Annotated in this window: 98 protein-coding genes, 1 tRNA gene and 1 pseudogene (2 of these 100 cut by a window edge); 55 read left to right on the top strand and 45 right to left on the bottom strand. The window is 32.5% G+C overall.

From position 1 onward, the window contains the following. The 6 genes from lipB to QM746_RS07875 form a co-directional block, all read right to left on the bottom strand. Positions 1–229, bottom strand: partial view of a lipoyl(octanoyl) transferase LipB gene (lipB, locus tag QM746_RS07850; RefSeq protein WP_414983703.1) — the 5' end (the start) only. It extends 485 nt beyond the left edge of the window; the window shows 229 of its 714 coding nt (coding positions 1–229); its start codon is at positions 227–229; its stop codon lies off the left edge, out of view. Between the two features lie 93 nt (positions 230–322). Next, positions 323–1,420, bottom strand: coding sequence for a VIT1/CCC1 transporter family protein (locus tag QM746_RS07855; RefSeq protein ID WP_414983704.1), 1,098 nt, complete (start codon positions 1,418–1,420; stop codon positions 323–325). 54 nt (positions 1,421–1,474) lie between these two features. After that, on the bottom strand, positions 1,475–2,605 hold the full coding sequence (locus QM746_RS07860; RefSeq protein ID WP_414983705.1) for an efflux RND transporter periplasmic adaptor subunit: 1,131 nt from the start codon (positions 2,603–2,605) through the stop codon (positions 1,475–1,477). A gap of 39 nt (positions 2,606–2,644) precedes the next feature. Further along, positions 2,645–3,862 (bottom strand): TolC family protein, encoded by a 1,218-nt coding sequence (locus QM746_RS07865; RefSeq protein ID WP_414983706.1) that lies wholly within the window; start codon positions 3,860–3,862, stop codon positions 2,645–2,647. A 17-nt stretch (positions 3,863–3,879) separates the two neighbouring features. Then, positions 3,880–7,050, bottom strand: a complete 3,171-nt coding sequence (locus QM746_RS07870; protein ID WP_414983707.1) for an efflux RND transporter permease subunit — start codon at positions 7,048–7,050, stop codon at positions 3,880–3,882. A 75-nt stretch (positions 7,051–7,125) separates the two neighbouring features. Continuing rightward, a complete protein-coding gene (locus QM746_RS07875; protein ID WP_414983708.1) occupies positions 7,126–7,515 on the bottom strand; it encodes a hypothetical protein in 390 nt (129 codons plus the stop codon). Positions 7,516–7,674: 159 nt separating this feature from the next. On the opposite strand from QM746_RS07875, the gene QM746_RS07880 reads away from it, so the two are divergent. From QM746_RS07880 to QM746_RS07895, 4 genes are all read left to right on the top strand, one after another. Continuing rightward, positions 7,675–8,064 (top strand): c-type cytochrome, encoded by a 390-nt coding sequence (locus QM746_RS07880; protein WP_414983709.1) that lies wholly within the window; start codon positions 7,675–7,677, stop codon positions 8,062–8,064. 130 nt (positions 8,065–8,194) lie between these two features. After that, complete coding sequence (gene lysS, locus QM746_RS07885; RefSeq protein WP_414983710.1) at positions 8,195–9,892, top strand: lysine--tRNA ligase; 1,698 nt, start codon at positions 8,195–8,197, stop codon at positions 9,890–9,892. A gap of 227 nt (positions 9,893–10,119) precedes the next feature. After that, a complete protein-coding gene (gene gltB / locus QM746_RS07890; RefSeq protein ID WP_414983711.1) occupies positions 10,120–14,607 on the top strand; it encodes a glutamate synthase large subunit in 4,488 nt (1,495 codons plus the stop codon). 11 nt (positions 14,608–14,618) lie between these two features. After that, positions 14,619–16,046, top strand: coding sequence for a glutamate synthase subunit beta (locus QM746_RS07895; RefSeq protein WP_414983712.1), 1,428 nt, complete (start codon positions 14,619–14,621; stop codon positions 16,044–16,046). 172 nt (positions 16,047–16,218) lie between these two features. Here the strand turns inward: QM746_RS07895 and QM746_RS07900 are convergent, their stop codons facing one another. Next, positions 16,219–17,103, bottom strand: a complete 885-nt coding sequence (locus tag QM746_RS07900; protein WP_414983713.1) for a DUF4231 domain-containing protein — start codon at positions 17,101–17,103, stop codon at positions 16,219–16,221. Positions 17,104–17,105: 2 nt separating this feature from the next. Further along, complete coding sequence (locus QM746_RS07905; protein ID WP_414983714.1) at positions 17,106–17,612, bottom strand: TIR domain-containing protein; 507 nt, start codon at positions 17,610–17,612, stop codon at positions 17,106–17,108. 599 nt (positions 17,613–18,211) lie between these two features. Here QM746_RS07905 and QM746_RS07910 point away from each other — a divergent pair. After that, positions 18,212–18,955: a hypothetical protein gene (locus tag QM746_RS07910; protein ID WP_414983715.1), complete on the top strand. Its 744-nt coding sequence runs from the start codon at positions 18,212–18,214 to the stop codon at positions 18,953–18,955. Between the two features lie 190 nt (positions 18,956–19,145). Then, positions 19,146–21,080: a DNA topoisomerase (ATP-hydrolyzing) subunit B gene (gyrB, locus tag QM746_RS07915; protein WP_414983716.1), complete on the top strand. Its 1,935-nt coding sequence runs from the start codon at positions 19,146–19,148 to the stop codon at positions 21,078–21,080. A 61-nt stretch (positions 21,081–21,141) separates the two neighbouring features. On the opposite strand, the gene QM746_RS07920 is transcribed toward gyrB, so the two are convergent. Further along, on the bottom strand, positions 21,142–21,378 hold the full coding sequence (locus QM746_RS07920; protein WP_414985133.1) for a TM2 domain-containing protein: 237 nt from the start codon (positions 21,376–21,378) through the stop codon (positions 21,142–21,144). Positions 21,379–21,506: 128 nt separating this feature from the next. Between QM746_RS07920 and QM746_RS07925 the strand changes: the two genes are divergently transcribed. Continuing rightward, positions 21,507–22,355: a diacylglycerol/lipid kinase family protein gene (locus tag QM746_RS07925; RefSeq protein ID WP_414983717.1), complete on the top strand. Its 849-nt coding sequence runs from the start codon at positions 21,507–21,509 to the stop codon at positions 22,353–22,355. Here QM746_RS07925 and QM746_RS07930 read toward each other — a convergent pair. Both QM746_RS07930 and QM746_RS07935 read right to left on the bottom strand, forming a co-directional pair. Then, positions 22,352–23,665, bottom strand: coding sequence for a cryptochrome/photolyase family protein (locus tag QM746_RS07930; protein ID WP_414983718.1), 1,314 nt, complete (start codon positions 23,663–23,665; stop codon positions 22,352–22,354). The two genes, QM746_RS07925 and QM746_RS07930, sit on opposite strands and share 4 nt — an antisense overlap. 17 nt (positions 23,666–23,682) lie before the next feature. Continuing rightward, complete coding sequence (locus QM746_RS07935) at positions 23,683–24,318, bottom strand: MarR family winged helix-turn-helix transcriptional regulator (RefSeq protein ID WP_414983719.1); 636 nt, start codon at positions 24,316–24,318, stop codon at positions 23,683–23,685. A gap of 82 nt (positions 24,319–24,400) precedes the next feature. Between QM746_RS07935 and QM746_RS07940 the strand changes: the two genes are divergently transcribed. The 6 genes from QM746_RS07940 (at position 24,401) to QM746_RS07965 (ending at position 28,977) form a co-directional block, all read left to right on the top strand. Next, positions 24,401–25,873 carry a phytoene desaturase family protein gene (locus QM746_RS07940; RefSeq protein WP_414983720.1) on the top strand — a complete coding sequence of 491 codons (1,473 nt, stop codon included), beginning with the start codon at positions 24,401–24,403 and terminating at the stop codon, positions 25,871–25,873. A 64-nt stretch (positions 25,874–25,937) separates the two neighbouring features. After that, positions 25,938–26,783, top strand: a complete 846-nt coding sequence (locus tag QM746_RS07945) for a phytoene/squalene synthase family protein (RefSeq protein ID WP_414983721.1) — start codon at positions 25,938–25,940, stop codon at positions 26,781–26,783. A gap of 9 nt (positions 26,784–26,792) precedes the next feature. Further along, the gene (locus QM746_RS07950; RefSeq protein ID WP_414983722.1) at positions 26,793–27,251 is read left to right on the top strand and encodes a hypothetical protein; all 459 of its coding nucleotides are present in this window, start codon (positions 26,793–26,795) and stop codon (positions 27,249–27,251) included. A gap of 3 nt (positions 27,252–27,254) precedes the next feature. Further along, the gene (locus tag QM746_RS07955; RefSeq protein WP_414983723.1) at positions 27,255–27,722 is read left to right on the top strand and encodes a beta-carotene hydroxylase; all 468 of its coding nucleotides are present in this window, start codon (positions 27,255–27,257) and stop codon (positions 27,720–27,722) included. 24 nt (positions 27,723–27,746) lie between these two features. Continuing rightward, positions 27,747–28,463, top strand: a complete 717-nt coding sequence (locus QM746_RS07960) for a lycopene cyclase domain-containing protein (RefSeq protein ID WP_414983724.1) — start codon at positions 27,747–27,749, stop codon at positions 28,461–28,463. A gap of 1 nt (position 28,464) precedes the next feature. After that, a complete protein-coding gene (locus QM746_RS07965; RefSeq protein ID WP_414983725.1) occupies positions 28,465–28,977 on the top strand; it encodes an SRPBCC family protein in 513 nt (170 codons plus the stop codon). Between the two features lie 8 nt (positions 28,978–28,985). On the opposite strand, the gene ggt is transcribed toward QM746_RS07965, so the two are convergent. Further along, positions 28,986–30,674: a gamma-glutamyltransferase gene (gene ggt / locus QM746_RS07970; RefSeq protein ID WP_414983726.1), complete on the bottom strand. Its 1,689-nt coding sequence runs from the start codon at positions 30,672–30,674 to the stop codon at positions 28,986–28,988. Between the two features lie 136 nt (positions 30,675–30,810). Between ggt and QM746_RS07975 the strand changes: the two genes are divergently transcribed. Next, positions 30,811–31,773 (top strand): NAD-dependent epimerase/dehydratase family protein, encoded by a 963-nt coding sequence (locus tag QM746_RS07975; RefSeq protein WP_414983727.1) that lies wholly within the window; start codon positions 30,811–30,813, stop codon positions 31,771–31,773. A gap of 144 nt (positions 31,774–31,917) precedes the next feature. Further along, positions 31,918–32,673, top strand: a complete 756-nt coding sequence (locus QM746_RS07980) for a polysaccharide deacetylase (protein WP_414983728.1) — start codon at positions 31,918–31,920, stop codon at positions 32,671–32,673. Positions 32,674–32,677: 4 nt separating this feature from the next. Here the strand turns inward: QM746_RS07980 and QM746_RS07985 are convergent, their stop codons facing one another. Both QM746_RS07985 and QM746_RS07990 read right to left on the bottom strand, forming a co-directional pair. After that, positions 32,678–33,889: a metallophosphoesterase gene (locus QM746_RS07985; RefSeq protein ID WP_414983729.1), complete on the bottom strand. Its 1,212-nt coding sequence runs from the start codon at positions 33,887–33,889 to the stop codon at positions 32,678–32,680. A 12-nt stretch (positions 33,890–33,901) separates the two neighbouring features. Next, positions 33,902–34,975, bottom strand: a complete 1,074-nt coding sequence (locus QM746_RS07990) for a 3-oxoacyl-ACP synthase III family protein (protein WP_414983730.1) — start codon at positions 34,973–34,975, stop codon at positions 33,902–33,904. 106 nt (positions 34,976–35,081) lie between these two features. On the opposite strand from QM746_RS07990, the gene QM746_RS07995 reads away from it, so the two are divergent. The 6 genes from QM746_RS07995 (at position 35,082) to rny (ending at position 39,868) form a co-directional block, all read left to right on the top strand. Continuing rightward, entirely contained in the window at positions 35,082–35,648 is a 567-nt protein-coding gene (locus QM746_RS07995; protein WP_414983731.1) for a hypothetical protein, read from the top strand. Positions 35,649–35,694: 46 nt separating this feature from the next. Further along, on the top strand, positions 35,695–36,411 hold the full coding sequence (gene ubiE, locus QM746_RS08000; RefSeq protein ID WP_414983732.1) for a bifunctional demethylmenaquinone methyltransferase/2-methoxy-6-polyprenyl-1,4-benzoquinol methylase UbiE: 717 nt from the start codon (positions 35,695–35,697) through the stop codon (positions 36,409–36,411). Between the two features lie 6 nt (positions 36,412–36,417). Next, the gene (locus QM746_RS08005) at positions 36,418–37,176 is read left to right on the top strand and encodes a porin family protein (RefSeq protein WP_414983733.1); all 759 of its coding nucleotides are present in this window, start codon (positions 36,418–36,420) and stop codon (positions 37,174–37,176) included. 191 nt (positions 37,177–37,367) lie between these two features. After that, entirely contained in the window at positions 37,368–37,670 is a 303-nt protein-coding gene (locus QM746_RS08010; protein WP_374360466.1) for a hypothetical protein, read from the top strand. Continuing rightward, the gene (locus QM746_RS08015; protein ID WP_414985134.1) at positions 37,670–37,957 is read left to right on the top strand and encodes a cell division protein ZapA; all 288 of its coding nucleotides are present in this window, start codon (positions 37,670–37,672) and stop codon (positions 37,955–37,957) included. Before QM746_RS08010 ends, QM746_RS08015 begins: the two co-directional genes overlap by 1 nt. Positions 37,958–38,296: 339 nt before the next feature. Further along, positions 38,297–39,868 carry a ribonuclease Y gene (gene rny / locus QM746_RS08020; RefSeq protein ID WP_414983734.1) on the top strand — a complete coding sequence of 524 codons (1,572 nt, stop codon included), beginning with the start codon at positions 38,297–38,299 and terminating at the stop codon, positions 39,866–39,868. 353 nt (positions 39,869–40,221) lie between these two features. Here rny and QM746_RS08025 read toward each other — a convergent pair whose 3' ends face one another. Beyond that, the gene (locus tag QM746_RS08025; protein WP_374365095.1) at positions 40,222–40,686 is read right to left on the bottom strand and encodes an acyl-CoA thioesterase; all 465 of its coding nucleotides are present in this window, start codon (positions 40,684–40,686) and stop codon (positions 40,222–40,224) included. A gap of 70 nt (positions 40,687–40,756) precedes the next feature. On the opposite strand from QM746_RS08025, the gene QM746_RS08030 reads away from it, so the two are divergent. Then, on the top strand, positions 40,757–41,104 hold the full coding sequence (locus QM746_RS08030) for an arsenate reductase family protein (protein WP_414983735.1): 348 nt from the start codon (positions 40,757–40,759) through the stop codon (positions 41,102–41,104). Positions 41,105–41,115: 11 nt separating this feature from the next. After that, on the top strand, positions 41,116–41,454 hold the full coding sequence (locus tag QM746_RS08035; RefSeq protein WP_414983736.1) for a hypothetical protein: 339 nt from the start codon (positions 41,116–41,118) through the stop codon (positions 41,452–41,454). A gap of 57 nt (positions 41,455–41,511) precedes the next feature. Here QM746_RS08035 and gcvT read toward each other — a convergent pair whose 3' ends face one another. Both gcvT and idi read right to left on the bottom strand, forming a co-directional pair. After that, positions 41,512–42,591, bottom strand: a complete 1,080-nt coding sequence (gene gcvT / locus QM746_RS08040) for a glycine cleavage system aminomethyltransferase GcvT (RefSeq protein WP_414983737.1) — start codon at positions 42,589–42,591, stop codon at positions 41,512–41,514. 60 nt (positions 42,592–42,651) lie between these two features. Beyond that, entirely contained in the window at positions 42,652–43,161 is a 510-nt protein-coding gene (idi, locus tag QM746_RS08045) for an isopentenyl-diphosphate Delta-isomerase (protein ID WP_414983738.1), read from the bottom strand. A gap of 196 nt (positions 43,162–43,357) precedes the next feature. Here idi and QM746_RS08050 point away from each other — a divergent pair, with 196 nt between their 5' ends. Beyond that, entirely contained in the window at positions 43,358–44,317 is a 960-nt protein-coding gene (locus tag QM746_RS08050; RefSeq protein ID WP_414983739.1) for a D-2-hydroxyacid dehydrogenase, read from the top strand. A 59-nt stretch (positions 44,318–44,376) separates the two neighbouring features. Here the strand turns inward: QM746_RS08050 and mscL are convergent, their stop codons facing one another. Further along, positions 44,377–44,757: a large-conductance mechanosensitive channel protein MscL gene (gene mscL / locus QM746_RS08055; RefSeq protein WP_414983740.1), complete on the bottom strand. Its 381-nt coding sequence runs from the start codon at positions 44,755–44,757 to the stop codon at positions 44,377–44,379. A 140-nt stretch (positions 44,758–44,897) separates the two neighbouring features. Between mscL and QM746_RS08060 the strand changes: the two genes are divergently transcribed. Continuing rightward, entirely contained in the window at positions 44,898–46,394 is a 1,497-nt protein-coding gene (locus tag QM746_RS08060) for an NAD(P)H-hydrate dehydratase (RefSeq protein WP_414983741.1), read from the top strand. A gap of 37 nt (positions 46,395–46,431) precedes the next feature. On the opposite strand, the gene lgt is transcribed toward QM746_RS08060, so the two are convergent. The 3 genes from lgt to QM746_RS08075 all read right to left on the bottom strand — a co-directional run bounded on the left by lgt (position 46,432) and on the right by QM746_RS08075 (position 48,388). Next, positions 46,432–47,295, bottom strand: a complete 864-nt coding sequence (gene lgt / locus QM746_RS08065) for a prolipoprotein diacylglyceryl transferase (RefSeq protein WP_414983742.1) — start codon at positions 47,293–47,295, stop codon at positions 46,432–46,434. A 48-nt stretch (positions 47,296–47,343) separates the two neighbouring features. Next, positions 47,344–47,577 carry a membrane protein insertion efficiency factor YidD gene (gene yidD / locus QM746_RS08070; protein ID WP_414985135.1) on the bottom strand — a complete coding sequence of 78 codons (234 nt, stop codon included), beginning with the start codon at positions 47,575–47,577 and terminating at the stop codon, positions 47,344–47,346. Between the two features lie 91 nt (positions 47,578–47,668). After that, positions 47,669–48,388, bottom strand: coding sequence for a hypothetical protein (locus QM746_RS08075; protein WP_414983743.1), 720 nt, complete (start codon positions 48,386–48,388; stop codon positions 47,669–47,671). Between the two features lie 211 nt (positions 48,389–48,599). Between QM746_RS08075 and QM746_RS08080 the strand changes: the two genes are divergently transcribed. Further along, the gene (locus QM746_RS08080) at positions 48,600–49,880 is read left to right on the top strand and encodes a replication-associated recombination protein A (RefSeq protein WP_414983744.1); all 1,281 of its coding nucleotides are present in this window, start codon (positions 48,600–48,602) and stop codon (positions 49,878–49,880) included. Between the two features lie 236 nt (positions 49,881–50,116). Here the strand turns inward: QM746_RS08080 and QM746_RS08085 are convergent, their stop codons facing one another. Beyond that, a complete protein-coding gene (locus QM746_RS08085) occupies positions 50,117–50,902 on the bottom strand; it encodes a hypothetical protein (RefSeq protein ID WP_414983745.1) in 786 nt (261 codons plus the stop codon). A 79-nt stretch (positions 50,903–50,981) separates the two neighbouring features. Here QM746_RS08085 and QM746_RS08090 point away from each other — a divergent pair, with 79 nt between their 5' ends. From QM746_RS08090 to QM746_RS08100, 3 genes are all read left to right on the top strand, one after another. Continuing rightward, entirely contained in the window at positions 50,982–51,347 is a 366-nt protein-coding gene (locus QM746_RS08090) for a hypothetical protein (RefSeq protein ID WP_414983746.1), read from the top strand. A gap of 78 nt (positions 51,348–51,425) precedes the next feature. Continuing rightward, positions 51,426–51,695 (top strand): YHS domain-containing protein, encoded by a 270-nt coding sequence (locus QM746_RS08095; protein ID WP_414983747.1) that lies wholly within the window; start codon positions 51,426–51,428, stop codon positions 51,693–51,695. A gap of 7 nt (positions 51,696–51,702) precedes the next feature. After that, positions 51,703–52,392 carry an SCO family protein gene (locus QM746_RS08100; protein WP_414983748.1) on the top strand — a complete coding sequence of 230 codons (690 nt, stop codon included), beginning with the start codon at positions 51,703–51,705 and terminating at the stop codon, positions 52,390–52,392. Between the two features lie 95 nt (positions 52,393–52,487). Here QM746_RS08100 and QM746_RS08105 read toward each other — a convergent pair whose 3' ends face one another. The 4 genes from QM746_RS08105 to QM746_RS08120 all read right to left on the bottom strand — a co-directional run bounded on the left by QM746_RS08105 (position 52,488) and on the right by QM746_RS08120 (position 57,787). Next, positions 52,488–52,937 (bottom strand): Hsp20/alpha crystallin family protein, encoded by a 450-nt coding sequence (locus QM746_RS08105; RefSeq protein ID WP_414983749.1) that lies wholly within the window; start codon positions 52,935–52,937, stop codon positions 52,488–52,490. A gap of 183 nt (positions 52,938–53,120) precedes the next feature. Further along, entirely contained in the window at positions 53,121–55,301 is a 2,181-nt protein-coding gene (locus QM746_RS08110; protein ID WP_414983750.1) for a DUF2339 domain-containing protein, read from the bottom strand. A 23-nt stretch (positions 55,302–55,324) separates the two neighbouring features. Further along, positions 55,325–56,164, bottom strand: a complete 840-nt coding sequence (pheA, locus tag QM746_RS08115; RefSeq protein WP_414983751.1) for a prephenate dehydratase — start codon at positions 56,162–56,164, stop codon at positions 55,325–55,327. A 327-nt stretch (positions 56,165–56,491) separates the two neighbouring features. Then, on the bottom strand, positions 56,492–57,787 hold the full coding sequence (locus QM746_RS08120) for a hypothetical protein (protein ID WP_414983752.1): 1,296 nt from the start codon (positions 57,785–57,787) through the stop codon (positions 56,492–56,494). Positions 57,788–57,951: 164 nt separating this feature from the next. Between QM746_RS08120 and QM746_RS08125 the strand changes: the two genes are divergently transcribed. From QM746_RS08125 to QM746_RS08135, 3 genes are all read left to right on the top strand, one after another. Beyond that, positions 57,952–58,959: an isoaspartyl peptidase/L-asparaginase family protein gene (locus QM746_RS08125; protein WP_414983753.1), complete on the top strand. Its 1,008-nt coding sequence runs from the start codon at positions 57,952–57,954 to the stop codon at positions 58,957–58,959. Positions 58,960–59,394: 435 nt separating this feature from the next. Beyond that, complete coding sequence (locus QM746_RS08130; RefSeq protein ID WP_414983754.1) at positions 59,395–62,190, top strand: SusC/RagA family TonB-linked outer membrane protein; 2,796 nt, start codon at positions 59,395–59,397, stop codon at positions 62,188–62,190. A 10-nt stretch (positions 62,191–62,200) separates the two neighbouring features. Then, positions 62,201–63,550, top strand: coding sequence for a RagB/SusD family nutrient uptake outer membrane protein (locus tag QM746_RS08135; protein ID WP_414983755.1), 1,350 nt, complete (start codon positions 62,201–62,203; stop codon positions 63,548–63,550). A 127-nt stretch (positions 63,551–63,677) separates the two neighbouring features. On the opposite strand, the gene acs is transcribed toward QM746_RS08135, so the two are convergent. From acs to QM746_RS08180, 9 genes are all read right to left on the bottom strand, one after another. Continuing rightward, positions 63,678–65,585 carry an acetate--CoA ligase gene (acs, locus tag QM746_RS08140; protein ID WP_414983756.1) on the bottom strand — a complete coding sequence of 636 codons (1,908 nt, stop codon included), beginning with the start codon at positions 65,583–65,585 and terminating at the stop codon, positions 63,678–63,680. Positions 65,586–65,613: 28 nt separating this feature from the next. Next, positions 65,614–67,506 carry an AMP-binding protein gene (locus QM746_RS08145; RefSeq protein ID WP_414983757.1) on the bottom strand — a complete coding sequence of 631 codons (1,893 nt, stop codon included), beginning with the start codon at positions 67,504–67,506 and terminating at the stop codon, positions 65,614–65,616. 36 nt (positions 67,507–67,542) lie between these two features. Then, positions 67,543–67,908: a response regulator transcription factor gene (locus QM746_RS08150; protein ID WP_414983758.1), complete on the bottom strand. Its 366-nt coding sequence runs from the start codon at positions 67,906–67,908 to the stop codon at positions 67,543–67,545. Continuing rightward, positions 67,905–70,577: an ATP-binding protein gene (locus tag QM746_RS08155; RefSeq protein WP_414983759.1), complete on the bottom strand. Its 2,673-nt coding sequence runs from the start codon at positions 70,575–70,577 to the stop codon at positions 67,905–67,907. The genes QM746_RS08150 and QM746_RS08155 overlap by 4 nt, the downstream gene beginning before the upstream one ends. After that, the gene (locus QM746_RS08160; RefSeq protein WP_414983760.1) at positions 70,570–70,764 is read right to left on the bottom strand and encodes a hypothetical protein; all 195 of its coding nucleotides are present in this window, start codon (positions 70,762–70,764) and stop codon (positions 70,570–70,572) included. The genes QM746_RS08155 and QM746_RS08160 overlap by 8 nt, the downstream gene beginning before the upstream one ends. 93 nt (positions 70,765–70,857) lie before the next feature. Continuing rightward, positions 70,858–71,085, bottom strand: a complete 228-nt coding sequence (locus tag QM746_RS08165) for a DUF6814 family protein (protein ID WP_414983761.1) — start codon at positions 71,083–71,085, stop codon at positions 70,858–70,860. Between the two features lie 150 nt (positions 71,086–71,235). After that, complete coding sequence (locus QM746_RS08170; protein ID WP_414985136.1) at positions 71,236–72,768, bottom strand: MFS transporter; 1,533 nt, start codon at positions 72,766–72,768, stop codon at positions 71,236–71,238. 118 nt (positions 72,769–72,886) lie between these two features. After that, positions 72,887–74,155, bottom strand: coding sequence for a hypothetical protein (locus tag QM746_RS08175; RefSeq protein WP_414983762.1), 1,269 nt, complete (start codon positions 74,153–74,155; stop codon positions 72,887–72,889). Between the two features lie 95 nt (positions 74,156–74,250). Further along, a complete protein-coding gene (locus QM746_RS08180; RefSeq protein WP_374360615.1) occupies positions 74,251–74,670 on the bottom strand; it encodes a transposase-like zinc-binding domain-containing protein in 420 nt (139 codons plus the stop codon). Positions 74,671–74,897: 227 nt separating this feature from the next. On the opposite strand from QM746_RS08180, the gene QM746_RS08185 reads away from it, so the two are divergent. The 5 genes from QM746_RS08185 to QM746_RS08205 all read left to right on the top strand — a co-directional run bounded on the left by QM746_RS08185 (position 74,898) and on the right by QM746_RS08205 (position 82,234). Continuing rightward, the gene (locus QM746_RS08185) at positions 74,898–75,797 is read left to right on the top strand and encodes an aspartate carbamoyltransferase catalytic subunit (RefSeq protein ID WP_414983763.1); all 900 of its coding nucleotides are present in this window, start codon (positions 74,898–74,900) and stop codon (positions 75,795–75,797) included. A 184-nt stretch (positions 75,798–75,981) separates the two neighbouring features. Beyond that, positions 75,982–77,064 (top strand): carbamoyl phosphate synthase small subunit, encoded by a 1,083-nt coding sequence (locus tag QM746_RS08190; protein ID WP_414983764.1) that lies wholly within the window; start codon positions 75,982–75,984, stop codon positions 77,062–77,064. A 70-nt stretch (positions 77,065–77,134) separates the two neighbouring features. After that, a complete protein-coding gene (gene carB, locus QM746_RS08195; RefSeq protein ID WP_414983765.1) occupies positions 77,135–80,314 on the top strand; it encodes a carbamoyl-phosphate synthase large subunit in 3,180 nt (1,059 codons plus the stop codon). A gap of 139 nt (positions 80,315–80,453) precedes the next feature. Beyond that, positions 80,454–81,071, top strand: a complete 618-nt coding sequence (locus QM746_RS08200) for a DUF2911 domain-containing protein (protein WP_414983766.1) — start codon at positions 80,454–80,456, stop codon at positions 81,069–81,071. Positions 81,072–81,190: 119 nt separating this feature from the next. Beyond that, positions 81,191–82,234: a bifunctional transcriptional activator/DNA repair enzyme AdaA gene (locus QM746_RS08205; RefSeq protein WP_414983767.1), complete on the top strand. Its 1,044-nt coding sequence runs from the start codon at positions 81,191–81,193 to the stop codon at positions 82,232–82,234. A gap of 61 nt (positions 82,235–82,295) precedes the next feature. On the opposite strand, the gene QM746_RS08210 is transcribed toward QM746_RS08205, so the two are convergent. The 3 genes from QM746_RS08210 to serB all read right to left on the bottom strand — a co-directional run bounded on the left by QM746_RS08210 (position 82,296) and on the right by serB (position 84,150). Continuing rightward, positions 82,296–82,583, bottom strand: coding sequence for a hypothetical protein (locus QM746_RS08210; protein WP_414983768.1), 288 nt, complete (start codon positions 82,581–82,583; stop codon positions 82,296–82,298). A gap of 107 nt (positions 82,584–82,690) precedes the next feature. After that, positions 82,691–82,840: a hypothetical protein gene (locus QM746_RS08215; RefSeq protein ID WP_414983769.1), complete on the bottom strand. Its 150-nt coding sequence runs from the start codon at positions 82,838–82,840 to the stop codon at positions 82,691–82,693. 83 nt (positions 82,841–82,923) lie between these two features. After that, complete coding sequence (serB, locus tag QM746_RS08220; RefSeq protein WP_414983770.1) at positions 82,924–84,150, bottom strand: phosphoserine phosphatase SerB; 1,227 nt, start codon at positions 84,148–84,150, stop codon at positions 82,924–82,926. Between the two features lie 243 nt (positions 84,151–84,393). On the opposite strand from serB, the gene QM746_RS08225 reads away from it, so the two are divergent. From QM746_RS08225 to QM746_RS08255, 7 genes are all read left to right on the top strand, one after another. Then, positions 84,394–85,947, top strand: coding sequence for an aldehyde dehydrogenase family protein (locus tag QM746_RS08225; RefSeq protein WP_414983771.1), 1,554 nt, complete (start codon positions 84,394–84,396; stop codon positions 85,945–85,947). An 11-nt stretch (positions 85,948–85,958) separates the two neighbouring features. Next, positions 85,959–86,423, top strand: a complete 465-nt coding sequence (locus QM746_RS08230) for a hypothetical protein (protein WP_414983772.1) — start codon at positions 85,959–85,961, stop codon at positions 86,421–86,423. Positions 86,424–86,441: 18 nt separating this feature from the next. Further along, a complete protein-coding gene (lat, locus tag QM746_RS08235; protein ID WP_414983773.1) occupies positions 86,442–87,779 on the top strand; it encodes an L-lysine 6-transaminase in 1,338 nt (445 codons plus the stop codon). Between the two features lie 135 nt (positions 87,780–87,914). Next, positions 87,915–90,887: an amidohydrolase family protein gene (locus QM746_RS08240; protein WP_414983774.1), complete on the top strand. Its 2,973-nt coding sequence runs from the start codon at positions 87,915–87,917 to the stop codon at positions 90,885–90,887. Between the two features lie 11 nt (positions 90,888–90,898). Next, on the top strand, positions 90,899–92,173 hold the full coding sequence (locus QM746_RS08245) for an amidohydrolase family protein (RefSeq protein ID WP_414983775.1): 1,275 nt from the start codon (positions 90,899–90,901) through the stop codon (positions 92,171–92,173). A gap of 34 nt (positions 92,174–92,207) precedes the next feature. Then, the gene (locus QM746_RS08250) at positions 92,208–92,441 is read left to right on the top strand and encodes a DUF2007 domain-containing protein (protein ID WP_414983776.1); all 234 of its coding nucleotides are present in this window, start codon (positions 92,208–92,210) and stop codon (positions 92,439–92,441) included. 8 nt (positions 92,442–92,449) lie between these two features. Further along, positions 92,450–92,523 (top strand) — tRNA-Ala (locus tag QM746_RS08255). Between the two features lie 48 nt (positions 92,524–92,571). Here QM746_RS08255 and QM746_RS08260 read toward each other — a convergent pair. After that, positions 92,572–93,900, bottom strand: coding sequence for a sensor histidine kinase (locus tag QM746_RS08260; RefSeq protein WP_414983777.1), 1,329 nt, complete (start codon positions 93,898–93,900; stop codon positions 92,572–92,574). Between the two features lie 23 nt (positions 93,901–93,923). Beyond that, positions 93,924–95,258: a sigma-54-dependent transcriptional regulator gene (locus tag QM746_RS08265; RefSeq protein WP_414983778.1), complete on the bottom strand. Its 1,335-nt coding sequence runs from the start codon at positions 95,256–95,258 to the stop codon at positions 93,924–93,926. Between the two features lie 222 nt (positions 95,259–95,480). Here QM746_RS08265 and QM746_RS08270 point away from each other — a divergent pair, with 222 nt between their 5' ends. From QM746_RS08270 to QM746_RS08320, 11 genes and pseudogenes are all read left to right on the top strand, one after another. After that, positions 95,481–96,725: an efflux RND transporter periplasmic adaptor subunit gene (locus QM746_RS08270; RefSeq protein WP_414983779.1), complete on the top strand. Its 1,245-nt coding sequence runs from the start codon at positions 95,481–95,483 to the stop codon at positions 96,723–96,725. Positions 96,726–96,737: 12 nt separating this feature from the next. Then, complete coding sequence (locus QM746_RS08275) at positions 96,738–98,135, top strand: DUF4932 domain-containing protein (protein WP_414983780.1); 1,398 nt, start codon at positions 96,738–96,740, stop codon at positions 98,133–98,135. A gap of 5 nt (positions 98,136–98,140) precedes the next feature. Further along, a complete protein-coding gene (locus tag QM746_RS08280; protein ID WP_414983781.1) occupies positions 98,141–98,839 on the top strand; it encodes a GIN domain-containing protein in 699 nt (232 codons plus the stop codon). A gap of 34 nt (positions 98,840–98,873) precedes the next feature. Next, positions 98,874–99,596, top strand: coding sequence for an ABC transporter ATP-binding protein (locus QM746_RS08285; RefSeq protein WP_414983782.1), 723 nt, complete (start codon positions 98,874–98,876; stop codon positions 99,594–99,596). 104 nt (positions 99,597–99,700) lie between these two features. Beyond that, positions 99,701–102,112: an ABC transporter permease gene (locus tag QM746_RS08290; protein ID WP_414983783.1), complete on the top strand. Its 2,412-nt coding sequence runs from the start codon at positions 99,701–99,703 to the stop codon at positions 102,110–102,112. 94 nt (positions 102,113–102,206) lie between these two features. Continuing rightward, entirely contained in the window at positions 102,207–104,642 is a 2,436-nt protein-coding gene (locus QM746_RS08295) for an FtsX-like permease family protein (RefSeq protein ID WP_414983784.1), read from the top strand. A 101-nt stretch (positions 104,643–104,743) separates the two neighbouring features. Next, positions 104,744–106,036 carry a TolC family protein gene (locus QM746_RS08300; RefSeq protein WP_414983785.1) on the top strand — a complete coding sequence of 431 codons (1,293 nt, stop codon included), beginning with the start codon at positions 104,744–104,746 and terminating at the stop codon, positions 106,034–106,036. A 358-nt stretch (positions 106,037–106,394) separates the two neighbouring features. Beyond that, complete coding sequence (locus tag QM746_RS08305; RefSeq protein ID WP_414983786.1) at positions 106,395–108,509, top strand: DNA topoisomerase 3; 2,115 nt, start codon at positions 106,395–106,397, stop codon at positions 108,507–108,509. A 139-nt stretch (positions 108,510–108,648) separates the two neighbouring features. Next, complete coding sequence (locus QM746_RS08310; RefSeq protein WP_414983787.1) at positions 108,649–110,877, top strand: glycoside hydrolase family 3 C-terminal domain-containing protein; 2,229 nt, start codon at positions 108,649–108,651, stop codon at positions 110,875–110,877. Between the two features lie 121 nt (positions 110,878–110,998). After that, positions 110,999–111,211, top strand: a pseudogene (locus tag QM746_RS08315) (IS1182 family transposase); the annotation flags it as partial. Between the two features lie 36 nt (positions 111,212–111,247). Further along, positions 111,248–111,550, top strand: coding sequence for a hypothetical protein (locus tag QM746_RS08320; protein WP_414983788.1), 303 nt, complete (start codon positions 111,248–111,250; stop codon positions 111,548–111,550). A 150-nt stretch (positions 111,551–111,700) separates the two neighbouring features. Here QM746_RS08320 and trpA read toward each other — a convergent pair whose 3' ends face one another. From trpA to trpC, 5 genes are all read right to left on the bottom strand, one after another. After that, positions 111,701–112,432: a tryptophan synthase subunit alpha gene (trpA, locus tag QM746_RS08325; RefSeq protein WP_414983789.1), complete on the bottom strand. Its 732-nt coding sequence runs from the start codon at positions 112,430–112,432 to the stop codon at positions 111,701–111,703. Between the two features lie 11 nt (positions 112,433–112,443). Next, positions 112,444–113,232, bottom strand: a complete 789-nt coding sequence (locus tag QM746_RS08330) for a PhzF family phenazine biosynthesis protein (protein ID WP_414983790.1) — start codon at positions 113,230–113,232, stop codon at positions 112,444–112,446. Between the two features lie 22 nt (positions 113,233–113,254). Beyond that, on the bottom strand, positions 113,255–114,448 hold the full coding sequence (gene trpB / locus QM746_RS08335; RefSeq protein WP_414983791.1) for a tryptophan synthase subunit beta: 1,194 nt from the start codon (positions 114,446–114,448) through the stop codon (positions 113,255–113,257). Further along, the gene (locus QM746_RS08340; RefSeq protein WP_414983792.1) at positions 114,445–115,086 is read right to left on the bottom strand and encodes a phosphoribosylanthranilate isomerase; all 642 of its coding nucleotides are present in this window, start codon (positions 115,084–115,086) and stop codon (positions 114,445–114,447) included. The genes trpB and QM746_RS08340 overlap by 4 nt, the downstream gene beginning before the upstream one ends. Before the next feature lie 96 nt (positions 115,087–115,182). After that, positions 115,183–115,343, bottom strand: partial view of an indole-3-glycerol phosphate synthase TrpC gene (gene trpC / locus QM746_RS08345; protein WP_414983793.1) — the 3' end only. Its footprint extends 619 nt past the window's final position; the window shows 161 of its 780 coding nt (coding positions 620–780); its start codon lies beyond the right edge, outside the window; the stop codon is at positions 115,183–115,185.

Raw genomic sequence — 115,343 nt, forward strand, 5'->3', positions numbered from 1 at the left:
CAAGCATATTGTGTTCGTCTCCAGATTTTCCTAAAGTGTAAACGTGAGGATGCTCTACAAAGAGTAAATAATTGGGTGTAATTTCGTGTTCTGCTTCTTCTGGTAAATCTCTGTTTTTGGTTTTAATTTCTATGATTTTGTCCATCAATCCTTGTTGATATTCAAAAGCATCCATATAATTTTTTAGACCAAGTTCTTCGAATTTTACTTTTTTATTTTTTAAAGACATTTGCTTTGAATTTAAGACTGCAAAAATAACGATTTTTACAAGAATTATGTTATGAATAGAATTTCAATTTCAATTTTTAAAAATAGATAAAAATTATCCTGCTACCGAAACGCCAATCCATTTCCCAATTCCGAAGGTGATAGAAGCCGCCAAAAGTCCAAAAACTACCATTCTAAATCCTGAATATAAAACACTTTTCCCCGTAAAAAGTGTAATTACAGAACCAATGAAAAATAATCCTATAACGCTAGCTCCTGCACTGATGTAAACGGCTAAGTTGCCTTCCCAAAAAACAAATGGAAAAACTGGTAAAATGGCGCCAATAGCAAACATAAAGAATGATGCAAAAGCGGCTTCAGAAGCAGAACCTTTCAATTCTTCCGAATTAATTCCTAGTTCTTCTTTTACTAGAAATTGATGAGCTTCTTTTTTGTCTTTCATTATTTTTTCTGCCATTTCTGTGGCTTCTTCTTTCGGGATTCCTTTGGCTTGATAGATGAGGATTATTTCTCTCTTTTCGCCTTCAGGATTTTCATTAAGTTCTTCCATTTCTATTTCCATTTGGTTTTCGTATAGTTCTTGCGAAGATTTTACGGAAATCCATTCTCCAAGAGCCATAGAAAGCGAACCTGCCAATAGTCCGGCAATTCCTGTTAATAGAACGGTTTGAGATTCTACAGCAGCACCAGCAACACCCATTACCAAAGAAAAAGTAGAAAGTAATCCATCATTTGCGCCCAAAACGGCAGCTCTAAGTGCATTGCCACCAACCGAACGATGCCTTTTCTCAAATCTGGAAAAACCAGAAGAAGGCGCTTTGTCTTCTTTATTTAATATATTTTGAAGAATTTGAACATGAGCAGTATCAGAAATTGAAACTTCGGTTTTTGTTTTTTTTCTGGCGTTGCTTATTCCTTTTGCTAAGTTTTTTTCTGTTTCTAAAAGGTTTCCCAAAATGAAATCGTAGCCTAAGATTTTTCCTAGTTTATTCATTATTCTGGCTCTTATCGAAGGTTTTGGTAAGTCTTTTTCGGTAAGACCTTTGTTTTTTAGAAAAGAGATAGCGTGTCCTCTTTCTATGTCGCTCATTTCCGTAAAAATAGATTTTACGGTTTCATCTTCTTCATTTTCTGCCAAAATTTGGTAGAGGTAAGAAGCATCCACTTCGGTTTGTACACTTTTTAGATTCATGGTTTTAGGTCAAAAGTTTAAGTTTAAAATTCAAAAATATGATGTATTATCCTTTTATTCCTCCACATTTTTCAATCCCATCAAAAGATTATAAGCACCTTTGGTAACAAATTTTTTATTTTTTAAATTTTGGTCTAAGTTATAAACTTCTGTTCTACCATTTTCAGAATTTCCAATTTTAATTTCTACCATTTTGTAAGTTTTTGGTTTTACTTCTTCAAAAATGTATTGTTTTTCTTCCCAACTTACCACGGCGTCGTCTGGTATGGTATTTCCAGTTTCGCTATTGGTTTCTACTTCGGCATTCATATACGTTCCGGGAATTAAATTTTTATCATAATCGATAAAATGACAATGAATTAAAACACTTCTATCTGCTTGAAAATCTTTCCCAATAAGAATAATTTTTGCAGCGTATTTTTTTTCAGGATTTTGATTGGTGTACGCAAAAACTCTTTGTCCTACGGAAATTCTATTCAAATCTTTTTCAAAAACGCTTAAAGCCAAATGCACATCATCGGTATTCACCACATCAAAAAGTTTATCGGTAGGAGAGACGTATTGCCCAATTTTTACATTTACGCTAGAAATGTAACCGGAAACTGGCGAAGAAACGGTAATGCTTCTTCTGATGTTTCCTGCGTTCAAATTCTCGGGATTAATGCCCATTGCACGAAGTTTTTCTGCCATTCCTCGCATCAAAATATTTTGATTTTGAGCTTCGGTTTGTGCTTGTTGCATTACTTTGTCAGAAGCAGCTTTGCTTTTGTTGAGGTCGTTTTGTCTCGTATAATCTTTTCTTGCATAGCTGAGATTAGATTTTGCCAAAAGATAATCTTGTTGCAACTGTACAATTTGTGGGTCTTCTAAAATTGCCAACATTTCGCCTTTGTTTACGTGCATTCCGGGCATAAATTTGGTGTATTTTACATAACCGCCACTTGGAGCAGAAACGCTTGCCAGATTTTGTGGCGGAACATCTACCATGCCATTAAGTGTTATTTTTTCAGAAATTTCTTCATTTCCTAATGTGCCAATTTCAATTCCTGCACTTTTAATTTGTGCGTCGTTTAGTATAATTTGGTCTTTTGCGGCGTTGGTTTCAAATTGTTCTTCCTGCGTTTCTTGTTTTTTGCTACAAGAAAAAAGGAAAATAGATAAGGTTAATATGATTAATTTTTTCATTATTTTAATTTTAAGTGAACTTTAATTGTACAAAAAAGTTTATTCGTTTTTTAAAGCATTCAGTTCTATAATATTATCATTAAGTTCTTTTAACTTGTCAACATATTTGTTTTCGATGTCAAAAGCTTGGGTTACCAAAAGTGTCCATTCCAAATAATTAATTTCTCCGTTAAAGTATTGATTATTTGCCGTTTTGAAAATACTTTCGCTATTGTTGAGTCCTGTTTTTTGATAATAATCTATTTCTTCATATAATTTTTGAAATTGACCATAATACTGCGAAAACTGATTTTTCAAATTCACCAGACCGAGTTGATAATTGTTTTCGGCGATTTGTTGGTTAATTTTTTGTGCTTCAATTACAGATTTTTGTGCCGAATTAAAAACAGGAATTCCAACGCCAATCATCCCAGAATGAAATCTTGTAGAATGGTTGTAGAACTTGTCGTCTGCGCCGTTTCCATACATACTTGTGTTGTTGTAAGCAAGGTTGAAACTTGGGATAAGTTTGGTTTTTTCGGTAGCAAGTTTCGCATTTTGAATGTTTTTTTCTTGTTCTAATTGTTTTAAAACAAGCGGATTTCCTGCATAATCTGTTGATAAAGATTCAAAATTTAAAATTTCGTATTTTCCTTTTTCGTTTTGATAAAAAGTACCATCATTAATTAAATAATTGAGTTTTTGTAACGCAATTTCTTTGTCTTTTTCTAAAGCTTTCAGTTGCATATTTGCCTGACTTTTCAGGTTTTCGGCGGTTGCTTTTTCCAAAAGATTGCTTTCTCCTTTTTTCAAACGAAGTTCTGCTCTGTTGTAATATTGTGTGAAAATACTATCGGCTTTTTTTAGCAGTTTTTTCTTTTCGTCTAAATATTTTAAATCATTGTAAACTAACGATATTTCTTTCTTTAATTGCCATTTTTGCAAGTTGAGATTCAGTAAAGAGCTTTTCCATTCTTCTAACAAAAGTGTTTTTTGAGCGTTGTAAAACTTTGGTAATCTGATGGTTTGATTAATAGAGAAACGATTGTCTGTATAAGCAGAATTTATTTGTCCTACTTCGGCAGAAATATTCAATGGGTCTATTGTAATGGCAGAACCTTTTAGTTTTTCCTGATAATTAATTTTCAGTTCGCCACTTTTGATGTTCAGATTATTACTAAAAGCTTTATTGATGGCGTTTTCTAGGGAAATTGGCGTTTGAGAAAATCCAAATCCAAAGGCTAGAAAAGCTGCTATTTTTAAAAAATTATTTTTCATTTTAATTCAATTAAATTTTACAATTCATAACCGTCTTCTTCGTCATTTAGTTCTTGTAATTTTCTTTTTCTGTGAGGGAAATTTTTCTCAAACCAAATGTACATTACTGGCAAAAGGAATAATGTAAGAAAAGTAGCTAACAGTAATCCGCCAATTACAACGGTTGCCAAAGGTCTTTGTACTTCTGCACCTTCGCCGTTGCTTAGAGCCATTGGTAAAAATCCTAGTGAAGCTACAAAAGCGGTCATTAAAACGGGTCTCAATCTGGTTTTTCCACCAATTTTTACTACGTCTTTCAGGTCTGTATGTTTTTCTTTTTGTCTGTTGAATTCGGCAATTAAAACAATTCCGTTAAGAACTGCTACCCCGAAAAGTGCGATAAAACCAACACCAGCAGAAATGCTGAAATTCATTCCTCGAAGCCAAAGAGACAGCACGCCGCCAATTGCCGAAAGCGGAATGGCAGAGAAAATTAATAACCCGTATTTTACAGAATTGAATGAAAAATACAACATTAATAAAATCAACAATAAACTGATAGGAACTGCGATGGATAAACGAGATTTCGCTTGTTGAAGATTTTCAAAAGTTCCGCCATATTTGATGGAGTATCCAGAAGGAAGTTTCAGGTTTTTATCTACCATTTTTTGCAAATCTTCTACGGTAGATTGTATGTCTCTGTTTCTAACGTTGAAACCTACAATAATTCTTCTTTGTGCATCTTCTCGCTGAATTTGGTTGATGCTTTCTTTGAGTTCTACATTAGCAACAGAACTAAGCGGTATATCAATTCCTGATGGTGTAGAAATAAGCAAACGATTTACATCTTCAATATTTTTTCTTTGGTCTCCGCTGAGCCTTACCACCAAGTCGAATCTTTTTTCGCCTTCATAAACAGCACCGGTAGATTGCCCTGCAAAAGCAGTATTTACAACGTTATTTACATCATTTACATTCAATCCGAATTGAGACATGGCTTCTCTTTTGTAAGAAATTACAATTTGAGGCATTCCCGAAACGTGTTCTACATAGATGTTTTGGGCGCCATTAATTTTTTTAGAAATTTCGCCTAATTTATCAGCATAAATTTTTAAAGTATCAATATTTTCACCAAAAATTTTACAAACTACGTCTTGTCTTGCACCTGTCATCAATTCGTTAAAGCGCATGGCAACAGGATATTGGAATGAATAAGTAACGCCAATTAAATTTTTCTTGAGTTCGGCAGACATTTTTTCTGAAAGTTCGTCGTAGGATTGTGCCGATGTCCATTCGGAGCGTGGTTTCAAGATAATCATCATGTCACTTGCATCTATTGGCATTGGGTCTGTTGGGATTTCAGAACTTCCTGTTTTTCCTACAATTTTTTCAATTTCTGGAAATTTTTTCAAAAGAATTTTCTGAGATTTCATTACCGCTTCTGTTGAAGTTTTCAAATTACTTCCTGGCAAAACTCTGGTGTCAACCGCAAAATCTCCTTCGGGAAGACTTGGGATAAATTCTCCGCCTAATCTCGACATTACGATTAATGCGATGAAAAATAAGCCTACAACACTGAAAAATATAAGATTAGGAATTTTTAAAACTTTGTTGAGTGAATAATGATAAAGAGATTCTGCTTTCTCCATCATTCTGTCCGAAAAATTCTGTTTTTTCTCTAAATTTTTGGATAAAAACAAAGAACTCATCATCGGGACATAAGTTAACGAAAGGATAAATGCGCCAAGAAGAGCAAAAATGACGGTTTGCGCCATTGGTTTAAACATTTTTCCTTCAATACCTTCTAATGTGAGAATTGGTAAATAAACGATAAGAATGATAATTTGCCCAAAAACCGCCGAATTCATCATTTTACTGGCAGAAGTATAAACTTCGTCGTCCATAAAAGATTGAGAAACGTTGTTTCTTTTAATATTTTTGAGGTGATGCAATCGGTGTAAAACGGCTTCTACAATTATGACGGCTCCGTCCACAATTAACCCGAAATCTAAAGCTCCCAAACTCATCAGATTTCCAGAAACACCGAAAATATTCATCATAATAATAGCGAAAAGCATTGCTAAAGGAATGACTGATGCTACCAAAAAGCCAGCACGAAGGTTTCCTAAAAACAATACCAATACGAAGATTACAATTAAAGCGCCTTCAATTAAGTTTTTTTCTACCGTTCCAATGGCGTTGTTTACCATTTTTGTTCGGTCTAGAAAAGCATCAATTTTTACACCTTCGGGTAAAGTTTTTTGTATTTCTTCTATTCTGGTTTTTACTTTGGCAATTACTTCGTTAGAATTTGCGCCTTTCATCATCATTACCACGGCTCCAGAAACTTCTCTTTCGCCATTGTAAGTCATAGCGCCATATCTTATTGCTTTTCCGTATTGTACAGTGCCGATGTTTTTAACAAGAATTGGAGTTCCGTCTGGTAGATTTTTAACAACCGTGTTTTCAATATCCGGAATTTTGCCCATCAAACCTTCGGTTCTAATGAAGAGAACGCTAGGTCCTTTTTCGATGTAAGCACCTCCCGTATTTTGGTTGTTTTTAGAAAGCGCATCGAAAACTTCATTCATCGTTACGTCCATAGATTTAAGCGTTGCGGGATTAATGGCAACTTCGTATTGTTTTAAATCTCCTCCAAAACTCGCTACATCAGCTACTCCTTCGGTTCCTAATAATTGTCTGCGAACAATCCAATCTTGGATGGTTCTTAGTTGCATTGCGTTGTAACGGTGTTCGTAGCCTTTTTTTGGACGAATAACGTATTGATAAATTTCTCCTAAACCTGTAGAAATAGGTGCCATCTGTGGAGTTCCTAAACTTGTGGGAATGTCTTTGGAAACCTGTTGAAGTCTTTCTGCAACTTGTTGGCGAGCCAAATACAAATCTACATTGTCATTAAAAACAATAGTAATTACAGAAAGTCCAAATCTGGAGAAACTTCTCATCTGTTTGATTCCCTGTATGTTGTAATTGGCTTGTTCTAGTGGAAAAGTAATAAATCTTTCCACATCTGGAGCACCCAAACTTGGAGAAACTGTAATGATTTGTACCTGATTGTCTGTGATGTCTGGTACCGCATCTATCGGTAGTTTTCTTACTTCGAAAATTCCATAAACGATTAATCCAAGCGTAAATAATATAATGATAAGCTTGTTTTTTATAGAAAATTCTATGATTTTATTTAACATTTTGTCTGATTTATAAATAATTAAACGTTCTCAAAATCTATTGATTAAGAGATGTATTTAATGCGAAAAAAGTAATCAGACTAATTCTGGAGGTTGAAATATTGAAAATTCACTGTAAGAAGAAAAGTGAAAAGCGTAATAATAATTTCTTTTAATTTCTTTGAAATGTTTTACTAAAGGAATATTAATTTCAAAAACTTTTGCCACATCTTGTATGCTAAGATTATATACGTGTGAGCAATCGTGTGTTTTGAAAGGCAGTTTCATGTCTTTAGCGTAATCTGCATCTTTTTGGCTTCCGTTTAGATAATGCAGCGTGACGAAACTTAATAAATTGATGTTATGGTTTACAGCTTTATGTTCTTTATAATGTTCTACAAAAGCAGGCAATTTCAAGAATTCTCTAATCTCTGTAAAAGAAAAGATGTAAAGTGAAACAAGAAATATGGCAAATGCTTTTTTCAAAAGAATTGATAAATTATACTACAAAATTAGTAAAAATATTGATAGAAGCTTTCTATCAACGAAATTTAGAATCGTTTCAATTAGATATGATATTTGGCAGTTTTTAGAATGAAAAAAAGATTATCTTTATCTTTGTTTACAAATAATAAAAACTTTTTTATGAGAAAATTATTGATGTTTTCGGTATTTGGAATGATATTTTTGGTGTCTTGTTCTAAAAATGAAGAGCCAAAAACAAATAGCGATGTAATGCTGAAAGAACCAACAAAACAAGAAGAAGTAACTGCTAAAACTCCAGAAGAAGAAGGTAAAATATTAATTGAAAATGCAAGTTGCCTTACTTGTCATAAAGAAAACGAAAAATTAATTGGACCTTCATATCAAGATGTTGCCGCAAAATATACAGATGCAGATATAGACCAATTGGCAGATAAAATCATCAACGGAGGAAGTGGAGTTTGGGGAGATGTAATGATGTCGCCACATCCAGGAATGGATAAAGAAAATGCTAAAAAAATGGTAAAATATATTTTATCACTTAAAAAATAAATACTTTTTTTAATTTTATAGAAAGCAATCTTTTTTGAGGTTGCTTTTTTTTGTATTTGAAATTGAATTTATTACAAATTAAGTTCGTAAAAATTCCTTATTTTTGCAAATTGAAAAAAATATTACAACAATGTCTTTAACAGAACAGGAAATCATTCGTAGAGAAAAACTACAGAAATTGACAGAAATGGGAATTGACGCATTCCCTGCAGAAGAATATAAAGTTACGGATACTACCAAAACCATAAAAGAAAACTTCGAAGAAGGGAAGAAGGTAAATCTTGCCGGAAGATTAATGTCTAGAAGAATTCAAGGGAAAGCTTCTTTTGCAGAATTGCAAGATTCTGAAGGTAAAATTCAAATATATTTCAATAGAGATGAAATCTGTACTGGCGAAGACAAAACGTTGTACAACGAAGTTTACAAACACCTTTTAGATATTGGTGATATTATTGGTATAGAAGGAGAATTGTTCAAAACTCAAGTGGGAGAAATGACAGTAATGGTGAAGAATTTTAAATTGTTAACCAAAGCTCTTCGTCCACTTCCTCTAGCTAAAACTGACGAAAATGGTGTGGTTCACGATGCTTTCAATGATCCTGAATTAAGATACAGACAACGTTATGTTGATTTAACGGTGAATCCTCACGTAAAAGAAATTTTTGTGAAAAGAACAAAATTGTTCAATGCTATGAGAACTTTCTTTAACGAAGCTGGATATTTTGAAGTAGAAACACCAATTCTTCAGGCAATTCCTGGTGGTGCAGCAGCAAGACCGTTCATTACACATCACAACGCTCTTGATATTCCTTTGTATATGAGAATTGCGAACGAATTGTATCTGAAAAGATTAATTGTTGGTGGTTTCGATGGTGTTTATGAATTTTCTAAAAATTTCCGTAACGAAGGAATGGACAGAACGCATAATCCAGAATTTACCGCAATGGAAATTTATGTTGCGTACAAAGATTACAATTGGATGATGGATTTTACTGAAAAATTGTTAGAATTCTGTGCAATACAAGTTAATGGAACCAGCAAGGCTACTTTTGGCGAACAAGAAATAGATTTCAAAGCGCCATATCCAAGAGTTTCTATGACGGAAGCCATTCTGAAATTTACAGGTTTTGATATTACAGGAAAATCTGAAAAAGAATTGTTCGATTTTGCAAAATCTATCGGAATTGAAGTAAACGAAACAATGGGCAAAGGAAAATTAATTGATGAAATTTTTGGCGAAAAATGCGAAGGAAATTTCATTCAGCCTACTTTCATTACAGATTATCCTGTGGAAATGTCTCCGCTTACCAAAAAACACAGAAGCAAAGAAGGACTTACAGAGCGTTTTGAATTGATGGTTTGTGGTAAAGAAATTGCCAATGCTTATTCAGAATTAAATGACCCAATTGACCAAAGAGAACGTTTTGAGTCTCAAATGGCACTTTCTGAACGTGGTGATGATGAAGCAATGTTTATAGACCAAGATTTCTTACGTGCTTTAGAATATGGTATGCCGCCAACTTCTGGTTTAGGAATTGGAATGGATAGATTAATTATGTTCCTTACTAATAATGCTTCAATTCAAGAAGTATTGTTTTTCCCACAAATGAGACCAGAGAAAAAAGTTCCAGCAATAGAATTGGGAGACGACGAAAAAGTGATTATAGAAATATTAAATTCGCAATCAGAAGCGATGAATTTGTCAATAGTTAAAGAAAAATCGCAATTATCTGGAAAAAAATGGGATAAGGCGACTAAAAATTTAACAAAAAATAATTTAATTAAAGTTGATAAAATTGATGAAAATTTGGTGATTACATTAATTTAATATTAAATCAATAAAAAAAATCTAAAAGCATTCCGAATTGGAGTGCTTTTTTTATTTAATCCTTGTATATTTGTAGATAAATTATTTTTATTAAGTTAAAAATTTTAAGGTGTATAGCGTTTATAATTTTAATTGTAAATGTTAATATGATTGAAAAAATTCACAAACTAAAATAATTGCTATGAAATATAATAAGTATTTTGTAGCATTGCTAAAAATTAATGGGGATGAAAAACGGTTTATATTTGCCACAGTTTGATTTTGATTCGTGTGGTGTTGGTTTTGTTGCCAACTTAAAAGGTGTGAAAAGCCATAAAATTGTTTCCGATGCAATTACCATGTTAGAAAATATGGAGCACCGAGGAGCAACGGGCTATGAGAAAAGTACTGGTGATGGTGCAGGAATTCAAATTCAGATTCCGCACGAATTTCTTTATGAGAAGGCTCTAGAGAATGGATTTTATTTGCCAGATTTAGGAGATTATGGATTAGGTATGTTGTACTTTCCTAAAGATGATGCGCTAAGAGACGAATGCAAAAGAATTATTTATAATTCTGCAGAAAAGCTGAATTATAATATTTTAGGCTTTCGTTCTGTGCCAGTAAATAATTTCGAAATTGGCGAAACTGCCAAGTCTGTAGAACCTGTAATGGAAATGATTTTTATTGAAAAACCATTTGATGTTCCTACAGATGATGATTTCGAAAGAAAATTGTTTATTTTTAGAAACTACATTTCTCACCAAATTGCCAATATTACCCAAAACGACCCAATTGGTTTTTATGTAGCTTCTATGTCTTGTAGAAAATTAATTTACAAAGGTCAGCTCAGAAGTGTGCAGATAAGAAATTATTTCAAAGACCTTACAGACCCTAAACTTACTTCCGCTTTTGGGATGGTGCATTCTAGATTTGCTACCAATACCAATCCTAATTGGACGTTGGCTCAGCCTTTCAGGTTTTTGGCTCACAATGGCGAAATTAATACCGTTCAAGGGAATTTAAACTGGCTTCGTTCGGGCGAAAAGAATTTAGAAAGTCCATATTTTACGCAACAAGAAATGGATATGCTATTGCCTTTAACTAAGCCAAATCAATCAGATTCTTCTTATTTAGATAATATGGTAGAATTGTTGGTTCACGCGGGTAGAAGTTTGCCTCATGTAATGATGATGTTGATTCCGGAAGCTTGGGACGGAGACAAACACATGGAAGCTTATAAAAAATATTTCTACGCTTTCCACGCTTGTGTAATGGAACCTTGGGATGGACCTGCTTCTATTTCTTTCACAGACGGAAAAGTAATTGGAGCAACTCTTGATAGAAACGGTCTTAGACCTTCCAGATATTGTGTAACAAGTGATGATACTATTGTTATGGCGTCAGAATCTGGTGCGCTTCCTGTAGATCCTGCCAAAGTGATTAAAAGAGGAAGATTGCAACCTGGTAAAATGTTTTTGGTAGATTTACAAAAGGGTAAAATTATTAATGATGACGAACTTAAAAAAGAAATTTGTACTTCTCAGCCTTATCAGGAATGGTTAGACGAAAATCAAATTAAGTTAGACGAATTACCAGAACCAAGAATGAGATTTACCAGAATTCAGGGGCAAGATGTTCTTAAATTCCAAAAAGCATTCGGTTATACCAGAGAAGATATAGAAAAAGTAATAAAAGTAATGGCAGAATCTGGCAAAGAACCAATTGGCTCTATGGGATTTGATTCGCCAATTGCGGTTTTGAGTGAAAAACCACAGCATTTAAGTTCTTATTTTAAGCAATTATTTGCGCAGGTTACCAATCCGCCTATAGATCCAATTCGTGAAAGATTGGTAATGTCTCTTACTACCATTATTGGCGGAAACGGAAATTTATTAAACGGAGACAAAAAATATGCTCACAGTGTAACGCTAGATAATCCAATTTTGGATAATCATCAATTAGAGAAATTAAGAAGTATTGATACAGGAGATTTCCAAGCGAAAACATTGCAAACGTATTTCAAAGCTGATGGTAAACCGGGAAGTTTGAAAAAAGGAATTGACAGACTTTGCCGTTATGCCATGGATGCTGTGCAAGATGGTTTTGATGTAATTATCCTTTCTGATAGGGCTATAGATTCTAATCACGCATCAATTCCGAGTTTGTTGGCTTGTTCTGCGGTGCATCATCATTTAATTAGAATGGGTGTTCGAAGAAAAGTAGGTTTGGTGGTAGAAGTGGGCGATGCTTGGGAAGTTCATCACTTTGCAACGTTACTTGGTTTTGGAGCTACTGCAATTAATCCTTATTTGGCGTTGGCAACCATCAGAGAAATGGTAAATGCTGGCGAAATTAAAGGTGAAGATTATCCTAAAGCGAAGAAAAATTATATTAAATCTGTTGGTGATGGTTTGTTGAAAATCTTCTCAAAAATGGGAATTTCAACGTTGATGTCTTATCAAGGAGCGCAGATTTTCGAAATTATAGGTTTGAATAAATTGGTGGTGAATACTTGTTTCACAGGTGCTATTTCCAGAATTGAAGGTCTTGGTTTTGATGATTTGGCGCAAGAAGCTTTGGTGAAACATTTTGATGCTTACGCTCCTAAATTTGAACAACCTGTCCTTAATGAAGGCGGAATTTACCAATGGAAAAGAAAAGGAGAGTACCACATGTACAATCCTCTAACGGTTGATTTATTGCAAAAAGCAACTAAAAATAACGATTACGAAACCTTTAAAAAATACTCCAGAGCAGCGAACAATTTAACCAATAATGCAGCAACTCTTAGAAGTTTATTAGAATTTAAAAACGATAGACCTGCTATTCCAATTGAAGAAGTAGAACCTATTGAAAATATTTTGAAACGTTTTGCGAGTGGTGCAATGTCTTTCGGTTCTATTTCTTACGAAGCGCATTCAACTTTAGCTATTGCGATGAACAGAATTGGTGCAAAAAGCAACACTGGAGAAGGTGGCGAAGACGAAATTCGTTATCAACTGAATGAGAAAGGAGAAAATCTTCGTTCGGCGATTAAACAAGTTGCTTCTGGTAGATTTGGCGTTACAGCAAGATATTTGTCTGAAGCATATGAAATTCAAATTAAAATGGCGCAAGGTGCAAAACCAGGAGAAGGAGGACAGTTGCCTGGCGACAAAGTAGATGCTTGGATTGGGAAAACCCGTCACTCAACACCGGGAGTTGGTTTAATTTCTCCGCCTCCACATCACGATATTTATTCCATCGAAGATTTAGCGCAATTGATTTTCGACCTTAAAAATGCCAATAGACACGCTAGAATTTCTGTAAAATTGGTGTCAAAAGCGGGAGTGGGAACCATTGCAGCAGGTGTTGCAAAAGCCAAAGCAGACCATATTTTGATTTCTGGTTATGATGGCGGAACTGGTGCATCACCGTTGAGTTCGGTGCGTCATGCTGGTTTGCCTTGGGAATTAGGATTGGTAGAAACACATCAAACTTTAATTAAACATAAATTAAGACAAAGAGTTACCGTACAAACAGACGGACAAATAAAAACTGGACGAGACATTGTAATGGCGACTTTAATGGGCGCTGAAGAATGGGGAGTTGCTACTTCTGCATTAATTGTTCAAGGGTGTATTTTGATGAGAAAATGTCACGAAAATACTTGTCCGGTTGGTGTAGCTACTCAAAATGGAGAATTAAGAAAAAAATTCACAGGTAGTGCAGATCATTTGGTAAATTATTTCACGTTCTTGGCTACAGAAACCAGAGAAATTATGGCTTCGCTAGGCTTTAGAACAATTGATGAAATGGTGGGGCAATACCAATGTTTAACCAAGAGAGAAGATTTAAAATTCTGGAAAGCTAAAACCGTAGATTTGGCTCCATTTTTACAAAAAATGGATACCGATTTACCACTTACCAAATCAGAACCTCAAGAAGATGAGTTGGTAGATTCGCTTTCTTGGAAATTGATAGAAGCGGCTCAAAATGCTATTGAAACCAATGGTAAATGCGAAGCAGAATTCAATATCATCAATACAGACAGAACTGTTGGAACCATTCTTTCTCACGAATTAACTAAAATTTATAAATCCGAAGGAATGCCAGAAGATGCTTTAAGGTTTAAATTCAAAGGAACAGCAGGGCAAAGTTTCGGAGCGTTCTGTAACAAAGGAATTACCATGAAATTAGAAGGCGATGGAAACGATTATTTCGGGAAAGGACTTTCTGGTGGTAAATTGGTGGTTCATCCTGATAAATCGTCCACGTTTAAAGCCAACGAAAACAGTATTATTGGTAACGTAGCATTGTATGGAGCAACCAGTGGAAAAGTCTTCATCAACGGAATGGCAGGAGAGCGTTTCTGCGTAAGAAACTCTGGAGCAACGGCAGTTGTAGAAGGTGTTGGAGCTCACGGTTGCGAATATATGACGGGCGGAACGGTAGTAGTTTTGGGCGGTGTTGGTAAAAATTTCGGAGCGGGAATGAGTGGCGGTATCGCTTACATTTGGGATGTGAACGAAACTTTGAAAGAAAATTTCAATCCTGATATGGCAGATTTGGAAGGCTTAACCGAGAAAGATAAAAACATTATTCTGAAATTGGTAGAAGAACACGTACAAGAAACCGATAGCGATTTAGGAAAATATCTATTGCAAGATTTTGAAGAAAATTTAAAATATTTCGTGAAGGTTTTCCCTAGAGATTACAAAAAAGTGTTGGAAAAACAAGGTGTTGAATTTTAAAAATTAAAGAAATGGGTAAAACAGACGGTTTTCTATTATATAAAAGAGAGTTACCAACTAAAGATGCAGTAGCAGAAAGGGTACAACACTACAAAGAATTTCAGCACTTGCCATCGTCAGAATTGTTAAATAAACAATCTGCAAGATGTATGAATTGCGGAATCCCTTTCTGCATGAGTGGTTGTCCGCTGGGGAATGTAATTCCAGAATTTAACGATGCGGTGTATAAAGAAGAGTGGAAAAAAGCTTATGATATATTAAGCACTACCAATCCTTTTCCGGAGTTTACGGGCAGGATTTGTCCTGCTCCTTGCGAAGGTTCTTGCGTTTTGGGAATTAACGAATTGCCAGTAACTATAGAAGAAGTAGAAAAAAATATCATCGAAATTGCTTATCAAAACGGATACGTAAAACCGAGACTTCCTTTGGTGAGTAAAGGCAAAAAAGTTGCCGTGGTAGGTTCTGGGCCTTCAGGTTTGGCGGCGGCAGAAAAGCTTAATCAATTGGGATATTCTGTTACGGTTTTCGAGAGAGAGTCAGAAGTAGGCGGTTTGTTGAGGTTCGGGATTCCAGATTTTAAATTAGATAAATCTGTGGTGAAAAGAAGAGCTGATTTAATGAAAGCAGAAGGTATTGAATTCAAAACCAATACTGTGGTAGGCAAAGATTATTCTGCGGAACAATTGAATAGAGAATTTCACGCTATTGTTTTGGCAATGGGTTCTACCGTTCCTAGAAACTTACCTATCCCAAATCGTGATGCTAAAGGCGTTTATTTTGCGATGGAATATCTTCGTCAAAACAACAAAAAAGTAAGCAATATCGCTTTTACGGAAGATAATATTGATGCTAAAGGCAAAAAAGTATTGGTAATTGGGGGTGGAGATACCGGTTCAGATTGCATTGGTACGGCAAATAGACAAGGCGCTACGGTGGTGCATCAAATTGAAATTATGCCAACTCCGCCTTCGCAAAGAGACGAAACCATGCCTTGGCCAATGTATCCTATGATTCTGAAAACTACCACTTCTCACGAAGAAGGTTGTACCAGACAATGGGCGATTAATGCCAAAGAATTTATAAAAGACGAAGCAGGAAACTTAAAAGGTCTTAAAGCCATAGAAATAGAATGGAGCAAAGACCCTGTAACCAAAAGATATACCACTTTTGTAGAAAAACAAGGTACAGAATTTACCATAGAATGCGATTTGGCATTTCTGGCAATGGGTTTCTTACACGTAGAGCAAAAAGGTATTGTGGAGGATTTGGAAGTAAATCTAGACCCTAGAGGAAACTTAATAGGCAAAGAAGGAGAATATACCACTAACCAAGAGAAAGTTTTCAGTTGTGGAGACGCCAGAAGAGGGCAATCTTTGGTGGTTTGGGCAATAAGCGAAGGTTTGCAGTGTGCCGAAAAAGTAGATGCATTTTTGAGTTAAATCCTAAATCAAATTATATTTTTTTAAGGGGAGGTTTTCTACGGAAAGCTTCCTCTTTTTATCTCTTTAAATTTTGTTGATTTATTGTTCAAAGTTGCAAAGTTTGTACACCTAGGAGTTTTCTTTTTTGGCTTTTTAAGCCCATCGAAAACTTAGCTATTACCAGCAGTTTTTATTTGTATAGTTCAATATTGTCTCTTCTAGCTAACCATAAAGTATGTTCTCTTGAGATTGCATTTTCTGTATCATCAACATATTTTTCTAGCTGTGTATTGTCCAATATGAATTTTGATTTTTCTTTAATAAGTTTTAGTTCAGTCGCAGTAATTCCATAGGCATCGGTTAATTCTTGAAATCTTTTAAGTTGTAACCAAGTCATAAAAACAGACGTCATTGTTATCAAAATTGACGTAAACGAAAAGTTTATAAATAAATTTTCTTCATAAATGAAGAAGAATATAGCTAATATTTGAAATCCAATTATTAAACTCAGTGCAATATTTTTATTTAAAGTATTTTGCTTCGTTTTAGTTAAATACCAATTGATCTGGTCTTGAATTCTATCTTCAACGTATTTCTTTTTCCTTTCTTCAAATGAAGAATTTCTAATTGAAATCATTTCATCTGAAATCATATTCTCGTCAGGATAATTTTGACCAATTAGAATATAGAAATCACGTCTTTGTCCGATTATTTTCTTAAGGTTTTCATTGAAAATTTGCTCAGCTTTTTCTTGCTTTAATGATATTTTAAAAGGTTTGGTATTAGTAATGAATTTCCAAGTTAATGTTTTCACACTTTCTGCAATTGCTCTTCCTTCATACCAACTTTTTTCGGGTCTAAAGAATAGTATATAAATATTAAAAAGTGTGGATAAAATCAGACATATAGTGCTAAAAGTTGTTATATTTTTAGGAACTGTTGTATATATAGATGATACAGATGATAAAATTAAAAGTAACAGAATAAACATATTTAATCGAATAAATATGTTTTGTGATTTTTTTGATTTATCATCTGCAATTTTAAATAGTAAAGGATAAAATTTTTCTTCCATAATTAAATTCCTAAATCATTATAAACGTTGTCATTCCAGTGGTAATCAGTGTTTAGTGTTTTGTCTCTTCGGTAATCATAAAATGATGGAAAATTATCTAAACTATACTTTATAGCATTTAGTTTGAAAGGTATATGTATTGCATTAGCATTTCTTAAAATTGGTGGACATAATAAATTGTCAATAGATTTCTTATTGTTTAAATTAACAACAATAATTGGTAGGTTTAATTCTTTTGCAAGTTCAATTTCCCATCTAACATATTTGTATAAATATTTTGTGCTTTCACCAACTAAAACTATAACTTGGTCAGTAGATTTCATTCTTTCTCTTAATCTACTTTTAATATACGCTTCATCTGAAGCAAGATATGTTAAGGGTTTTATATCGTGGGCATCTTTAAAATCAAAATTAATATTATCATTTTTTTTCCACCCTTTCATATAGGCATAAGCCCACATATCATTATCTCCATCAAATATTACATAAGTTGTGTCTTGGTAGCTCATTGTTGTTGTTTTAAATTTTTGCTAACTCAAAAATAAACGCAATTAAATTCTAAACTATATAAATAATTATAAGTATTTGATTTGCTTTAGATTTTGAGCGTTCATTAATTAGTTTCAAACAAATTTACAAAAGTTTTATGTTTCTAAAAATATATTTTATAATTTAATGTATTTCAATTAAGCGTTACTTTTGTTATGCTGTAAGCATCTCTACAAAAAAAGAGTTTAGATTCCTTCGGAATGACAAAGGTGTGAGTTTAGTAAAATGAATGTGAATTATTTAAAATCAATAATCATTATATTTCTACAACGCAAAAAATTATTTTAAGAAATTATTTTGTAGTGAGTAAAGTTAATTCCGTAAACGGACTAGATGAAGCGAACGCTTAAAAGTGAATTTATTCACTTGCTTTGCTCCCTTTAAATATAAATATAAAGCATTGAAAACCTTTGCGTTTAATAAAAGTATTGTAAATGAACAATTAGTAGTGCTGATGAATTTTTATTTTCTTGATTTTTTATGAAAAACTTTCCTAATTGGTGGTACTTTTTTTTTGGTATAATTATTGAATCTCTACGAGAAACTAAACCTATTCCCTATGAAAAAATACAACAATTTTCTAACTGTTATACTGTTGAGTGTAATAGCAATTTCTTGTGCCGTAAATTATACAACGCCTGGCGGTGATATTAAAATTTCAAATTTAGCCGATGAAGATATTTCTAAGATTCTTCAGAATAAACCTGCTATTGAGTTTCCTGCAAATATAGCTGTGGCGAGAATTCAGGCACCAAATTATACCAATTATGCATATCAGGCGAGGTATGCTAATCCTCAGTTGCAAAATGGTAATTTCAGTATGATTCTCACTAGAGATGCAGACGAAGAATCTTCTTTCTCCGAGATTGCCAAATTAGATGGAATTAAACAAATTGCACCATTTAATAAATTGCTTTTGCCTTACAATTATAATTCAATTAAAGATTTAAGATTGGCGGCAGCAAAGATGAAAGCGAATGTTTTGCTTGTTTACACTTTTGATAGTCAGTTTAGTATTGATAACAAAAATTACGGACCGCAAAATGTATTTTCTTTAGGGTATCTTAAAAACAAAAATGTAAAAGTGAGAACTACAGCTTCGGCAGCTTTATTTGATGTTCAAACAGAATATTTGTACGGATTGGCAGAGGCTACAGCAGAACAAAGCAAGACTTCTAACGCTTGGAAAAAACAAGACGAGGTAGATTATTTGAGAATAGAAACAGAAAAAGAATCTTTCAAAAAGCTTACTCCTCAGATTAAAGAAATGTGGAACGGAGTAATTGCAGAATATAAAAAGTAGTATTAAAAAGAAACTCTTTTGGATGATATTTATAGGGAAGTTTTCTGTGGAAAACTTCCTTTTTTTTGCTTTCGTATCTCGTTAATTTTTCAGATATTTGTAAGTCTTTGTAAAAAGGAAAAATTCGTAAAAAAATTATAAAAAATAAACTCGCTGAAAAGCAAAAAGCCATCAGCAGAAAGCATTTATTATGAGTCAAAAACAATATACAGCAAGTAGTATTCAGGCATTAGAAGGAATGGAGCACGTACGTATGCGTCCTTCAATGTACATTGGTGATGTGGGGCTAAGAGGTCTTCACCATTTGGTTTATGAGGTAGTAGATAACTCTATCGATGAAGCTTTGGCAGGATATTGTGATACTATTACAGTTGCTATTAAAGAAGGTAATGCTATTGAAGTTACAGATAACGGACGTGGTATTCCGGTAGATTTTCACGAAAAAGAACAAAAATCTGCCCTAGAGGTAGTAATGACCAAAATTGGAGCAGGTGGTAAATTCGATAAAGATTCTTACAAAGTTTCTGGTGGTCTTCACGGGGTTGGGGTTTCTTGTGTTAATGCACTTTCTAACGAGATGATTACTACCGTTTACAGAGATGGTAATGTTTATCAGCAAGTGTATGCAAGAGGTAAAGCTCAAACTGGTGTTGAAGAAATTGGTCACAGTGAGCATAGAGGTACAAAACAGTTCTTCCAGCCAGATGATACCATTTTTACAGAATTAGTTTATAATTATGATACGTTGGCAAACCGTCTAAGAGAACTTTCTTATCTTAACAAAGGGATTACCATTACCATTACAGACGAAAGAGAAAAATTAGAAGACGGAACTTTCAAAACCGAAACTTTCCATTCTGAAGGTGGTCTTAAAGAATTTGTAGAATATATCGATGGCAATCGAGAATCTATTATGGAGCACGTAATCTTTATGGAAGGAGAACGTGATGATATTCCGGTAGAAGTTGCAATGCGTTATAACACATCTTTCAACGAAAATCTTCACTCTTACGTTAATAACATCAATACTCACGAAGGTGGTACACACTTAGCAGGTTTTAGAAGAGCTCTTACAAGAACTCTTAAAAAATATGCAGACGAATTGGGTCTTCCAGCAAAAGAAAAAGTAGAAGTAACGGGTGATGACTTTAGAGAAGGTCTTACAGCAGTAATTTCTGTAAAAGTGATGGAACCTCAGTTTGAAGGACAAACCAAAACCAAATTAGGAAACTCCGAAGTTTCTGGTGCTGTAGATAAAATTGTTGGCGAAATGCTTTCTAATTTCTTAGAAGAAAATCCTAACGAAGCTAAACAAATTGTTCAGAAAGTTGTTTTGGCAGCAAAAGCAAGACAAGCGGCTAAAAAAGCAAGAGAAATGGTTCAGCGTAAATCTCCTTTGGGAGGTTCTGGATTGCCTGGTAAATTGGCAGATTGTTCTTCTAAAGACCCAGAAATTTCCGAAATATTCTTAGTGGAGGGAGATTCGGCAGGTGGTACTGCAAAACAAGGTAGAGATAGACATTTCCAAGCGATTCTTCCGTTAAGAGGTAAAATCTTGAATGTTGAAAAATCGATGCTTCATAAAGTGTATGATAACGACGAGATTAAAAACATCTATACTGCACTTGGTGTTTCTGTAGGAACCGAAGAAGATTCTAAAGCGCTTAATCTTTCTAAATTGAGATATCATAAAGTTGTAATTATGACGGATGCTGATATCGACGGTTCTCACATTTCTACACTTATTCTTACATTCTTCTTTAGATATATGAAAGAATTGATAGAGCATGGTTATGTTTATATTGCTCAACCGCCTTTATATTTGTTGAAAAAAGGTAAAAAAGAAATGTATGCCTACAACGAAAAAGAAAGAGAAACCATTACAGCAGAACTTTCAACTGAAGGAAAAGGAGTAGAGATTCAACGTTACAAAGGTCTTGGGGAAATGAATGCAGAACAACTTTGGGAAACAACTCTAAATCCTGAACATAGAATTCTGAAACAAGTAACCATAGAAAGTTTGGCAGATGCAGATAATGTATTCTCTATGCTGATGGGAGACGAAGTGCCTCCAAGAAGAGAGTTTATAGAGAAAAATGCAGTGTATGCAAAAATTGACGCTTAATTATTAAATAAATATCTATAAAAAAACCGAAGCATTTTAAAAATGCTTCGGTTTTTGTTTTTTAGAACCAACCTTTTTTTCCTACTTGGTAAGTATTGTAAAAATCTTCATCAGATTTTGTTAGGTAAATAATTCCTTCTATTAATCCAATAACAGCACCGATTCCACATGCAAATCCTAAGATAAGTTGAATAATGCCTTCTTTTGTGTAGCCTAAAATAAATTTATGTACACCTAAGCCTCCTAATAATATTGCTAAAACTCCAGCTAATACCTTTTTGTTTTCTTGTTTTTCCATTTTATCAATTTTTGTTTTGCCAAAAATAATAAAATTTTGAAAATATTTATATAAAATGGTAATTTTCATTGATTTTTTTATTAAAAGCGCTTATTTGTTTGTTTAAAAAAAACATTAATTTTGCACCCATGCAAAAAACAGCTTTTATCATCAATCCGTTTTCTTCTAAAGGAAACTATCAGCCACTTTTAGAGCAACTAGAAAAGAATATTGCTAAACCTTTGGTTTTTATTTCAGATTCTATCGAAGGAACTGATGATTTTATTAAAGAAAATTGGGACAATGTTGAGGTTTTTGTTGCAATTGGTGGTGATGGTACCATTTCTACAGTGGCAAAAAACATCATTAATAGTGATAAAATTTTGGGAATTATTCCTGCGGGCTCTGGTAATGGTTTTGCTAACGAAACTCACTTTAATATAGAGTTAGACCAACTTCTTCAGAAATTAGAAAGTAAAAATTTCAAAGAAATTGATACTTTTACGGTTAATGGTAAATTTTCTATCAACGTTGCTGGTGTTGGTTTTGACGGAGCTGTGGTAGAAGCTTTCGAGAAAACTTCCCGAGGATTTAAAAATTATATTAAAGCTTCTATTCAGACATTTTTTAAGTACAAACCTATTAAAATTTCTTTCGAAGAAAAATATAAAAAATACAATGGCAAATATCTAATGATGAATATTGCCAACACTCGTCAATTTGGAAACAATGCGTACATTGCGCCTCAAGCGAGTAAAAGTGATGGTTTGTTAGAAATTGCTTTGGTTAAAAAATTTCCTTTTACACACGCTGCAACTTTCGCTTACAGAATGTTTACCAAAAAATTGGTCGAAAATCAATATTTAAAATATATTTCCGTTCCAGAGATAGAGTTTTCTGTTAATTCTATCCTTTGGCATCTCGATGGAGAATTTAATGAAATAGAATCGCCAATTAAAGTGAAGGTTTTACCAAAAAGTTTAAGAATTTTAATTTAAAAAGATTCTTCATCTCCCAAGCCTTCTTTATACCTTTTTAAAGCTCTTTCTCTGGCAAATTTGTGTTCTATTATTGGCTTTGGATAAGCCGAAGTTCCAAATTCTTTTACCCATTTTTTAATATAAATAAATTTTGGGTCAAATTTTTTCTGCTGTTCTTCCGGATTAAAAACTCTGAAATACGGAGCAGCATCACAACCACTTCCTGCGCTCCATTGCCAGTTTCCATTGTTGGCAGAAAGGTCATAATCCATTAATTTTTCTGCAAAATAAGCTTCGCCAATTCTCCAATCGGTAAGCAAATGTTTGGTTAAAAAACTAGCGCAAACCATTCTTACTCTGTTGTGCATCAATCCTGTTTCATTCAATTCTCGCATTCCTGCGTCAACAATGGGATAACCAGTTTTTCCCTTGCACCATTTTTGGAAGAGTTCTTCATTATTTTCCCAACTTATTTTATCATATTTTTCTTTGAATGAATGATGAATGACTTTAGGGAAATGCCATAAAATTTGCATGAAAAATTCTCTCCAAATCAATTCTTTCAGGTAGGTTTTGTCTTTTAGTTCGTTGGCTATTTTTGCTAATTTTCTAATGCTGAATGTTCCAAATCTCAAATGAGTACTCATTTGTGAGGTTTCAAGAGTTGGGAAATTTCTCGTTTCCTGATATTTTTCTAAAATTTCGAGATTAATTTGTGGTGTTTCAAATAGATAATTGGTTTTCTTGAATCCGATATTTTCTAATGTAATGTTTTGTTTTTCAATATTTAATAAGTTTTCAAGTTTTTTCTCCGAAGCGAAAAATTCTAAATTAATGTCATTAAATTTTAAAAGCCATTGTTTAGAATAAGGCGTGTAAATGGTGTATGGTTTTCCGTCTGCTTTTGTAATTTCATCTTTTTGAAAGATAACTTGGTCTTTGTAAGTGTAGAAATTAATTCCTTTTTGGTTGAGGAAATCTATAATTTTTTGGTCTCTTTTTATGGTGTAAGGTTCATAATCTTCGTTGAAGAAAACACTTTCAATGTTATATTTTTCGGTTAATTTTTGGTAGATTTCTAATGGTTTTCCATAAAAAATTTGAATAGATTTATTAGATTTTTCCAGATATTCGTTGAGTTTTTCCAGTGCTTGAAATATAAAATCTACACGTTTGTCATCTTTATTTTCGAGTTGATTTAGGATTTCTGTGTCGAAAATAAAAATGGGTAAAACTTTGTTTTGGCAACTCAAAGCTTCAAATAAAGCTCGGTTATCAATTAATCTTAAATCTCTTCTAAACCAAAAAATATTGATTTTTGTTTCCATTGAAATTTTGTTTTTCTTTAAATTAATGAGTTTATTTCATCAATTTCTGCTGTTTTGTACTCTTGATAAATGTGAAAATGAAATTCGTTTAACTTTCTCAAAATTGCTAAAAGATTTTCTTTTTCTTCGTCTTCTAATTTTGCGGAAAGTACTCTAGATGTGGTGGTTACATCTTTTATAGATTCTAAAAACGTGTTTTTTCCTAATTCAGTAAGTTTTAATCGTGTTGTTCTCTTGTCGTTTTTATCTGGAAATTCTTCTACCAATTTATTTTTTACCAATCTTTTAATAATTTCCATGCCGGTTTGTTTTTCGTGAGCGTTTCGTTCTACCAATTGCATTTTGGTAAGCGTTTCTTCGTCCATTAATCTGTAGAGATAAGTAAATTCTTCATTGGCTAATTGAGGAAATTCTTTCAAACCTCTTCTTATCATTTGCTTGGTAAATCGCCCCAAAAGAATGACTTGTTTTGCTATTTCGTTTTCTAAATCAAATGCTTTTTGGTTTTCTTTTTTGAATAATTCTGTTGGATTTACCTTTTGATATGCCTTTTCGTTCATCCAAATTCTGAAATCTTCTATAGAGGAAGAATTCTTCTCTTGGTCGAATTGTTCGAGGTTTTCTATAACTTCTTTAAGTAATAGATAATTCATATTGAAATAATTTACACAAAAATAGTAAAATATTTTTTCAAATTAAAGAAAAAAGTATATTTTTGGACTAATTAATTCAACTATGAAAAACGTTATCATTATAGGTTCTGGATTTTCGGCTTTGGCTTCTGCTTGTTATATGGCAAAAGCTGGTTTTGCGGTTACTGTTTTAGAGAAAAATGAACAGATTGGCGGAAGAGCTTCTTTGCTAGAAATTGATGGTTTTAAATTCGATATGGGACCCAGTTGGTATTGGATGCCAGATATTTTTGAGCGATTTTTTGCAGATTTTGGTAAAAATGTTTCAGATTATTATGAATTGGTAAAGCTTTCTCCTGGTTACAGAGTTTATTTTGGAGAAAATGATTTTGTTGATATTTCTGATAAACCAGAAGAAATTATACAAACTTTCGAAGAAATAGAAAAGGGAAGTGGTGAGCATTTGAGGAAATTTATGAAGGATTCTAAAAAGAATTACGAAATAGCGATGCAAGATTTGGTTTATAATCCCGGAAAATCTTTGCTAGAACTCATCAGTTTGGAAACCGCAAAAAGACTAAATCTTTTTGTGCAAAATATTTCTCAAACGGTAAGAAAAAACATTAAAAATCCTAAGTTGAGAAGCATTTTGGAGTTTCCGGTTTTGTTCTTGGGAGCTAAACCTAATAATACGCCAGCTTTTTACAATTTTATGAATCATGCAGATTTTGGTTTGGGAACTTGGTATCCAAAAGGTGGTTTCAATGCTGTAGCAAAAGGAATAGAAAAATTAGCGAGAGAATTGGGTGTAGAATTTAGAGTAAATGAAGAGGTTGTAAAAATAGAAAATGACGGAGATACAGTTACGGATGTTATTACAAAAAACGGAATTTTTTCTGCAGATTTGGTAATTTCTGGAGCAGATTATGCGCACACAGAAAAATTAATTGATGCTAAAGCAAAAAATTATGCTGATGATTATTGGCAAAAGAAAGTTTTTGCGCCATCTTCTTTTCTTTATTATGTAGCTTTTGATAAAAAAGTGGAGAAATTATTACACCACAATTTATTTTTTGATACAGATTTCGAAAAACACGCCGAAGAGATTTATGATGAATCACAATTCCCTAAAAAACCTCTTTTTTATGCTAACTTTTCTTCTAAAACAGATAATACTTTAGCGCCAGAAGGTAAAGAAGTTGGTTTTTTTCTAATACCGGTTGCGGTAGATTTAGAAGATAATCAGGAAATTCATGATGAATATTTTGATTTGATAATGAATAGGATACAAAAAAATACGGGAATAGATTTGCGAGAACATTTAATTTTTAAAAAATCCTTCGGAGTGAAAGATTTTAAAGAAAGATATTATTCTTGCCGAGGAAATGCGTATGGATTGGCTAATACTTTGTTCCAAACCTCGATTCTAAGACCACAAATAAACAATGAAAAACTAAAAAATTTATTTTACACTGGGCAATTAACTATTCCCGGTCCCGGTGTTCCTCCTGCTCTTATTTCAGGAAAAGTTGTTACAGATTACATTTTGAAAAATAAACATAAAATTTTGAAATAAAATCCTGATATTTTATAAATCTTAAAAGTAAGAATAACCATAATTTAAACAACACCAAAAAAATATGACACAGAATTTACACAACCAAGTAAGTGATGATTGCAGTAAACTTGTTACAAAGGCTTACAGTTCATCTTTTTCCAGAGCAATATTGCTGTTTTCGCCAGAAATTAGGAAAGCTATTTATAATATTTATGGTTTTGTGAGATTTGCAGACGAAATTGTAGATACTTTTCATGATTATCCTAAAAAAGATTTGCTAAACGATTTTATGAATCAGTATTTTGATGCAAAGAAAAAGGGAATTTCTTTAAATCCTATTCTCAATTCTTTTGTGCAAACGGTAAAAAGATACGATATTAATCAAGATTTAATAGATGCTTTTATTTCTTCGATGTACAAAGATTTGGGCGAAATAAAATATGAAAATAAGGAAGAGTATGACGCTTACATTTATGGAAGTGCAGAAGTAGTAGGATTGATGTGTCTCACGGTTTTTGTAGATGGAAACAAAGAAGAATATCAAAAATTAGAACCTTATGCAAAAAGATTGGGAGCGGCTTTTCAGAAAATTAATTTTTTGAGAGATATTAGAGCAGATTTTTATGTTTTGAATAGAACTTATTTCCCAAAAGTTAATTTTTTACAATTTAGTGAAGAAGATAAAAAAGCAATAGAAGAAGATATTGCTGATGATTTCAGAGAAGCTTTAATTGGAATTAAAATGTTGCCTATTAAGAGCAGATTGGCGGTTTATATGGCTTACAAATACTACACTAATCTCTTTAAAAAAATTAAAAAATGCAGAGCAGAAGTTTTGATGACCAAAAGAATAAGAGTTTCCAATGCAAGAAAAGTTTATCTCTTTTTAGAAATGATTCTAAGTAAAAATATTAATTTAGTGAGATAATAATAAGCAATGAAAAAATATTCTATTGTATTTCTAATGTTATTTTCGGTTTTCGGTTTTTCTCAAAGTCTGAAAGAATTTAGAGCTTTGCTTCAAAAAGGTGAAAGTTCTGAAGTCTATTCTAAAACACTTTTAGAAAAATCTAAAAAAGAATTTGAACAAACGAACAAGCCAATTTATGAAGCTTTGTACGCTGTAGGTCATTTTTTTATGGCAAAACACGCTGGCAATCCTTTGTCTAAATATTCAAATTTTAATAAAGGTAAAAAACTACTCGAAAACGCGGTGAAAAGAGACCCTAAGAATCTGGAAATCAGATTTATGAGATATTTGTGTCAAGAAAAAACGCCAAAATTTTTAGGCTACAACAAAGATTTAGAAGCAGATAAGAAATTTGTTTTAACGGAATATAAAAATTGTACCGACGAAGATTTGGTAAGTTTTATTAAGAAATATTTCAAAATTTAAATTATGGAAGTATTGCAATATATAGCCATTACAGTTGCCGTTTTTGTATCTATGGAAGCAGTAACTTGGCTTACACATAAATATATTATGCACGGATTTGGTTGGTATTTTCACGAAGATCATCATCAGCTTGGTTATCCTCATGTTTTTGAAAAAAACGATTTTTTCTTTATCATTTTTGCCATTCCTAGTATATTATTCTTTTACTTCGGTTCTGTTGATGGTATCAATTGGCGATTTTTCATAGGATTAGGAATATTATTCTACGGAATGGCTTATTTTCTGGTTCATGATGTTCTTATTCATAGAAGATTTAAGTGGTTTGATAAAACCAATAATTGGTATTTCAGAGGCTTGAGAAAAGCCCACAAAATGCACCATAAACATTTAGATAAAGAAGATGGAGAATGTTTTGGGATGCTTTTTGTGCCTTTAAAGTATTTTAAAGAACAATTGAAACTAGAGAATTAAAAATTAAATTTTATTGATAATCCATTGCAAAATTATTATTACATAGCTTTAGATATTTGTAGTTTTTTAATTCCGTTTCTTTTCAGTTTTGAAAGGAGATGGATGAATTTCATTCGTTTTTGGAAACCTTTTTTCTCGGCAATTATTTTGGTAGGATTATTTTTTATCATTTGGGATATTTATTTTGCTTTTGAAAATGTTTGGGGTTTTAACAACGAATATTTAATTGGGATTAGATGGTTTAAATTACCTTTAGAAGAGTGGTTGTTTTTTCTTTTAATTCCTTATGCTAGTAATTTTATTCACTATTCTTTGGAGTATTTTTTTCCAAAATTAGAATTGAGCAAAAATATAACTCAAAGTATTACCATTGTTCTTTTTGTGGTGAGTTTGGGAGTTTTTACATGGAATTTAGATAAAATTTATACAGCAGCTAGTTTTGGGTTATTTGCTTTGTTGATGCTTTTTCAAATGCTTTTTCAATGGAAATATGCCAGAAGGTTTTACCTCAGTTTTATAGTTATTTATATTCCTTTCTTTTTTGTGAATTCGGCGCTTACGGGAAGCTATTCTGATAATCCAGTAGTGTTTTATAATGATGCCGAAAATTTAGGAATTAGGATAGGAACAATGCCTTTAGAAGACAGTTTTTATTGTTTTTCTATGTTGTACGGAAGCGTTTTGGTTTTCGAGTTTTTAAGAAAAAAATGGAATTATTCTCAAACTTTATCTTTCAATTAAAATGAAAATAAATTTTACCAAACAATCTGGAATTTATACACTCACTTCAGAGCAAATTCTCCCAATTTCTTTAGAAAATGCTTGGGATTTTTTTACCGTTCCTACCAATTTAGATAAAATTACGCCTAAAGAAATGGATTTTAAAATTACCAATAATCCGCCAGAAAAAACTTATTTAGGTCAAATTATCACATACAAAATTGGTATTCTTCCGTTTTTGAAAAGCAATTGGATTACAGAAATTACTCATTTTGAAAGTCCGCTTAAAAACGAAAATAGAAAAGGTTTTTTTGTAGATGAACAACGTTTTGGACCTTACGCAATGTGGCATCACGAACATCATTTCGAAGAGACTACAAATGGTAATGTAAAAATGACGGATATTGTCAATTTTAAACTTCCTTTTGGTATTTTAGGTGATTTATTGGCTGGTTTTTACGTTAAAAATAAAGTGCAATTTATTTTTGAAAGTCGTTTTAAAATTTTAGAAAATTTATTCAATCAATTCAAATAATAAAAAGATTATTCTACTGCTACAGAATCGTCTCCACGTCCATCTGCTACAGCAATTGCGTTTCCGTTTTCATCAAGAATAATCATTTCCGTTCTGCCAATAACATTTCTGTTTTCGAATTTATAATTTTTTTGTTCTAAAACTTTTATGGTATTTTGAGGGAAATTTTTCTCGGTGTAAATTACTTCTGGCAACCACTGATGATGGAATTTTGGTGCATTAATTACAAAATTCGGACTTAGTTTAAAATCAATAGCATTTACAATACTTTGAAACACTGAAGTTGGAATGGTAGTTCCGCCGGGAGTTCCTACTACAATGTAAGGTTTGCCGTTTTTAAGGACGATTGTTGGCGTCATAGAAGAAAGCATTCTTTTGTTAGGAACAATAGAATTGGCTTCTCCGCCTACAGCACCAAACATATTTGGAACGCCTGGTTTTATAGAAAAATCGTCCATTTCATTATTTAGAAAATATCCACCACCTTTTACAACTACTTTGCTTCCGTATAATCCGTTAAGCGTTGTTGTGATAGAAGCAGCATTCCCAAATTTATCAATGATAGAAATATGAGTAGTTTGCTCAGATTCTTTTGGCTGACTGATAATGTTGCCAACTTCTGCGCTTGGTGTTGCTTTTTCAAAACTAAAGTTTTTCCAACGATTTTTGAGATAATCATCAGAAATTAACATTTGTGTTTTGTCTTCTATAAAATCTGGATCTCCCATATATTCTGCTCGGTCTGCATAAGCTCTACGCTCTGCTTCTACCATAATTTGCAATGCTTCGGGAGAATTTTGTTCGTATTTTTCTAAATTTTCATAAGAAGCCATTTTTAACATTTGAGCTAAAAGAGGTCCACCACTTGAAGGGAGAGGCATAGAGATAATTTCGTTGCCTTTATAATCGAAAGAGAGAACTTTTCTTTCTCTGGTTTTGTAGTTTTTAAGGTCTTCGAGAGAAATAATTCCATTTCCTTTTTTCATTTCGTCAACAAGGAATTGAGCATTTTTACCTTCATAGAATCCTTTTTCTCCATTTTTTTGAATGGCTTTCAAGGTATTTGCCAACTCTTTTTGAATAAGCAAATCGCCTTGTTTCCATGGAATATCTTTGGTAAATGCCGTTTTGTGAGAATTATGTTTTAGAAAATCTTCTTTGGTAGAATTAAGAAGATTTGCTTCTCTTAATGTTACAGCAAATCCTTTTTCTGCTAAATCTATTGCTGGCTGAATAATCGCAGCCATAGGTAATTTTCCAAATTTTTTATGCGTATAAAACATCCCTGAAATAGAACCAGGAACACCAACGGCTAATCTTCCGTTTTGGGATAAATTTGTGTTAGCATTACCTTTTTCGTCAAGATACATGTCTCTAGAAGCTTTTAGGGGAGCTGTTTCTCTGTAATCTAGTGAAAATTTTTCGCCTTTATTGGTTGTTCCAACTAAAAAACCACCGCCTCCAATATTACCAGCTTGAGGATAAACTACGGCTAAAGCAAATTGAGTAGCAATAGCTGCATCAAAAGCGTTGCCTCCCATTTTTAAGATTTTTGCACCAGCTTCACTTGCGAGCGGATGAGCAGAAACCACCATTCCTTTGTCTTTGGAGTGGATTTCTTTTACGATATTAATATTGGTGAATTGTGCGAATGCTACATTAGAAATTACTAGAAATAGTAAAAAACCTCTTTTCATTAATCAAAATTTTGTGTAAAAATAAATATTTTTTTTAAAAATGATAAGTTTTGTTTCTATAATTTAAAAATATCATAATAAATAAATTTTAATAGTTTTTCAAAATTTTTAAATTTGTGAAAATCTAAAAGTGAAAATGGAAATTACAAAAGAAAAAATATTAGTAACGGGTGCTCTAGGACAAATTGGGACAGAACTCACTTCCAAATTAGTAGAAATCTATGGCAAAGAAAATGTTGTAGCCTCAGGAATTGAAAAATGGAGAGAAGGCAATACTGCTGCCGGTTGGTACGAAAGAATAGATGTTACTAATTTTAAATTATTAGAAGATTTTGTAAAAGAACAAAAAATTACTACGGTTTATCATTTGGCTTCTTTGCTTTCTGGTACTTCAGAAAAACAACCACTTTATGCTTGGAAACTCAATTTAGAGCCATTGTTACATCTTTGTGAATTGGCAAAAGACGGACATTTGAAAAAAATATTCTGGCCGAGTTCTATCGCTGTTTTCGGGAAAGGAATTCCTAAGCATAATGTAGAGCAAGATGTAGTCTTAAATCCTACTACCGTTTACGGAATTTCTAAAATGGCAGGTGAAAAATGGTGCGAATATTATTTTGATAAGTATGGAGTAGATGTTAGAAGTATTCGTTATCCTGGACTTATCTCTTGGAAAGCGCCAGCTGGCGGAGGTACCACAGATTATGCTGTAGAAATTTTTTATGAAGCTGTACAAAACGGAAAATATAAAAGTTTTATAGCTGAAAATACCGCAATGCCAATGTTGTATATGGACGATGCCATCTCTGCAACAATAAAACTAATGGAAGCAGATAAAGATGCTCTTACTGTGAGAAGTTCTTATAATTTGGGCGGAATGAGCTTTACGCCTGCAGAGTTAGCGGCAGAAATTAAGAAAGAAATGTCCGATTTCGAGATCTCTTATGAACCAGATTTTAGACAAGCAATTGCTGATTCTTGGCCCGCAAGTATCGAAGATGGGAGAGCCAAAGAAGATTGGGGCTTAAGTTACGATTTCGATATAACATCGATGACTAGGGAGATGTTGGCTAATTTGAAGCTGAAATTAAACAAGTAATTTGTATTTAAAAAATTTTCTTATCTTAGGAGCTCAATTTTAATAGATTTTTTATAATAAGTTTAAAATCTATTTATCATATTAATTCTATAATTTATAAACTTTGTCAATTTCGCAATTGGCAAAGTTTTTTATTTTTACAAAATGGTTTTATTAAGTTTTAATGTTTTAGCTCCAGAAATTCCTTTAGATAAAATAGATTTGGTTTCGGAAGAAGAGAAGCTGAAAATTATTTCTAATGGAACAGAAAGTATTATCAATATTTTAGAAAAACATTATGTTTTTTGTACTTTTTTTGTTGAAGTTTCTGTGGTAGAAAAATTGCCAGATTTACTTAAATTAATCACTAAAAAAGGTCATGAATTGGGAATTCTGAACAAACATTCTACAGAAGCAGAAATTGTGAAAGCAAAGCACTTTGCCGAAGAAGTTACAGGCAAATCTGTTATAGGAATTAGGCAGTTTCCCAAGTTTAAATTTAAGTCGGATGTGGTAAAAAAAATGAAATTTAGTTACCATTCTTCTATGTACTTTTCTAATATTTTTTGGCTGAATAAAGATTTTGAGAAAAAAACTGTTTACGAAGAAAACGAATTGGTAATTGTGCCAGACAGTTGGTCTCTATATTCTAAAATTCCGTATAATGACTTTACTTTTCAGATGATTCCTTTGTTTTTTTACAAAAATATGGTGAATAATTCTATGAAAGCCGATGACGAGTATATTGTAATTTACCTCAATTCTTGGCAATTTGTAGAACTTAATCATAGTAAATTTGGACTTCCTTTTTACCGAAAATACAATTTAGGAAAACAAATGGAGAAGAAATTGAGCCGTTTTTTACTGTTTTTAGAAGAAAGCGAATGGGCAATTAACCGAATGAAAGATTTCTTTTTCTAAGGATTTATGAAAGTTCAAAAACCGTAATTTCTGGTTTTACACCCACTCTTCCTGGGAACGCTAAAACACCAAAACCTCTGTTTACATACAAATATTTGCCAGCAGATTCATATAAATCTGCCCATTTTGGATATTTGAATTTTACAGGAGACCATTTAAAATTTTTCAAATCTATCCCGAATTGCATCCCGTGTGTATGACCAGAAAGTGTAAGTTGAACGTTGCTAGGATGATGTTTTACTACTTCATCAAAATGAGTAGGGTCGTGGCTCATTAAGATTTTTACTGCTTCGGTTGGGATTCCTTTTGCAGCTTTTTCTAAATCTCCATATTGAGGAAATGGCGGAATTCCCCAGTTTTCAACGCCCAAAATATAAATTTTTTCTCCGTTTTTTTCTATAGAAACGTGCTCGTTTCTAAGCATGGTAAAACCAGCTTGTTTTTCATAATTTTCTAAATTGGGGATATTCTGGGCTTTTTCTTCTTTAGATTTCCAAGAGCCATAGTCGCCGTAATCGTGGTTTCCTAAAACCGAAAATTTTCCGTCTTTGGCTTTTATGCTTTTAAATAAATTGATGAAAGGCAAAAATTCTTCAGCGTAATTATTGACCATATCTCCCGTAAAAAGCACCAAATCTGCATTTTGCTCATTAATTAAATCAATGGCTTGTTGTAATTTTTCGGGATGAAAAAAACTACCACTGTGAACATCAGAAATTTGTACAATTTTATAACCTTTGAAACTTTTTGGTAGATTTTTTAGTTTAAGTTTTACTTTTCTGGCAGTGTGTCTGTATTTTCCGAAGATAATTCCATCAATTATCAAAGCAGAAAAAATTCCGGCAGTTGCTAGAGCAGTAGTGCTGATGAATTTTCTTCTTTCGGGAAAATATTTTTGTTCTTGAGAGAAATATTTAAAACCGAATTCAAAAATTCTAGAAATATCTCCAATTAATAAAAATATCAATGCTATTAACTTTGGTAACATAAATATCATTACCAAAGAAAGCATTAATTGTACCTGATGTTGGTCTCTGGAAGCTCTATTGAAGGTTACCATTTGATAGAGCGTAAAACCATAAATAAATAAGGTAATAGCCCAATATCCGAACCTTAACCAATTGTTAGAAACAAGGTTTTTGAAAGCTTGATAAACGTAAAATTCTATCAGGAAAAGTATCCCAAAAATGATTAGAAATCTGTTTTGTACAGACATATTCTAAATTTTCTATGAAGGCATTTTATAAACGATGCAATTGATGTTCATCCCAGCACCTACAGAGCCAAAAACGATGTATCCACCTTTTTGGAAGCTGTGTCCTTTCATTTCTCCTTTTGCAATTATATCATACATTGTTGGTACAGTAGCAACAGAAGAGTTTCCAAATTTTTGAATAGTCATTGGAGATACACTTTCGTCGTACTCAGATTTTCCGTATAATTTAAAAATTCTGGAAACCATTGCGTGATCCATCTTTGCATTGGCTTGATGCAGTAATATTTTGTTTACATCTTCTATGCTTATTCCAGCATTGTCTATTGTTTCTTTGATGGCAGAAGGAACGTTTTTTAGAGCATATTCGTAAATTTTTCTTCCTTGCATTCTAATGTAAATTCTGTCTTGGTCTTCAGCATTAGGATTTAAGGTTTTAGAACATTCTAAGTAATTTAATTCGTCTGCATTATCGCAAATGGTATTAGTAGAGATAATTCCTACGTTTTCTTCTTCGGTTCTTTGTACAATTACAGCGCCAGCACCATCAGCAAAAATCATTTTGTTTCTGTCGTAAGGGTCCGTTACTCTGCTTAGCGTTTCTCCACCAATTACTAAAATGGTTTTTGCTTTTCCTAATTTTAGTAAATCATCAGCCAGAATCATACCTTCTACCCAACCTGGGCAACCGAAAATCATATCATAAGTAATACATTTTCTGTTTTTGATGCCTAATTTGTGTTTTACTCTTGCAGCCATATTCGGCATAAAATTCGGCATTCCATTTTTAGAAACTTCACCAAAATTACTTGCGAAGATTATATAATCTATTTCTTCTTGGTCTATGTTTGCATCATAAATTGCTTCTTTAGCAGCTTCGAAACCCAAATCTGAGTTCATTTTGTCATCACCGATATATCTTCTTTCTTCAATCTCTGTGATGTCAATAAATTTTCTGATGACTTCTTCGTTGGGTTTGTCTATTAGATCTCCAGCATCTGTATAGAAAGTAGAGTTGATAAAGTGTGAACCGTTTATTACTCTTTCCGGAATGCAACTTCCTGATCCAATTATAACTGAACTTGGCATATTTATTTTTAATTTTTATAAAACAGGGGACAAATTTATAAATTAAAATCTTATCTACCACAAATAAAATTATTATTAAATTTGCAAAAGTCTATTTTTTTAATTTATGAAAAAAAATGCGCCTTTAATTGGCTTTCTTTCTGCTATAGGAGTTATGGCTGTAGCTTTTGCTATCTATTTTTTGTTTTTGGCTAAGAAAAACGAATATTTAGTAGATAATCCTACCAGCAATACTTATTATTTTAAAATTAATAATGGGGAAGAAAATATTATTACTTCTGGGCAACATGTAAAAGTAGAGCTTAACAGAGGCGAAAAAAATGATATTAAAGTTTTTGATGCTCAAAAGAAACTTCTTTTTGATTCTGCTTTTAAAGTAACACAATACAGAGGTTTGCTCAATATTACCAATAGCGATTATTATGTGCACCGTCAGTTCTACGGTTATGTTCCTAATAAAGATTCTTTATTGGTTTCTCAAACTTTTGATTTAGACGGACAAAAGTTACCAGGACACGTTACCCATCATAAAAAATTATATATAGAAGATTTTTATTATAATGTAGATGAAGATTATGATAAAGTGATAAAAAATATTGATAAATTAGAGTCTAGAACCAAAATCTACAGAAAAGAAGATTTTAAAAATTTTTACAAAGAAAATTATCAGTAAAATAACGAAGAAAAAATAAATAATAATACTAAAATATAAAAATTAAATGCAAGTAACTCCTTACAATACAGACCAAAGTAAAAAAACACAAGTGGAAGATATGTTTGATAACATTGCGCCAAAATACGATTTGCTCAATCATGTTCTTTCTATGAAAATTGATGTTTTGTGGAGAAATAATTTGGTAAAATGGATGAAAAAAGATGCTCCACAGTTGGTTTTGGATGTAGCTACAGGAACAGGAGATTTGGCAATTACCGTACAAAAAGGTACTCAGGCAAATGTGGTAGGTTTAGACTTGTCTCAGCAAATGCTAAATGTAGGGATTGAGAAAATTAAAAAAATAAATCTTTCTGATAAAATCTCTATGCAAAAAGGAGATGCGGAAAATCTTGCTTTCGAGGATAATAAATTTGATGCTGTTTCCGTTGCATTTGGAGTAAGGAATTTTGAAAACCTAGAAAAAGGTTTAGCAGAACTTAGAAGAGTAGTAAAAGAAAACGGTAGCGTTTATATTTTAGAATTTTCAAAAGTGGAAGGCTTTTTAGGTCCATTCTACATGTTCTATTTCAAAAATGTTTTACCAAAAATTGGCAGATTAGTCTCTAAAGACAACAGAGCTTATACTTATCTTCCAGATTCGGTAAATGCTTTTCCTTTCGGAGAAAAAATGAAACAAATATTGCTGAATACAGGTTTCAAAAATGTAGAATACAAAAGGCAAAGTTTTGGTATCGCTACCATTTACAAAGCCACAAAATAAAACATAATGAAGAAATTATTTCTTAAAATCCTATTTGTAAGTTTATTGCAATCTTTTTTTGTGAGCAATGCGCAGATTTCGCAATTGTTTAGAAATAAAGATAGAGTAGAGCAAAGACAAGAACAAGACACCTATCCTTTTAGTTATGGTTTTTTTCTTAATTTGAATAACTTTGATTACAAAATGGTTCTCAATCCTAAATATGGGATGTATAACAATCAAAATTTGGTTCAATCTAAACTTACCTATAGTTTTGGAGCTGGTTTGATAGCCAAGATGCGCCTTAATAACAACTTTGATTTGAGATTAGAACCAGGTTTACAATTTGTAGATAGAGAACTTACATTTGATACTCAGGTTAATTCTCCGCAGCTTACTCTTACCAATGCAGATAGAATTAGAAAAGTAAAATCTACTTATGTTGATGTGCCTCTTTTGTTAGAATTTCACATGGATAGATGGTACAATTCTAGACCTTATGTAGCGGGTGGTTTTAATTATATGATGAATCTTCAATCTAATGCCAAATCAGCAGACGATAATCAGCAAGGTATTTTCAGATCTACTACACATAATTTTGGTTGGTCTGCCGAAATGGGGATTCAGTTCTATTTTTCGAGATTCAAATTAACACCAGGATTTAGAGGAACCTTTTTCTTCAACAACGAAATGGTGGCAGATAATGCAGGTACACCGCCTTATTGGACGGCTGCTATCAACACTATGCAAACCAGAGCATTTATGTTCGTTTTAAAGTTCGAATAAAGTATTTTAAAGTATTTTAAAGATATTTTTAGGAATTTTTTTAATAAATAAATTGCCTAAATGTTTGATTTAAAGAAGATTCTATAAGAGTCTTCTTTTTTATTTAAAGTAAAACTTTAAATTAACATTAAATTTCTGTTTAATTGAATGGTTTTTTTTATATTTTTGCAATAGTTAGAACAAACACCTGAATGCTTAAAGAATTAGAAACCAACTTTTCTTTACTTGAAAAAAAGATTGATGAGGTGAGATTAAATCACAAAAATCTTTCAGATAAGTATGCAATTTTGGCTGATGATTATGAAAAACTAAAAATCAAATACGAAGAAGAACATAAAAAGAATCAGGAGTTAGTAGAAGAGCAAAAAAAGATAAAATTAATTTCTGCAATATCTGGCAATCCGGATCATAATAGATTGATGAAAAATCACATCAATAGATTAGTAAAAGAGATAGATGCTTGTATTGCACAACTTCAAAATAGTGGTTTGTGATGGAGATGAGGAGAATTACTATAAACATTGCAGGGAGAAATTATCCTCTAAATGTGCCCGCTACAGAAGAAGAAACGCTTCGTAAAGTAGGCAAGCAAATAGAAATGATGATTAGGGAGTTTGAAGCCAATTTTGATGTTAAAGACAAACAAGATGCACTAGCAATGTGTGCCTTAAAATTAGGTGCTAATGCAGAAGTACATCAATTAAATAACGAGAAAATCGTACAAAATGCTAATGATAGATTAACGAAAGTAAATCTGTTATTAGACCAAATAGAAAAGTAGATTTTTCTTTTCTATAAAAATATTTCCTACAATAGTTCTAACACATTACAGGTAAACTCAACGCTAAACAATTACCGAACAAATGTCTTTGCAATGGCGTGCTGCATTTCGCAGATTACAAAGCATAGAAATCAGTTCAAATCGTGTTGATTAGGAGTTTACTCTATATCACTGAACTGTTGTAGGTTTTTTTATTTTTGATGTTGTGAGATGTAATGATGATGAATGTTGATTAAATTATTAAAAATTTTGGAAAAGAAGTTATTGCTTTAGATTGTAATCTTTTAGCATATAGCTTACAAATTCCAACAAAATATAGACTATTAAAACTCAATATATATGACACTTACCGCTATTATTATCAGCATTGTGTGCTTATTGATAGGAGGTGTAGCTGGTTTTTTATTATTCAAAAGCTCACTGAATTCTAAAGCAAAATTTATCGTAAAAGACGCTAAAAAAACTGCTGAAAACATTATAGAAAATGCAAACGTAAAGGCAGAAGCCATTAAAAAAGAAAAAGAAGCTCAAGCCAAAGTAAAGTTCTTAGAACTAAAGTCGCAGCACGACGAAAATATTCAGTCTCGTGAGAAAAAAATGCAAGATGCAGAAAAAAGAATCAGAGACAAAGAACAAAAACTTAATGACGAGCTTAGCAAAACTGGGAAACTAGAAAAAGACCTAGAAAGACAAGTTGCCGAATACAACAAAAAATACGAAATTGTTGTAAAGAAACAACAAGAATTAGACATCGCTACGGCTCAAAAAGTAGAAATGTTAGAGAAAATTTCTAACTATTCTGCCGAAGAAGCTAAAAATGAATTGGTAGAATCTATGAGAGCTGAAGCTAAAACCAAAGCTCAGGCTTATGTACAAAGTATTATGGAGGAAGCTCAGCTTAATGCTAAAAGCGATGCCAAAAAGATTGTTATCCAAACCATCCAAAGAATTGGTACAGAACAAGCGATAGAAAACTCTGTTTCTGTTTTCAATATTGAATCTGATGAGGTAAAAGGTAGAATTATCGGTAGAGAAGGTAGAAACATCCGTGCTTTAGAAGCTGCAACAGGTGTAGAAATTATCGTAGATGATACCCCAGAAGCAATTCTTCTTTCTTGTTTTGACCCTGTGAGAAGAGAAATTGCAAGACTTTCACTTCACAAATTGGTTACAGATGGTAGAATTCACCCTGCTAGAATTGAAGAGGTGGTAGAGAAAACCCGTAAACAAATTGAAGAAGAGATTATAGAAGTAGGTAAGAGAACAATTATTGATTTAGGAATCCACGGTTTGCATCCAGAATTGGTGAAAATTGTTGGTAGAATGAAATATCGTTCTTCTTACGGACAAAACTTGCTTCAGCACTCAAGAGAAGTAGCAAACATTGCTGCTACTATGGCTGCAGAACTTGGCTTAAATGTAAAATTAGCAAAAAGAGCTGGTTTATTACACGATATAGGTAAAGTTCCGGAGCAAGAATCTGAACTTCCTCACGCACTATTAGGAATGCAATGGGCAGAGAAATATGGCGAAAATCCAGAAGTAATCAACGCTATTGGTGCTCACCACGATGAAGTAGAGATGACGTCTTTGCTTTCTCCAATTATCCAAGTTGCAGATGGTATTTCGGGTGCGAGACCAGGGGCTAGAAGACAAGTTTTAGAATCTTATATTCAAAGATTAAAAGATTTAGAAGCAGCAGCACTTAGTTTTGAAGGTGTTTCTAGCGCTTACGCCATCCAGGCAGGTAGAGAATTGCGTGTAATGGTAGAAGCTACTAAAGTAAACGACGAGCAATCTTACCAACTTTCGTATGATATTTCAGAGAAAATTCAGAATGAATTAACATACCCTGGTCAAGTAAAAATTACTGTAATTAGAGAAACCAGAGCCGTAAATATCGCAAGATAATTTGCGTACTCATTAAAATAATAACTCCTTTCAGTTTTCTGGAAGGAGTTATTTATTGTTACTTTTCTCAAAAAATTCTTTTAATAATTTTAAAGTATTTTTGGTTCAAGCTTTCCCAAGTTGGGACGGAGAGAAACTGTTTTGGTTTGAACTTTCCCAAGTTGGGACGGAGAGAAACTGTTTTGGTTTAGAGTTTCCCAAATTGGGACGGAAAGAAACACTTTTGGTTTAAACTTTCCCAAATTGGGACGGAGAGAAACTATTTTGGTTTAGAGTTTCCCAAATTGGGACGAAGAGAAACACTTTTGGTTTAAACTTTCCCAAGTTGGGACGAGGAGTAACAGTTTTAAATCCTACAAGAAAGGTTTCATTTCATCTTCAATTTGTTTTCTGAGATCCATTAGTTTAATGGCATATTGTTCCATCTGTTTTTCTTGTTCGGTTTCGGGTTCAAATTTTGGGATTTCCACGGTATTTCCTTCGTCATCTACCGCAACAAAAACGATGATACAGTGTGTTTTTTTCTCAAAATCTTTGCGTTTTATATTTCTCGAAAATACATTTATAGCAATGTGCATACTGGTTTTACCGGTGTAGATTACTTCGGCTTCCACTTTTACAATATGCCCTATTTTAATAGGAGAGAAAAACCTAATCCCGCCCACATATACGGTAACGCAATAGCTAGAACTCCAAGAACTGGCGCAGGCGTATCCCGCTTGGTCTATCCATTTCATTACACTTCCGCCGTGTACATTGCCTCCATAATTAACATCTCCAGGTTCAGAAATAAACTGAAAAATCGTTTTGTTATTCATTCTATATCAAATTTTCAATAAAGATATTTAATAATTTCCGAAATGAAGAGATTAATATTATTTTTGAACTATGAAAAAGGTATTTTATTTAAAGACATGTAGTACGTGCAAAAGAATAATGTCTGAATTTGATTTGTCTGCTTGGCAACTCAGAGAATTGAAATCTGAAAATATTACGGAAGGCGAATTAGAAAATTTATATCAGTTTACCCATTCTTATGAAGCGTTATTTAGTAAAAAATCTACTCAAATTAAAGAAAGGAATATTGATGTGAAATCTTTAAAAGAGGAAGATTTTAAAAAATTAATTTTAGAAGATTATCGTTTTCTGAAAAGACCGGTTTTTGTAACAGACCAAGAAATTTTTGTGGGCAATGATAAAAGTACTGTTGAAAATCTAAGGAAATATTTTGGCTAAAACTTAAAAAAATGAATAAATTTCTATTTTTGATATTGTTTTTTACGCTTCATTTGAATGTGCAAAAGGTTTACAGAACACCTTCTGGCAGTAAATATCATTTGGCTTCTTGCAGAATGGTAAGAAATGTATCATCAGAAATTACATTAGAAAGTGCAGCCAAACAGGGATTGTCTCTTTGTAAAATATGCAAACCACCTACCAATTCGGTTTATGGTTTTTCTTCTGGTACAAAAAAAGCCAACGGAGTAAATGCTAAAAATAGATGCAAAGGCATTACCAGAGCGGGAACAAGATGCAAACATTATACAAGTATCGGAAACGATTATTGTTATCAGCATCAGCCATAATAAAAAACGTTCAAGAATTGCTCTTGAACGTTTTGTTATTTTGTAAAGTTTCGTTTTTTATACGAAAGGCAATTTTGCCACTTTAGCAGGAATGTTTTTATTTCTGATTTGAATAAAAATTTCACTTCCTAATTTGTGATTCGGAGCAGCTACATAAGCTAATCCAACGCCTACTTTTTTCATTGGACTCATTGTTCCAGAGGTTACTTTTCCTATTTCGTTTCCTGCTGCATCTACTACCAAATAATCGTGTCTTGGGATGGCTTTTTCTTGCATCTCGAAGCCAACTAATTTTCTGGTAATTCCTTCTTCTTTTTGTTTCAAAAGAAATTCTTTATCTACAAAATCTTTATCAAATTTAGTAATCCAGCCCAAGCCCGCTTCTAGCGGAGACGTGGTGTCGTCTATATCATTACCATAGAGGCAAAATCCTTTTTCTAGTCTCAAGGTGTCTCTAGCGGCCAATCCACAAGGGATAATACCGAATTCTTCGCCTGCAAGGGTTAAATCGTCCCACAATTTCTCTGCAAAACTATTGTCGAAATAAATTTCAAAACCGCCACTACCGGTATAACCTGTATTAGAGATAATAACGTTTTCTACGCCTGCTACAGTTCCTACAGTGAAATGATAATACGGAATATCTGAAAGGTTGGTATCGGTTAATTTTTGAAGAGTTTCTGTAGCTTTCGGCCCTTGAATGGCAATTAAAGAAGTTTCGTTGGAGATATTCGTCATTTTAGCTCCAAACTTTTCATTGAATTTAGAAATATGATTCCAATCTTTTTCAATGTTTGAAGCATTTACAACTACAAAATATTTGTCGTCTTCCATTTTATAGACAATTAAATCATCTACAATTCCGCCGTTTCCATTAGGAAGACAAGAGTATTGTGCTTTTCCGTTTTCTAGATTTTCTACATTATTGCTGGTAACAAATTGCAATAAATCTTTTGCTGTAGTGCCTTCTACGTAGAATTGTCCCATGTGAGAAACATCAAAAAGTCCCACTTTTTCTCTTACTGCAAAATGCTCTTCTGTAACACCAGAATATTGCACAGGCATTTCAAAACCTGCGAAAGGTACTATTTTGGCACCCAGAGAAACGTGTTTGTTATACAAAGCTGTTTTATTCATTTTTTACTATTTTTATATTGATGATTTATTATTAAAACTTCTAACTTTTGATTTTTAACTTTAAAAATGGTGTTTATATTCTTCTAAAATAATTTTGAACCACTCGGTGAAGTTTTCAGGATTGTTTTCAAGTTCAATATTTAAGTTTTCTAGAGAAATATAACGAACTTCTGCAACTTCTTCTTTATTTAAATTAAACTCTCCTTCGTAGTTTCCTACAAAAACGTGGTCTAATTCGTGTTCCCAAAGGTTTTGTCCTACGTCTGCTTTGTAGATAAACCAAAATTTTTCTTCCAATTCGCAATCTATTCCCAGTTCTTCTTTAATTCTGCGTTTTGCAGCTTGTTCGTAAGTTTCCTCCATTCTGGGATGAGAACAGCACGCATTAGTCCATTGATTGGGAGAGTGATATTTTTCGGCAGCTCTTTTTTGCAAGAGCATTTCGCCTTTAGAATTGTATAAAAATACTGAAAATGCACGATGCAAAATCCCATTTTCGTGGGCTTGCATTTTTTCCATAAGACCGAGAACTTCGTCTTTTTCTGTTACTAAAACAACTTTTTCTTCCATAGAAAATTAGAATTTCCAAATTTAATTATTATTAGTGAGATAGAGAATTCTTTTTGTTATTTCTATTTTATATAGCTTTTTTGGAGTTTTGTTAATAATTAATTAACATTTTGTGGTATTTGCTGATGAGTTATTTGTTCTTTTTTCTATAACTTTGAAGTCTCAAAATTTAAAAAAGAATAAAAATAAGTAAATAATGAAGATTTTAGCAAATGACGGATTAAATCAAGCGGGAGTTGATGCGTTGCAACAAAATGGATTTGAGGTGATTACAGACAAAGTTTCTCAAGATAACCTTATTGATTACATTAATGAAAATAACGTAACAGTACTTTTGGTGAGAAGTGCTACACAAGTTACCAAAGAAGTGATAGACAGTTGTTCTTCTATTAAAATTATTGGTAGAGGCGGTGTTGGTATGGATAATATAGAAGTAGAATATGCCAAAAGCAAAGGTATATTTGTAATTAATACACCTGCAGCTTCGTCTGGAAGTGTAGCAGAATTAGTTTTCTCTCATTTGTTTTCGGGGGTTAGGTTTTTGCAAGATTCTAACAGAAAAATGCCAGTTTCTGGTAATACAGAATTTGCCAAACTGAAAAAAGCTTACGAAAAAGGAATTGAACTTCGTGGTAAAACTATTGGTATTGTTGGTATTGGAAGAATAGGACAAGAAGTTGCTAAAATTGCTTTCGGATTAGGAATGAATGTAAAAGCAGCGGATGCTTTTATAGAAAATGTAGAAATTAAATTAGATTTTCCAAATAATCAATCGGTTAGTATTCCTGTGAAAACAGAACCTTTAGAAAATGTTTTGAATGAATCTGATTTTGTAACCTTGCACGTTCCTGCGCAAAAAGGAGGTGCTCTTTTAGGAAAAGAAGAATTTGCTAAAATGAAAGATGGTGTAGCTGTTGTAAATTGTGCTAGAGGTGGAGTAATAGACGAAGTAGCACTTATTGAAGCATTAAATTCTGGAAAAGTAGCTTTTGCAGGTTTAGATGTTTTTGTAAACGAGCCAACGCCTTCTTCTGAGATTTTGTCTCATCCTAAAATTTCTCTTACACCACATATTGGTGCAGCTACAGAAGAAGCTCAGGAGAGAATTGGAACTGAATTAGCAGCTCAGATTACTTCTATTTTTCAGAATGCTTAATTAGAAAATCCAAAATAGATATAATGAAAAAGCTCCGATTTTCGGAGCTTTTTTATTTGTTATTTATTTTTGAGTAAATCTCTTATTTCTGCCAAAAGTTCTTCTTGTGTTGGTCTAGCTGGTGCAGCAGGAGCAGGTTCTTCTTTCTTTTTCAGGCTGTTTATTCCTTTTACCAATAAAAAAATAACGAAAGAAATAATAAGAAAACTCAATACTGCAGCGAGAAAGTTACCATATAAAATTCCTCCACTTGTTTTTAGTTCTTGTATTTTTTCAAGATTCGCAGCTTTTAGAGCTGGTGTAAGCAATGCGGGAGTAATTACATCATCTACCAACGAACTAACTATTTTACCAAAAGCAGCACCAATGATTACTCCTACTGCTAGATCCATTGCATTTCCTTTAGCAATAAATTCTTTAAATTCTTTTAAAAGCCCCATTTTTATAGTGTTATTTTAACAAAAGTAAAAATAAATTCGATATAGAATTGTGTTTTTCTTTATTTTTTTTCTCAGAAACTTATCTTTTTATTTGCTGTTTTCATTTTTCAAATGGTTAAATTTGTATAAAATACACATCAATGAAAATTTTTACAGCTTCTCAAATTAAGGCTTGCGATGAGTTTACCATCAAAAACGAACCTATATCTTCGGTTTTTCTTATGGAAAGAGCATCAGAAAAATGTGTAGATTATTTAGCTAAGAAAATAGATTACCATCAGAAAATATATTTGTTTTGCGGAAATGGAAATAACGGTGGAGATGGTTTTGCTATCGCAAGATTGCTGTATTATTTGTGCTATGATGTAACGGTTTTTATAGACCAGTCAAACCAAGGTTTTTCTAATGATGCAACTGAAAATTTTAATCGATTAAAAGAAATTTCAGGAGTTGTAATTAAAGATTTTTCTGAAGTTTCAACGGTTTTATTTGAGCGAGATTCTGTAATTATTGATGCTCTTTTTGGAAGTGGACTCAATGGAAATATAGAAGGTAAATTAGCAATGCTTATTCATCAATTAAATCAAATAGAAGCGTATAAAATCTCTATAGATATTCCATCTGGAATTTTTGCAGATAAGATAATAGATAAAGATTCTACTGTTTTTAAAGCAAAGGAAACATTGAGTTTTCAATTTTATAAAAAAGCATTTCTTCATCCTGAGGTAGGAATTTTTTGTGGTGAAATTCATCTTTTAGATATTGGTTTGCATCCAGATTTTACAGAAAGTACTTTGGTTAAAGATTTTACAATTGATGAAGAAATTATTAAAACAATTTATCGTCCAAGAGAAGAGTTTTCTCACAAAGGAAACTTTGGTAAATCATATGTTATTGCGGGAAGTTATGGCAAAATTGGAGCAGCAGTTTTAGCTACCAAAGCGGCTTTGAAATCTGGAAGCGGACTCACGTTTTGTGTTTCAGCAGATTGCGGATATTCGGTTTTGCAAACTCATTGTGTAGAAGCAATGTTCATGAGTTTTGGTAATCATTTTTGTGAGAAAATTGAAATTAATGATGATGCAGCTTTTGGTATTGGACCAGGTTTTGGCACAGAAGAAATCTCCGAAAAAGCTTTGATAAATTTTCTAAAATCTAAAAAGCTTCCTTTAGTCTTAGATGCCGATGCTTTGAATTTGTTGTCTAAAAATACTGAAAACTTAAAATTTATACCAGAAAATTCTATTATCACACCACATCCTAAAGAGTTTGCAAGACTTTTTGGAGAGACTTCAAACTCTTTTGAACGTTTAAATTTAGCCAGAACTAAATCTAAAGAGCTGAATATTTACATTGTTTTAAAAGATCATCATACTCAAATAGTTACTCCGAATGGTGATGTTTTTTATAACGTTACAGGAAATTCTGGTTTGGCAAAAGGTGGTAGTGGAGATGTACTTTTGGGAATTATTACTTCTCTTTTAGCTCAGAATTACACTCCAGAAAATGCTGCAATCTTCGGTGTTTGGCTTCATGGTAGTGCTGCAGATTTTGCGGCGAAAAAATACTCGAAAGAAGCCATGCAACCCACAGATGTAATAGAAAGTTTAAGCGAAGTTTTTAAAAGTTTATCATAAAAAAAGGAAACCGATTTTGGTTTCCTTAATTTTTTATTTAATCTTCTGTTCTTTTTTCGTATTTCATTTTACTTGAAAGCAACATAATGACAAAGCCTGCAATCATAAACGGGATAGACAATGTTTGTCCGGTGTTTAAGCTTCCTAGTGTAAAGTATTCGTTTGGACCTTGTGGTTCTTTTAAGAACTCAACAAAGAATCTAATCGCCCAAAGAAGGATGAAAAATAAACCAAAAAGCCATCCTTGTTGATACTTTTTATTGGTGTATCGGTATAAAACCCAAAGCAGAATGAAAAGTAAGAAATAACCTCCAGCTTCAAATAATTGTGTAGGATATCTTGGCACTATTGCCCCGTATTCAGAGCTTTGCTGAGGGAATTTTATTGCCCAAAATGAATTTTCGGGAGCTGGTTTACCTACGATTTCAGAGTTGAAGAAGTTCCCAATTCTTACGAATGCTCCACCAAGAGCTACTACAATTCCTAATCTGTCATAAACCCAAAAAGGATTTTTCTTAATAATTTTGAAACTGTAATATAAAGTGGTAAGAATTAATGCGATGGCAGCGCCGTGACTTGCCAATCCTTGAAAACCTGTAAATTCAAAATGTGGTTTTGTTCTTATGGGAAGAAAAATACTCCAAAAATCTTCAGTAAAAAGTTCTCTTTGATAGAAGATAACATGTCCCAATCTAGCACCGAGGATTGTTCCTACCAAAGTCCAGGTGAAAAGAGGGTCTAGAAATTTTTCGTCTTCGTTGTCTATTTTAAATATTTTAGACATAATGTAATAGCCTAATCCAAAGGCTAATACAAACATTAAACTGTAATAATGTAAGGTGAAAGAACCTATTTCTATTCCTTTAGAAGGATCCCAAACGGAGTATAATAACGTTAACATGTATATTTTTCTTTTTTAGTATTTAAAATTAAAATTTGTTACAAAAATTTATTTCTTTGGAGGAACAGGGTCGTAGCCGCTTCCTCCCCAAGGATGGCAACTCAAAATTCTCTTTATCCCGAGATAAGAACCTTTAAAAAAACCATGTACCTTAAGTGCTTCCAAGGTGTAATGTGAACACGTGGGTTGGTATCTGCAATTTTTTCCTAGCCAAGGTGAAATTGCAAGTTGATAAAATTTTATCAAAACTACCAATGGAAATATGAGAATTCTGTTGAACATATCTATGCAAAAGTAATTCAAATTTTTAAAACAAATAAAAAATCCCAGAAAAAGAATTTTTCTAGGATTTATAGTAGGAAATTGATGAAGATTAATTGGAAATTTTATAAATATAAGCAGAACTGGAGCTAGAATTTAATAATGATAAACTAAGTCCTCCTGTATTGAGTGCAAAAACAATTTTGTCACCTGCTTGTAAAGAGTATATAGAATCTATACTGTTTTCGGTAAGATTTAAACTTGCTAAATATAAATTTACCCCTTGAAAGTCCCTAGAATCTAAAACAGAAATGGTATTTCCTGTAGTTTTTAAAATACCTAAGATAGGTTGAGTAGATAATAAGGTTGTTTGTATTCCGTCTCCATATCTAAAATAATAGCCTATTTTGTAAATTCCAGTGGAGGGAACCGTGTATATGGAATTGGCATAATTACTGGTGCTACCTAGTTGGATATCACTACTACTAAATTGAACAATTTTCCAATTGTTTGTAAGGTCAAAACTAAGATTTAGTAAATTCAAATTACCAGATTTTTTTACAGAAAGTGCGCTGGCATTGGTGGCGCTATTGGTAATGGTACTCGGGTCAACTCTTTGTACTACATTATCTGTGTTGCTCACAATCAAAACACTTTCGTTACCTGTAAAGTTTGAAACTTGATTGATGGTTCTAACTTTTAGCTCTCCGTTAATGTCTAATTCTTTTTGAGGATTTGAAATATTGATTCCTACATACTGTGCATTACTATCCGAACTGTGATACAAGAAAAATAGTAATAAAATTTTTGGGAAAAATGTTAATTTTCTCATGGCGTATATTGTTTTAAGGTTGTTAGTTATTTATAACTGACAATACACAGCCTCTGAAAATCAATACCATAAAGAAATTGCCAGTTCATAAAATGAAGCAGCAGTAATTCTCGTATAACAAATTTTCGGTTTCTTAGATATCACAAATATATATTTTTTTTCAATTAAAAGTAATATTTTTGTATAAATATTAAAAATATTGTAATTTATTGTGAATCAAAACATTCCTTTAGCCGAAAAATTAAGACCTAAAACCCTAGAAGAAGTTTTGGGGCAAGAGCATCTTACAGGTAAAAATGGTACCATTAGAAAAATGATTGAGAATGACACTCTGAAATCTCTTATTTTTTGGGGGCCTCCAGGAACGGGAAAAACTACTTTGGCGGAAATTATCTCTGAAAATTCGGGAAGGAAATTTTTTAAACTTTCTGCCGTTTCTAGCGGTGTAAAAGAGGTGAGAGAAGTGATTGAAGATGCAAAAAAACAAAATCTTTTCAGTGGTAAATCTCCCATTTTGTTTATTGATGAAATTCATAGGTTTAACAAGTCTCAACAAGATTCTTTGCTTCACGCGGTAGAAAAAGGTTGGATTGTTCTCATTGGTGCAACTACCGAAAATCCTAGTTTTGAAGTGGTTTCTGCATTGCTTTCGCGTTCGCAGGTTTATATTTTGAAATCTTTAAGCTACGAAAAATTAGAAGAATTGGCAGAAGTTTCTTTGAAAAAATTTAATGAAGAAGAAACTACTCAGTTCGAAATTGCAGACAAAGAAGCTTTTATTAAATATTCTGGTGGCGATGCCAGAAAACTGATTAATTCTATAGAATTGGTGTTGAGTCAGTTCAAAAATTCAAGAAAAAAGATAATTACCAACGAAGATGTGCTTTCGGTTTTGCAAGAAACAATGGCACTTTATGATAAAAACGGAGAGCAACATTACGATATTATTTCGGCTTTTATCAAATCTATGCGTGGTTCTGACCCAAATGGAGCAGTATATTGGCTCGCAAGAATGATTGCTGGTGGCGAAGATGTGAAATTTATTGCGCGTAGAATGCTTATTTTGGCTTCGGAAGATATTGGTTTGGCAAATCCAAATGCTTTAACTATTGCTAATAATTGTTTTCAAGCAGTAAATGTTATTGGAAACCCCGAATCTAGAATTATCCTCAGCGAAACGGCGGTTTATTTGGCTTGTTCGCCCAAGTCTAATTCTACGTATAAAGCAATTGATGCGGCTTTGGCGGTGGTGAAACAAACGGGTAATTTGCCTGTTCCTTTGCATCTCAGAAATGCACCAACTAAATTGATGAAAAATTTAGATTATGGAAAAGATTATCAATACGCACATTCTTACGATGGCAATTTTGTAAATCAGGAGTTTTTGCCCGAAGAAATTTCTGGCACTAAATTCTATGAACCAGGGAACAATTCTACCGAAAAGAAAATTAGAGAAGAAATAGAAAAAAAATGGAAAGGAAAGTATTCTTAGGTTGGATGCTACTTTTTTTTATTTCTGAAAATTAAAATTAAAGAAAATGCAATAATCAATATCGGAGCTAAAAATACAAATAGAAATTTTTCTAAAAAACTACTTATTGTTACATCTAAGAAATCTTTTAAAATTTGTTTTGGTTCCTTAAGAAATGTGTACAAAGCAAGAGCAACTAAAAAGTAGAATATTCCTCCAATAATAATTTGATATAGAATTGTTTTTTTCATTACATATTAATATTTTTTATTTCCTAATTGAATCAATCTGATTTTTCTGTACTCAAAAATTCTCGCTTTTTCTCTTTCTGCATCACCTTTTGGTGAAAAACCTTTTGGAACAGATTTATTTTCAGAAAAAACGCCAGTTGCTTCTACAATAAAAGGTAAACTTGAGCCATCCCAAAAATCTTCCGCATCTTGTGTCAATTTTTTTTCATCAATTAAATAAAATTTTTCTGTCGATTTTTTGTTGTTAAAATTAGTCCATTGTGCGCAAGGACAATGAATTGCGTTATAAATAAATTGTAAGGTTTGTTCTTTTTTTGAGAATTTTAAACTGTCTTTTTCGCCAAAATAATTTTTGTATTCATTTTCAATATCAATGTCAAATACTTTTTTGGGAAGTTTATTAGGTGAAAAAAGATAAGTACTTCCCAAATCTTTTATAGTATCTCTTAGAATTGTATAGTTTCCAAGGTCTGATTTAAAAATGATTACTTTTTCATTGTTAATACTGATGATTTTAACTTTCTTTTTACTAATAAATTCATAAGCTTCGTGGTGATACCAAGCATAATCATCTGCGCCAATATAAAAATTTTCTTCACCTATTTCTTTTTTTGTTTTTTCAATGTTTTTGTCTGTTGAAGTAATAAAGACAGCACATTTTTCTTTAATAAAAATAGTGTCGTTTTTGATTCTTTTTAATGTCTTTTTTTCAACTTTAGAATTTATTTTTTCTTCTTTTTGGCAAGAAAATAAACTTAAAAAAATGAGCAGATAGAATAGAACGTTTTTCATTGATTAAAAGCTTTTCTCAAAGTTACAAAAATCACTTTAATTGTATTTTAATTTCATTAAATTTGTCCATCTTAATAAAATGAGAATTGTAATTTCCATATTTCTATTATTGGTTTTGGCGCTCAGAACGGCAATGCCTATCTTAGATTATGCCGTAAATTATCAGTACATTTCTACTCAATTGTGTGAAAATAGAGACAAACCAGAGCTCCGTTGTAACGGAAAATGTTACGTAAAAAAGGAAATTCTGAAGTCTTCTGAAAACGAAAATACTAAAGAATCTAAAATACAAATTACATCAATTGATGCTTTTGTTCTGAATGAAATTTTAGATTTCAGTATAATAACTCAATTTCAAGATAAGGTTGAAAATAATTTCCAAAATCACTTTAATTCTGTTTTAAAGCCTTATCTTGGAAGTGTTTTTCATCCGCCAGTTTGTTGATTTTAACTTTATTCTATCCTTTATTAAATCGTAGTCTTGCGATTTCTTACATTTATTCAATAATTTAAAATTAAAAAAATGAAATATATTTTTTCAGTTGCTTTTGCAGCAATTTCTATCTTATCTTGTTCTCAACAAACGCCTGAAGTAAAGAAAGTAAATCATAAAAAATCTTCTACAACTCAAAAATTAACCGCCAAAGTTGTAAATACAGAAGACCCAATTTGCCACATGGAAATTCCTAAATACATGAAAGATACTGCGGTTTACAAAGGGAAAACGTATGGTTTTTGCAATTCTATGTGTAAAGACGAATTTAAAAAGAATCCTAAAAAATACGTGAAATAAATTTGGGATGAAGAATACAAAAAGTCCCTCAAAATTTGGGATGAACAAAATGCTGGTTTATCAATTAATTGGTTTGCTGGTTATTGTTTTGACTATTTTTATAGGAAATTCTTATTTCAAAAAGAGCCTTCACACTGTGATGAAAGCTCCAAAATTTGTTTTAACCGACCAAAATAATAAGCGAATTTCTAACAAAGATATGCTTGGGAAAGTGTATGTGGTAGAATTTTTCTATGCCAGATGTCCTACGATTTGTCCGGTAATGAATAGCAATCTGAAATTTGTAGATAAGGAGATAGACAATCCTGATTTTGGGATTATTTCCATCAGTATAGACCCAACTAACGATACGCCAGAATTTCTGAAAAATCATGCTAAAAAATTAGGTGTTACTAATCCGAATTGGCATTTTTTGACGGGAGATAGAGATTATATTGGCAAAGTTGCCGATGAGTTTGATATTTTTGTGGGAGATAAAGAAGATGAAGCGGAAAGTCTTAATCACAGTGGAATGTTGGCTTTGGTAGATAAACAAGGAAATGTAAGATGTAGATTTGATAAAAACGGAATGCCTATATTGTACTATTCTGGTCTCAATTACGAAGATGCAGAAGGTAAAAATGCAAAATTGGATGGAAAATTTCAGCCAGATAGAAAACTTTTGATTGAAGACATTAAAAAACTTTTAGAAGAGTAGGTAAAAAAGGAAAAATTCAAAAATAAAATATCAAAAAAGCGAGGCAGAAATTGTCTCGCTTTTTCGGTTAATATGAAAATTTTATGAAGAATGTATTATTTTATTTCTATGGTTTTTACGGCGTTTTCTTCCTTCATTTTTTTAGGAATCATAATTTTTAAAATACCGTCTGCATAATTTGCTGCAATATTTTCTGCATCTACCACTTGTGAAGGCAATGTGAAAGACCTGCTGAATGCACTATAATTAAATTCTCTTCGGGTATATTTTCCGTTTTGGTCTTTTTCTTCGGTTTCTGCTTTTTGTTCAGAAGAAATGGTAAGAATATTTCGGTCTAAAGAAATTTTGAAATCTTCTTTTTTCATGCCTGGAACAGCCAATTCAATGTCATAATTTTGCTGGTTTTCTTTTACGTTTACAGAGGGTAAAGTGTTTCCAAAATCTGCAAAGTTTTTGTCGTTCCAATTAAACATATCTTTTGCAAGAAAATCGTCGAAAAAATTAGCAAAAGCTGGTACGTTTGGGTTTCTTTTAATAAGTGTCATTTTGTGATATTTTTTTTGGATTAAACATTTATATATTAATTTGATGTATCCAAAAGTTCACAAAAAAAATGCCACTCAAAAAAAGCGACAAAATTTCATAACTATTTGATATTGAGCGGTAAAAATGACTTGTTTTTATTTTTTTGAATTGAAATTTATGACAAAATTTCAGTTTTTGTGTTGCTAATCTTCGTTTTTGTTTTTATCAATAAGTTCTTTCAATATTCCTCTTAATTTTTGATACATAAAAGAACTGGAAAGCAGAATGATTCCTAAGATAATGAAAGCAATAATTCTGGAAATATTATCCATTCTCCAAACGTCTATTGCGTAGAGTTTTATTGCCATTAAACCAATTAATGCGAACCCGAATTTTATGAAATCTGGAATTTGCTTTCTTAATCCAATAAATAAGAAGACAATTGCGCAAACTGTCCAAATCATTGGTAAATAGAAATTAATGTAATGGTTTTTCATATTTAAAATTTCGTTGATTTTGTTGGCGTTTGAAATAATATAAAGATGAGAAAGTTCAATAGAAATGATGTAAGTAAAGAAAATTGCAAGTATAAAATAGGCAAATTTTGTTGTTAAGTATTTGTGATTTAATAATTTCCAGATTATAAAGGCAATTGGGATAATGTATAATAAATAATAAGTATAAGCACCAATTTGAGAAATAAAATAAGCGTTAATTTCTGGTTTCGAAATTAATATAATCGTTAAAACTGGTATTGTGAAAAGTAAAACTTCTTCTTCTTTTTCTTTCAATATAAATTTCGAGAGAATAAGAAGTGCAAAAATATAAAAAATAGTAAATAGAAGTGCTGTAATGTAAAGAAAGTTTTCGTCAGAATTTTTATAATAATTCATTAATTCTAGTAGCAGAATGATATAAAAATTAGCAAAAGCTAGAAATTTAAAAAATGGCTGAAATTCAATTTCCAGATTGTTTTCTATTTTGTTTTTTCGGATAAAATAATAGTTAATTCCGAAAGTTATACTGATTAATAAACCTGTAAAAAATATTTTATTGAAGAGAAAATTAAAAAAAAGTGTGTCGTTATATTGAGACCAAGAAGTGCATTCTGCAATTAAAACTAAAGGAAGTAAATATAAAAATGCTTTTTTGAAAATATCTTGCTTGGTTTTGTACCAAATGAAAAGTAATAAAGTACCTTCTATTGCCCAAAGTGAAGTGAAAATATGAAGTTTGAATTGTAATGCTACTGCAATTGTAATTAAACTTAAAGTGATGCCAATAAAAACCGGATGATAAATTTTAGAATTGTTATTTTTTATTTCAATTGTCCAAAGAAGTGCATTAATTCCTGCAAAAATTAAAGGAAAAAGAATAATAGGTTCTAGGTTTAACTCTTTGAAAATGTAGGTAATAGCAATTAAACTAGAAATATTAATCATTACCAAAAGTAAAATGTCTGAAGGATTCCAGTTTTTATTTTTGATGTAATTTCTTATCGCAAAAGCATAAAAAATTATATAAAATAATGCGGAAAAATATATGGTTTTTTGGTCTAAAGAATCAGAAATCCAAACGCTTAAGTATAAATAACTGGTGAAAAAGGAAAACCAACCGATGCTTTTCCAATTTTTGAGATACGAAATAGCCAGCATTCCTAAATTTAATAAAGAAATATAGATGAAAAGGAACAGATAATTGCTATTTCCGTTGCTTACCATCAAAGGAGAAGCAAAACCGCCAATTAAAGCAAAGATAATAAGCACTTCGCTGTTGTAAAAATAAGCTGTAATTACTGCTAAAATGGTAATGAATACTAAAAATATAAAGGCAATATTTTGAAAAAAAAGATGATATTCTTGGAAAGCCAATGTTACACTAAGGTATAAAATTGCAATTCCGCCACCAGAAATAATTGAAGAAAATGTTTTGTAATTTTTTTGAATGAAATACCCAATTGCCATAATTCCAAAACCTGTAAAAATACCAATCGCAAATCTGGTGGTTTCGCCAATCCAATTTTTGTCAATAGCATATTTTACAAAATATCCAATTCCTATCACTAAAGTGAGAATCCCAATAATAGTGAGAACGTTTTGTTTTACAAAACCCAAAACCTCGTCAATCCAAGAGTTTTCTTTGTTCAGGTAATCTTGAATGATGTTATCAGAAATTATTTTTTCCGTTTTTCTATTATTGAATGTTAAATAAGATTCATGAAGAGGTTTTTCTTCTTGAACTTTAAGAGTAGAATCAATATTTTCTTCTTTAATTATATTTCTTTTTTTTAACGCTCTAATTTCGTTTTCTAAATTGTTTATTTTTCCATTTAAGTAAGAAAATACAATCAAAAGAAGAATGACTAAAGTAATATTGATTAACATTTGGTTATTGTTTTTTTTAGTTTTTAACTCTCAAGTAAATATTCTTCATAATGTCCTAGAAACTTCACTTTTACATTAATAGATTCTAGTTCTTCAATGGCATTTTTGTAAAGTACGCTTTCCCAATTTCCATCAATATTAATAAAGAAAAAATAATTTCCTAATCCAGTTTTTAGTGTTCGGCTTTCAATTTTGGTAAGGTTCATTTTGCGCCAAGCGAAAACAGAAAGCACTTGGTGAAGTCCACCAGCGTGATCTTCTGGCATTGTTAAAATTAACGAAGTTTTTTCTGCAGTTTTGTTTTTAGAAAGTTTTAGGCTTTCATCTTTTTTAGAAATCACAATAAATTTGGTGTGATTTTGTTCAAAATCCTGAATGTTAGAATGAAGAACCTTCAGGTTGTAGAATTTTGCAGCATATAAATTGGCAATTGCGGCATATTTTTTCTCTGGATTTTCTGCAACTCTTTTGGCTGCGGCTGCGGTAGAACCAAATTCTTGTTTAATGATTTCTTTGTATTCATTATTCAAAAAATGATAACATTGAGCCAATGCCTGAGGATGAGAATAAATCTTTTCAATCTCTGTATTTTCGGGATGAATCATCAAATGGTGAGTGATGGGCATTACTACTTCGGCTTCTATTCTGATGCCTTCGAATTCATATAAAAAATCTAAAGTGGTAGAAACGGTTCCTTCTATAGAATTTTCTAACGGAACCACTGCCTTGTCTATTTCGCCATTTTCCACTGCCTTGAAACAATCTAAAATAGTAGCTTTTGAAATGAGTTCTTCGTTTTCAAAAGTTTGTAATGCTACGATGTGTGTATTAGATGCTTCGCTCCCGAAATATGCTATCTTCATTTTGATAATTATAGTATTAAAGAAAATTCCTGAAAAAAAATTCAGGAATTGATTTTTATTAAAAGGTAAAATTAGGAAAAATTTTTCTCCAAATGATATATTTTACCGCTTTATCTGAATAAATCTTTGTTGATTTCCTTCTGTAAACTGTTGGTTTTAGCTAAAGCCGAAATTTCATACACTATTTTTCCGTCTTTGGTAGTGCTATTAACTTTTAAACCTGCAAATTCAAAATATTTGTTGTAATTAATTGGTTCTAAAGTGTAGATGTAAGAAAAAATCTCCGAAAGATCTTGTTTTGCAAATTCTTCGCATGCTTTTTTGACTTCATTTTCGGTGAAACCTTCTGTTTTCGCCTTTGTAATAGGTGTAATATAATTTTCTCATCACATCGTCCAAAGACTTTTTGTTTTGAGTGTTATGTCTTATGGTAAGGTCTAGAAGCATACCAACCAATGGTCCTTTTTCGTAGAAAGAGATGGTTTTTCCTTTAATTCCAAAAGGGCCGTATTCCCATGTGTGTGCGCTAGATTCGGCAAGAGTTTGGAAATGTTTTCCTTCGTTGCTTTCAAATCTATTAATCATTCCTGTCCATTCATTTAACATTTGTTCTCTAGATTTAAGACCAGCTCTGTTCATGATAATACCTTCGTAATATACGTTTAGTCCTTCTGAAACCCAAAGAGAATTGGTTCTGTTGATGCCAGAATAATTGAAAGGTCCTAGTTCTACTGGTCTAATTCTTTTTACATTAAAATGATGAAAATATTCGTGAGTGATAAAATTTAATAATTTTTGTTTTCCTTGTGGTGTATTATACAATTCACCATTGAAGGTAAGCGCTGTAGAATTGGTTTGCTCTATTCCTCCGTTTCCTTTTCCTATAGATATAAAACTGTAATCATCATAAGGAATATCTTGCATAATATCTGTAGCCGTTTCTACAATTTTTTTTACAGAAATGATGAAATCTTTGGTGTCAAAATCATCCAATTGTCTTCCAGAGAAATAGTGATTTTTGCCTTTTACTTGAAATGAATCTAATATATTGAGATTGCCAATTAAAATGGGAGAATCTAGCAAATCGTCTATGTTTACAGCGTTGTAAGAGTTGTTTATTTTTTTGAGAGAAGTAGTAATGTTTTTCCAAGGATTATTGATGAATTTTACTTTGCTAGAAACTTGTAAATCTGATGCAGGGAAAATAAAAACACCAGTTGGCCTTACAAAAGCAAATTCATTATCAATATAAGGTTTTGCAATGAAATTAGTTTTTGCATTTACTTCGTAAGTGATGGTAAGTTCTTCGCCTTTTGTAGTAGCAATTCTCCAAGTGTTATCGGTAAATTTTGTAATATCTTTTGCTTCGTTTTTAGAATTGTTACATTTTATATTGCTGATATTTTTGTCGAAATCTAAAACTTGATAATAGCCAGGTGTCCATTTAGAAATCATGAAATCTTCCACGCCAGTATGATTGCTTTTGTAATTCAGTTTTACTACAAAAGTGTTTTCTTTGGCTTTAGAAAGGTCTATTTGATAATTTAAAGAGTCTTGTTTTGCTTGTACAAAAAGAATAAGAAGCACAAAAAATAGTGAAATTCTGATTTTTAAATAGTTCATGATGTTTTTGGGTTGTAAATTTTGTGTAAATGTAACAAAAAATGAGGTTGTTTTTATTTTTGTGTCTTTAAAATTGGGGTATTGTTTAATTTTTTCTATAAAAAAAGTGTTTTGATGGGTGTTTTTTGAGCGAAAATTATTTATTTTGTATAAAATTCAATCAAATGAAGAAAATATTGATGCTTTTTACCATTTGTAGTTCTTTAATTTTTTATGCTCAAAAGAAGTATGTTGTTGTGATTCACGGCGGTGCTGGTACAATTCTGAAAAATGAAATGTCGCCCGAGCTAGAGCAGCAATACAGAGACAAATTGAAAGAAGCGTTAACGAGTGCTTATCAAAAAATAAAACAAGGCAAAAATTCTCTGGAAGCGGTAGAAGCAGCGATTGTGGTAATGGAAGACAGTCCGCTTTTTAACGCAGGGAAAGGAGCGGTTTTTACCAGCGATGGCAGAAATGAGCTAGATGCGTCTATAATGTATGGCAAAGATAAATCTGCAGGCGCAGTAGCGGGCATTACCGTAGTTAAAAATCCTATAAAAGCGGCTTTGGCGGTAATGCAAAAATCTGAACATGTAATGATGATTGGCAAAGGTGCAGAGCAATTCGCAAAAAAAGAAGGTTTAGAAATTGTGAATACTAAATATTTCTGGACGGAAAAAAGATGGAATGCTCTTCAAAAAGTGAAAAAAGCAGAATTGAAAACCAATCAACCCAATGCAATGAATAATCTACATTATCCTAGTAATTATTGGGTAGATAGAAAATTTGGAACGGTAGGTTGTGTAGCTTTAGATAAAGATGGAAACATCTCTGCAGGAACTTCTACTGGCGGAATGACCAATAAAAAATATGGTAGAGTAGGAGATTCTCCGATAATTGGAGCAGGAACTTACGCTGATAAAAATGTGGGAATTTCTGGTACAGGTTGGGGCGAGTTTTATATTAGAACTTCTGCTGCCAGAACGGTTGCTGCAAAATACGAATATCAGAATAAAGATGTAAAAACTGCTACTGAAGAAGTAATGCTAGAAATAGAAAAACTAGGCGGTGATGGCGGTATGATTGCCCTTGATAAAAATGGAAACGTTGCTATGACTTTCAATACAGAAGGAATGTACAGAGGAACTGTAACCGAAGATGGAGAAATAAATATTGAAATTTACAAATAACGAATTGTTAATACAGAATAAGTTATCTCTTTTTAGGATTAAATAAATAATTTGAAAAAGACTCTTAAGGGTATTATAGAAAAAAGCATTCTTAAAAAATAAGAATGCTTACTTTGGAAATTTTTCTAAAATTATCTACAGAATGTTAAAGTTCTGTATAATGATAATCAGGCTTTTTTTATCATTTGTGTTTTGTGATACAAAGATACTATGCTCTAGCTATTAATTCACAATAAATACACTAGATATATATCGAGGGGAATGTAGATATTTTTCTACAAAGTAATCATGTACGTCTTATGATTGATTTAGTGTACTGTTGATTTTTTATCATTATTTTGTTTTTGTTATTTTTTTTTTTTAAAATCCATATTTGTTTGTTGAAGTTTTGTTAAAATTAAATTTATTATTAATATTGTGAAAAATTAATTTGATATGAAAAAAAATGTACTAAAAGTATCTGTTGCTTCATTGTTTTTCATGGGTGTAGGAGTTTATGGTCAGAAAAAAGACACGGCTGCTACCGAAAGAAAAATAGATGAGGTGATAGTGGTAGGTTATGGAAAATCTACCAAAGCGAAACTTACAGACAATGTGGCGAAAATTAGTTCAGAGTCTATTAAGGAAGTTCCAAATGCCAATTTTCAAAATTCAATCGTTGGAAAAGCAGCTGGGGTAAGGGTTAATCAAACCAATGGTAAATTAGAATCTGGGTTTAATATTAATGTTCGTGGTACAGCAAGTATAAGTGCTGGTACCAGTCCTCTTTATGTAATTGATGGAATCCCGATGATTAATTCAGATGAATCTACTAACGGAGCGCCTGTAAACCCATTGGTTACGCTAAGTGCAACTGAAATAGAATCTATAGAAATCTTGAAAGATGCTTCATCTGCAGCAATTTATGGAGCAAGAGGAAGTAATGGAGTTGTGTTAATTACCACGAAAACCGGTAAAAAGGGAAAACCTAGATTAACCTTAAATTTGTCTCAGGGTTTTAGTGGACCTACTAATAAAGTAAAGTGGCTTAATGCAAAACAATATGTAGAATTGTTTTTAGAATCTGGTAGAAATAGCTCTTGGGCAGACCAAGCGTATGTAGAAAACAGATTAGATGGATATTCTAATAATACCGATTGGAGAAATGGCGTAATAGATACAGATTGGCAAGATTATATTTTCCAGAAAGGCTCTGTAAGAGATGCTGATTTCTCGGTTTCTGGCGGAGACGAAAGATATAACTATATGTTTACAGCCTCTAATAACGATACAAAAGGAATAATCAGAAGCAATGATTTGAACAGAAATACTGCCAGATTAAATGTGAGCGCAAGTCCAATAGAAAAAATAAAGTTAGGTTTAAATATTGGATTTTCCAGAACGAGCATAGATAGAGTTTCCAATGATAACGAATTTACTACTCCCATGCAAGCTGTGGCTTTAGCTCCTATTTCGCCTGCATTTGTAGATGGCGAACCGTTCGATGGAACTACCTATGCCAACTTTTTATTAGAAGACAAATATGCTAATTACAATACTTTAATAAAAAGAGTTACTGCTAAAGTTTTTGGAGAGTATAAAATCCTTAAAAATTTAGTTTTCCATACCGATTATGGATTTGATAATTACAATCAACAAGAAGTAAATTTTCGAGGTAAAAAAACGCCATTTATGTCCACCAATGGTTATGCTTATAACTCTTTTGTAGATACAGAAAATATTGTTTTTTCTAATTATTTGAATTATAATCTGGCATTAGGTTCTCATAGTTTTGAAGCTGTTGTGGGGACTGAATTTAATAAAAATAAAAGAAAATTTTCTAGTGTAACAGGTATTAAATTCCCATCAGACGATTTTCAAACAATAGATAGTGCCGGAGAAATTTCTGCAGGTAGAGGCAGCGTAGATGAATTTGCATTTAATTCTGTTTTTGCAAGAATTAATTATGATTATAATGGTAAATATCTTTTTAAAGCTTCTATTCGTAGAGATGGTTCATCAAGATTTGGAGATGAAAATAGATATGGAACCTTTAGAGCTCTTTCTGCAGGTTGGGTAATTTCTAAAGAAGATTTCTTGTCTTCGTCTAGTGTAATTTCTTTCTTAAAACTAAGAGCAAGCTGGGGAGAAACCGGAAATGCAGAAATTGGGAATTACGCATCAAAGGATCAGTGGGTAGCAAATTCTTACAAGCAAATACCAGGTTTATATCCTTTAAGAAAGGGTAATAATAAATTAGGCTGGGAAAAATCTACCCAAACAGATTTAGGAATAGATTTTGGTTTTTTTCAAAATAGAATTTCTGGAGAAATAGATTATTATAATAAGAAAACCGGTGGATTATTGGCAGACAAAAATTTACCGTACACTTCTGGTTACCCCAATATGTTTGGTAATGAAGGTGATATGAAGAACAATGGTTTTGAATTTGTTTTAAATACTAAAAACTTCAAATCGCAAGATTTTTCTTGGGAATCTAGTTTTAACATTGCCAATAACAATAACAAAATCTTAGCTTTGTCTGATAATAATGCTGATCAAGTTGGAGGAAACATCATCAGAAGAGTAGGAGAGCGATTAGATTCTTTCTATTTGGTAGAGTATGCAGGTGTAGATTCTGCAAACGGAGATGCTTTGTTTTATAAAAATACAATAAAAGCAGATGGTTCTTTAGATAAAAGCACTACTAACGATTATAGTGAGGCTCAAAGAATTGTTGCAGGAAACTCAACGCCTAATTGGATAGCTGGTTTTACCAATACTATCGATTACAAAAATTTTGATTTCTCTTTCACATTTCAGGGAGAATTTGGGGCAAGTATTTATAACGCAGGAGGTGTTTTTCAATCTGTAAACGCAGATTGGTTTGATAATCAAACTGTTGATCAAATGAACCGTTGGCAAAAACCAGGTGATATTACCATGGTGCCACAAGCAAGATTGGGAGATAGCAATGGTACACAAGCTTCTACCCGTTTCTTAGAAAAAGCAAACTTTGTAAGACTTAGAAATATTAGTCTGGGATATTCTTTAGATAAAAATCTTACCGCAAACTGGGGAATTAGTAAAATTAGATTCTATGTATCTGCAATTAATGCGCTTACCTTCACTAAATATAGCGGCTACGACCCGGAAGCCAGATCAGATACTTCCAGAGGTGGTGGTGGCTCTACATTCTACTCGGCGCCACCTGCTAAAACAGTGACTTTTGGTATTAATGTTAATTTCTAAATCTAAAAAAATGAAAAATATAAAATATATAATTTTAGCTTTATCTGGTTTTTATCTGGTTACCTCTTGCGATAGACAGTTAGATGTTACTCCAGAACAAAGTATTGTTACCGATAAGGTAATCTCTACCCCCGAAAACATCAATAATATTTTGATAGGAACCTATGCCATCACTGGCAGAGCAGATTTATTAGGTGGAGACGTTCAGATGTATGCAGATCTTCTGGGGAATTCTAATTATTTGTATTGGTATGGTACTTATGCCTCGCTTAGAAACATCTACACCAAAAGCATAGTTTCAGATAATGCTTATGTAAGGGATACTTGGCAATACGCTTACAAAGCAATTTATCAAACCAACGTAATATTGGATAACTTAAATGTAGTAACAGATGCAGACGATAAAAAGAGAATTGAAGGAGAAGCTAAATTTTTAAGAGCTATTAATTATTTTGAATTAGTAAGATTCTATGGCAAGCAATATATTGCAGGTACTAATAATACTCAATTAGGTGTTCCAATTATTTTAGATAGCAAAATAGATTTTAGTGGAGATTTATCTGTAGCCAGAAATACCGTAGAAGAAGTTTATGCTCAGGTTATAAAAGATTTAACCGAAGCTATTACAAAATTACCATCAGACAATTCTTACTACGCAGACGAATATTCTGCAAAAGCCCTTTTGGCAAGAGTTTATCTTCAAAAAGGAGATTATGTTAATGCAAGAGCTATGGCCAATGATGTAATAGAAAATAGCGGGAAAATTTTAACAGGAACCTACGATGCTGCTTTCAATACCGGCGAAAATACTTCAGAAGATTTATTTGCAATGCAGGTTACTTCTCAATCCGGAATTAATGATTTGAACACTTTCTATGCAGACGAAATCTACGGTGGTAGAGGTGGAGATATTGCTGTAAGAGACGAATATGTAGATCTTTTTGAAGCATCCGACGTAAGAGGAGATTTTTTCTATTATAACGGTTATGGAGACAGATTAACTACTAAATTCAAAAATCAGTTTGGTAATTTACATGTCATCAGATTAGCAGAGATGTATCTGATAAGAGCCGAAGCTAATTTAACACTAGGAACGTCTGTAGGAGCTACTCCGGAAGATGATGTAAATGAAATTAGAAACAGAGCTCACGCAAGTTCTCTTTCTGTAGTTACGCAAGCTGATATTATGGAAGAAAGAAGTAGAGAATTAGGTTTCGAAGGTTTCTTAATTCATGATATCAAACGTACAAAAGGAAGTGTAGGCTCTTTAAGTTGGAATAGCGATAAATTGGTTTTCCCAATTCCGCTTAGAGAAATGCAGGTAAATAATAAATTGGTTCAAAATCCTGGTTATAACTAAGATTTTTTAACTTTATAAAACCAAAGCCAGCGAAAAAATTCGCTGGTTTTTTTATGAATTATCCTAAATAAAAACCTCACCAAAATTAGTGAGGCTTTCAATCAAATTAAATTAACAAACTATAAGTTTAAATTCTTTCATTTTTAATTTCATCTACAATTTCTGGGTTTAGAAGGGTCGTGGTATCACCGAAATTACTAAAATCTCCTTCGGCAATTTTTCTCAAAATTCTACGCATAATTTTTCCAGAGCGTGTTTTTGGCAATCCCGATACAAATTGTATTTTATCTAACTTAGCAATAGGCCCAATAGTGTCCGAAATCAACATATTAATTTCTTTTCTTAAATTTTCTTTGTCTCTTTCTTCACCAGATTCTTTCAAAATTACAAAACCATACAGTGCATTTCCTTTAATGTCGTGAGGAAAACCTACTATTGCAGATTCTGCAACAGCCGGATGCAAGTTGATGCTGTCTTCAATAGGTGCAGTTCCTAAATTATGACCCGAAACAATTATTACATCGTCCATTCTACCTGTAATTCTGTAATAACCTACTTCGTCTCTCAAAGCGCCATCTCCCGTGAAATATTTACCTGGAAATGCAGAGAAATAAGTTTCTTTATAACGTTGATGGTCTCCCCAAATGCTTCGGGCGATTCCTGGCCAAGGAAATCTAATGCAAAGCGCTCCGTCCACTTGATTTCCAGTAATTTCGTTGCGTTTTTCATCCATTAAAACCGGTTGAATTCCCGGAAGTGGAAGTGTAGCATACGTAGGTTTAGTAGGGGTGACAAAAGGAAGTGGAGAAATCATAATTCCGCCAGTTTCGGTTTGCCACCAAGTATCTACAATTGGGCATTTTTTCTTGCCAACATGGTCGTTGTACCAATGCCAAGCCTCATCATTGATGGGTTCTCCTACCGAACCAATTACTCTAAGACTAGATAAATCATGTTTTTCTACCCAACCAGAAGATTCTTTAGCTAAAGAACGAATTGCAGTTGGTGCTGTATAAAATTGGTTAACTCTATGTTTCTCTATCACTTCCCAGAATCTGTCTGGTTCTGGATAAGTAGGTACACCTTCGAAAATTACGGTTGTAGCACCATTTAAAAGTGGTCCGTACAGAATATATGAGTGTCCTGTAATCCACCCAATATCTGCGGTACACCAATAGATATCGTTTTCTCTATAATTAAATACGTTTTTGAAGGTATATGCGGTGTAAACCATGTATCCTGCGGTAGTATGAAGCATTCCTTTTGGTTTTCCTGTAGAGCCAGAAGTGTAAAGAATGAATAAAGGGTCTTCGGCATCCATTATTTTAGTCACAAAATCTGCGGAAGCTTGAGGGTAATAATCGTCTAGCAAGAAATCTCTACCGTCTTTAATTTTGATTTCTGTATTGGTTCTTTTCACCACCAAAACTTTTTCAACTGTAGGGCATTTTTCTACTGCTTCGTCTATAATTCCTTTTAAATCAATAGCTTTGTTTCCTCTGTAGCTTCCATCAGAAGTAATAATCATTTTTGCTTCGCAGTCGTTAACTCTAGAAGTTACCGCAGATGCCGAAAATCCTGCAAAAATTACAGAATGTACTGCTCCCATTTTGGCGCAAGCCAACATTGCCACTGCTAATTCTGGAATCATTGGAAGATAAATACAAACTCTATCTCCTTTTTTGATGCCTAATTCTGTAAGAACGTTTGCCATTTTGCAAACTCTTTCGTGGAGGTCTTTGTAAGAGATGTGTTGCGCTTCTTCGTTAGGATTGTTGGGTTCCCAGATGATGGCGGTTTTATCTCCTCTTAAATTAAGATGCCTGTCTAAACAATTTTTGGTAATATTGAGTTTGGCATTTTTGAACCAAGTGATTTTTGCCTCTTCCATATCAAAATCTACCACTTTTGTCCATCTTTGGTACCAAACAAAATTTTCGTCTGCTACTTTATCCCAGAATTTTTTAGGGTTTTTGATGGATTTTTTGTACTGTTTGAAATAATCTGGCAGATTGTCTATTACATAATTCTTCATGATTGTTTCTATTTTTTTTAAATTCAAATTATTTTCGGTATTCTATAAATTTTTCTTCTAATTCTGCTATAATGGTTTCGTCGTCTATTGTAGAAGGAATTTGAAATTCTTTACCATCAAGCATTGTTCTAATCATTTTTCTTAAAATTTTTCCAGAACGTGTTTTTGGTAATCTTTTCACCACTACAATATTTCTGAGACAAGCTACAGCGCCTATTTTTTCTCTTACAATATTTATTACTTCTTTTTCTAAATTCTCTTCAGAAATGTCTACGCCAGATTTTAATACAGCTAAACCAAATGGAATTTGTCCTTTTAGTTCGTCTTCAATTCCTACCACGCAACATTCGGTAACATCTTTGTGTCCAGAAACGGCTTCTTCCATTTCGGCCGTAGAAAGTCTGTGTCCTGCAACATTTATAATGTCATCAACTCTTCCCGAGATAAAAATGTAATTTTCTTCGTCTTTAATTGCTCCATCGCCAGAGAAATAATAACCTGGGAATTTTGCTAAATATCCGTAATGAAATCTCTCGTAATCTCCCCAAATTCCTAATAAAGCACCTGGAGGAAGCGGAAGTTTTATCACTAAATAACCTTCGTGGTGAGGTTCTAATTCGTAGCCTTCTTCATCGAAAATTTTTATATCATATCCCGGAATTGGTTTTCCTGCGGAAGCTCTTTTTACTTCTGCTGCTTCTACACCAGGCATTAAGCTCAGCATTGGCCAGCCAGATTCTGTTTGCCACCAATGGTCTATTGGTGTAATTCCTACTTTTTCTTCGTACCAATCTAATGTAGCAACATCGCATCTTTCGCCTGCGAGAAACTGAGTTCTAAGGCTAGAAATGTCATGTTTTTTGATGAATTCGCCATTTGGGTCTTCTTTTTTAATAGCTCTAATTGCAGTAGGAGCAGTGAACATTACAGAAACTTTATATTCTTCAATTACACGCCAAGTAGTGCCTGCATCTGGTGTCATAATTGGTTTTCCTTCGTAGATAATAGAAGTATTTCTATTAAAAAGTGGACCGTAAATAATAAAACTATGTCCAACTACCCAACCAATGTCTGATGCAGCCCAAAAAACTTCTCCTTCATTGAGTCCATATATGTTTTTCATCGAAAATTTAAGAGCGGTAGCGTATCCTCCAGTATCTCTTACCACACCTTTTGGTTTGCCTGTAGTACCAGAAGTGTAAAGAATATATAATGGATGTGTAGATTCTACAGAAACACAATCTGCAGGCTCAGATTTTTCTAATAATTCTTGAAAATTAGTGAGTTGAGGTTCATTTTCCCAATCTACTTTGTTGCCCCAAAGTTGTCTGTCGAAAACCACAATATTTTCGGGTTTGTGAGCAGATAATTCGTAAGCTTCTTTTACAAACGGAAGATAAGGAACTCTTTTTTTAACTTCTACACCAGCACTTGCTGTGATGATTACTTTTGGGTTACAATCGTCTATTCTTATAGCTAATTCGTGTGGAGCAAAACCTCCAAAAACTACAGAATGCGTTATCCCAAGTCTTGCACAAGCAAGCATAGCATAAGCAGCCTGAGGAATCATTGGCATGTAAATAACTGCGGTATCTCCTTTTTTTAGACCAAGAGATTGCAAACCTCCTGCAAATTTTGAAACATTTTCTTGCAATTCTTTGAAGGAAATCTTCAGTTTAGTATCTGTTACCGGCGAATCGTAAATATAAGCAATCTGTTCTCCATAACCATCTTCTACATGTTTATCTACAGCAAGATAGCAAGCGTTCAGTTCGCCATCTGCATACCAGACAGGGTAGTTGTTTTCTCCTTCAGAGAGAATGTTTTGAGGTTTTTTAAACCATTGAATGTTTTCGGATTGTTGTGCCCAAAATTGTTCCTTGTTTTCAATACTATTGAGGAACATTTCATTCGCTTTCATTGTGTTGGTGTTTTTTAGGTTAATATGTATTTGTTTTTATGTTTCTAATAATTCATCTATTTGTTGAGTTAATTTTTTAATGGAATAAGGTTTTGTAACATAAGCATCTGCGCCCAATTTTAATCCTTTTTCAATATCCGCAGGATTGGTTTTGGCAGATAGAAAAACTACTTTGCAATTTTTCAGTTTTTCTTGTTTTCTTATTTCCTGTATTGTGGTATATCCATCTACATTTGGCATCATTACGTCTAATAAAATTACGTCTGGAATTTCTTCTTTTAGTAATTCTAAAACTTCTGAGCCATCTCTTGCAATAAATACTTCATATCCATTTTTTCTAAAAGTATATTCCAGCGTCATTACAATTTTGTGTTCGTCATCTGCAATTAAAATTTTTCTCATACAGCTTCATTTTTGTCATTATTCATTAATATATTTATTGTTACTCCAATCTCTTTGTTTTCGGCAAAAATTTTACCTTGATGTGCATTGATGATGTTTCTACAAATCGCCAATCCCAATCCTGTGCCAACAGGTTTTCTAATATTTTGATGTTTAGATTGATAAAATTTGTCGAAAATTAATTCAATATCTTCAATAGGAATGTTTTTTCCAGTGTTAAAAATTTCAATTTTTAAGAAATTGTCTTTTTCTTGAAATTTTGCTTGTATCATGCCTCCATCTTCCGTGAATTTATAAGCATTTCCGAGTATGTTTTGAAATACCTGAATAATTCTTGCCTCGTCATAAAAATATTCATTTTTATTCAATAAATTAATCTCAGAATGATGAATTTTTTTCTGTTGGATGAGATGATAAATAGGGTTTAAGGCTTTATGATAAGTATCTATAATGTTATTTTTTTGAATGTTTAATTTAATCGTTCCAGATTCTAATTTGTCTAAATACAGAATATCGTTGATGAGTTCGTTCAATCGGTCAGATTCTGTAATAATGTTGTTTAGGAAATCTTTTTTGATGTCTGTAGGAATTTCGTCGTCATCCAAAAGTATTTCTCCGGCAGCTTTTATTGCGGTAATTGGAGTTCGGAGTTCGTGCGTTACAGAATCCAAAAAATCGTCTTTTTGTTTATCTTTTTCTATTAAGCTGCTGTTTGCAGAGCGCAAATCGTCCGAAAGTCTTCTCAATTGTCTGGATTGTTCGGTTAGTTTTCGGTTTAAAGTGATGTTTTCTTTGCTTTCTTCTAAAATTTTGAGTACTTCGGGAAGAGAAATTTTGTCTTCTTTGGTTACACTTTCAATTAATATTTTTGCCGAAGCATTGCCAATTCTCCCCGAAAGTAAATTCTCCGAAAATTTTATAAATCTAGAATCTGCGGTGTCATTTTCATCATCGATATTGTATTTTAAATTGAAAATTTTAAGCGCTTGTCTGGTTTTTTTGTCTCCCAAAAATCTCACCAAAATTCTTCTAATATCCGAAACATTCGCTTTTCCTTTCCAGATGTAAGCTCCTTCGTGGTTTTTGATATATTTGTTAATATCCACATAAATTTCGGCGTAATTTCTTTCTCTGTAATTTCCTTTAGAACTCACCGAAATAATGCTAAAAAGTGCTGAATTTGCCAAAATACTCCAGAAAAATACTTGCGGAATGGTTTCTAAATAAGGAATTCTGAAAAAACTGAGAAATGATTGTTGATGTTCTGTAATATTTGGATTGATAGCTTGTAAATACTGTGGAATAATCAAGTTAAAATAACAAATAAAAACACCTGCAATTAATCCTACTAATGCGCCAGAATAGGTGCCTCTTCTCCAGAAAATTGCTCCGAAAAACGAAGGTCCAAGTTGTGCAATCAATACAAATGAAACCAAGCCAACGGAGAAAAGAGTAGATTCTAAAATTAAATATTTGTAGAAAATAAATGCGGTAACAATAAGCGAAAAAATGCTTATTTTTCTAATATTTACAATGTTTTTGTTGTTGAAAGTGTCGTTTTTTGTTTTAAAAGTATCAATCCATCCGTAAGGAATTATTACGTTGTTTGATAGCATTATCGATAGCGTGATGCTGGAGATAATAATCATGGAAATACTAGCACTCAAACCTCCCAAAAATACAATTACAGAGATTAAAACGTTTCCAAATTTCTGCGGAATGAGAATAGGAAAGAGCTCTGGATTTACATTTTGTCCGAAAAATAATATTTTGCCTCCCCAAGCTATCGGAAATACAAAAAAGTTAAAAAGCAATAAGTATAAAGGGAAAACCCAAATGGCAGTTTTTAAGAAATTTTCTTTTCTGTTTTCGATTATTGTAGTGTGGAATTGTCTCGGCAATAAAAAAATGGCAGACATAGAAAGCATAGAAGTTACCATCCAATTGAAACTTCCTTCTAAACCGTTGAAAGAGTTTCTTTTGGCGAAATCTGGAAGAAATTTTGCTTTTTCATAAATATCTTCAAAACCATTGAAAATTCCGTAAGTAACAAAAATTCCTAAGATGATGAAAAATACTAATTTTAGGAAACTTTCTACCGCTACTGCAGAAATTATTCCTAGTCTTTTTTCTGAAGCATCTACATATCTTGTTCCGTAGTACGAAGAAAAAATTGCAATAAGTAAAACCACGTAAGTTGCAGTATCTGTGAAAATATTATCTGGATTTTCGGTTTTTGTTACTAGGTGAAATGTATCGGAAATGGCTTTAATCTGAAGTCCGATATAGGGAATAATTGCCAAAATGCAAACTACCGCAATTATAGCTCCGAAAAATCTACTGTTTCCATATCTTAAAGAAATAAAATCTGCTATGGAAGAAATTTTGTTAACTCTGGAAATTCTTACAATTTTAGAATTTATCACAATCCACGCAGGAATTACGATTATTGGACCAATGTAAATCGTAAGATATTGCAAACCTTGGTTGGCTGCAACGCCAATACTTCCATAATACGTCCAAGCGGTGCAATAGACAGCTAAAGATAATGAATAAATGTAAGGATTATTAGCCCAGAAATTACTTTTTCTCTTCTCTGCCCAGAAAGCAATGAAGAAAAGAAGCGCTAAATAAAGCATAATAACCAGAAATAATTCTAAATTATTCATCAAATTTTTTAAAAATTATAAATGAAACAATTACGGAAATTAACCAAACTCCGAAAATGTAAACATAGATGATGGGAAGCCCGAAAAAGCTTTCAGATTTATTAAAAATGAGCAAAATTGGTGCGTTGAATAGTACAAAAAGTACTACACTCAAAATCACCAATTTTTGCTCGTGTCTCTTTTTCATAGTTGATAAATGATGATTACTAAATCTTTAGCAATTATCAAATTTTTAAAAATAGATGGCAAATAGTTGTTATGAAATATTTGCCATCAATAATCATTTATTTTTTGCAGAATATTCGCCTTTTAGCGCGTAAAATCCGAATACTCCTAAACCTCCTACTACAATTGGCATTAATATAAAAACGATGATAATGCCAAAAACAAGGTCTTCTTGTTTGCCTGAAGTGATTTTTGGAATTCCTAAAACGGTAAGTCCTAGATAGGCTACAAGTGCTGCTAAAGCTAACCAAATAATTCCTAATATTTTTTTAATTGCGTCCATTTTTTCTTTTTTTAAAGTTAGTGAAAATTTTTAAAATTTTGTTGGGTGATAGAAGTTGGGTGCAGGATGTTTTTTTAGTGTTAAATTTTCTACTTCAATTATTTAACATCCAACATCCAACATCCAACATCCAACATCCAACATCTGTCATTAATCTTCTACATTTCTGTCTTTTCCGTCTAAGTAAATTAAACCAATTATTAGACAGACTGCTGCTACGGCAATAGGATACCAGAGTCCTTCTAGATACCATTTTGGATGAGCAATTGCTTGTCCTGCTTTTTCTGCAACTGCGTTAGCATCTTTGGCGGTTGTTACCAAATAAGTTGCAACAGCAGGTAATAATCCTCCGAAAATACCATTACCAATGTGATAAGGAAGAGACATAGAAGTATATCTGATTCTGATTGGGAACATTTCTACCAAAAATGCTGCGATTGGTCCATATACCATTGTTACGAAAACTACTTGTATAAAAACCCAGAAAGCTAAAGTCCATTTTGTGTTGCTGTCTATTGTTTTGGTGATTTTGGTTTCTACACGGTCTTTGCCTTTGTCGTCTTTTAAAATTTGACCATTTTCTATATGTTTGGTTACCACTTCTTTTATGTGGCTTCCGTCTGCATAGAATTTTTGAGAAGTATAAATGGAATCTATTTTGGTACCTTCTAAGATTTTAACAGAAGCTTCTTTGGTTGCTTTATCGGTTATTTCTTGTTTTTTAGAAAAATCTCCCAATTGATACATTTTATCGTAAATTGGTCTGTACGAGATAATTGCGATAAACATTCCTATTAACATTATTGGTTTTCTGCCAACTTTGTCTGATAGCCAACCGAAAAGTACAAATAAAGGTGTTCCCACGAAAAGTGCAGATGCCATTAGAGAATCTACTTGTTCGGCATCAATATTCATTACTTTTTGCATGAAAGACATGGCGTAGAATTGCCCAGTGTACCAAATTACACCTTGTCCCATCACTGCTCCGAATAATGCCAATAAAACATATTTGAAATTATATTTATTCCCGAAAGACTCTTTAAGAGGATTGGTAGAAGTTTTTCCTTCTTTCTTAGCTTTTGCAAAAAGAGGAGATTCTTTCATGTTTTTACGGATGATGTAAGAAACGCCTACCATTAAAATAGAAACCCAAAAAGGAACTCTCCATCCCCAATTGTCGAATTCTTCTGAAGATAAAGAAGTTCTGGTTACCATAATCACAATTAATGAAACAAAAAGCCCAATGGTTGCGGTAGTTTGAATCCAAGAAGTCCAATATCCACGTCTGTTGTGTTCGGCATATTCTGCTACATAAGTTGCAGCGCCGCCGTATTCTCCACCAAGTGCTAAACCTTGTAATAAACGAAGAATTAATACTAAAACAGGTGCCATAAAACCAATGGTTTCGTAACTTGGGATACAACCAATTAAAAATGTAGAAAATCCCATAATTAATAAAGTGACAAGGAAGGTGTATTTTCTACCAATAATATCTCCTAATCTTCCGAAGAATAAAGCTCCGAAAGGTCTTACTACAAAACCTGCGGCAAAAGTAGCTAAGGTAGATAAAAATGCAGCTGTAGGATTGTCTGCTGGGAAAAATTTAGTAGATAAAATAACGGCTAAACTCCCGAAAATATAAAAATCGTACCATTCTATTAAGGTTCCTAAAGACGAAGCCATAATAATGCTCCATAGAGTGCTTTTCTTTTTGCGATCATCAACGTAAGCGTCGTGTTCTGCTTGTGAGTTAAATTCGTGGCTCATAATATTTTGTTTTTTTAGTATTGTTGAATTTTTTTTAGAATGAATAAGTTGCACTAACCAATGCTCGGAAATTTCCAACGTTTTCTTTTGCAGAAGTCACTTTTGCGGAAGTGTCCATTGTGCCCCAAGTTGCTGCTGTGTATTCTACTTCTGGAGTAAGTTTAAATTTATTTTCTTTAAAATCTACTCTCGCCGAAACTCTCCAAACATTATCTACAGCTCTTGTTGTTCCGTTCAAACCTCTCATGTAAAGAGCCTTGTATCCAGCATCAGAAAGTCCATTGTTTTTGGTATATCCAGCGAAAATTCCAGGTGCTATTTTTTGTTTGTTGCTTGCGATATCTAGCCAAAAAGCACTGGTTCTGGTTGGTTTATAAGAATCTATTCCGTTAGAATTGGCATAACTTCCATATCCTCCTAGCATGACAAGATGCGTGAGGTTTCCTCCAGATATTCCGTAGAATTTAGCAATAATATCATCATTCGAATATTTAAAATAGCCAAAAACGGTAGAAGAATTTAATTTTTCGTCTGAAACCAAACCTCCAGATTCGGTAACTGGTTTTAAAGATTGAAATTCTGCACCTACGCCCGCAACAATGTTTTTATTTTTGAATTGAAGTTGACCGTGTAAAGTAGGAATGGTAGAATTGAAAGAAGGAGTGTTTGGAGCAGTTCCAGTAACGGAAGAAGCAGTGAATTCTCTGTCTTTGTAGGCAACTAAATCTAAAGAAATTTTATTGGATAATTTTTGTTTAAATCTAATCTGAGAAGCCCATCCAAAAGGATTGAACATAATTCCTGTGTTGAAATTGGCAACACCAGGGAAAACTTCTGGTACAAAAGTAGGATACCACGTTTGTCCAAAGGTAAGTGATGTTTTCGTCCAGTCTAGTTTTATGGTAGCATGTCTCAGTCTGAAAAGGCCAATGCTTCCTGTGCCTGAAGTGTTGGCATTTACTTCGGTGTTTCCAAAGAAATCTCCTTCAATGTTTCCCGAAATTTTAGCTTTAAAAACATCTGGACCTTTAAATTTTACTCCAATTCTGGAAGTTACAGAAAGAAAATTGCTAGAACCTGTTGCGTTTTTGTCTTCGCCATTAGTGTCTTTTGCAACATCTAACGGATAAAGATTCAAATTATATTCTCTTACATAAGCAGATTTTCTAGAATCGAAAATGTAATCTGCTCTTGCAAAACCGTAGAGACTTACGTCCCATTCTTTTGGTTTTTCTTGTCCGAACAAAATGTTGCCGAATAATAATGCTACAACACCTGTAAGGATTGGTTGAGTTTTCTTCATAATTTTGAACATTTTTTTGTGATTTTAACACAGCTAAACTGATAATAAAAAAAACTCTGTAAAAATTTTGTATATATTTTTGTTAATTGGTATAGTTACTTTTTAAAACGCTCCCATTTAATGAGCATAAATTTATCTCCAAACTCTGTAATTATTAATCCGTTTCCTTTTAAATTTTCTTCTTTTTCGATGTATTCTGCAAGTTCTTTCTGCTTGAAAACCTTATAAGTAGCATGAAAATCTGTATGTGGTGGTTTTTTGATGTTGTACTCTTTAATCCAAGAGCTAATAGTAACGTGTGAAATACCCAAAATACGCTCTATTTCTCTTAAGCTTAGTCCTTCTAAATAGAGTTGTAGTGCTTTGGTAACATAGTAATCATCAATCTTTTTTCCTACTTTATTTACAGTGAAATAGTAGTTGCAGTTTCTACAAAAAAACCTTTGTTTTCCTTTTACAACGCCACTTTTAACAATTTCGGCGTTCTCGCATTTTGGGCAGCAAGAAATTTTCATATATACTTTTTTAGCAAAGATATACCAATTTTGCAATTAAAATGTTAAAGAAAAATAATTTTTTTAAAAAATTTTGGAAGATTTTACTTTATATGTATATTTGCAGCAATGAAACTTAACGGTTACATATCAATAGTCAATATCGGTTTTCAAACCGCAAGAATAATATTTTTTTAATCAAACGAAGTCGTATCGGCTTCGTTTTTTTTTATATTTTTTTTAAAGTTATGATAAAATTATCAAGATTAACCAAAGAAAACATTGTTGAAATTTTAGATGAAGGTTTAGATTTTGCCAATGGAAAAGTAATGAAAGCGAAAGGTGATGTTTTTGTTGCTAATTTGTTTTTTGAAGACAGTACCAGAACGAAAGTAAGTTTTGAAGTTGCTGAGAAAAAGTTAGGTTTACATCTTGTAGAATTTGATGAGAGAAAGAGCTCTATTAATAAAGGAGAAACTCTTCTCGATACCGTAAAAACTTTGGAGGCTATTGGTATTAATGTTACTGTAATAAGACATCAGCAAACCAGATATTATGATGAGCTGAAAAGTGTAGAAAAAGTAGCATTGGTAAATGCAGGAGATGGAGTGGGGCATCATCCAAGTCAGGCAATTCTAGATTTAATGACTATTAAGCAAGAATTTGGAGATTTCAAAGGCTTGAAAGTAGGAATTGTAGGAGATGTAAAACATAGTAGAGTAGCCAATTCTAATGCGGATGCGCTTAGAAGATTAGGTGCTAAGGTTTACTTTTCTGGTCCGGTAGATTGGTTTGATGAGGCAATGTTGGTAAATGGAACTTATTTACCATTCGAAGATTTAGTAAAAGAAGTGGACGTATTGATGTTGCTAAGAATTCAACACGAGAGACATCAAGAAAAAATGAAGCTTACGGCTTCAGAATATTTAAGAAAATATGGTCTTACCAAAGAGCGAGAGAAAAAAATGAAGCCAAATGCTATTATTATGCATCCTGCACCGGTAAATAGAGGTGTGGAAATAGATGCAGATTTGGTAGAATGCGAAAGGAGTAGGATTTTTAAGCAGATGAGCAATGGCGTTTTTGCAAGGATGGCCATTTTAAAATATGTATTAGAAAAGCAAGGTTTTGAATTTGTAGAAAAATAATCCAATGGATGAGAGCTCTCGGCTCTCATTTTTTTTGACAATTTTCAAATATTTATGTTGTTTTATTAAAAGTATAAAATAACTGCTAAAATTTAAAATAAAAGATTTTTTATCTTTAATTAATATTTTTTTTATAATTTTGTTCAAATTTTTTAAATAGATTAGATAAATCTTAAAAGTAAAAATGAAAAGTAAACTAGTTTTAGAATCAGGAGAAGTTTTTTTTGGCGAAAGTTTTGGAGCCAATCACGAAACAGAAGGCGAAGTGGTTTTTAATACAGGAATGACCGGCTATCAAGAACTCATGTCAGACCCTTCTTATTGTGGTCAAATTGTATGTATGACTTATCCTCTTATCGGAAATTATGGCGTAAACAGAGATGATTTTGAAAGTATTGAACCTGCAATAAAAGGTTTAATTGTAAAAGAACTTTGTGATTTTCCTTCAAACTTCCGTAGTCAAATGTCTCTAGATGAATTATTCAAAAAGAGAAATTTAGCAGGTATATCTGGTATTGATACCAGAAAACTTACCAGAATTATTAGAAACAAAGGCGTAGTAAAAGGAAAAATTGTAAATCTGGAAACAGAAACAGAAAGTGTAATTAATGATTTGAAATCTAAAAGTTTTCCTACCAATCAAGTAGAGCAAGTTTCTACAAAAACAGCATATTCTGCTCCAGGTAAAGGTTTTAAAGTAGTTTTGGTAGATTTTGGTTCTAAATTAGGAATTATAAGAGAGCTTTCTAAAAGGAATTGTGATTTGATAGTAGTTTCTCAAGATACTACTGCCGAAGAAATTCTTCTAATGGAACCAGATGGTATAATGCTTTCTAACGGGCCTGGTGATCCGCAAGACGTTCCTCATGCTTTAGAAATGATTAAAAATCTTTTAGGAAAAGTTCCAATTTTTGGTATTTGTTTGGGACATCAATTAATTGGTTTGGCTTGTGGAGCTAAAACTTATAAATTGAAATTCGGGCATAGAGGTGGTAATCATCCTGTTTTAGATTTAAAAACAAATAAAGTTGCCATTACCTCTCAAAACCACGGTTACGCAATAGACGAAGAATCTCTTAAAGATACAGATTTAGAAGTTACTCATATCGCCCTTAATGATAGGACAAATGAGGGAATAAGGCACAAAATTCATCCTTGTTTCTCTGTTCAGTACCATCCAGAAGCTAGTCCGGGTCCAGAAGATGCCAACTATCTTTTTGATGATTTTATTGAAATGATGGAGGATTTTAAAGCGAACAAAAACTAAAATTTTAATTCTTAGATAACTCTTAAATCTTCGAACTTCGGGATTTCCGATTTTCGACACCTATAATAAAATGAAAAGAAACGATATAAAAACCATTCTTGTTATTGGCTCGGGGCCAATCATCATCGGACAAGCTGCAGAATTTGATTATGCAGGTACGCAAGCGTGTCTTGCCTTGAAAGAAGAAGGATACAAGGTAATTCTCATCAATTCTAATCCGGCTACTATTATGACGGACAAAGAAATTGCAGACAAAGTTTATATAGAGCCTATTTCTTTACCTTTTGTAAGTCATATCATCAGAAAAGAAAGACCAGATGCGCTGTTGCCAACTCTTGGAGGGCAAACAGGGCTCAACATGGCGGTAGAATTACAAAATTCTGGAATTTTAGACGAATGTGGCGTGGAGGTTCTTGGTACTAAACTTTCTGCTATTAACCAAGCGGAAGACAGAGAGCTTTTCCGTGCTTTAATGAAAGAATTGAACGAACCTGTGCCAGATTCGGATATTGTACATGATGTAGATGGTGCTTTAAATTTTGCAGAAGAAATTGGTTATCCTGTAATTGTTCGTCCTGCATTTACCATGGGCGGAACAGGTGGTGGTATTGCCAATAATGAAACTGGATTAAAAGAAATTACAGCAAATGGTCTTAAATATAGTCCTGTTAATCAGTGTCTTATTGAGAAGTCAATTGCGGGTTTCAAAGAAATAGAATACGAAGTAATGCGTGATGCAAACGACAATGCTATTGTAGTTTGTAACATGGAAAACATAGACCCTGTAGGTGTTCACACGGGAGATTCAATTGTAGTAGCACCTTCTCAAACGCTTTCGGATAGAGAATATCAAATGTTGAGAAATGCTTCTCTTAAAATCATCAGAGCTTTAGGAATTGAAGGCGGTTGTAACGTTCAGTTGGCTTTAGACCCTCATTCTTTTGATTATTATATTATTGAAGTAAATCCTAGAGTTTCTCGTTCGTCTGCTTTAGCAAGTAAAGCTACAGGTTATCCAATTGCGAAATTAGCTGCTAAAATTGCAGTAGGTCTTACGCTAGACGAAATGCTAAACCCTGTAACAGGTAAAACTTATGCTTGTTTTGAACCAGCTTTAGATTATGTGGTTTCAAAAATTCCAAGATTCCCTTTTGATAAATTCGAACATGCTGATAGAAGACTTTCTACCCAGATGAAAGCTACTGGAGAAGTAATGGCAATTGGAAGAAATTTTGAAGAATCTTTGATGAAAGCTATTCGTTCTCTGGAAACGGGCATTCAGCATCTTGGTCTTAAATCTAAGCAAGCAGCAGCTTTAACTGAAGAAGAAATTGAAAGAAGAATTCGAGTTTGTGATGACGAAAGATTATTTATCATTGGTGATGCGCTAAGAAGAGGTTATGATTGGGAACAAATTGTAGAATGGAGCAAAATTGATAAATTCTTCATCTGGAAATTGAAAAAATTAGTAGATTTTGAAAAAACAATTTCTGAGAATAAATTTAATGCAGAAGTTCTAAAAGAAGCTAAAAAACTAGGTTTTTCAGATATTAATATTTCTCATCTTTGGGAAGTAACTCAGCGAGAAGTTTTCGATTTTAGAAAGAATAACGGAGTAATGCCAGTTTATAAAATGGTAGATACTTGTGCTGCAGAATTCGAAAGTGAAACACCATATTTTTATGGCTCATACGAAGAAGAAAACGAAAGCATTGTTAGTGATAAAGAAAAAGTAGTTGTTTTAGGTTCTGGGCCTATCAGAATTGGACAAGGTGTAGAATTTGATTACGCTACTGTTCATTCGGTTTGGGCAATTAAAGAAATGGGTTACGAAGCAATTATCATCAACAATAATCCTGAAACCGTTTCTACAGACTTCTCTATTTCAGATAAATTATACTTCGAACCTCTTACGGAAGAAGATGTAATGAATATTATTGAGCTGGAAAAACCAAAAGGTGTTGTAGTTCAGTTTGGCGGACAAACCGCAATTAATCTAGCGGATAAATTGGCTTCTCACGGTGTTCAAATTTTGGGTACTTCTTTAGAAGATTTAGACAGAGCCGAAAACAGAGATAAATTTGAAAAAGCTTTAAAAGAATTAGGAATTCCTCAGCCAAAAGGAAGCACTTGTTTTAATAAAGAAGATGCTTTGGTAATTGCCAGAGAAATAGGATTCCCAGTTTTGGTAAGACCAAGTTACGTATTAGGAGGAAGAGCAATGGAAATTGTATATGCCGAAGAAGAGCTTTCTAAATATATGGAAACTGCGGTAGATGTAAACCCAGAGCAACCGATTCTTATTGATAAATATATGATTGGTAAAGAACTAGAAGTGGATGCCATCTGTGATGGTGAAACGGTAGTAATCCCAGGAATTATGGAGCATATCGAAAGAGCGGGCGTACACTCTGGAGATAGTATTGCAATGTATCCTCCTCAAAATATTTCAGAAAAAGCCAATCAACAATTGATAGAATATACTGAAAGATTAGCAAGAGGTTTAAATGTAATTGGATTAATGAATATTCAATATGTACTTTTTGAAGATGAAGTATATGTAATTGAAGTAAATCCTCGTTCATCCAGAACAGTTCCTTTCTTATCCAAAATTACAGACGTTCCGATGGCAAATTTAGCCACAAAAGCAATTTTAGGAGCTAAATTAAAAGATTTAGGTTATGAAAATGGTTTAGTTCCAATTAAAGAAGGCGTTTATGTAAAAGTACCGGTTTTCTCTTTCTCAAAATTAACAAAAGTAGATATCACCTTAGGGCCAGAAATGAAATCTACCGGGGAAGTAATGGGCAAAGACCTTACCTTAGAAAAAGCTCTTTATAAAGGATTAATAGGTGCTGGTAGAAAAATGCCTTTACATGGTGCTTTCCTTTTCACAGTTTCTGATAAAGAAAAAGAAGAAGCTTCACATTTAGCAAAAAGATTGTTCGATATGGGCTTTAGAATTTGGGCAACCGAAGGAACGGCTAAATATTTTGAATCTAAAGGAATTACCACCAAAATTGGATATAAAATTCACGAAGGAGATGTTAATCTGATAGACTTAATTCAAAAAGGAAAAGTTCAGTATGTTGTAAATACCACAAAATCTGGTAAACAATCTGAAAGAGATGGTTTCCAAATTAGAAGAAGTTCTGTAGAAAACGGTGTGCCATGTTTCACTTCTATGGATACCGTAGCAGCTTTGGTAAAGGTAATAGAAAGCATGAATTTTAAAATGGAAGCAATGTAAATCTACTTTGTCAAAGTTTTTGCGAAGCAAAGAAATCTTTGACAAAGTTTTTATAATATAAAACCTTTAAGATGTAGAAATCTTAAAGGTTTTTTGTTTGAAAAATATTATCTTTAGCAAAAATTTAAAAATTAAAAACATGTTAAAAAGAATTTCACTTTTCGCATTTTTAAATATTGCATTGTTAGGATTTTCTCAGCAATACAACATTCCTGCTGTTAGTCCGAGACAAACAATAGACCAGCAATTTTCTATTACCAAAATTTCTGTAGATTACGGAAGACCAGCCGTAAAAGGAAGAAAAATCTTTGGTGAATTGGTGCCTTTCGGGCAAGTTTGGAGAGCTGGAGCTAATGAAGCTTCTAGAATTACTTTTGGGCAAGATGTAATTTTTGGCGGACAAAAAGTAAAAAAAGGAACCTATGCATTGTATGTAGTTCCTCAAGAAAAAGAATGGAAAGTAATTCTTAATAAAGGCGTAAACAATTGGGGAGCTTATACTTATGATGCCAAAGACGATGTGGTTTCAACTACAGTTCCTGTGAAATACGTAAACGATAAGATGGAACGTTTTACCATTAATTTTGAAGATATTACAGACGAAAAACTTAATTTGGTCTTTGAGTGGGATAAAACCAGAGCAGATGTTCCTGTGGAAATTCAAAACGTTGAGGAGACGCTTCAAATTATCAATCATTTGAAAGATATTAAAAAAGTAGAAGGCGAAATAAAAAAGAGGTTTGAAGCTAAGAAATAAATAACAGGCTGTCTCTTTCTGAGGCAGCTTTTTTCTTAAAAAAATACTTGTTCATTTTTCGGTTGTGCTTCAAAATTATAAAATCTAGTTTTGTAGCATTCAATTATCAATTATCATTTATGAACTTATCAAACAATATGATGTATAATGCTTCTTTCAATAAAGATGCAAGTTTCGAGGGTATTTTTTGGATGGGCGTTAAAACTACAGGGATTTTTTGCAGACCCACTTGTACTGCCAGAAAACCAAAACCAGAAAATGTAGAATTTTTCAGCAACACCAAAGATGCAATTTTGAAAGGTTATCGTCCGTGTAAAGTTTGTAAACCATTAGAAAAATTGAACGAAACACCAAAATATATTCAGGAAATTATTGATGAATTGGTAGAAAATCCTTCTTTAAAATTTAAAGATTACGATTTGGTAAAACGCGGAATAGAACCAGCTAAAATGAGACGTTGGTTTCTTAAAAATCATGGAATTACTTTCCAAGCGTATCAAAGAATGTTTAGAATTAACTCCGCTTTTAAGAAAATTCAAAAAGGTGAAAGTGTTACAGAAGCGGCTTTTAACAGTGGTTACGAAAGTTTAAGTGGTTTTGCAGAAAGTTTTAAAAATGTTTTCGGTGTTTCTCCTAAAAATTCTAAATATCAAAAAATTATAGATTTGAAACGCATCGGAACTCCACTCGGAACAATGTACGCTGCAGCTACGGAAAACGGAATTTGTATGCTGGAATTTACAGACCGAAAAATGCTGGAAACAGAACTGAAACATCTTTCTAAATCTTTAAATGCTAATATTGTACAAGGTGAAAATCCAAATTTTGTGATTTTAGAAAAACAACTTTCTGAGTATTTTGAAGGAAAAAGGAAAGAATTTACAGTTCCTCTTCATTTTGTGGGAAGTGATTTTCAAAAACAAGTTTGGGAGATTTTAATGAAAATTCCTTACGGACAAACTTGGAGTTATGCCAAACAAGCTGAAATTTTGGGAGATAAAAATAAAGTGAGAGCGGTTGCAAATGCCAACGGAATGAATAAAATTTCAATTTTAGTTCCTTGTCACAGAGTTATAGGTAGTGATGGAAATCTTACTGGTTACGGTGGCGGAATTTGGCGCAAACAAAAACTTTTAGAGCTAGAAAAAGCAATTTTGTTTTAAAAAAAAGGAGAAGAATAAAAATTCTTCTCCAATTTTGTGTTAAGTAAAAATATAATGACCATCAATTGTGTTTCGTTCTATAGATAGTTTTGTCTAATTGTCTATCTTGTCTTGCTATATTTGCTCTTTCTCTTGCGGTAACTTTTCCGTCTGCTAAAGCGTATCTTTTTGCTTGTTTTACATCTCTAGCTTGCCTTTTTATTGCTACAGCTTCTCGTGGTTTTATTTCGCCAGACTTTATGCCTTGGGCTGTTCTCTTTCTTTCGCCTCTTAAATTCCAATCTTCTCTTTGTTGAGCAAAACTTATTGTTGAGATTAAAACTGCGGTTGCTATAAATAAATTTTTCATATTAATATTTTTGTTGGTTTGTACTTCTTTGATTAAAAGAATCAACTAAAGTTAAATATTAAATTGAAAAAAGTAATTAACTATTTGTTAATCAATGATTAAATTTTTTAGATGCAACCTTTTAGAGCATTAGCTCCCCAAATAATGGCAATAAGTGAAATGGTTCCTTTTACCGAAAAAAATAAAATCCCTATCCAACCGTATTTTTTAAGAATGCTTTTCCATTTAGGAATTTTTTTCTCTTCTTGGTTCTCCATTTCCTAATTGTTTTTACAAAAATATTGAATTAATTATTTAACATAAAAATTTCTCGATTTATATTATCTATCGAAGAGAATGTTTAAAAATCTTCATTAATATGTCTGTCTCTAAATCCTAAAAAGTATAAAACGCCATCTAGGCCGATAGAGGATATAGATTGTCTTGCGTTTTCTTTTACCTTTGGTTTTGCATGGAAAGCAATTCCTAAACCAGCAATGTTAAGCATAGGCAAATCATTTGCGCCGTCTCCTACAGCTATTACTTGGTCTAATTCTATTTTTTCTACTTGAGCTAAAAATTTTAATAATTCAGCTTTTCTTTTTCCGTCAACAATGTCTCCTAGATGTTTCCCTGTAAGTTTTCCATCAATAATTTCGAGTTCGTTAGCATAAAGATAATCTGCTCCAAAACGTTTTTTGAGATAATTGCCAAAATAGGTAAAACCTCCAGAAAGAATTGCAATTTTATAACCGCATTTTTTCAACGTGTGCATTAGTCTATCAGCGCCGTCCATAATTGGTAAATTGTCTGCAATTTCTTGCATTACAGATTCGTCTAAACCTTTTAAAAGAGAAACTCTTTTTTTGAAACTCTCGCTAAAATCTAGTTCGCCACGCATTGCAGCTTCTGTAATTGCTCTTACTTCTTCGCCAGCGCCAGCTCTTTCTGCTAATTCGTCTATTACTTCGGTTTTAATAAGTGTTGAATCCATATCAAAACAGATTAATCTTCTGTTTCTACGGTAAATATTATCTTTTTGAAATGAAATATCAATATCTAATTCGCCACTCAAATTCACAAATTTTTCGTGAATTAAATTTAAGTTTTGAGGAGTACCACGTACTGAAAGTTCTATGCAAGACCTATTCTGAGAGTCGTCTTCACTGTCTAGCGAAATTCTTCCTGTTAAACGTTTTATGGTGTCTATGTTTAAGCCTTGTTCTGCTATAACTTTGGTAATTTGTGACAGTTGATTGGCTTCGATTTTTTGTCCTAAAACTGTAATTACAAAACTTTCTTTTCCTTGTCTTTCTACCCAAGCATCGTATTCTTCTCTTTTGATAGGTGTAAATTTTGCATTAACGCCCAATTCATAAGACTTGAAAAGCAAATCTTTCAAAATATTTCCCTGCATTTCTGGGTCTAATCTGAAAAGTATTCCTAATGATAAAGATTGATGTATGTTAGCTTGTCCAATGTCTAAAATAGTAGCATTATGTTTGCTAAGAATTTCTGTGAGAGAAGAAGTTACACCAGGCTTGTCTTCGCCGGTAATGCTCATTAATACAATTTCGTGTTTTGTCATTTTTATGAATTAGGAAATATTTTTATGCAAATGTATTATTTTAATCCCAAAAATAAGTGATATGTTAATGGAGTTTAAAATAGAAAGTAGATATTTTATTTTCCGTTGATGTGTTTTTTAAATAATTATTGTTGATTATTGAATTGAATTCAGTAAAAAGAATTTAAATGTTTGGTTTTTCGTTACTTTTTTTAGGGGTGTTGTTAAATATTTTTATATTTACCACATTACAAAATCAGTAAAATGTCGAAGAATAATAAAAATTTCGGAATAGAGAAAGTCCATAAAAATTTAGGAATAAAAAGTGAAAACAAAGGAACTTCTACAGGTGGAAAATGGTTTGCAACAGGAAAAATAATCGAAAGTTATTCTCCAGTTGACGGTAAGTTAATAGCCAAAGTAACTTCTTCCTCACCAAAAGATTACGAAAAAGTAATCTCCGAAGCCGAAAAAGCATTCAAAGAATTCAGGTTGATGCCTGCCCCAAAACGTGGTGAATTGGTAAGACAATTCGGCGAAAAATTAAGAAAAAATAAAGAAGATTTAGGAAAATTGGTTTCCTACGAAATGGGAAAATCTTTGCAAGAAGGACTTGGTGAAGTGCAGGAAATGATAGACATCTGCGATTTTGCAGTGGGTTTGTCTCGTCAGTTACACGGTTTTACCATGCATTCCGAAAGATTCGGGCACAGAATGTACGAGCAGTATCATCCTCTAGGAATTGTAGGAATTATTTCTGCTTTCAATTTTCCGGTAGCAGTTTGGAGCTGGAATACAGCGTTGGCTTGGATTTGTGGTGATGTTTGCATTTGGAAACCTTCAGAAAAAACGCCTCTTTGTGGAATTGCTTGTCAAAATATTATCTCAGAAGTTCTTAAAGAAAATAATTTACCTCAAGGAATTTCTAATTTAGTAATCGGGGATTCCGAAATTGGAGATTTAATGGCAAAAGATACCAGAATTCCTCTTATTTCTGCAACTGGTTCTACCAAAATGGGGAAAATTGTTGCTCAAAATGTTGCAGCGAGATTAGGGAAATCTCTTCTGGAATTAGGCGGTAACAATGCGATTATTGTAACGCCTGATGCAGATATTAAAATGACGATAATTGGAGCGGTTTTCGGAGCGGTAGGAACTGCAGGGCAACGTTGTACTTCTACCAGAAGGTTGATTATCCACGAAAGTATGTACGAAAAAGTGAAAGACGCTTTGGTTGCAGCTTACGGACAATTAAAAATAGGAAATCCTCTTGACGAAAGCAATCATGTTGGTCCTTTAATCGATAAAGAAGCTGTAAAAATGTACGAAAATGCACTAGAAAAAGTGGAAAAAGAAGGCGGAAAACTTATCGTAAAAGGTGGCGTTTTAAAAGGAAAAGATTATGAAAGTGGTTGTTACGTAAAACCTGCAATTGTAGAAGCGGAAAATCATTTTGAAATGGTACAACACGAAACTTTTGCGCCAATTTTATACTTGTTAAAATATTCTGGAGATGTAGAAAATGCTATCGAAATTCAGAATGGTGTTGCTCAGGGTTTATCTTCAGCAATTATGACGAATAATTTGCGTGAAGCCGAAAAATTCCTTTCTCACGCTGGTTCAGATTGCGGAATTGCCAATGTAAACATCGGAACTTCTGGTGCAGAAATTGGTGGCGCTTTTGGCGGAGAAAAAGAAACAGGCGGTGGAAGAGAATCTGGTTCTGATGCTTGGAAAGTGTATATGCGAAGACAAACCAACACCATTAATTATACCACTAATTTACCTTTAGCACAAGGAATTAAGTTTGATTTGTAGAGATTAAAAAAATGTTTACTGAAAGAAAGAAATACTATTCAACAAAAAAAGTAAATGAAATTATTGATTTACTTAAAAACAATACTTTAGATGAGTTTTTTTTCAATTTAATTCCAAATAAAAATCTTTTATTTGAAGGAAAAATTAATGAAAATAAATTCAGAATACAAGAAGTGTTACCAAGAAGGTATGGTTTAAAACCAAATATTTTTGGAACTCTTAAACAAGATAATGAAAATGCACACATAGAAATACTAATTAGACCAAGATATAGATCTTTCTTGTTTTTATTATTCTTATTAGTTTTCATTCTTACTTTTGAATATTTGATAATATTTGAAATAAAACAAGTTCAACTAATAATTGTTTTCTCAATAATTTCTATTTCTATTTTATTTATATCATATTATTCATATAAAGAGAAAGCAAAAGAAATAAAATTAAATTTTGAAAAAACTTTGGACTTAAAGCCTTAAACTCGAAACAAAAAAGATATGAACAAAACAATAGAACTCAGCCATGAAATTTCTGGCAACAAAGTAAAAGAAAGCTTAGGAAAACATCTTTTGGCAGATGGTTTTGATTTCGTGATGGATTACGAAAAATCTCACGGTTCTTGGATTGTAGATAGATTGACGGGTAACAAATTTCTGGATATGTTTTCTATGTTTGGTTCGGCTTCTGTTGGCTATAATCATCCTTATATTGTAGAAAAATCGGCTTGGTTGGGCAAAATGGCGGTTTACAAACCTACGATGTCAGATGTTTATTTGCAAGAATTTGCAGATTTTGTAGAAACTTTCGGTAGAGTGGCGATTCCAAAAGAATTGCAGTATTGTTTTTTTGTAGAAGGTGGCGCTTTGGCGGTAGAAAATGCTTTAAAAACTGCTTTTGATTGGAAAACTAGAAAAAATTGGCAAAAAGGAAGTAAAACTGAAGGTTCTGCGGCGATTCATTTCAAACAAGCTTTTCACGGAAGAAGTGGTTACACATTAAGCTTAACCAATACTTCAGACCCTAGAAAATATCAATATTTTCCACTTTTTGATTGGCCTAGAATCATCAATCCTAAGTTGCATTTTCCAATTACAGAAGAAAATTTACAAGAAACCGTCAAAAACGAACAATTGGCTTTAATTGAGATAGAACAAGCTATTTTAACGAATCCTGATAAAGTAGCGTGTATCATTATTGAAGTAATTCAGGCAGAAGGTGGCGACAATCATTTCCGAGATGAATTTTTTGTAGAATTAAGAAGAATTTGTGATGAAAATGATATTTTATTAATTTTTGATGAAGTACAAACAGGAATTGGGATTACCGGTAAAATGTGGGCTTTTCAGAATTTGAGTGTCGTTCCAGATGTGATTTCTTTTGGTAAAAAAGCTCAAGTTTGTGGCATTTTGGCAAGTAAAGAAAAATTGAACGAAGTGGAGCATCATGTTTTTGCAGAAAGCTCCAGAATCAATTCTACTTTTGGAGGTAATTTTATTGATATGCTGAGGTTTCAATTGGTTTTAGAAATCATTGAAAAAGAAAATTTACTTGAAAATGTACAAAAACAAGGCGAATTTCTATTAAATGGTTTACTAAAACTTCAAGAGAAATATTCAAATATGATCTCGAATGTGAGAGGGAAAGGCTTAATGTGTGCGTTTGATTTGCCAAATGGTGAAGCGAGAAAAGATTTTCAAGAAAAATTGTACGAAGAAAATGTTATTATTTTGATTTGTGGAGATTGTTCATTGCGTTTTCGTCCACATCTTAACGTTACACAAGAAGATTTGCAATATGTGTTAGAAAAAATAGAAAAAATTGTACAGAAATATTAATTAGGATTTTTTTTATAGAAAGTCGGGTTTTATTTATAAAATTCGGCTTTCTTTTTTTAAAATACCTATAAAAAATAGGGGGTATTGCAAAAAAAATACTATTTTAGCTCGAAATTTAACCTAATCTAAAAATCTATGAAGAAAATTTTTATTTCTTTAGGTTTGATTTTTTCGGGATTGTATTATGCGCAAGTTGGATATTGGCAAAATGATACTACCACAAAAGATCAAAGTCTATACGTAATCAAAAACATTACCTTGTATCAAGATTATAAAACAGTTATTAATGATGCTGTTTTGGTGGTTCAGAATGGTAAAATCCTAGAATCTGGAAAAGTATCCATTCCTAAAAATGCAGTAGTAATTGATGGTAAAGGTGCTTATGTTTATCCTTCTTTTATAGATTCTTATACCAATATAGGTGTAGAAAAGTCTGAAAATAAAGAATACAATAGCGGAAGTATTTATACTCCAAATACTGCTTCTTTTGCAGCTTATAATGATGCGGTGAAATCTTACACCAGAGCTGCCGATACTTTTACCAATCAATCTAAAGCTTACGAAGAATATTTAGCTCAAGGTTTTGGTACTGCTTTGGCATTCAATCAAGATGGAATTGTGCGTGGTTCTGCGGTTTTGGTTACTTTAGGACAAGGAAAACCTTCGGAAAAAATAGTGAAAGAAGATGCTGCTTTTCTTCTGTCTTTCGATAAAGGAAGCTCTAAACAATCTTATCCTACGTCTCTCACAGGTTCTATCGCTTTGCTAAGACAAGCTTATTTAGATGCAGATTGGTATGAAAAAGGTGGAAATTTAGAACAAAAAAATCTGAATTTAGAAGCTTTTAATAAATATAAAAAATTACCAACCATCATAGAAACTTCCGAAAAATGGGATGTTTTGAGAGCTGATAAAATTGGCGACGAAGCTGGTTTTCAGTTCACTTTTTTAGGTTCTGGTAACGAATATCAAAGAGCTAAAGAAATAAAAGCGACCAACGGTGCTTTAATTTTACCGTTAGAATATCCAAAAGCTTATCAGGTTAACGATGCTTTAGATGTAGATGCAGCTGATGTTGCAGTGCTTAAACATTGGGAAATGGCGCCTTACAATGCAGTTTTTCTCTCAAAAGAAGGTGTTCCGTTTTCTTTTACAATGAATAAAATGAAAGACAAATCTACTTTTTTTTCAAAATTGAGAGAATTGTATAAAAATGGTTTGTCTAAAGAAGAAATTATCGCTGCACTTACTGATAGACCTGCTAAAAATTTCAAAGTTGAGAATACTTTAGGAAATCTAAGAAAAGGTTCTATTGCAAATTTTGTGATTTTTTCGGACGACCTTTTCAATAAAGATGCAATGCTCTACGAAAACTGGGTAAACGGAAAAAGTTTTGTGGTAAATAAAATTCCAGAAGTGGATGTGAGAGGAGAATATTCTTTAAACATTAATAATCAAACGTATGATTTAAAAATTAAAGGAAAAATAAACAAACCTGAAGCTTCTGTTTCTAAAGATAAAAAAGACGGTAAAGCAAAACTGAATTTTACCGATTATAAAATGGCTCTGGAATTGGTTTTACCAAAAGATAGCGTTCAGAATTACAGAATTCTTTATCCTGTTGCCGATTTTAAAAATAAACAAGGCTTTGCTTTAAACAAAGAAGGAAAAGAAATTCCATATACTATATCCTTTGTTAAGGAATTAGCCAAAGAAGAAAAGAAAGAAGAAGATAAAAAATCTTCGGAAATAGGGGAAATTTGGTATCCTTTTTCAGCTTTCGGCAACGAATCTTTACCTGTTCAAAAAGATTATCTCATTAAAAATGCTACCGTTTGGACAAATACTGATAAAGGAATAGTAAAAAATTATGATGTTAAAATTTCTAAAGGAAAAATTGTAGAAGTTGGAACGAATTTAGCCAAAGGAAATGCTGAAGAAATAGATGGTACAAACCTGCATTTAACCAACGGAATTATTGATGAACACACGCATATTGGTCTAGCAAGAGGGGTAAACGAAGCGGGAAGCAATTCTTCTGCCGAAGTAAGAATGGCAGATGTTTTAAACCCAGATGATGTAAATTTCTATCGTCAACTTTCTGGCGGTGTTACTTCTGCGCAACAATTGCATGGTTCTGCAAATCCAATTGGAGGACAATCTTCTATCGTTAAATTTGAATGGGGAGAAAATGCCGACGGAATGAAATTTCCAGATGCACCAAAATTTATAAAATTTGCGCTCGGAGAAAATGTAAAACAGAGCAATTGGGGAAATAATCCTAATCGTTTTCCGCAATCTAGAGGTGGTGTAGAGCAAACATACGATTTTTGGTTTACCAGAGCTCTGGAATACGAAAAAGAAAAAGCAACCAACAAAAATTACAGAAAAGACCTTCGTTTAGAAACGCATTTAGAAATTTTGAAATCACAGCGTTTTATCACTTGTCATTCTTATGTTCAAAGTGAAATCAATATGTTTATGAAAATTGCAGAGAAATTCGGTTTCAAAGTGAATACTTTTACGCATATTTTAGAAGGTTATAAAGTTGCAGACATTATGAAAAAACATGGTGCAAATGCTTCTACTTTTTCAGATTGGTGGGCTTATAAAGAAGAAGTAAGAGAAGCAATTCCTTACAATGCTGCTTTATTAATGCAAGCTGGTGTTAATACTGCTATTAATTCTGATGATGCTGAAATGGCAAGAAGACTAAACCAAGAAGCTGGAAAATTAGTGAAATATGGAAATGTTTCTCAAGAAGATGCTTGGAAAACCGTTACACTAAATCCTGCTAAAATGTTGAAAATTGATAAAAAAGTAGGGAGTATAGAAGTGGGAAAAGATGCAGATTTGGTACTTTGGACAGATAATCCGTTGAGTATTTATGCTACGGTAAGCAAAACTTTTGTAGATGGGAAATTGCTTTTTGATGGGAAAGAACAAATTGCAAAAGACGAGAAAATAAAAGCAGAAAAAAACAGAATTGTTCAAAAAATGCTTTTCTCCGAAGATACTAAAAAAGGAAATACCCAACCTTTGAAAAAAGAAGAACCTAAGTTGTATCATTGTGATACTTTAGAAGAATCTGAAAATCATTCACATTAATTTTTTAGAAAATGAAAAAGTTTAAAACCATCATATTTTTAGGGATTTCGGTATTAGGTTTGGCTCAGAGACCAGCTCCTGCACCAGCTCAGAAAAATCCTATCGCGATTACCAATGCAACTATTCACACAGGTAATGGCAATGTACTTCAAAATGCTAGTATCGTTTTTGAAAACGGAAAAATTACTCAAGTTAATGGAGCAATTCCATCAAATGCAGAGATTATAAATGCTCAAAATAAACACGTTTATCCAGGGTTTATCTTGGTAAATAATACACTTGGCTTGGTAGAAATAGAAGCAACTAGAGCTACAGTTGATACACAAGAAGCGAATGATATTACGCCAGAAGTTCGTTCGTTAATTTCTTTTAATACAGACAGTCATGTAATTCCTACGGTTAGAACTAATGGGATTTTGCTTACTCAACCCGTTTTAAAAAGCGGAACAATTTCTTGTACTTCTTCAATTGTCAATTTGGATGGTTGGAATTGGGAAGACGCTGTAGAGGTAAAAGATAATGTTTTACACATGTCTTGGCCTACCATTTCTACTCGTTTTTTTGATGAAAAAAGAGAAGCGGAAAGAAAAGAAATGAGAGCAAAAAAATTAGAAGAATTGAAAAGTTTGTTCACCAGAGCTAAAGCTTATCAAAAAACCAACGTTAAAGACTATAAACTAGAAGCAATACAACCTGTTTTTAATAAAATGAAACTTTTTGTAGATGTTTCTAGCGCTAATGAAGCTTTAGAAGTTATAAAATTTGCAAAAGATTTAGACTTAAAAAATGTAGTTTTAATTGGAGATGCTAATCTTGAACCCGTTTTGGATGATATCAAAAATAGCAATTTTCCTTTAATTTTAACAAGAGTACATTCTCTTCCTACAGGCAATTCTATGTCGCCAAGATTGCCTTATCAGTTTGCAAAATTGGTTTCGGATAAAGGGATTTTATACGGATTAGATTATAGTGGTGATATGGAATATCAAGGTTCTAGAAATTTACCTTTCTTAGCCGGAACTACCGTTGCTTACGGAGTTGAAAAAGAGAAGGCTTTACAAAGTATTTCTTATAATATTGCTAAAATTTTAGGTATTGATAATAACTTTGGAAGTTTAGAAATTGGCAAAAGTGCTACACTTTTTATTTCGGAAGGTGATGCATTAGACCAATTGACTAATCAAGTAACTGAAGCCTTTATTGATGGAAGAAAAATTAACTTAAATAATCAACAAAAAGAACTTTACAACAGGTATAAAGCCAAATATTCTTCAATTAATAAATAAATTTTATTAATTTTATAGCCTAAAATTTCAAAATATGGGCGCGAAATTACCTAAAGTATCTGTTTTTGAAGCAGATGAAATGGTTTATATACAGATTGTTAAGAAAAAATTAGAAGATGCGGGCATTGCTTGTTCTGTTAGTACAAAGTACCTTAATACGATGCTTGCAACACCTACAGCTACTGCTTTGAAATTAGAAGTTAACATTAATGATGAACAAAAAGCTTTTGAAATTATTGATGAATATCTTCAATCTAAAGAAAATTAAATAAAAATGGGGGATTAGCTCATCTGGCTAGAGCGTTAGACTGGCAGTCTAAAGGTGGTCGGTTCGATCCCGATATCCTCCACTTTTTTAGCACTTATCTTCAATGGTAAGTGTTTTTTTTATTAAAATATTATATTAGCCAACCTTCAAAGGAACTGCCATTTTCGGTTTTTCTGTAAGTAAGATATCCGTTGTGTGCTTCCATAATGCTTTTGGCAAGAGTAAGCCCAATTCCAGAACCGTTTTGACGAGTTGTGAAAAAAGGTAAGAAAATTTTGTTGGCAATTTTTTCGTCTATTCCGCCGCCGTTGTCTTCTACTTTTATTAAGATTCTATTGTTAAATTCTTGTAATTCAATGCTTATTTTCTTTTGAGTTTGAAGATTTTCTAGCGCAAAAATAGAATTGGTAATCAGGTTTACCAGCACACGTTCTATCATTTTTTCGTCAGCTTTGATATGGAAATCTTTTAAATTTAAAACAATTTCGATGTTCTTGTTTTTAAATTCGGTATTGAAAATTTTCAAAACATTTTCTACACAATTTTTCAGATTAAAATGTGTTTTTTTCGGTTTTGGAAGCTCTGCAACTTGCCTATAACTGTCTATAAAATGCAATAACTGTTGAGATTTTGAATTGATGATTTTTAGGCTGTCTTTTATATCATCTTGGTCTTCTTTCGTTAATTCTTCTTGCTCTGTAATGTATTCAAGATTGTGAACCAAACTGTTTACCGGCGTTAAAGTGTTCAGTAATTCGTGCGAAATTACCTTCATAAGATTATTCCACGCTAATTTTTCTTTTTTATCAATAATTTTCTGGATAGATTCTAAAGAAATCACACAAAAATCGTTGTGTTGAGTTGTAATTCTAGATGTTCGAATCGAGTAAGATTGTTTGCTGCTTTCTTGTATGGAAACATCTATAAAATCTTGCGAATCTTGGTAAGAAGTCTTCTCAATTAAGTTATAAAATTCTGGAATTTTACTTTCATAAAAACTCCAATTGTTGTATTTCGGGATTTTCAGAATATTCATAAAACTGGGATTACAATAGAAAACCTGCCAGTTTTTTTCTTCTTTGTTTTTGCTTAGAATAATGAGTCCGATTTCTAATTTATTCAGAATGGTGTCGTATAAATTTTTGTAAGAATAAAGCTGGTTGTGCTCTTCTTTGCTTTGATAATAAAGTTTTACAGAAGCATTTTTAAGGTCATCAAAATGTTCTTTTTTAGGGAAAAGTGAAAAATCTTTTTGCAGAATAGAAGTGATGATTTTCTCTGTTTCTTTAATTTTTGCCGAGATGAGAACATAACAATATCCCATCAAAATGCAAGAAAACGACGCAAAAAGAAGAGTGCTGAAAAATAGTTTTTCAATCCAAAAATGATAGGCAATAATCCCGAATACAATGCCCAAAATGCTGAAAAATAACCACTGAAGAAAATAATGTTTTTTCATTTTTTAGTTCAAATTTTTCTTTTTTATATTCCAAATTTCTCCATTCTTCGATATAATGATGCTCTTGTTAAACCTAAAGCTTCAGCTGCCAAAGTAATATTTCCTTTGTGTTTTTTCAACGCATTTTTAATCATTTTTTCTTCCATTTCTTCTAAATTTAAAGAAGTGATTTGTTCTTCAGAAGCAGAATGAGAGAGAGAAAGTTTAATATTTTCGTTCTCAGACAAAATAATTTCTCGTTCTACAGAATGCTCTAATTCTCTTATATTTCCTGGGAAATGATAATTCTGCACTTCTTCCAAGTTTGTAATTTTGAGGTTGCTTTTCCCATATTTTTTTTCATATTTTTTGATGAAAAATTCGGTTAAAGAAGCAATATCTTCTTTTCTTTCTCGCAAAGGAGGCAATTCTACTTCTACAGTGTTGATTCGGAAATACAAATCTTCTCTGAAGGTGTTCTCCGAAATCATTTTTTTCAAATCAGCATTGGTAGCAAAAATAAAACGAACATCTGGAAAGCGTTCTTTGGTTTCTCCAATTCTAGAAAGTTTTTTGGTCTGAATTAGAGTCAATAATTTTTGTTGAAGTTGAGGAGTCAAATTTCCAATTTCGTCTAAGAAAACGGTTCCTCCATCAGCATTTTCAATTTTTCCTGCTTTGTCTGTTTTTGCATCGGTAAAAGCTCCTTTTGAATAACCAAAAAGTTCTGCTTCGAACAAGTTTTCCGAAATTGAACCCAAATCTATATGTACAAAAGGTTCGTTTTTTCTTTTGGAGTTTTGATGGATATATTCAGCCATAACATATTTTCCGGTTCCGTTTTCTCCCAAAAGCAAAAGATTTGCATCGGTAGCAGCCACTTTTTTGATGGTGTTGATGGCTTGCTGCATTTTCGGAGATTGCGTTTGCAATTCATAATTTTCTGCATTTTCTTGAAGATTTTCCCATTGTGAAAGTTTTTTATTTTTTCTAGAAATATCTACCGCAAGATTTACAGAAGCATAGAGTTTTTCGTTGTTCCAAGGTTTTAGAATAAAATCGGTTGCGCCATTTTTCAGAGCTTCTACTGCCAATTCTACTTCGCCGTAAGCCGTCATCAGAATAACAGGGACGTCTTTATCAATTTCTTTAATTTCAGAAAGCCAATACAAACCTTCTTTTCCGTCTTCAAAACCTCTTCGGAAATTCATATCCAAAAGAATAACATCAATTTGATGATTTTGAAGAGCCGTAATAATTTTATTAGGAGAATTAATGGTAACTACTTCTGTGAAAAATTTTTTGAGCCAAACTCTCGCCGAAAACAAAATGTCTTCGTCGTCATCTACAATTAAAATTCCTGCTTCTTTTTTTCGCATATTTTTATTTTATCAGAAATGATTTCAGTTGATTTTAGCAATTCAAACTTAAGAAAACAAAATTTTTAACTTTTCAATTGTTCATTTTCGAACGAAAAGTGTTCGAAATCGGACAGTTTTTATTTTGTTTTGATTTGAATTTCTTCTCATTATCAGTGTTTTATAACTTTTTAAATTTGTGGCATTCAGCTTGTGTAATATATTGTAAATCAATTCACTGTAATGGATACGAAATTAGAAAAAAAACAATCTAAACTCAAAATTATTTTAATTATTTCCGCAATTATTATTGCTGTAATTCTTTTTTCTGTTTATTTTTTGAAGCAGAAAAAAACGTATAATATTCCGTCAGACGAAATGCAAATTTCAGAAGTAACGTATGGTAAATTCGAAGATATGTTGATGATTACAGCTCAATCTCAATCTCTTCATTCTTCTTTGGTAAATGTTTTGGAAGGCGGAATGGTAAAAGAAATTTATGCAGAAGACGGACAAATGGTGCACAAAGGCGAACCGCTTGCTAGAATTTATAATCCAAATACAGAATTCAATTTCATGAATCAGGAAACGGGAATTATGCAGCAAATTAGCCAAATGAGAAGTTCACTTTTAGAACTAAAAAATCAGGAATTCAATCAAAATAAAGAATTATTGCAATCTCAGAACGATTACAACACGGCTTTGCAAACGTATAATCTTCAAAAAAGATTGTATGACGCTGAAATTGGAAGAAAAACAGAATTTGATTTGGCAAAACAAAATTTAGAATATCAGAAAAAACGAAAACAATTGACAGAACAAGGTATTCAAAATGAAAATAAATCTAGAAATCAACAAATTGCAGATGTTAATAAATCTATCGGGCAAATGCAGAAAAGTTTGGATGTTCTGAGAAATAACAAAAATAATTTCTTGATTTTGGCTCCTGAAACAGGCAGATTGTCTTCTTTCAATATTAATTTGGGCGAAAATCTTACTTCTGGACAAAGCATTGGAAAAATAGATTTGATGGACGGTTATAAATTGGTGGCAAAAATAGACGAATACTACATCAATAAACTTCAACCTGGGATTAAAGGAACTTTGGACAATATAGACCAATCGTATAAAGTAATCGTTACCAAGATTTTACCAGAAGTGAAAGACGGACAATTCTCTGCTGAACTTAATTTTTCAGACGAAAACAAACCTAAAGATTTAAGAATTGGGATGACTTTCGGAGTGAAATTAAAACTTTCTGCCGATACACAAAGCATGATGATTCCGAAAGGAAATTTCTTTAAAGATTCTAACGGGAAATGGGTTTTTGTTGTAAAAGGAAATAAAGCCGAAAAACGAAACGTAACTTTGGGAAGAGAAAATACATTGTATTATGAAGTGGTTTCGGGATTGAAAAACGGCGAAAAAGTAATCACTTCAGATTATACAGATTATAAAAATTATGAAATTTTAGAAATTAAAAAATAAATGAAAATGGTTTTGAAAAAGAAAATTTTAGGAGTTTGTGTTTTTTTTGCTTCGGTTTTTGGTTTTTCGCAAGAAAAATTGATTCCTAAAGTTGATGAAAGAGTAGAAGCGGTAAGTATTGTTTTTAGACTTGCAGGCGCAGAAGAATACAGCAGAAATGACAATGAAAAATATGCAGAAGACATCAGGACTTATTTTGAACCTTTTAAAAATTCAGAAATTATAGAATTTATTAAAGAAAATAGAAACCAAAATGGTTTGGGAAATGATGCTGTAATGTCTATGGCGACTCATATTTCTTTCGAAAAAAATAAATTCAAGTTGATAACAGAAAAAGAAAATACTTTAGACAAAAGATGGGCAAAAGTAGATATTAAGAAGTTTGTTTCACTGTTGAATGAATTCTATAAAAAAACAAATTTTCAGGAATTTTTTAACAATCACGCTCAGGATTATGCAAAAGCAGAGAAAGAATATGAGAAAGTTGTTCTGAGTGATTTTAACCAAAATTGGTATTCTAAATTCTATGGAAAAACGCCTAATGAAGAGTATAAAATTATTTTAGGCTTTGGAAACGGTGGCGGGAATTATGGCATAAAAGTAAATCCTAAAAATGGCAAAACTATCGTAAATGCAATAGTTGGAGTTTGGAATTTTGATGAAAACGGAGAGGCGAAATTTGATAAAAATGAGTTTCAAGCATTGTTAATTCACGAATTCAATCATTCTTTTATCAATTATATTTTAGAGATGAAAGATTATCATGCTCAATTGCAAAATTCATCTGAAAAAATCTACAAATTGGTTGAAAAAGAGATGAAATCTCAAGCTTACGGAAACTGGGAAACAATGATTAACGAAAGTTTGGTGAGAGCTTCTGTCATTCGATATATGATAGATAATAATTACTCTCAAAAAGAAATTAATGAAGAAATTTTGATACAAAGAGGGCGTAAATTTCTTTGGATTAAAGAATTGGTAGATTTGCTTGGAAACTACGAACAAAACAGACAAAAATATCCAACTTTAGAAAGCTTTTATCCAGAAATTATAGCGTTTTATAATAATTTAGAACCTAATTTGAAAACCTTAATTAACCATCAACCGAAAGTAGTTTCTGTATCGCCAGACATTTGGAATAAAGAAGATGTAGATGCAAGTATTACAGAAATTACCGTCAATTTTAGTACAAAACTTTCTTCGGAAAGAATGAACGTGAAGGTTGGCAATTTGGGAATGGAGCATTTTCCGTTGAAGCAAAGTTTAGGTTTTGAGAATGAAAATAAATCGATAAAATTTAAAGTAGAACTAAAACCAAATACAGAATACGAATTTATTCTCGGAAACAGATTTAGAGACCAAGCAGGATTTCCATTAGAAGAAACCACGATAAAATTCAAAACAAAATAAAAATTATGAAAAATATTTTAACATTATTCATTGGAGCGGTGATGCTACAATCTTGCATCATTATAAGAACAGATAGAGACGGCGTTTACAGAAATTATGACAACTCAGAAAAAGTACAAGATTTTGCAGGAAAACCAATGGAAAGCAGAGATTTTGAGGTGAAAAAATTCTCAGAAATTAAAGCGAATTCTGCTATGAAAGTTTACATAAAAAAAGCAGCTCAACAAAAAGTTGTGGTAAACTCTAACGCAATTAATTACATCGTAGTTTCGTCTGAAAACGGAATTTTAAAAGTAGAATATAACAATCAAAATAATTCTATAAACAATGTAAATGCAGAAGTTACGGTTTATACGCCAGATTTTGAGAGACTTTCTGCTTCTAGCGCAGGACAAATCTTCATTAATGATGATTTTCAATTGAATAAATTAAAAATAAATCTTGACAGTGCAGGAAAAGTAACGGGAAATATTTTTGCGGAAAAATTATTTGTAAATGTTTCCAGTGCCGCATTTTTAGAGTCTAAAGTTCAATCTAAAATCATTGAAATTGATGCGAGTTCTGCTTCTAAAGTAAATTTGAGCGGAAGTACGGAAGAAATTAAAATAAATGCTACTAGCGTTGCAAAAATTAATCTTGAAAATTTGAAATACAAAAATATTCAGCAAGAAAGCAGTTCTTTAGCTAAAATTTATGTGAAATAATTCAAAAAAATCATCAACCAACAACTATAAAATTATGATTACAACAAGCAATTTATCAAAAATCTATAAAACGGAAGACGTACAAACTACAGCGCTTAACAAAGTGAGCCTCAATATAAAACCTGGAGAATTTGTAGCAATAATGGGACCTTCAGGTTGTGGGAAATCTACTTTGTTGAATATTCTCGGGCTTTTGGATGCGGCTTCAGAAGGTTCTTATCTTTTTGAAACTACAGAAACTGTAGGAACTTCTGAGAAGAAAAAATCTGATATCAGAAAGAAAAATATTGGGTTTATTTTTCAGAACTTTAATTTGATTGATGAATTAACTGTTTATGAAAACATAGAACTTCCATTAATCTACAACGGTGTTTCTTCCTCAGAAAGAAAAAAACGTGTAGAAGAAATTATGGAGAAAATTAACATTGCACATCGTGCAAAACATTATCCACAGCAACTTTCTGGCGGTCAACAGCAACGTGCTGCTGTTGCCAGAGCTTTGGTAACGAGACCAAAATTAATTCTTGCCGACGAACCAACTGGAAATCTTGATAGTTCTAACGGAAACGAAGTAATGAATCTTTTGGCAGAACTTCACCGCGAAGGTTCTACCATCGTAATGGTAACACACTCTTCTTATGATGCTGGTTTTGCATCAAGAATTGTGAATATGAAAGATGGCGAAATCTACAGTGAAGAACATGCAACACAAAGAAAAGATGTTTTCGAAAAAGCTGATGCTAAGGATTTTGAATAAAAAGTCAGAAGATGGAAGACGGAAGTCCGAAGTTGCATACTACTTAAATTTTAATTTTTAATCATCCGACATCCAGCTTCGGACATCGGACAAAATGAACAATTATGCTTAAAAACTGGCTCAAAATAGCATTTATCAATTATAAAAAGAACTGGCTTTCTACGTTTATCAATTTATTTGGATTAACGGTAGGTTTAACTGGTTTTATGCTCATTCTCATGCATTGGAATGACGAAGAATCTTACGAAAAATGGAATCCCAAAAAGGATAATATCTACTATTTTCAAACGTATAATAAAAAGGAAAATACTTATGGAGCTGCTATTTCTGTTCCGTTAGCAGAAAATGCAAAGAAAAGAATCTCAGAAGTTGAGGATTTTGTTTTAATGACGAATACAGGGAGTGCTTACAAGATGACGACTAAGTATAAATCTGTTTACCAAGAAAATGGTTTTGCTTTTTCGGAGAACTTTTTTAATTTTTTTCCTTTCAAACTAATTTCTGGAAGTTATAAAAATGCTTTGAAAAATGATACTGATATTATTATTTCAAAACAAACAGCACTGAATCTTTTTGGTAAAATAGATGTGATAGGAGAAACCATTAAAATTAACACCACTAATTTTATTGTAACCGCAGTTTACGAATTGCCAGAAGGAAATAGCCAGATAAACCCAAATTTTGTTATAAAACCAGCCGACCAATTAAAAAATGATAAAGAACAATGGGGAAATTTCAATTATGGTTGTTTTTTTATGTTGAAAAAAGGTGCAGACCCAAGAACTTTTGAGAAAAAATTTCTAGATATTATTATGCTCAGAGCAAAGTTGCAATCTAAAGGTTCTGGCATTACGCCTCAGCAATATATTGATATGTATGGTCCTACAGATTCTTTGCTTACTCCTTTAGATAAAATAAAATTGCACGCAAAATCTACTTGGTTTGGAATGCCAGATTTTAAAACGTTATTAATTCTGTTTACACTATCTGTTCTTATTGTAATTCTTTCGGCGATTAATTTTATTAATCTGAAAACCGCTCAATCATCGCAACGTGCTAAAGAAGTGGGGGTAAGAAAAGCCATTGGAAGCAGTAAATTTTCATTAATTTTTCAATTTTTACTAGAAACATTTATCATTTGTATCATGTCGTATTTTCTTTCACTCGTTTTAACGGAAATTTTGTTGCCAAGTTTCAACAAATTCTTTAACAAAGAAATTACAATGAACGATTGGCGAATTTATTTCTATTCTTTATTGATGGTTTTGGTAGTGACTTTAATTTCTGGGATTATTCCTGCAATTTATTTGTCAAATTTCAAAGCAATTGAAACTTTGAAAGGCAATTTTTCGAGAAGCAAACATGGGATTTGGCTTAGAAACGGAATTCTTTCTATTCAATTGGTTATTTCATCTTTTTTCATTATTGGTGGTTTAATTGTTCACAGCCAAGTAAAATATATGATGAATAAAGATTTGGGTTATGACGGCAAACAAGTTTATCAAATTAATTTTAATGAATACGGACAAAAACCTTGGCTAAAATATGAAAGATTGAAAGCGGAAATGTCTAAAATTTCTGGTGTTGAAAGCATTTCTTATTCCGAAGTTCCTCCAGGAACATATAATTTTAGCAATTCTAACATGGATTATATGGATACAAGCATCCAAGCGCAACACGGTTCTATGGATTATGATTATCTTCAGTTTATTGGAGTTAAACTTCTAAAAGGGCGTTGGCTAAATCCGAAATTGGCATCAGATACCATTAATACAGTGTTAGTAAATGAAGCTTTTGTGAGAAAATTTGGTTGGACAAACGACCAAGCTATGAAGAGAGAAATTAAACCAGGATTTGACTATAAACCGTATAAAATTGTAGGAATTGTAAAAGATTTCAACATCCGAAGTTTGAAAAGCGAAGTAGAACCTATAATTTTTTTCCACTACAGAGAAACAGAATGGAAGCGTTTTAATATGAATAATATTCAGTTTAAAATAAAAGCAAATGATATTGACGGGACGGTAAACAGGATTAAAGATTATTGGACAAGCAAAGTAGAGCAAGGATATCCTTTTAATGGCTATTTCATCAATAAACAATTTGCAAAATCTTTCGAAAAATATCAAAAACAACAAACGCTTTTTACGATTCTCAATGCTATGGTTTTAATGGTAGCTTTATTAGGATTATTTGCTTTGTCATCATTAATGATCGAGCAAAAACTGAAAGATGTAGCCATAAGAAAAACTTTAGGAGCTTCGGAAAGTACTTTGGTTTTTGGACTTACCAAACAATTCTTGTGGATTACAGCAATGGCAGTTTTTGTCAGCATTCCGATAAGTTTTTATCTGATGAATGAATGGTTGAAAGATTTCGCTTACAGAATAGATATGCCGGTTTTCCCGTATATATTTAGTTTAGTGATTTTACTTCTCTTAACTTTTGCAGTAGTAAGCATCAAAGCATACAGAGCTACAAAAGTAAACCTTGTGAAATATTTGAAATACGAATAAGTTGGAAGACGGAAGTCCGAAGTTGCAAATTCCTTAAATTTTAATTTTTAATCATCCGACTTCCAGCTTCGGACATCGGACAAAATAAACAACTATGATAAAAAATTGGCTCAAAATAGCATTCATCAATTATAAAAAAAGCTGGCTTTCTACAATTATTAATTTATTGGGATTGAGTTTAGGTTTGTGTATTTTTCTAATGGTTTTCATTCATTGGCAAGACGAAAAATCTTATGAACAATGGATTCCGAATAAAGAAAATATTTATTTGGTGGAGAATTCTAACCCAATTTTTGGAACTATGGTAGTTTCTAGTTATCCCGAACTTTCGGTTTCAAAAGAAGAGTTTCCAGAGATTGAAGATTTTGTTATTGCAAACAGTTGGAAAGATGAACAAGTAATGTTATTGGCAGATGGCAAAACTGCTTATGTAAATCCGTGTAGAGCTACGAGTAATTTTTTTGAGTTTTTTCCTTTCAAAATTATTTCAGGAAGTTATAAAAATGTTTTAAACGGAGTAGAAAAAATAGCAATTTCTGAAGAAACAGCCAAATTATTATTTGGTAAAGAATATAATAACAGCATAGGAAAAACCTTTCGTATTGATGGCTCTGAAAAGAATTATGTTGTAACAATGGTTTATCAGTTGCCCAAAGAAAATACAATTTTTCGTCCAGGATTTGTGATGGTAAGTCCAAGTTTTATAGAAAATAAAGATGGCTTAAAACAATGGCTTAATTCTAGTTTTGTAGGTTATTTTAAATTAAAAAAAGGAACTGATATTCAGAATTTAGAGAAAAAAATTACAGATTTATATAACAAACACGAGAAAATAGAAACCCTTGCTTGGGGAGAAAAGTATGACGAGAAAGATAAATCCAAAGTTTATCTTACACCTATCACAAAAATGAAATTAGAAGCCAAAAGCGAAGGTATAGACAAAGGAGACAAAAAATCTATTATGATTTTGCTGGGTCTTTCTGCTTTAATTTTGCTTTTATCAGGAATTAATTTAATTAATTTGAAAACAGCACAAGCTTCTCAACGTGCCAAAGAAGTGGGCGTAAGAAAAGCGATTGGAAGTTCAAAATCTAAAATAATTGCTCAGTTTTTATTAGAAAATTTAATTATTTGTGTTGCGGCTTATATTATTGCATTTGCTTCCATAGAATTGTTGTTGCCTTCTTATAACAAATTTTTAGGAAAACAAATTCAACTCAATGATTATCGAATTTTTATCTATTCCGGAGTTTTATTGTTGGTTTTTGCATTGGTATCGGGATTCATTCCAGCGATGTATTTGTCTAATTTTAAACCAATTAATACTTTGAAAGGGAATTTTGCAAGAAGTAAAAGTGGCGTTTGGCTCAGAAATACTATTTTGAGTTTACAATTAATTATTTCTTCGTTTTTCATTATTTGTTCTTTAATTATTCATACTCAGGTAAAATATATGATGAATAAAGATTTGGGTTTCAAAGGAGACCAAGTTATTCATATTCATTTCAAAAAAACAGATTGGAGGGATCATTATAATTCAAAAAAATATTTAAGACTCAAAAACGAAGTTTCAAAAATTGCTGGCGTAAAAGACATTACAGGTTCTGTTTTTCAAATTGGCGTGGGAATGTTCAATACTTCTTCGGTAAGAAAAGCTGAGGATACAGCAAAAATTCTGAATAATGTTGGCGTTGGAGGTATAGAATACAACTATTTTAAATTCTACAAAATGAAATTTGTTTCGGGGCGAGATATAGATTTACGTTTGGCTTCTGATACCATTTCTGGAGCTATTGCTAACGAAGCGTTTATCAGGAAAATGGGTTGGAATAAAAGCGATGCTCTTGGAAAAGAAGTTCTTCCGGGTTGGGAAGACAAGAAAAAATACAAAATTATTGGCGTTCTCAAAGATTTTTATATTAGTGGTGTTGATAAACCTGTAGAACCAATGATGTATTTCAATTATGATAGAAATTGGTCTAAAGATAATATGACAAATCTGCAAATAAAACTTTCTGGCGACGATATTGATGGAACTTTAGAACGAATTAAACAATTTTGGCTCACCAAAGCAGAACCTGGCTATCCTTTTGAATATGAATTTGTGGATAAACAATTTGCCAAAACTTTTGAGAAATTCCAAAAGCAACAAACACTTTTTACCATTTTAAATATCGTGGTTTTGTTGGTAGCATTGCTTGGTTTATTCGCCTTGTCTTCTCTTTTAATTGAACAAAAATTGAAAGATGTAGCCATCAAAAAAACGTTGGGAGCAGACGAAAGAACAATTGTTTGGGATTTAACCAAAAGATTTTTAATTATTGCCTCAATTGCTGTAATCATCAGTATTCCATTTGGTTACTATGCCATGAACGAGTGGTTGAAAGATTTCGCTTACAGAATCGAAATGCCAATTTGGCCATACATTTTGAGTTTTGCAATGCTGTTGCTGTTAACATTTGCTGTGGTAAGCATCAAAGCATACAGAGCTACAAAAGTGAATCTTGTGAAATATTTGAAATACGAATAAGTTGGAAGATGGAAGACGGAAGTCCGAAGTTGCAAACTACTTATATTTTAATTTTTAATCATCCGACTTCCAGCTTCGGACATCGGACAAAATAAACAACAATGAAAAAACTCTTCTTCATATTGCTGATTAATTTTTTGCCGGCTCAGCAAAAATGGAACTTGCAACAATGTCTGGATTATGCCATGAAAAACAGTCCGGATGTGCAACAAAGCATTATTAATGTCAATAAAAACCAAAGACAAATCAACGCAGCTAAAGGAAATTTGCTTCCTGCGGCAAGTATCGGGATGAATCATAATTACAGTTTTGGAAACGGAATTAATACGCAGAACAACCAAAGAGAAGCGATTAATACGCAAACGGACAATTTCTATGCGTTGGCAAGTACAGAATTATTCAACTGGAAAAATTATCTCAATATTTCTCTTTCAAAAATAAATAAAGAAAGTTCAGAATACCGATTGAAAACCGTTCAAAACGATGTTAAACTCAGCATTATTGGTTTGTTTTTTCAATATATGAAAGACAAATCCTGGTTTGAAGTGCTGGAACCTCAAATTTCTGGTATGAAAGAACAAATTGCCAGAACCGAAAAAGAAGTAGAAATTGGGAATCGTGCAAAAAGTGATGTTTACGACATAAAAGCCAACTTTGGAACCATACAAGAACAGTGGATTTCGGCGCAAAACCAAATGAATATTTCTAAAATTAATCTTTTGGCAGCACTCAATATTAATAAAGACAGCATCGATTTTGTTTCGGATGAAAATTCAGAAATAACGCCAAATTTTATCAATTCAAAAGAAATGATTGACAATTTGGTTCAAAAAAATCCAATTTTTATTGAAAATCAAAAAGAATTGGAAGCTGCAAAAATGAAGATTAAAGCTGCAAAATCAGATTATTTGTCTACCATTTCGGCACAATATCAATGGTCTTCTTTTTTTAACAAAAATCTGAAAGAAGATTTAACAACTAATTTTTCAACACAATTTAATCAAAACAAAAATTCTCAGGTTTCTATAGGGCTGAATGTTCCTTTATTTCAAAAGTTTCAGGTGAAAAATGCTGTAGAAACTGCAAAATTAGATCAACAATACATAGTTTTTGAAAACCAAAAGAAACTTAATGATTTGTACAAAACCCTCAATGTAATCGCAGAACAATATGACAATGCCATTGAAAAAAATAAAATTTTACAACAAAATTTCGAAAATCAAAAGTTATCTTTCGAGCGTTCTGAAGAAAAATATAAAGAAGGATTGATGGATGCTTATACATTTTTTGTGGTAAGAAACAGTTGGCTTCAGGCAAATTACAACCTCAATTCCAGCAAGTTCGATGTGATGCAACAACAAGCATTGATTAACGTTTTCGAAAATAATAACTAAAAGAATGACCTCTAGTTCATTATATAAAAAATTAAACGCTAAGACGCAAATGATTTTTTTTCAAATGATTACGTTTTTAAGACGCAAAGTTTTAACTCTGTTAAAATTGAAAATCATTGATTTTCTTGCGCCTTAAAAACAGTTTCAATAAAAATTTTAATTGCGCCTTTGCGTATTTTACTTTTAATGAATAATCTCAATGAATTTTGATAATGCTTTACGGGTAGAATACTATTTTTTCACATCAACTAAATTTAATTTTACTGTTCTAATTTTTAGAGCAGTTTTTTATTTTGTACATTTATGTTTCAAAAGTTTATAAAAAATTGCAAATTTGCACCCCATTTAGAATTTGAAAATGAAACTTTGTATTGCAGAAAAACCAAGTGTAGCGCGAGATATTGCCAAAGTTTTAGGAGCTACAACTCCTAAAAGCGGTTATATGGAAGGAAACGGTTATTGTGTAACGTGGACTTTCGGGCATCTTTGTACCTTGAAAGAACCTCACGATTACGCCCCAGAATACAAAGCTTGGAATCTTTTTTTGTTGCCAATTATTCCTAAAAATTTTGGAATTAAACTCATCAATAATAATGGCGTTGAAAAACAATTTAAAGTTATAGAAACTTTGGTGAAAGACTGTGATGAGGTAATAAATTGCGGTGATGCTGGGCAAGAAGGAGAACTTATTCAGCGTTGGGTTTTGCAAAAAGCAAAATGCAATAAACCGATGAAACGACTTTGGATTTCGTCTCTTACAGAAGATTCTATAAAAGAAGGTTTTGAAAATTTAAAACCTGCCGAAGATTACAAAAATCTCTATTTAGCGGGTAATGCCAGAGCTATTGGAGATTGGCTTTTAGGAATTAATGCCACCCGACTTTTCACCAAAAAATTTGGACAAAATAAAGCAGTTTTGTCTATCGGTAGAGTGCAAACTCCTACTTTGGCAATGTTGGTGAAGCGTCAGAAGGAAATTGATGCCTTTGTGCAAGAAGATTATTGGGAGCTGAAAACAAAATACAGAGAAGTAGTTTTTAATGCGACAATAGACAGATTAAAATCTCTAGACCGTGCCGAAAAAGGTTTGGATTATCTCAAGCAAAATCTTTTCGAGATTATTTCTTTCGAAATTAAAGAAGGAAAGGAAAAAAATCCTAGATTATTTGATTTGACAGGACTTCAGGTAGAAGCCAACAAAAGATATGGTTTTTCGGCAGAAAATACACTTAATTATATTCAAAGTCTTTACGAAAAAAAGCACACTACTTATCCTAGAGTAGATACTACTTACCTTTCGGAAAATTTATATCCTAAAATTTCGGGAATTCTTAGAAGTATGAATTTTTATTCAGAATTAATTGCTCCGCTTTTGGAAGCGCCAATTCCTAAGAACAAGGCCGTTTTTGATGATTCTAAAGTTACAGACCATCATGCGATAATTCCTACAGAAATTTCGCCTTCTAGCAATTTAAGCAGAGAAGAAAAACTGATTTATGATTTGGTGGCAAAGCGTTTTATTGCTGTTTTTTATCCAGAATGTAAAATTTCTAATACTTTGGTTGAAGGACAAGTAGGAACAATCAATTTCAAAGCTTCGGGGAAACAAATTTTAGAACCTGGTTGGCGAGCTGTTTATGCTAAAGACCAAAAAGATAATTCGGAAAAAGACGAAAAAGACGAAGAACAGCTGATTCCAGAATTTACAGTTGGCGAAAAAGGCGAACACGAACCTTTTATTCATCAAGGAAGAACTTCTCCGCCAAAACCATACACCGAAGCAACTCTTTTGCGTGCAATGGAAACCGCAGGAAGGCAAGTGGAAGACGAAGAACTGAGAGAACTTTTGAAAAATAACGGTATTGGAAGACCTTCTACCAGAGCTAATATTATTGAAACGCTTTTCAAAAGAAAATATATCGAAAAAAAGAGGAAAAACCTAATTGCTACACAAACAGGAATTGATTTAATTGATACTATTGAAGACGAATTACTGAAAAGTGCAGAGCTAACAGGTGAATGGGAACAGAAACTCAGAAAAATTGAAAAAGGAGAGTACGAAGCTCAGGATTTTAAAGATGAATTGATTGAAATGGTCTCTCAACTTACCAAAAAAGTTATTGATAGCAAAGGAAAAGCGATAGCTTGGCAAGAAGAAAAACCTAAGAAAAAAGAAACGAAAGAAAAAAAAGAAACCAAAAAATCTGAATTTAATTGGGAAGAAACGATTTGCCCTAAATGTAAAACCAATCATTTGATGAAAGGAAAAACAGCAATTGGTTGTAAAGAATTCAAAGAATGTGGTTTTAAAATTCCTTTTCAGATTTTTGGAAAAAAACTTTCAGAAAAACAAATTCAAGACTTAATTGTGAAAGGGAAAACTTCTAAACTGAAAGGTTTTACAGAACATCCAGTGAAAATAGAGGACGGAGTTCTGGTTTTAAAAGAAGATTATAGTATTGAATTAAAATGATTTAAGTCCTTTTCTTCTAAATATTAGGACTTTTTTTAAATATTACGATTAAAATCTCAAAGTGAGACAATAAATTTGTATATTTGCTTGAAATAAAAAATTACATCCAACAATGTATCGCAAAATAATTTACCTAACAATGTTTGCTTTTTCTATGATGACAAATGCTCAGCAAACAAAACCGATTTATCTAGATGATTCAAAACCTATAGAGCAACGTGTAGAAGATGCACTGTCTAAGCTTACTTTAGACGAAAAAATTGCAATGATTCACGCGCAGTCTAAATTTAGTTCGCCAGGTGTTCCAAGATTGGGAATTCCAGAATTTTGGACTACAGATGGACCTCACGGAGTTCGCCCAGAAGTGAAATGGGACGAATGGGATCAAGCTGGTTGGACTAACGATTCCATTATTGCTTATCCCGCTCTTACAGCACTTTCTGCAACGTGGAACAGAAATTTATCAAAAGCTTACGGTGTTTCTTTAGGTGAAGAAGCTCGATACAGAAGAAAAGATATTTTGCTAGGGCCTGGTGTTAATATTTACAGAACACCACTTAATGGTAGAAATTTCGAATATATGGGAGAAGACCCTTTTTTAACTTCTCAAATGGTAGTTCCTTACATCAAAGGTTTGCAATCTAACGGTGTAGCCGCTTGTGTAAAGCATTATGCATTAAATAATCAAGAAACTTATAGACATACAAGTAATGTTATTGTAGATGATAGAGCTTTGTACGAAATTTATCTTCCTCCTTTTAAAGCTGCTGTACAAGATGGTGATAGCTGGACGATAATGGGAGCTTATGATTTGTATAAAGGACAGTATGCAACTCATAATCAATACTTAATTAATGATATTTTAAAAGGAGAATGGGGGTATAAAGGTGTTGTAGTTTCAGATTGGGGAGCAACATCAGATACCAAACAAGCTATTTATAACGGTTTAGATTTAGAATTTGGAACTTGGACTGATGGCTTAGCAGCAGGAACTAAGAATGCTTATGACAATTATTATCTTGCAAATCCTTATAAAGAGTTAATTCTTTCTGGCAAAGTAGGAACTAAAGAGTTAGATGATAAAGTAAGAAGATTATTGAGATTAGCTTTCCATACAACGCTTAATAAAAACAGACCTTTAGGTTCTGTAGCTTCTTCGGAGCATATAGATGCCGCAAGAAAAATAGGAGAGGAAGGAATTGTTTTATTGCAAAATCAAAATTCCACTTTGCCAATTAATTTAGCTAAAACTAAAAAAATTGCTGTAATTGGTGAAAATGCTATTAAAATGATGACTGTAGGAGGAGGAAGTTCTTCTCTTAAAGTAAAATACGAAACTTTACCTTTAGACGGAATTAAAAAACGTTTTGGAAAAGATGCAGAAATTGTTTATGCAAGAGGTTATGTAGGTGATCCAGGAGGTGAATATAACGGTGTAGTTACTGGACAAAATTTAAAAGATAATCGTTCTGAAAAAGAATTAATAGACGAAGCTGTAAATGTAGCAAAATCTGCAGATTTTGTAGTTTTTGTAGGAGGTCTTAACAAAAGTGAATTTCAAGATAGTGAAGGTGCAGACAGAAAGAGTCTTTCTTTACCGTACAATCAAGATTTATTAATCTCTTCTTTGGCTAGAGCAAACAAAAATTTAGCTGTTGTCTTAATCACTGGAAACGCCGTTTCTATGCCTTGGGTAAAAGAAGTTCCTTCTGTTCTTCAAACATGGTATTTGGGTTCCGAAGCAGGTAATGCATTGGCTTCAGTTTTGGCAGGTGATGCAAATCCTTCTGGTAAATTACCATTTTCTTTCCCTGTAAAATTAGAAGATAATGGCGCTCATAAATTAGGAGAATTCCCGGGTAATAAAGAAGAAATTGCTGCTGGAAAAGGAAAAGACAAAAATAATCCTATAAATATTAAATACAACGAAGGTATTTTTGTAGGATACAGATGGTTCGATACAAAAAATATTAAACCTTTATTTAGCTTTGGGCACGGTTTAAGTTATACAACTTTTGAAATCGGAAAAGTAAAAGCAGATAAAACTAAAATTTCTGCTGACGATAAAATTACTTTTACAGTTTCTGTTAAAAATACAGGCAGTAGAGAAGGTTCAGAAGTGGTTCAATTATACATTAGTGATTTAAAATCTTCTTTACCAAGACCAACTAAAGAATTAAAAGGTTTCGAAAAAGTAAGTCTAAAACCTGGCGAAACAAAAGAAGTAAGTCTTACAATAGACAAAGCTGCATTAAGTTTCTTCGACCCTGTAAAACATGAATGGGTTGCAGAACCAGGAGATTTTGAAGCTTTAATAGGAAATTCTTCTTCTAATATTAAATCTAAAATCAAATTTTCTCTTCAATAAAATCAATTAATTTGATACATTTTTTCATACACAAGGCTGTCTCAAAATAGAGACAGCTTTTTTAATTTTAAAAAGGAAAGTCTGAGCTTTCTTAATAGTAGCAAATTTTGTAATTTGCTGTGTGTTAACTAAGTCAAAAGGAGTCTTCAAAGATTATAATCCCAAACAAAATCTGCTTTTTCCTCCGAATTTGTCGGAGTTGATTGATGAAAAGTATCCAGTGAAAATAGTTTCAAGCATTATTGATGGCTTGGATATTAAAAATTTAATCAAAAGCTACAAACCAGGCGGAACATCTTGTTATCACCCGAAAATGCTTTTGAAAGTTTTGATTTAGGGCTATTTGAATAATATTTATTCAAGTAGAAAATTGGAACAAGCATTGAAAGAAAATAAACCTTTATGTAAAATACAATTACTTCAGAAAAGATCAAAAATTGGGACAAATAACCACTTCACAAAACAATCCCAGACTGGCAAAAATAAGAGAAAGAGGTTCTTAATACCAGGAAAGGCATTCAACTTTGAAAACAGCGATGTTATGATTTTGAACCTGTGTTTGCTGAGCTCAAACACAACAAAAATTTTAAACGATTCATGCTTTGAGGAAAAACCAAAAATCGAGGTAGAAATTGGCATTTTTGCCATTGCTCACAATCTTAAAAAAATGTAAAAAGTAGCCTGAAAAACACTACTTTTATCGGCTTTTACAACTATATTCTTCAAGTTTTTTGAAAAAATACATCATTTCAAAAAAAACTAAAAAAGTATTTTTTCAACTTAGCACGAAAAAAGACTATCCTTTTGAGACAGCCTCTTTTTTTTACTTAATAGATTGAATAAAGGTATTTGCTTTTTCTTTCCAATCGTTATTTTCTAGAAGAATTTTAACAAAAGCAGTTCCAATAATTCCGCCTTGTGATTTTTCTGTAACTTGTTCAAAATCGGTTTTATTTTTAATTCCAAAACCTATCATTACATCGTTTTTCAAGTTTAAAGAAGCTAATTTATTTAAATATTCTTCGTTTTTAACTTCTTTTTTTTCGTTTCCTGTAGTAGAAGAACTAGAAACAGCATACAAAAATCCCGAACTTAAAGAATCTAAATATTTGATACGTTCTTCGGAGGTTTCTGGTGTTACGAGAAATGTGAAATTCAGTCCGTTTTTATCTAAAATAGGTTTATAATTTTTTTCAAATTCAATAGGAGGCAAATCTGGAATAATTAATCCCGAAACTCCAGAATTGGCACACTCTTCACAGAATTTTTCAAATCCAAAACTCAAAACAGGATTGATGTATCCCATCAAAATTACCGGAATGTTGATTTCATTTTTCACCGATTTTAGTTGAGGAAAAAGTTTTGCAATGGTCATTCCGTTTCTCAGAGCCAATTCGTGTGCTTCCTGAATTACAGGTCCATCAGCAACAGGGTCAGAATAAGGCATCCCAATTTCCATCATGTTTGCACCAGCATTTTGAATGGTTTTCATTATTTCTGCGGTATCTTCTAATGTAGGAATTCCGGCAGTAAAGTATATGTTAAGTTTTTTCATTTTATGATTTTTTAGTCTATAAATATTTCGCCAATTAAATACGCTTTGCAACTTCCACTAATGAGAATTCTGTCGTTTTTTAGTTCGCATTCTAAAACTCCGCCACGTTCTGAAATTTGTTTTGCTTTCAGTTTAGTTTTTTCTAATTTCTCAGCCCAAAAAGGAGTAAGAGTAGTATGTGCAGAGCCTGTTACAGGGTCTTCTTCAACGCCACAGTTTGGTCCAAAAAATCTAGAAACAAAGTCGTAATTTTCAGATTTTGAACTTACAATAATTCCTCTTGCATTAATTTTTGCAATTTCTGAAAAGTTAGGTTTTATGTTTACAATTTGGCTTTCATTTTCAAAAATAAGCAGATAATCTGTTTTTCCTTGGTAAGCTTCTATTGGTTGATGAGCAAAACAATTTTTAAATTGACTTAAATTTTCAACTTTTTGTAACGAATCTGAAGGGAAATTTAAGGTGAATAAATCTCCATTTTTAGTTACAGTAAGAGTTCCGCTATTTTTAGAAAAGAAATTGATTTTATCTTCTGTAAATCCTTCAAAATTTATCAAAACAAACGCCGAAGCAAGCGTTGCATGACCGCATAAATCAACTTCTATAGTCGGAGTAAACCATCTAATTTCGAAACCATTTTCTACAGGAACAGTAAAAGCGGTTTCTGCTAAATTGTTTTCGGCGGTAATTTTTTGCATGGTTTCATCGTCTATCCATTTTTCTAACGGACAAACTGCTGCAGGATTTCCCGCGAAAAGTTTTTCTGCAAAGGCATCTATTTGATATATTTTTTGACTCATTGTAAAATTTTTTGAAGAATGGTTAAAGATTTTCAGTTTCTAATTTTTTCAGATACGTTTCCATGTCTTTATCTCCACGTCCACTCAAACAAATAACCACCACATCGTCTTTTTGAAAATTTTTCTTCTTTAAAATATTCAACGCATGAGAACTTTCCAAAGCAGGAATAATTCCCTCTAATTTAGTTAATTCAAAGGCAGATTCTAGCGCTTCATCATCATTAATACTGAAAAATTCTGCACGATTATTTTTGAATAAATTCGCATGGAAAGGCCCAATTCCAGGATAATCTAACCCCGCAGAAATAGAGTGTGGTTCTATAACTTGTCCGTCTTCAGTTTGCATCACAATACTTTTGCTACCATGCAAAACGCCAGTTGTTCCTAAGAAAGTTGTAGCAGCAGATTTTCCAGAATTTACACCAAAACCACCAGCTTCGGCAGCAATTATTTTTACGGAAGGTTCATCTACAAAATGGTAAAAAGTTCCTGCAGCATTACTTCCGCCACCAACACAAGCAATAACGTAGTCTGGGTTTTCTCTGCCAATCTTCTCTTTTAATTGCCATTTAATTTCTTCAGAAATTACACTTTGAAATCTTGCTACCAAATCTGGAAAAGGATGAGGTCCAACTACACTTCCGATGATGTAATGCGTTTTGGTAGCATTGTTAATCCAATCTCTTAACGCTTCATTTACAGCGTCTTTTAATGTTTTTGAGCCAGAGGTTGCAGGTACAACTTTTGCGCCGAGCATTTTCATTCTGGCAACATTTGGAGCTTGTCTTGCGATATCCACTTCGCCCATGTAAACGATGCATTCAAGATTCATCAAAGCGCAAGCTGTAGCCGTTGCTACACCGTGTTGTCCAGCTCCTGTTTCGGCAATAATTCTCTTTTTTCCTAGTTTTTTGGCAAGGAGAACTTGTCCGAGAGCATTGTTGATTTTATGAGCACCAGTATGATTGAGGTCTTCTCTTTTTAGGTAAACATTTGTACCATATTTTTCGCTTAAATTTTTCGCAAAATAAAGTGGAGTAGCTCTTCCTACATAGTTTTTCAACAAATCATTAAGTTCTGTTTTGAATTCTTTAGATTCTATAATTTCTATATAATTTTGTTGGAGTTCTTCCACGTTTGGATAGAGCATTTCTGGAACAAATGCGCCTCCAAATTCTCCGTAATATCCGTTTTCGTCGGGGTTTCTATATGTCATTTCAATAATGATTTTAATGTTTTTATTTTCTCAATATTTTTAATTCCTGCTTCAATTTCAAATTTAGAATTGATGTCTAAAACCGCAGGTTGTTGGTTGATGGTTGATAGTTGAAGAATGTTTTCTAAAGAAATTCCACCACTTAAATAATAAGGTTTTGGAATTTTAATTTCATTGAGAATTTTCCAATCAAAAGTTTTACCTGTTCCGCCAAAAGCTTTGCTGTCTGTGTCAAATAAAAGATAGTTGATAGTTGTTGGTTGATAGTTGATGGTCTTTTTCAATTCTTTTTTCTTTTGATTACCAATCCTAATTACCTTTATGATTTCTACCTTTTCACTTAAACTCTGCCTTAATCTTTTTATAAAATCTTCATCTTCATCACCATGTAATTGGATGAAATTGAGTTTTGCTTTCTCTGAAATTTCTACAATTTTTTCAACCGTTTCATTCACAAAAACGCCAACTTTTGCTTGATGATTAAATTCGGAAATTTGTTCTAAACTCAAATGATTTAGAACAAATCTAGGTGATTTTTCGTAAAAAATAAATCCCAGAAAATCAACTTTTAACTCAATCAATTCTTGAATCTGATTGAACTTTGTTAATCCGCAGACTTTTATTTTTGGTTTAATCATAATATTAATTTCCAAGTTGTCATTCCGAGGAACGAGGAATCTCATAGATTCTTCACTTCGTTTCTCTCCGTTCAGAATGACAACACGGTTGTTGTTTTAAATTATTACATTAGAAACAAACTTTCCAAATTTCTCTCCCGGATTTTCGTTTTTCATAAAATATTCTCCCATTAAGAAAGTATCAAATCCTTTTTCTTTCAAAAATTTGAAATCTTCCACATTGTAAATTCCACTTTCGGCAACAGATAAAGTGCCTT

It is taken from the genome of Cloacibacterium sp. (assembly GCF_047601505.1).
Taxonomy (GTDB): domain Bacteria; phylum Bacteroidota; class Bacteroidia; order Flavobacteriales; family Weeksellaceae; genus Cloacibacterium.

Excerpts from the sequence above, each read along its gene's own strand:
- QM746_RS07855 (WP_414983704.1), bottom strand. The coding sequence starts at position 1,420 with ATGAATCTAAAAAGTGTACAAACCGAAGTGGATGCTTCTTACCTCTAC.
- QM746_RS07860 (WP_414983705.1), bottom strand. The coding sequence starts at position 2,605 with ATGAAAAAATTAATCATATTAACCTTATCTATTTTCCTTTTTTCTTGT.
- QM746_RS07865 (WP_414983706.1), bottom strand. The coding sequence starts at position 3,862 with ATGAAAAATAATTTTTTAAAAATAGCAGCTTTTCTAGCCTTTGGATTT.
- QM746_RS07870 (WP_414983707.1), bottom strand. The coding sequence starts at position 7,050 with ATGTTAAATAAAATCATAGAATTTTCTATAAAAAACAAGCTTATCATT.
- QM746_RS07880 (WP_414983709.1), top strand. The coding sequence starts at position 7,675 with ATGAGAAAATTATTGATGTTTTCGGTATTTGGAATGATATTTTTGGTG.
- lysS (WP_414983710.1), top strand. The coding sequence starts at position 8,195 with ATGTCTTTAACAGAACAGGAAATCATTCGTAGAGAAAAACTACAGAAA.
- gltB (WP_414983711.1), top strand. The coding sequence starts at position 10,120 with ATGAAAAACGGTTTATATTTGCCACAGTTTGATTTTGATTCGTGTGGT.
- QM746_RS07895 (WP_414983712.1), top strand. The coding sequence starts at position 14,619 with ATGGGTAAAACAGACGGTTTTCTATTATATAAAAGAGAGTTACCAACT.
- QM746_RS07900 (WP_414983713.1), bottom strand. The coding sequence starts at position 17,103 with ATGGAAGAAAAATTTTATCCTTTACTATTTAAAATTGCAGATGATAAA.
- QM746_RS07905 (WP_414983714.1), bottom strand. The coding sequence starts at position 17,612 with ATGAGCTACCAAGACACAACTTATGTAATATTTGATGGAGATAATGAT.
- QM746_RS07910 (WP_414983715.1), top strand. The coding sequence starts at position 18,212 with ATGAAAAAATACAACAATTTTCTAACTGTTATACTGTTGAGTGTAATA.
- gyrB (WP_414983716.1), top strand. The coding sequence starts at position 19,146 with ATGAGTCAAAAACAATATACAGCAAGTAGTATTCAGGCATTAGAAGGA.
- QM746_RS07920 (WP_414985133.1), bottom strand. The coding sequence starts at position 21,378 with ATGGAAAAACAAGAAAACAAAAAGGTATTAGCTGGAGTTTTAGCAATA.
- QM746_RS07925 (WP_414983717.1), top strand. The coding sequence starts at position 21,507 with ATGCAAAAAACAGCTTTTATCATCAATCCGTTTTCTTCTAAAGGAAAC.
- QM746_RS07930 (WP_414983718.1), bottom strand. The coding sequence starts at position 23,665 with ATGGAAACAAAAATCAATATTTTTTGGTTTAGAAGAGATTTAAGATTA.
- QM746_RS07935 (WP_414983719.1), bottom strand. The coding sequence starts at position 24,318 with ATGAATTATCTATTACTTAAAGAAGTTATAGAAAACCTCGAACAATTC.
- QM746_RS07940 (WP_414983720.1), top strand. The coding sequence starts at position 24,401 with ATGAAAAACGTTATCATTATAGGTTCTGGATTTTCGGCTTTGGCTTCT.
- QM746_RS07945 (WP_414983721.1), top strand. The coding sequence starts at position 25,938 with ATGACACAGAATTTACACAACCAAGTAAGTGATGATTGCAGTAAACTT.
- QM746_RS07950 (WP_414983722.1), top strand. The coding sequence starts at position 26,793 with ATGAAAAAATATTCTATTGTATTTCTAATGTTATTTTCGGTTTTCGGT.
- QM746_RS07955 (WP_414983723.1), top strand. The coding sequence starts at position 27,255 with ATGGAAGTATTGCAATATATAGCCATTACAGTTGCCGTTTTTGTATCT.
- QM746_RS07965 (WP_414983725.1), top strand. The coding sequence starts at position 28,465 with ATGAAAATAAATTTTACCAAACAATCTGGAATTTATACACTCACTTCA.
- ggt (WP_414983726.1), bottom strand. The coding sequence starts at position 30,674 with ATGAAAAGAGGTTTTTTACTATTTCTAGTAATTTCTAATGTAGCATTC.
- QM746_RS07975 (WP_414983727.1), top strand. The coding sequence starts at position 30,811 with ATGGAAATTACAAAAGAAAAAATATTAGTAACGGGTGCTCTAGGACAA.
- QM746_RS07980 (WP_414983728.1), top strand. The coding sequence starts at position 31,918 with ATGGTTTTATTAAGTTTTAATGTTTTAGCTCCAGAAATTCCTTTAGAT.
- QM746_RS07985 (WP_414983729.1), bottom strand. The coding sequence starts at position 33,889 with ATGTCTGTACAAAACAGATTTCTAATCATTTTTGGGATACTTTTCCTG.
- QM746_RS07990 (WP_414983730.1), bottom strand. The coding sequence starts at position 34,975 with ATGCCAAGTTCAGTTATAATTGGATCAGGAAGTTGCATTCCGGAAAGA.
- QM746_RS07995 (WP_414983731.1), top strand. The coding sequence starts at position 35,082 with ATGAAAAAAAATGCGCCTTTAATTGGCTTTCTTTCTGCTATAGGAGTT.
- ubiE (WP_414983732.1), top strand. The coding sequence starts at position 35,695 with ATGCAAGTAACTCCTTACAATACAGACCAAAGTAAAAAAACACAAGTG.
- QM746_RS08005 (WP_414983733.1), top strand. The coding sequence starts at position 36,418 with ATGAAGAAATTATTTCTTAAAATCCTATTTGTAAGTTTATTGCAATCT.
- QM746_RS08010 (WP_374360466.1), top strand. The coding sequence starts at position 37,368 with ATGCTTAAAGAATTAGAAACCAACTTTTCTTTACTTGAAAAAAAGATT.
- QM746_RS08015 (WP_414985134.1), top strand. The coding sequence starts at position 37,670 with ATGGAGATGAGGAGAATTACTATAAACATTGCAGGGAGAAATTATCCT.
- rny (WP_414983734.1), top strand. The coding sequence starts at position 38,297 with ATGACACTTACCGCTATTATTATCAGCATTGTGTGCTTATTGATAGGA.
- QM746_RS08025 (WP_374365095.1), bottom strand. The coding sequence starts at position 40,686 with ATGAATAACAAAACGATTTTTCAGTTTATTTCTGAACCTGGAGATGTT.
- QM746_RS08030 (WP_414983735.1), top strand. The coding sequence starts at position 40,757 with ATGAAAAAGGTATTTTATTTAAAGACATGTAGTACGTGCAAAAGAATA.
- QM746_RS08035 (WP_414983736.1), top strand. The coding sequence starts at position 41,116 with ATGAATAAATTTCTATTTTTGATATTGTTTTTTACGCTTCATTTGAAT.
- gcvT (WP_414983737.1), bottom strand. The coding sequence starts at position 42,591 with ATGAATAAAACAGCTTTGTATAACAAACACGTTTCTCTGGGTGCCAAA.
- idi (WP_414983738.1), bottom strand. The coding sequence starts at position 43,161 with ATGGAAGAAAAAGTTGTTTTAGTAACAGAAAAAGACGAAGTTCTCGGT.
- QM746_RS08050 (WP_414983739.1), top strand. The coding sequence starts at position 43,358 with ATGAAGATTTTAGCAAATGACGGATTAAATCAAGCGGGAGTTGATGCG.
- mscL (WP_414983740.1), bottom strand. The coding sequence starts at position 44,757 with ATGGGGCTTTTAAAAGAATTTAAAGAATTTATTGCTAAAGGAAATGCA.
- QM746_RS08060 (WP_414983741.1), top strand. The coding sequence starts at position 44,898 with ATGAAAATTTTTACAGCTTCTCAAATTAAGGCTTGCGATGAGTTTACC.
- lgt (WP_414983742.1), bottom strand. The coding sequence starts at position 47,295 with ATGTTAACGTTATTATACTCCGTTTGGGATCCTTCTAAAGGAATAGAA.
- yidD (WP_414985135.1), bottom strand. The coding sequence starts at position 47,577 with ATGTTCAACAGAATTCTCATATTTCCATTGGTAGTTTTGATAAAATTT.
- QM746_RS08075 (WP_414983743.1), bottom strand. The coding sequence starts at position 48,388 with ATGAGAAAATTAACATTTTTCCCAAAAATTTTATTACTATTTTTCTTG.
- QM746_RS08085 (WP_414983745.1), bottom strand. The coding sequence starts at position 50,902 with ATGAAAAACGTTCTATTCTATCTGCTCATTTTTTTAAGTTTATTTTCT.
- QM746_RS08090 (WP_414983746.1), top strand. The coding sequence starts at position 50,982 with ATGAGAATTGTAATTTCCATATTTCTATTATTGGTTTTGGCGCTCAGA.
- QM746_RS08095 (WP_414983747.1), top strand. The coding sequence starts at position 51,426 with ATGAAATATATTTTTTCAGTTGCTTTTGCAGCAATTTCTATCTTATCT.
- QM746_RS08100 (WP_414983748.1), top strand. The coding sequence starts at position 51,703 with ATGAAGAATACAAAAAGTCCCTCAAAATTTGGGATGAACAAAATGCTG.
- QM746_RS08105 (WP_414983749.1), bottom strand. The coding sequence starts at position 52,937 with ATGACACTTATTAAAAGAAACCCAAACGTACCAGCTTTTGCTAATTTT.
- QM746_RS08110 (WP_414983750.1), bottom strand. The coding sequence starts at position 55,301 with ATGTTAATCAATATTACTTTAGTCATTCTTCTTTTGATTGTATTTTCT.
- pheA (WP_414983751.1), bottom strand. The coding sequence starts at position 56,164 with ATGAAGATAGCATATTTCGGGAGCGAAGCATCTAATACACACATCGTA.
- QM746_RS08120 (WP_414983752.1), bottom strand. The coding sequence starts at position 57,787 with ATGAACTATTTAAAAATCAGAATTTCACTATTTTTTGTGCTTCTTATT.
- QM746_RS08125 (WP_414983753.1), top strand. The coding sequence starts at position 57,952 with ATGAAGAAAATATTGATGCTTTTTACCATTTGTAGTTCTTTAATTTTT.
- QM746_RS08130 (WP_414983754.1), top strand. The coding sequence starts at position 59,395 with ATGAAAAAAAATGTACTAAAAGTATCTGTTGCTTCATTGTTTTTCATG.
- QM746_RS08135 (WP_414983755.1), top strand. The coding sequence starts at position 62,201 with ATGAAAAATATAAAATATATAATTTTAGCTTTATCTGGTTTTTATCTG.
- acs (WP_414983756.1), bottom strand. The coding sequence starts at position 65,585 with ATGAAGAATTATGTAATAGACAATCTGCCAGATTATTTCAAACAGTAC.
- QM746_RS08145 (WP_414983757.1), bottom strand. The coding sequence starts at position 67,506 with ATGAAAGCGAATGAAATGTTCCTCAATAGTATTGAAAACAAGGAACAA.
- QM746_RS08150 (WP_414983758.1), bottom strand. The coding sequence starts at position 67,908 with ATGAGAAAAATTTTAATTGCAGATGACGAACACAAAATTGTAATGACG.
- QM746_RS08155 (WP_414983759.1), bottom strand. The coding sequence starts at position 70,577 with ATGAATAATTTAGAATTATTTCTGGTTATTATGCTTTATTTAGCGCTT.
- QM746_RS08160 (WP_414983760.1), bottom strand. The coding sequence starts at position 70,764 with ATGAAAAAGAGACACGAGCAAAAATTGGTGATTTTGAGTGTAGTACTT.
- QM746_RS08165 (WP_414983761.1), bottom strand. The coding sequence starts at position 71,085 with ATGGACGCAATTAAAAAAATATTAGGAATTATTTGGTTAGCTTTAGCA.
- QM746_RS08170 (WP_414985136.1), bottom strand. The coding sequence starts at position 72,768 with ATGGCTTCGTCTTTAGGAACCTTAATAGAATGGTACGATTTTTATATT.
- QM746_RS08175 (WP_414983762.1), bottom strand. The coding sequence starts at position 74,155 with ATGAAGAAAACTCAACCAATCCTTACAGGTGTTGTAGCATTATTATTC.
- QM746_RS08180 (WP_374360615.1), bottom strand. The coding sequence starts at position 74,670 with ATGAAAATTTCTTGCTGCCCAAAATGCGAGAACGCCGAAATTGTTAAA.
- QM746_RS08185 (WP_414983763.1), top strand. The coding sequence starts at position 74,898 with ATGATAAAATTATCAAGATTAACCAAAGAAAACATTGTTGAAATTTTA.
- QM746_RS08190 (WP_414983764.1), top strand. The coding sequence starts at position 75,982 with ATGAAAAGTAAACTAGTTTTAGAATCAGGAGAAGTTTTTTTTGGCGAA.
- carB (WP_414983765.1), top strand. The coding sequence starts at position 77,135 with ATGAAAAGAAACGATATAAAAACCATTCTTGTTATTGGCTCGGGGCCA.
- QM746_RS08200 (WP_414983766.1), top strand. The coding sequence starts at position 80,454 with ATGTTAAAAAGAATTTCACTTTTCGCATTTTTAAATATTGCATTGTTA.
- QM746_RS08205 (WP_414983767.1), top strand. The coding sequence starts at position 81,191 with ATGAACTTATCAAACAATATGATGTATAATGCTTCTTTCAATAAAGAT.
- QM746_RS08210 (WP_414983768.1), bottom strand. The coding sequence starts at position 82,583 with ATGAAAAATTTATTTATAGCAACCGCAGTTTTAATCTCAACAATAAGT.
- QM746_RS08215 (WP_414983769.1), bottom strand. The coding sequence starts at position 82,840 with ATGGAGAACCAAGAAGAGAAAAAAATTCCTAAATGGAAAAGCATTCTT.
- serB (WP_414983770.1), bottom strand. The coding sequence starts at position 84,150 with ATGACAAAACACGAAATTGTATTAATGAGCATTACCGGCGAAGACAAG.
- QM746_RS08225 (WP_414983771.1), top strand. The coding sequence starts at position 84,394 with ATGTCGAAGAATAATAAAAATTTCGGAATAGAGAAAGTCCATAAAAAT.
- QM746_RS08230 (WP_414983772.1), top strand. The coding sequence starts at position 85,959 with ATGTTTACTGAAAGAAAGAAATACTATTCAACAAAAAAAGTAAATGAA.
- lat (WP_414983773.1), top strand. The coding sequence starts at position 86,442 with ATGAACAAAACAATAGAACTCAGCCATGAAATTTCTGGCAACAAAGTA.
- QM746_RS08240 (WP_414983774.1), top strand. The coding sequence starts at position 87,915 with ATGAAGAAAATTTTTATTTCTTTAGGTTTGATTTTTTCGGGATTGTAT.
- QM746_RS08245 (WP_414983775.1), top strand. The coding sequence starts at position 90,899 with ATGAAAAAGTTTAAAACCATCATATTTTTAGGGATTTCGGTATTAGGT.
- QM746_RS08250 (WP_414983776.1), top strand. The coding sequence starts at position 92,208 with ATGGGCGCGAAATTACCTAAAGTATCTGTTTTTGAAGCAGATGAAATG.
- QM746_RS08260 (WP_414983777.1), bottom strand. The coding sequence starts at position 93,900 with ATGAAAAAACATTATTTTCTTCAGTGGTTATTTTTCAGCATTTTGGGC.
- QM746_RS08265 (WP_414983778.1), bottom strand. The coding sequence starts at position 95,258 with ATGCGAAAAAAAGAAGCAGGAATTTTAATTGTAGATGACGACGAAGAC.
- QM746_RS08270 (WP_414983779.1), top strand. The coding sequence starts at position 95,481 with ATGGATACGAAATTAGAAAAAAAACAATCTAAACTCAAAATTATTTTA.
- QM746_RS08280 (WP_414983781.1), top strand. The coding sequence starts at position 98,141 with ATGAAAAATATTTTAACATTATTCATTGGAGCGGTGATGCTACAATCT.
- QM746_RS08285 (WP_414983782.1), top strand. The coding sequence starts at position 98,874 with ATGATTACAACAAGCAATTTATCAAAAATCTATAAAACGGAAGACGTA.
- QM746_RS08290 (WP_414983783.1), top strand. The coding sequence starts at position 99,701 with ATGCTTAAAAACTGGCTCAAAATAGCATTTATCAATTATAAAAAGAAC.
- QM746_RS08295 (WP_414983784.1), top strand. The coding sequence starts at position 102,207 with ATGATAAAAAATTGGCTCAAAATAGCATTCATCAATTATAAAAAAAGC.
- QM746_RS08300 (WP_414983785.1), top strand. The coding sequence starts at position 104,744 with ATGAAAAAACTCTTCTTCATATTGCTGATTAATTTTTTGCCGGCTCAG.
- QM746_RS08305 (WP_414983786.1), top strand. The coding sequence starts at position 106,395 with ATGAAACTTTGTATTGCAGAAAAACCAAGTGTAGCGCGAGATATTGCC.
- QM746_RS08310 (WP_414983787.1), top strand. The coding sequence starts at position 108,649 with ATGTTTGCTTTTTCTATGATGACAAATGCTCAGCAAACAAAACCGATT.
- trpA (WP_414983789.1), bottom strand. The coding sequence starts at position 112,432 with ATGAAAAAACTTAACATATACTTTACTGCCGGAATTCCTACATTAGAA.
- QM746_RS08330 (WP_414983790.1), bottom strand. The coding sequence starts at position 113,232 with ATGAGTCAAAAAATATATCAAATAGATGCCTTTGCAGAAAAACTTTTC.
- trpB (WP_414983791.1), bottom strand. The coding sequence starts at position 114,448 with ATGACATATAGAAACCCCGACGAAAACGGATATTACGGAGAATTTGGA.
- QM746_RS08340 (WP_414983792.1), bottom strand. The coding sequence starts at position 115,086 with ATGATTAAACCAAAAATAAAAGTCTGCGGATTAACAAAGTTCAATCAG.